Source organism: Pseudomonas sp. FYR_2, from assembly GCF_043106425.1.
In the GTDB taxonomy this organism is placed as follows: Bacteria; Pseudomonadota; Gammaproteobacteria; order Pseudomonadales; family Pseudomonadaceae; genus Aquipseudomonas; species Aquipseudomonas monteilii.
The window spans coordinates 109,114-201,566 of the sequence record NZ_JBICMM010000024.1; the positions used below are offsets into that span (position 1 = coordinate 109,114).

The window sequence follows — 92,453 nt, forward strand, 5'->3', positions numbered from 1 at the left end:
CTACCGATCACCAGGCTGGAATCGAGCCAGAAAAGCGCCAGAGGCGTGCACATTGCCGATCTAGCCCTTTATCTGGACCAACAGAGGGAAGCCGCACGACTCGAATGCGCGCAGCTCAACAAGCCTCTACGCGCAGGTTAACTAACCTACCCGGGCGCCGAGCTTCACCGGCGCCTGGATAATCTGGTCCAACCACTTCCAGCCCTTATACACGTCTCCTCGACCACGCAGATGCGTATAACGCCGCATCGAGTTCCAATCGCGATGGCCGGATACACTCGAAACTCTTGGTATATCCCAATCCATCTCGAACAGCCGGCTCACACCTTCGTGGCGCAAATCGTGAAAGTGCAAGTCTTCAATACCTTTCATCTTGCACGCTTTAGCCCAAGCAGTACCGACCGAGTCAGTATTGTACGGGAATATCTCAGGGCACTCCCTCGGCATGCTCTGCACAATCTGCCATGCCTCATCTGGTAAATGACACCAGACATCATTACCCAGCTTCTGGCCGGGGTTTTTCATATCCCGCACTTTCACTGCTTTCCGGTGCTCATCCAGATCGTCCCAGAGGATGCGCGTGATTTCATCCATTCGCCTTGTCGAAAAGATCGCGAATGCCACCACCTTGGGCATGTGGATTACTGACGGCCTGCGCTGCAGCATCTCGAAGAAGTGCTCCATCACTTTATCGAGCTCGTCCAATGTAGGCCTGCGATCTCGCTCGCGGCTCCTCATGTTGTAACCAAACTTTTTCAGGACGAGACGAGCGTCGGGCATTGCCAAGGGATTGATCTCGTAATCCCAAGCCGCCCTAGCCAAGGACAGAACCGAACCCAGGTGAGCCAAATCATTCCCGGCAGTCTGAGGCTTGACTGAGCCCCCCTCGGGACCCATGCGCCAAAGTGCATAATCCACCAAGACCTGCTGGCTGATTTCCGAGTCGATCTTCTCCCCTAAGTAGCTCTTTTTGATGGCATTGAGAGTAAGCCGCTTGGTTTCACCAAGAGGCCGAGCTTTCTCCGCCTCGATCAGGTAGCGCTCGATCATCTCCTTGATCGTGTGCCCCTTGCGGCTGGCCCTCTCAATCGCACCAGGTACCGCCAATTCGGTCTCTCGTCGCTTCGCCCAGGCTTGAGCAGCCTGCTTGCGGGCGAATGTCTGGGCTTCTTGGTAAACTATGACACCCTTTTTCTTGAGGCGGATCTGGACGGTGTAGCTGACCGTACCATCGGCCTTTTTCCTTGCTCTGATCGTTGCCATGATTTCCGGTGGTACAAGCGTGACTGGCGGTGGTACATCGTACCACTGTCACACCAAAAACGCCCAAAAACCCCAAAAAACGGCACAAAAATGCGTAGACCAGAATGCCCCTAGAATCAGCCTCAAAGCCACAAACCACGCGCCCTGAGCCGTCACGCCGCTTCAGCGTTGCACCTATGATGGACTGGACAGACCGCCACTGCCGCTTCTTCCTGCGCCTGCTCTCCAGCCAAACCCTGCTCTACACCGAAATGGTCACCACCGGCGCCCTGCTCCACAACGACGCCCACCGTTTCCTGCGCCACGATGTCTCCGAGCACCCGCTGGCCCTGCAACTGGGCGGTAGTGTGCCCGCCGACCTGGCTGCCTGCGCGCGCCTGGCCGAGGAGGCCGGCTACGACGAGGTCAACCTCAACGTCGGCTGCCCGAGCGACCGGGTGCAAAACAACATGATCGGCGCTTGCCTGATGGCGCACCCGGCGCTGGTGGCCGATTGCGTGAAGGCCATGCGTGAAGCGGTGTCGACGCCGGTGACGGTCAAGCACCGCATTGGCATCAATGGCCGCGACAGCTACGCCGAACTGTGCGACTTCGTCGGCCAGGTGCGCGAGGCCGGCTGCCGGAGTTTTACCGTGCATGCGCGTATCGCGATTCTGGAGGGGCTGTCGCCGAAGGAGAACCGCGAAATCCCGCCGCTGCGCTATGACGTGGCAGCGCAGTTGAAGGCCGACTTCCCGGACCTGGAGATCGTGCTCAACGGCGGGATCAAGACCCTGGCCGAATGCCAGGCGCACCTTGAAACCTTCGACGGCGTGATGCTGGGGCGTGAGGCGTATCACAACCCTTACCTGCTGGCCGAGGTGGACCAGCACCTGTTTGGCAGCGCGGCGCCGGTGGTCAGCCGTACCGAGGCGCTGGCACAGCTGCGGCCTTACATCGTGGCGCATATGGCAAGTGGTGGCGCGATGCATCACGTTACCCGGCACATTCTGGGGTTGGCCCAGGGGTTCAAGGGCGCACGGCGCTTCCGCCAATTGCTGTCGGCGGATATTCACAAGGCCGCTGAGCCGTTGGCGGTGTTTGATCAGGCAGTGGAGTTGTTGCAGGGGCGGTGACAACGCGGGATTGGGAACCTCCGGCCGGCTTGCGACTCGAATCTTCACCTTTCGCACCGCCCTTCGCGGGCAAGCCTGCTTCCACCGCTTGCCTGCATGGTTTCGACGGCCCTTGAGCGGCCGTCGGGGCTCGGGTAATGTCGAGTCATTGCACAGGACAGAGCACGCCCATGACCTCCAAGCTGGAACAACTCAAGCAGTTCACCACCGTGGTCGCCGACACCGGGGACCTGGATGCCATCACCCGCCTGAAGCCGGTCGATGCCACCACCAACCCGTCGCTACTGCTCAAGGCCGCCGCCATCCCGGGCTACGCCGATCTGCTCACGCAGGTGAAGGCCGATGCCAAGGGCAATGTCGACCTGGCTTGCGACAAGTTCGCAGTGGCCGTGGGCTCGGGCATTCTCAAGGTCATCCCGGGGCGTATCTCCACTGAAGTGGATGCGCGCCTGTCGTTCGATGAGCCGGCCCTGCTGGCCAAGGCGCGCAAGCTGATCGAGCTGTACGAAGCGGCCGGCGTTGGCCGTGAGCGTGTGCTGATCAAGCTGGCCTCCACCTGGGAAGGCATTCGCGCCGCCGAAAAGCTGGAGAAGGAAGGCATCCAGACCAACCTCACCCTGCTGTTCTCCTTCGCCCAGGCACAAGCCTGCGCCGATGCCGGGGTGTTCCTGATTTCGCCGTTCGTGGGCCGCATCTACGACTGGTACAAGAAGAGCACCGGCAAGGAATACGTCGGCGCCGAGGACCCGGGCGTGCAGTCGGTCACGCGGATCTACAACTACTACAAGGCCAATGGCTACAACACCGTGGTCATGGGCGCCAGCTTCCGCAACATCGGCCAGATCGAACAGCTGGCTGGCTGCGACCGCCTGACCATCAGCCCGGAGCTGTTGCAGCAACTGAGCGATGACCAGGGCGAGCTGCCGCAGGTGCTGAAACCGGGCAATGGCGGTGAGGCGAAGCAGCAGCTGAATGAAAGCCAGTTCCGCTGGGCGATGAACGAAGATGCCATGGGCACCGAGAAGCTGGCCGAGGGTATCCGCCAATTTGCGCGGGACCAGGAAAAACTGGAGAAGTTGATGGCTGAAAAGGCCTGATACAGTTCGGGTTTGCCTGACGGGCGGGAAGTGTTCAGCATTTTCCGCCCGTTTTGTTTCCCCTGGCATTAGATGTGTATTGAATTCCAGGGCCTCTTCGCGGCGGTTCGGCGCGAAGAGGCCCGATAAGCCACCTGAGCTGTCGATGACCTCCTCTACCCCCTTGCCCCTCGTACTCACCGGCCCGGTACTGCGCCGCCTGGAGCCCCAGCGCCTAGCCATCTGGCTGGTCGCCACCCAACCGCTGCAACCCGATTTCATCTGCCCCGCAGGCGAAGCCCAGGTCGATTGCCAGGTTATCCCGGTCGGCCAGCACGCCTTCATCCACCTGCTGGACATCCACTTCAACCACCCTCTGCCCTGCAACCAGCTGCTTGACTACGACCTGCTCATCAACGGCCAGGGCATCGCGGGCTGGGCACCGCACCTGCTCTACCCCGGCACCCAGCGCCCAAGCCTGGTGCTGCGCGATCGCCTCAATCACTTGCTGCACGGTTCCTGCCGCAAGCCGCACCACCCTGCTGCCGATGGCCTGCTGTGCGCCGACCGCCTGCTGCAAACCTGCAAGCAACCTGAAGACCGCCCGGCCGTGCTGCTGATGACCGGCGACCAGGTGTACGCCGACGATGTCGCCGGCCCCATGCTGCGCGCCATCCATAGCCTGATCGCGCGCCTGGGCCTGTTCGACGAGCAACTGGAGGGTGCGGTGGTGCCTGATAGCCAGGCGCTGTACCAGCACCCGGCCAGCTACTACCACCGCGCCGACCTGCTGCCGGCGCAGGACCACAACGACACCCTGCGCAAGCGTTTTTTCGGCGGCAAGCGCAAGCCGATTTTCTCGTCCAGCAACGCCGACAACCACCTGGTGACCTTCGCCGAGGTCATGGCCATGTACCTGCTGGTGTGGTCACCGGTGCCTTGGCAACTGGTGAACCTGGACATGCCCACCGGCCTTACCGACCAGCGCCAGGCCCGTTACCGGCAAGAGCTGCCACTGATCCAGGCGTTTGCCGACAACCTCGGCCAGGTCGCGCGGGTGATGGCCCACCTGCCCTGCCTGATGATTTTCGACGACCACGACATCACCGACGACTGGAACCTCTCGGCACAGTGGGAAGAAACCGCCTACGGCCATCCGTTCTCGCGGCGCATCATCGGCAACGCCCTGCTCGGCTACCTGCTGTGCCAGGCCTGGGGTAACAACCCGGACGGCTGCAAGCCACTGACCGAGCAATGCCAGGCGCTGACCGGCCAACACCAGGATGAGCTGATCGGCGCGCTGTTGCGCTTCCAGGGCTGGCAATTCAGCCTGCCCACAAACCCGCCCCTGCTGGTGCTGGACACCCGCACCCGCCGCTGGCGCAGTGAAAGCAGTTTGGCCAAACCGTCCGGCCTGCTCGATTGGGAGGCGCTGAGCGAGCTGCAGCAAGCACTGCTCGACCACCCGTCAGCGGTCATCGTGTCACCAGCGCCGATTTTTGGCGTGAAGCTGATCGAGACGGTGCAAAAGGTATTCAGCTGGCTGGGCTATCCACTCTTGGTCGATGCCGAAAACTGGATGGCCCACCGGGGGGCGGCGCAGGTCATCCTCAACATCTTCCGCCACTCCCGTACACCCGGGCACTACGTGGTGCTGTCCGGGGATGTGCACTACTCGTTCGTCTATGAAGTGCTGATCCGCCACCGCCAGCGCAGCCCGCACTTGTGGCAGGTGACCAGCAGCGGGATCAAGAACGAGTTCCCCCGGCGCTTGCTGGATGTGCTCGACCGGCTCAACCGCTGGCTGTATTCGCCACGCTCGCCGTTGAACTGGTTCACCAGGCGCCGGCAGATGGAAGTGGTACCGCGCACGCCCAGCCACAGCAAGGCTGGAGAGCGGCTGTGGAATGGCGCGGGGTTGGGGCAGGTGTTCTTCGACGAACAGGGGCGGCCAGTGCGGGTATTTCAGCTGGATGCCGACGGCGCTGAAGCGACCGAGTTTGTTGCCGGGCGCTAGCCTGGCAACAGGTCAGCTTCGCTCCAGCGCACTGACCAGATCATGGAACGCTTCGCGGTTGGAGTCGTTCAGGCCCATGAGGATCTTGTGCGCCTCTAGCACCTTGGAGCGCACCACATCTTCGTTCTGGTCCTGCGATGGCAGGTCGGTCAGGCATTCCGGGCACGGAATGGGGCGATCGACAATGTTGAACACCTGATCGAAGCCCATCGACTGCAGCAACCGGGAAATGTCCGGGTTGGTGGTAACCACGGTCGGCAGCAGGCCCACCTTCTGCCGCGACAGGATCGACAGCTTGGCCAACAGGCCCAGGGTGGTGCTATCGATGCTTTCGGTTTCAGTCAGGTCGATGACAATCGCCGAGAAGTTCAACGCCGTGAAAATCTTCTCGATCGTCGCATCCAGCGCCGAACACAGGGTCAGACGCACTTCACCGACAAATTTCAGTACGAAGGTACCACTCTGCTCGGCGAACTGGATTCTACCGGTACTCATTGAAGGTTCCTGCTCAACACCAATAGGGCGATATCATCCGGCATCTCCCCAAGCGTAGCCAATCCAAATCGTTGACGCAGCCCATCCAGGCTGCCACCTGCTGCCTTGACGATCTCCGGCAAGGCGGTTTCTTTATCTTTGAGCGTGTCACCCGGCAAAAGGTCCAGAATGCCATCGGACATCAGGCTGAGGCTGAACTGCGGTGGCAGCTCGACTACCAGGTCCTGGTAGGTGGCCTCTTCGAACAGCCCCACCGGCAGGCCACGGCCTTCCAGGTAGCGGACATGATCGGGGGTGTACAGCACCGGCAGCGGCAAATGGCCGCCAACGGCGTAGGTCAGCAGACCGGACTCTTCGTCGATCACACCGCCGACCATGGTGACGTGCTTGCCCAGCTTGCTGTTGATCAGGCCGCGGTTGATATGGCTCAGCACTTCCGACGGCTTGAACTCGCGCATCTTGCTGCGCTTGAGCTCGAACATGAGCCGCGTGGTCATGAATTTCAACAGCACGGTGACAAAGGCCGACGACGCGCCATGCCCGGAAACATCGGCGAGGTAGAAGGCAATGCGCCGCTCGTCCACGCGGAAGTAATCGACAAAATCACCCGACAGGTACAGCGACGGAATGATCTGGTGCGCGAAAGCGAACTCGCCGGCTGCCCAGGGGCTTTCCGGCAGCATGTTCATCTGCACCTGGCGACCGGCGGTCTGGTCCTCCTGCAGCAGGTGCAGGCTGGCTTCAAGTTCGCGGTTGGCGGCTTCGAGCTTGTCGCGGTAGCGCTGATTTTCCAGCACCAGGCGCGAACGGTCGAGGGCGCGGCGCACCGAATGCTCGAGTACGGCCAGGTCTTCCAGCGGCTTGATCAGGTAGTCGGCGGCGCCCAGGCGCAACGCTTCCACCGCATCACTCATGACGCCGGCACCCGACACCACGATCACCGGCAACTGCGGCGCGCGCTCGCTGACCTGGCGGATCAGTTCGAGGCCGCCCATCTGCGGCATGCGCAGATCGCAGATCACGAGGTCGGGCTGGTGTTCTTCGAAGACCTGAAGCCCCTGCTGGCCATTACCAGCCTGGAGGACGCTGAAGCCACTGTCTTCAAGATAGGCGGCGAGGCTCGCACGGACCACGTCGTCGTCATCGATGATCAGCAGCGTTGCACTGGTTTTCTGCATGTGGGCGAACGGCGCCGATTTAGGTTGGTGCAGCGGTGTCGGCAAGGCAGACGGCCAGCTACGGGAATTCTTTATGGTCACACTCTACTTGAGTTGTAGGACAAGAACACCTGCCCGGCAACTCTCCGGCAACTGTGAGCGCTACCTTGTAAGGCGCAGACGGTACTCCCATCCGGCAGGGGTTTCAAGCATGCAAGGGTCGACCTCGCCGCTCTTTACAGGGCAAATCACCGGGAGTTATAAGAAAGTCGACCAGCGCAACCCGATGGGAAGGATGCAGCATGCCCCACACGCCCTCCAGCCACAGCGAGAAACGCGACTTTATCCGGATGCGCATCGACACCGAGGTGAGCCTGTTGCATGAAGGCCAGGTGATTGCGGCGGTGTGCCTGGACCTCTCCAGCGGCGGCATGCAGGTGCAGGCACCGCAGCGCTTTCTGGTGGGGGATCATATCGAGGTGCGGATCGACTCGGACCACCCGGCGCTGAAAGGGCTGCATGCCAGTACCGAAGTGGTATGGATTGCCGATCAGCCGGGCGGGCAGCAGAAGTTCGGGCTGCGGATTCTGGCGATGCACTGAACCTGGGGCCGCGTTGCAGCCCCAGGCCTACGGATCAGAAGTCGTCTTCGACTTCGCCGTCCTTCACCTTGAACTCGCGGTTCTGCAGGTAGGCGTTGCGAATGAAGATGTACTTGTCACCCTGAATCAGCTTCTCGGCCGACAGCAGGTCGGCACGGGTGTCGATCACGTCCAGGGCGAAGATCGAGTTACGCGTCGGCACATGGTCGATGTAGCGGTAGGGTTTGGTGTAGGTGTCCGGGTACTTGGCTACGCCGTCACGTACGGTGCTCGGCCCCAGCAGCGGGATGACAACGTACGGGCCGCTCGGCACGCCCCAATAACCCAAGGTCTGGCCAAAGTCCTCGTCATTACGTTGCAGGCCCATCTTGGTGCCCACATCGAAGAAGCCGCCCAGGCCGAACGTGGTGTTGACGATCAGCCGCGCAGTGTCTACGCCCGCTGCATGGGGCTTGAGCTGCAGCAGGTCGTTGGCCAAGTTGGTCACGTCGCCCAGGTTACGGAAGATGTTGTGGATGCCATCTTCAAGGAACTGCGGGGTGACCGCCTGGTAGCCCTTGGCCAATGGCTTCAGGGCATAGGTGTCGAGGGTATCGTTGAAACGGAAGATCGGGCGGTTGACTGCTTCCCAGGGATCTTCCTCGGTGGCGGCCTGGGTGGCTGCCACGGGCGCCAGCAGCAAGCTGGCGCAGACACAGGCCTGGGTGACTCGTTCGATCACACTGGCACCGATCCTACGCATAGATGTCTCTCCATCGAATTTCTCGGCCGCACGCGCAACGGGGCGCGCTGCTGGTAAGGCGGCAGTATAGAGGCTTGCGGCCTGATAAACAGCTTTACACATTTTTGCTCAATATTTTGTGAACAACTGTTGCGCGGGCGAGCCTGTCACAGGCCGGTAACAATCAGCGAATAGCCTGCGGACTATTTGGGGGACGTTGCCATGGACGCTGCACCCGCCTTCACTGCTGTGCTGTTCGGCTTGCGCGGCTGCCTGGTGCAGGCTGCCAATGGCGGCGCCCCCTCACCCGCCCCCGGCGCACTGGCCACCCTTGCCAGCCTGCGTCATCGCCAGGTGCCGTGCATCTGGCTGGATGACCTCACCGCCGCCCACAGCAAACGCCTGGCCCATGTGCTGCCCGACTGGCTGCCAGGGCACCTGGTCAACGGCGTCCGCTGGCCAGCGCCCAACGCCTGCTGGCAGGCCTTGATGAGCCTGGACAGCGAACGCCTGGACGGCTGCGTGCTGGTCAGCGGCGACCCGCGCCTGCTGCAGTCGGGCCTTAATGCGGGCTTGTGGACGGTAGGACTGGCCGCCTGCAGCCCGCTCTGCGACCGCAGCTCGCAGCACTGGCAAGCCATGAGCACACAGGAACAGGACCTGGCCCGCGGCAAGGCGACGCTGGAGCTGTTCAGCCTGGGCGTGCATTCGGTGATCGACCACCTCGAAGCGCTGGATACCTGCCTGCAGGACATCGCGCAGCGCCGGCGCAAAGGTGAAAAACCCTGATACAGCACCTTTGACACGGATCATGCAAAGCGGCGGCAGGTGGATTACGCTGAAGACAGGCCAGAACCTTTGCCGCTTCGCTGAGGTCCATGGCTTGCCAAGCCATTGATGGAGAACTACCAATGCCTGCCCGCGAATTGCAAGAGCGCCTGAACAGCTTGCGCGAGCAACTGGACCGCAACGTACCGCTTTCGGAAGACGAGCTGGCCGCGTTGCACGAAGAAGCGCGCCAGATCGAGGCGCAACTGAAACTTGAGGAAGCCACGCCGGACAACAACCTGGTGGATGGCGTGAACCTGGCGATCGAACGCTTCGAGGCCGACCACCCCGACCTCACCGCCACCCTGCGCAGCATTGCCAACTCGCTGCACAGCATGGGGATCTGAAATAGCCGGGGGCCGCTTGGCGGCCCCCCATACCTTACTGCCGAACCAGCCGCGTGTTCTGCGGGCTGATCGCCCCGGTGCTGCGGTAAGGGTTGATGTCCAGCCCACCCCGGCGCACATAGCGCGCATACACCGTCAGGTGCTCCGGCTGCAGCAGGTTCTTCAAGTCCAGGTAAATGCGTTCCACGCACTGCTCGTGGAAGTCGGCATGCTGGCGGAAGCTGATCAGGTAGGTCAGCAGGCTGGCGTGGTCCAGCGCCCTGCCCTTGTACTCGACCACCACGCTGCCCCAGTCCGGCTGGCCGGTAACCGGGCAGTTGGACTTCAGCAGGTGGCTGTGCAAGATTTCTTCCACCACCCGCTCCGGGTCGCAGCGTAGCAGTTCTGGTTGCGGCTGCTCGTAGTTGCTGATGGCCACATCCAGCGCATCGATGCACAGCCCCGGCAAAGCCACCACACCCTGGGCCTCGACCTCGGCCAAGGTCCGCACCTTCACGCCCACCGGCTTGCCAGCGGCAGCGGACAGGTCTTTCTCCAGGCACGCCTGCAACTCGCCCAGCGAGGCGAACACCGTCTGGTTCAGCGAGTTGAGGTACAGCTTGAACGACTTGGATTCGATGATGTTCGGCGAATCAGCCGGAATGGCGAACTCGCCGATCGCCACCACAGGCTTGCCCGACGGCAGCAGCCAGCTCAGCTCAAAACAGTTCCAGTAATCCACGCCCTGCCAGGGCAGGGTCTGCGCGGTGACGCCCAGCTCGGCCCACTTGGCAGTACGCGGGATCGGGAACAGCTGCTCCGGGGAGTAGGTGGCAATGTATTCGCTGGATTTGCCCAGCGGGGAGTGTTCGGCAGCGGGATGCATGGAAACTGACCTAGAGGTTCGAAATTGCCCCTAGTTTACCGGTTTTGCACCCCGCCTTGCAGGGCAAGTCACTCGATGGTCAAGGCCCCGACCATACCGGCCTGGTAATGCCCTGGTACGTTGCAGGCAAACTCGATGGGCGCCGACTGGCGGAAGGTCCAGGTCAGCTCGGCGCGCTGGCCGGGCATTACCAGCACGGTATTGCCCCCACCGTGACCATGGCCGCCACCGTGATCCATCATCTGGCCGTGGTCCATGCCTTCATGGTTCATGGCCTGGGTGAACATCTTGCCTTGCATGGCGACCATCTCTTTCTGGTGCTCGGCATGCATGGCCTTGTCACCCAGGTTGAACTCGTGCGGCAGCTTGCCCTCGTTGACCAGCACGAAGCGCACCGTCTCACCGGCTTTTACCTGCAGGCTCTTGGGCTCGAAGGCAATGTCTTTGAGCACCACCTCCACCGTGCGGGTGGCTTTGGCCGCCGGGGCCGGCTCGCCGAAGGCGAAGGTTTGCGCCTCGCCAGAAAAGGCCGGCAGGCTGACCAAGGCAAGGGTGGCGGCAATGAACAGGTGTTTCATGATGACTCCGGGCATGCGCAACAGTATGAGGCCACCTTAGTCAGGGACGGCTGGCAGCAACCTGACAGGGAGATTACAACTTTGTCAGCTTGAGTGACGGCCGGGATAGTCACGTATCATTTCAAGCATCACCCGGCCCTTGCTGGAGGCAAGCTACCCAATGAAATTGCTGATCGTCGAAGACCAGACCCGCACCGGCCAGTACCTGAGCCAGGGCCTGAGCGAAGCCGGCTTCGCCACCGAACTGGCCACCGATGGCGAAACCGGCCAGTTTCTGGCGCTGACCGGTGACCATGACCTGCTGATCCTCGACGTGATGCTGCCCGGCCGGGATGGCTGGCAAATCCTGCAAGCGGTGCGCCAGGCCGGCCTCGACACGCCGGTACTGTTCCTCACCGCACGCGACGCCGTCGAAGACCGGGTGCACGGCCTGGAGCTGGGCGCCGACGATTACCTGGTCAAGCCCTTTGCCTTTTCCGAGCTGCTGGCCCGGGTGCGCACCCTGCTGCGCCGTGGCACCAACCCCGGCCAGGACACCACCCTGAGCCTGGCCGACCTGCGCCTGGACCTGATCCGCCGCCGCGCCGAGCGCGCCGGCCAGCGTATCGACCTGACCGCCAAGGAATTCGCCCTGCTCGAACTGTTGATGCGCCGCCAGGGCGAGGTGCTGCCAAAATCGCTGATTGCCTCGCAGGTATGGGACATGAACTTCGACAGCGACACCAACGTGATCGAGGTGGCGATCCGTCGCTTGCGCCTGAAGATTGACGACCTGCACCCCAACAAACTCATCCACACCGTACGCGGCATGGGGTATGTACTCGAAGAGCGTGCAGATTGATGCGCAGGCTTTCCCTCGGCAGCCGTTTGGCCCTGTTGTTCGCCGCCTGCACAGCAGCCGTCTCGCTTGGCGCCGGCCTGTTGTTCAGCAAGGCCAGCGAGCAGCATTTCGTCGAGTTGGACCAACAATTGCTGGACTCGCGCCTGTCGCTGTTCCGCACACAACTGGCCGGCATCAGCACGCCGGAAGATTTACAGGCCCGCCTGCCCGCCCTGCACGATGAGCTGAGCCACCAGGCCGACCTGGCCTTGCGCATCAGCGGCAACGACGGCACCACCTGGTTCGAAAGCCGCACAGGGCTGCCGCAGGCACCACGGCCCGCCGGGCTGGCTACCCTGCACGCGCAAGGCACCGACTACCGCAGCCTGGCCGTGCACCTGGCACAAGGCACAACACCGTCGCCGCAACTCACCCTTTACCTGGACATCACCCACCACCAGCACTTCCTGCAAGGCATGCAACGGTTGATCTGGCTAACCGTCGGCCTGTCGGCACTGGCCACCGCGCTGCTCGGCGCCTGGGCCGCACGCAGTGGGCTACGCCCTTTGCGGCAGATGGGCCAGGTGGCCGCTGGCGTGTCGGCACGCTCGCTCACCACACGCCTGCCGGTGGCGCAGATGCCCGAGGAGCTGGCCGAACTGGCCGCCAGCATGAACGCCATGCTGCAGCGCCTGGATGATGCCTTCCAGCGGCTTTCAGCATTCTCTGCCGACATCGCCCACGAGCTACGTACACCGCTATCCAACCTGTTGACCCACACCCAGGTCACCCTCACCCGCCCACGCAGCCTGGAGGAGTACCGCGAAGCACTGCATGGCAACCTGGAAGAGCTGCTGTGGATGGCGCAGATGATCAACGACATGCTGTTCCTCGCCAAGGCCGATCACGGCCTGCTGGTGCCGGGGCAGGCGCCGCTGGCGTTGCATGAAGAAGTGGATGCTCTGCTGGAGTACTACGCGCCACTGGCCGAGGACAGCGGTGTGCAGATGCTGCGCGAGGGTGAGGCCGTGCTGCAGGGCGACCGGCATATGCTGCGGCGAGCGTTGTCCAACTTGCTGGATAACGCCATGCGCTTTACGCCGGCGGGCGGGCAGATAAGGGTGACGCTGGAGCCGGGGCCTACAATCTGCGTGGCCAATACCGGGCAGGCTATCGACCCTGCAGCGTTACCACGGTTGTTCGACCGCTTCTACCGGGTCCACCCGGCGCGACGGGAAGGCAGCAGCGAGCATGCGGGGTTGGGTTTGGCGATTACCCGGTCGATCGTGCAGGCCCATGGCGGGTGCATCCGGGCGGAATGCGAGGATGGGTGGACGCGGTTTTTGATCGAGTTCACTCAGGATCGGTGAAATTGGGGGCTGCTTCGCAGCCCATCGCGACACAAGGCCGCTCCCAGACTCTCAGGTAAACATCAAACCGCCAGGCCAATCGCCGGCTGCACCTGCGATGCCCGATATGCCGGGTAAATGGTCGCCAAAAAGCTCATCACCAACCCCGCCGTGCAGATGATCGCCACATCCCCCCACTGCAACTGGGACGGCAAGCTGCTGACAAAGTACACATCCGACGTAAAGATGTGCTGCCCGCTCACCCGCTCGAGCCATCCAACGATCTGGCTGACATTGAACGCCGCAATCACCCCCAGCACGCCACCAATCAACGTGCCGACAATGCCGATCAGGCTGCCCTGAACCATGAACGTGCCCATGATCTGCGCGGGCGTGGCGCCCAGGGTACGCAGGATGGCAATGTCCGGCCCCTTGTCGTTCACCACCATCACCAGGGTGGCGATGATGTTGAATGCGGCCACCGCGATGATCATCATCAGCAACAGGCCGATCATGGTCTTTTCCATCTTCATGGCGCTGAACAGGCTGCCCTGGGTGTGCGACCAGTCATCGGCGCGGTAGGCATCGCCCAGCCCGGCAGCGATGGCCTTGGACACCTGCGGCGCGGCGTACAGGTCATGCAGTTTCAACCGCACGCCCTGCACCTGGCCCGGCGCCCAGCGCTGCATCTCACCGGCATCCGCCACGTGGATATAAGCCTGCGAACCATCCAGCTCGGCGCCGACCTTGAAAATACCGACCACGGTCAGGCGCTGCATACGCGGGGTAATGCCGCCCGGCTCCTTGCTGATTTCCGGCACGATCAGGGTCAGCTTGTCGCCGGTGTTCAGGCGGAAGCGACGCGCCGTCAGTTCGCCGATGACCACACCGAACTCACCCGGCCGCAGGTCCTGCAAGCGGCCCTGCACGATGTGCTGGCCAACGATAGAGACCTTGCCCTCTTCGGCCGGGTCGATACCGCCCACCTGGATCGGCTGCATCGCCCCCTTGTACGACAGCATGCCTTCCATTTCGGTAATCGGCGCTGCCGCCATCACCGCCGGGTTCTGCAGGGCCGTGTCGGCCACCTTGTGCCAGTCGTCCATCGGCTGCACGCCCAGGATGGCGGCATGCGGCACCAGGCCAAGAATGCGCGCGCTCATTTCACGCTGGAAGCCGTTCATCACCGACAACACCACGATCATCGCCAGCACACCCAGCGACAGGCCGATCATCGAGGTCATCGAAATGAACGAGATGAAGTGGTTGCGACGCTTGGCTCGGGTGTAGCGCGCGCCGATGAAAATGGGCAAGGGTCTGAACATGTACGGAATCACCCAGTGAAAACAGGAAAACGGGGCGGCACCTGCCACCCCGGGCAGTCGATCAGATGGCCACCAGGTGGCCGTCGTCGAGCTTCAATACACGGTCCATCTGCCGCGCCAGGTTGAGGTCGTGGGTCACCACCAGGAACGCCGTGCGCGAAGCGCTGGACAGCTCCTGCATCAGCTCCTGAATGCCCTGGGCGGTATGGTGGTCGAGGTTGCCGGTCGGCTCGTCGAGCATCACCAGGCCAGGGCGGTTGACCAAGGCCCGGGCAATCGCCACACGCTGGCGCTCACCGCCGGACAGCTCGGCCGGCTTGTGGTTCAGGCGATGGCCCAGGCCCACGCGCTTGAGCAGCGCCTCGGCGCGCTCACGGGCCTCGGGGATGGGCGTGCGGCCGATCAGCAGCGGCATGCACACGTTCTCGATGGCGGTAAACTCTGGCAACAGGTGGTGGAACTGGTAGACAAAGCCCAGCTCACGGTTGCGCAGCAGGCCACGGGCGCGCTCGCCCAGCGCCGACAGCTCTTCGCCGGCCAGCCAGACGCTGCCCTGGGTCGGACGGTCGAGGCCGCCCAGCAGGTTGAGCAAGGTACTCTTGCCAGAGCCCGAGCTACCGACGATGGCAATGCGCTCACCGGCATGCAGCTCCAGGTTGAGCCCGGACAGCACCTGCACCGACTCCGGGCCCTCGTCGTAGGACTTGCCCAGGTTGCGGCAACTCAGAACGGCTTTATCACTCATGCGCGACTCACTCATAACGTAGCGCCTCTGCAGGCTGGGTGCGGGCCGCACGCCAGGCCGGGTACAGGGTGGCGAAGAAACTCAGGACCAGCGCCGCACCGCAGACCATGTACACGTCCTGGGCCTGGATCTGCGAGGGCAGGTAATCGATGAAGTACACGTCGGCGTTGAGGAACTTGTGCCCGATCAGTTTCTCGATGCCGGCGATCGCCGCACTCACGTTCAGCGCGGCAACAATCCCGACCACGGCGCCGATCAGGGTACCGATCACCCCGATTACCGTGCCCTGGACCATGAAGATGAGCATGATCTGTCCGGGCGTGGCGCCCAGTGTGCGCAGGATGGCAATGTCACCACGCTTGTCGTTCACCACCATCACCAGCGTGGAAATGATGTTGAACGCCGCCACCGCCACGATCAGCAGCAACAGCAGGCCGATCATGGCCTTTTCCATGCGGATGGCCTGGTACAGGTTGCCGTGGGTACGGGTCCAGTCGCGGCTGTAGTACTCCTGGTCACCCAGCTGCTGGGCAATGCTCCAGGCCACCCGCGGCGCCTGGAACAGGTCGTCGAATTTCAGGCGCAGGCCCTGTACCTGGTCGGGCTTCCAGCGGTGCAAGCGGGACAGGTCGCTGATGTTGGTCAGGCCCAGATAGCCGTCGATCTCGCCCGCACCCACATGAAAGGTGCCCACCACGGTGAAGCGTTTCATGCGCGGGAACATGCCGGCCGGTGTCACGCTGACTTCCGGGGCGACGAAGGTGAGTTTGTCGCCAATGGCCACACCCAGCTTGGCCGCAGCCTTGTCGCCGATCATGATGCCCCACTCGCCCGGCGCCAGCTGGTCGAGGCGGCCTTGCAAAATGAAGTTGTCGATAATCGACACCTCGCGCTCGCGGGCCGGGTCGATGCCGTTGAGCAGCACCTTCTGCACCTTGCCGTCATGGGTCAGCAGGCCCTGCATCTGGGTGAAGGGCGCTACCGCCACCACCTGCGGATTCTGCTTTACTTGTTGGGCAAGGGCAGGCCAGTCGGTAATGGGCTGGCCGCTCTCCAGCGTGGCATGCGGGACCATGCCGAGCACGCGGGTGCGCATCTCGTGGTCGAAACCGTTCATCACCGACAGCACCACGATCATCACCACCACGCCCAGGGCGAGGCCGATCATCGAGGTCAGGGAAATGAACGAGACGAAGTGATTACGGCGTTTGGCACGGGTATAACGCGTACCGATGAATGCGAAAAGAGGTCTGAACATGTCGGGGCTTGTTCGGATGAAAGGGAACGTCCTTGTGGCGAGGCGCCTACGGCGGCTTTACACTCGGACCACCGCCGCTACCTTGGGTTCGCCATGACGACATTAGACGAAGAAGATCGCCGCGAATACTACCGCATCGAAGATCGGATCGCACTTCAAATAAGCCCCCTCAGCGCGGCCGAAGCCCTCGACCCAGATGTGTTGCAAGATGATTCCCCGCTGTTCAACCTGCTCAGCGAACTGCATCTGTCCGACTTCGAGTCGCAGCACCTGCTGCGCCAGCTGAGTGACAAGGACCGCACCCTCGCTGCCTTTCTGCGGGCGCAGAACAAGCGCCTCGACTTGCTTAGCGCGGTGGTTGCGCAAACCCTGCTTGGCGAAGTCGGCCAGCCGCTGCCGGTGGTCATCTCCGAAGGCGGTATCGAATTCGTCCAGGCCACGCAGATTGAACCCGGCACCCGGGTAAAAGTGAAAATGGTGCTGATGCCGCGTGCCCATGGCCTGCTGCTGCGCGGCAAGGTCACCCATTGCGACCCGCGCCCGGAGGGCGGCTTCGAGGTCGGCACCGAGTTTACCGACATGACCGACGCCCAGCGTCAACTGCTGGCCCGCTACATCCTGCAGCGCCAGCAACAACAACGGCGCCAGCAGCTGGAACAGAACGACCCCGCCTCCTGAGCCCATTTCCCCCTGATTTGAAGGAACGAACGTGACCCTGATCTACGGCCATCGCGGCGCCAAGGGCGAAGCACCCGAGAACACCCTGACCAGCTTTCGCCAGTGCCTGTCCCACGGCGTCACCCGCTGCGAGCTGGACCTGCACCTGTCGGCCGACAACGAGCTGATGGTGATCCACGACCCTACCCTCAAGCGCACCACCGGCAAACGCGGCAAGGTGGTCGAGCACCCGGCCGCCGAACTGGTGAAAATCGACGCACGTAAAGGCGGCCCGGGCCATGTGCAGCCCTGCCCTATTCCAAAACTGGAAGAACTGTTCGAGAAGTGCCCGTTCGAGCACTGGCAGCTGGAAGTCAAGAGCGCTTCGCGCACCCGCGCCGCCACCACCGTACTGGCGATCCGCGAACTGGCCCAGCAATACGGCCTGCTGGACAAGGTCACCATCACCTCCAGCTCACGCGAAGTATTGGGCGCAGCCCAGGAACTGGTGCCGGACGTGAAACGCGGGCTGGTAGCCGAATACGCCTGGCTCGACCCGTTGAAGGTGGCGCAGAACTACGGCTGCGAGATGCTGGCCCTGAACTGGACACTGTGCACCCCCGAGCGCCTGCTCAAAGCACAGGGCCAGGGCTTGCACGTGTCGGTGTGGACGGTCAACGAACCGGCACTGATGCGCCGGCTCGCTGACTTTGGCGTGGACAGCCTGATTACAGACTTTCCCGGTTTGGCCAAGACCACCCTCGGGTAGGGTTGAAATCGGTCTCTCCGACCGGCTCAGGCCACCGGTCGGAGCCGCTCAAAAAAGCCGGTTCAGGCCGTCGTAAGCAGCTACCCGGTAGGCTTCGGCCATGGTCGGGTAGTTGAACGTGGTGTTGACGAAGTACTTCAGGTTGTTGTGCTCACCCGGCTGGTTCATGATCGCCTGGCCGATGTGGACAATTTCCGAAGCCTGGTAACCGAAGCAGTGCACGCCGAGGATTTCCAGGGTTTCGCGGTGGAACAGGATCTTCAGCATGCCCTGCGGCTCGCCGGCGATCTGCGCACGCGCCATGCCCTTGAAGAAGGCCTTGCCCACTTCGTACGGCACCTTGGCCTGGGTCAGCTCCTGCTCGTTCTTGCCGATCGAGCTGATCTCCGGAATGGTGTAGATGCCGGTCGGCACGTCATTGACGAAGCGCCAGCTGCCATTGTCGACGATGCTGCCAGCCGCCGAACGGCCCTGGTCATGAGCCGCACTGGCCAGGCTTGGCCAGCCGATCACGTCACCTGCACCGTAGATGTTCGGCACGCTGGTGCGGTAGGCCTCGTCGACCTCGATCTGGCCACGGCTGTTTACCTTGATACCGATGTTTTCCAGGCCCAGCTTGTCGGTGTTGCCGGTACGGCCGTTGCACCACAGCAAGGCGTCGGCCTTGATCTTCTTGCCCGACTTCAGGTGCAGGACCACGCCGTTGTCCAGGCCTTCGACGCGCTCATACTCTTCGTTGTGGCGCACGGTGATGTTGTTGTTGCTGAAGTGGTAGCTCAGCGCCTGGGAAATTTCCGAATCCAGGAAGCTCAGCAGCTGGCCACGGTTGTCCACCAGCTCTACCAGCACGCCCAGGCCACTGAAGATCGAGGCGTATTCGCAACCGATCACGCCGGCGCCGTACACGATCAGCTTGCGCGGGGTGTGGCTGAGGCTGAGGATGGTGTCGCTGTCGTACACACGTGGGTGGTGGAAGTCGATGTCGGCCGGGCGATACGGGCGCGAGCCAGTGGCGATGATGATGTGCTTGGCGTTGAGTTTTTCCACCACGCCGTTCGGGCACACCACTTCGACGGTTTGCTCGTCGGCAAAGCTGCCGGTGCCGAAGAACACGTCAACGCGGTTACGGGCGTAGTAGCCCGTTCGCGATGCCACCTGCTTGGCAATCACCTTCTCGGCGCTTTTCAGCACGTCCGGGAACGAGAACCAGCGCGGCTCACCGATGGCACGGAACATCGGGTTGGTGTTGAACTGCATGATCTGCCGCACCGAGTGACGCAGTGCCTTGGACGGGATGGTACCCAGGTGGGTGCAGTTGCCACCGACCTGACGACGGTCATCGACCATCGCTACCTTGCGCCCTGCTTTGGCGGCGTTCATTGCCGCGCCTTCACCGGCCGGGCCGGAACCCAGCACCACTACGTCGTAGTTGTAGACAGCCATGCGTACTCCTTCAGAACTGGCCCGCAAGCCACGGTCGCTCGCGGGGCGCGATCATGCCGCCGGGGCGTCATGAGAAAATTCGGGTGCAGTCTAATCAAGCGTGAACGCCGCGCACATTAACCCTTGGTCGCGTCGTAGGCCAATTTCGCCCGCACTACATATGGTTTACCCATTCCCTGGCGGCAATCATCCCTGCCTGCGCTTTCAATCGCCTTTCACCGCCCGTTCGAATGCGGGCGTAGCTCGGGAGACGAAGCCACCCTCGGCCCGAGTCACCAATACCGCAGCCAGGCCATACGCCAGGGCAAAATCCCAGCCACGCTCAGGGCCAAGGATCAGCAGCAGCGTCGAATAACCGTCGGCCTGCAGCGCCGACGCGTGCAGCACGGTGACGGCGGCCAGGTCATGTTGCACCGGGCGCCCCAGACGGGCATCGAAGGCGTGCGAATAGCGCCGGCCATTCTGCTCGAAATAGTGCCGATAGTCACCCGAGGTTGATACTGAAAGGCCATTGACCGGGATGATCTGCCGGGCGATCTGGCGGTCTTCACGGGGCAGTTCCAGGGCGATGCGCCAAGGGCTGCCATCGGGTTTGCGGCCGACCGCCTTGAGCTCGCCAGTGGCCTCTGCGACAAAGCGGGTTACCCCCATGGCTTGCAGGCGAGCCGCAATCAGGTCGACGGCATGGCCGGCGGCAATGCTGTTGAAGTCGAGCTGCACCGGGGCATCCTTGCACAGGGCCGGGCCTTTGATGTGCAAGTGCCGATAGCCCACGCGCTGACGAGCCTGGGCCAGGGCTTGCGGGTCCGGCACCTGCTCGTGGCGGGCCTGAGGGCCAAAGCCCCACAGGTCGAGCAGGGGCTCGACGGTGAGGTCGAAGGCGCCATCGCTCTGCTCGGCCAGGTGCTGGCCAAGGTTGACCAGTTCGAGCATGTCGGGCGGCAGGGCCAGGCACTGGTTGGCGGGCAACTGGTTGAACAGGCTGACGACGGAGTCTGCGCGGTAGGTCGAATAGTGCTGGTCGATGTCGCCCAGGATGGTTTCGACCGCTGCTTGCACCTGTTCCGGCGCCGGGCCGCCGGGCTCACGGACGTACTGGATGCTGTAACTGCTGCCCATGGTCGGGCCACCCAGGCGCTCCAGGGTGGGGCCTTGGTTGCAGGCGGTGAGCAGCATGAGGATGAACAGTATGGCTTTGCGCAAAAAATCGGTTCCTGGGTGCTTGGCTTGAATTTTGTGGCGTGGCACACATCGAGCGCCGCCCGCGCGGCGCATCGCGAGCTGCGCTCGCTCCTACGTTTGTTTCTGGCCAGTAACGCCTGCGGCAGGCGCGCGCGACCGCCTCGTTTGTACGACACGATATCGAGCCATGCACCAAGGCGTTCGCGCGCAAATTCCACAGGAATAATTGGCCCGAAACAAACGTAGGAGCGAGCGCAGCTCGCGATGCGCCGCGCGGGCGGCGCTCGATCTAACAGGCGCCACACAACTTTCTCCAGGCAAAAAAAACGGGAACCCGAAGGTTCCCGTTTTTTCATTGCCTTACAAGCGCATTAGCGTGGAAACGCTGGCGGGTTCACACCGGCCATCTCTTCCATCACGCGAACCACCTGGCAGCTGTAACCGAACTCGTTGTCGTACCAGACGTACAGAACAACGCGGTTGTCGTTGGCGATGGTGGCCTCAGCGTCAACCACACCGGCGTGGCGCGAGCCGACGAAGTCGGTCGAAACCACTTCCTGCGAGCTGACGTAGTCGATCTGCTTGTGCAGCTCTGAGTGCATGGCGGTCTGGCGCAGGTACTCGTTGATCTCGTCGCGGCTGGTGGCCTTTTCCAGGTTCAGGTTCAGGATGGCCATCGAAACGTTCGGCGTCGGTACGCGAATGGCGTTGCCGGTCAGCTTGCCCTTCAGCACTGGCAGTGCCTTGGCGGCAGCGGTGGCGGCGCCGGTTTCGGTGATGACCATGTTCAGCGGCGCGGCACGGCCACGACGGCTGCCCTTGTGGAAGTTGTCGATCAGGTTCTGGTCGTTGGTGAACGAGTGAACGGTTTCGACGTGGCCGTTGACGATGCCGTACTGGTCGTTGATGGCCTTGAGCACCGGCACGATGGCGTTGGTGGTGCAGGAAGCTGCCGAGATGATCTTGTCATCGGCGGCGATGTCACCGTGGTTGATGCCGTGCACGATGTTCTTCAGCGCGCCCTTGCCAGGTGCGGTGAGGATCACGCGGGCAGCGCCCGGGCAGGCCAGGTGCTGGCCCAGGCCGTCAGCGTCACGCCATACGCCGGTGTTGTCGACGATCAGCGCGTTGTCGATGCCGTACTGGGTGTAGTCGACTTCGCTCGGGCTCTTGGCGTAGATAACCTGGATCAGGTTGCCGTTGGCGGTGATGGTGTTGTTGGCTTCGTCGATGGTGATAGTGCCATCGAACGGGCCGTGAACCGAGTCACGACGCAACAGGCTGGCACGCTTGACCAGATCGTTTTCGGCGCCTTTGCGCACGACGATGGCACGCAGGCGCAGGCCGTCGCCACCACCGGTCTTCTCGATCAGGATGCGCGCCAGCAGGCGGCCGATGCGGCCGAAGCCGTAGAGGACAACGTCGGTGCCTTTACGGGCCGAAGCGTTCTGCTGGCCAACCACCTCAGCCAGCTCTTCACGGACGAACTGCTCGGCAGTGCGGCCATTGCCTTCCTGCTTGAACTTGTTGGCCAGCTTGCCCAGGTCGACCGAAGCGGCGCCCAGTTTCAGCTCGCTCATGGCCTTGAGCAGTGGGAATGTCTCGTGGACGGACAGTTCGGTTTCGTCGGCTTGACGATGACGCGCAAAGCGGTGCGCCTTGAGGATCGAGATAACCGAACGGTTGATCAGGCTGCGGCCATAAATCGAGCTCACCACGTTGTTGTTGCGGTAGAGCTGACCGATAAGCGGGATCATCGCTTCAGCCAGGGCTTCACGATCAATCCACTCACCAAGACACTGGTCGGGCTTCTGAGTCACGGGAACCTTCCACATGTAGGGACAGAAAAAAGGGGCTACATTATGACGCCCCAACGCGGAACCGGCAATGAGCGCCTGTCGCAGTCACGCAAGCCAGCGTTCATGCCCTTTCAAGCCTGACAGGCGGCACTGGCACCGGTACAATCGGTCTCTTTGCCGCAACGCTTGGAGTGCAATCTCCCGTGTCAGTTCTGCGCCTACCGCAAATGTCGGCCACGGCCGGCAAACAAACCTGGGGCAACCTGCCCGGTGCCGCCCTCAGCCTTGCCATCGCCGAGGCCGCCAGCAGTGCTGGCCGCTTCACCCTGCTGCTGACGGCCGACAGCCAGGCCGCCGACCGTCTAGAACAGGAGCTGCGCTTCTTTGCCCCGGACCTGCCGGTGCTGCCGTTCCCCGATTGGGAAACCCTGCCCTACGACCTGTTCTCGCCACACCAAGACATCATTTCCCAGCGCATCGCCAGCCTGTACCGCCTGCCGGAGCTGAGCCACGGCATCCTCGTGGTGCCGGTCACCACCGCCCTGCACCGCCTGGCACCCACACGCTTTCTGCTGGGCAGCAGCCTGGTGCTGGATGTGGGCCAGACCATCGACGTGGAACAGATGCGTACACGCCTGGAGGCAAGCGGCTATCGCTGCGTCGACACCGTGTACGAGCATGGTGAGTTTGCCGTGCGCGGCGCGCTCATCGACCTGTTCCCGATGGGCAGCAAACTGCCCTACCGTATCGACCTGTTCGATGACGAGATCGAGACGCTGCGCACCTTCGACCCCGAGACCCAGCGCTCGATCGACAAGGTGGATTCGGTGCGCCTGCTACCCGCGCGCGAATTCCCGATGCAGAAAGAGGAAGTGACCCGTTTCAAGGCGCGCTTCCGTGAGCGCTTCGACGTCGACTTCCGCCGCAGCGCCATCTTCCAGGACCTGGCCAGCGGCATCATCCCCGCCGGCATCGAGTACTACCTGCCGCTGTTCTTCGAAGAAACCTCGACCCTGTTCGACTACCTGCCAGCCGACACCCAGGTGTTCTCCCTGCCCGGTGTGGAACAGGCCGCCGAACATTTCTGGAACGACGTGCGCGGGCGTTATGAAGACCGTCGCGGCGACCTGAGCCGGCCACTGCTGCCACCGGCCGAGCTGTTCCTGCCGGTGGAAGACTGCTTCGCCCGGCTCAAGCAATGGCCGCGGGTGGTGGTCAGCAGCGATGACCTCGAACCGGGCGCGGGCCGCGAGCGCTTCCCGGCACGCGCCCTGCCCAACCTGGCCATCGAGGCCAAGGCCAACCAGCCGCTGGCCGAACTGGCCAACTTCCTCGACCAGTTCCCCGGCCGCGTGCTGTTCACCGCCGAATCGGCGGGCCGCCGCGAAGTGTTGCTGGAGCTGCTCGACCGGCTGAAGCTGCGCCCGCATACCGTCGACGGCTGGGACGATTTCATTACCGGCAGCGCGCGCCTGGCAATCACCATTGCCCCGCTGGACGACGGCCTGGTGCTGGACGACCCAGGCCTGGCCCTGGTGGCCGAAAGCCCGCTGTTCGGCCAGCGGGTGATGCAGCGCCGACGCCGCGACAAGCGTGGCGAAACCGCCAACGACGCCGTCATCAAGAACCTCACCGAGCTGCGCGAAGGCGCGCCAGTGGTGCACATTGACCACGGCGTGGGCCGCTACCTGGGCCTGGCCACCCTGGAAATCGACGGCCAGGCCGCCGAGTTCCTTACCCTGGAATACGCCGAGAACGCCAAGCTCTATGTGCCGGTGGCCAACCTGCACCTGATCGCCCGCTACACCGGTAGCGACGACGCGCTGGCGCCGCTGCACCGGCTGGGCTCGGAGGCCTGGCAGAAAGCCAAGCGCAAGGCCGCCGAACAAGTGCGCGACGTGGCCGCCGAGCTGCTCGACATCTATGCCCGCCGCGCTGCGCGCAAGGGTTATGCGTTTGCCGACCCGTCTGCCGACTACGCCACCTTCAGCGCTGGCTTCCCGTTCGAAGAAACCCCGGACCAGCAAGCCGCCATCGAAGCCGTGCGTGCCGACATGCTGGCACCCAAGCCGATGGACCGCCTGGTGTGCGGCGACGTCGGCTTCGGCAAAACCGAAGTGGCCATGCGCGCCGCGTTCATCGCCGTGCACAGCGGCCGCCAGGTGGCCGTGCTGGTGCCCACCACCCTGCTCGCCCAGCAGCACTACAACAGTTTCCGCGACCGCTTCGCCGACTGGCCGGTGACCGTGGAAGTGATGAGCCGCTTCAAATCCGCCAAGGAAGTGGCCGCCGCTGCCGCCGACCTGGCCGAAGGCAAGATCGACATCCTCATCGGCACCCACAAGCTGTTGCAGGACGATGTGCGCTTCAAGGACCTGGGCCTGGCCATCATCGACGAAGAACACCGTTTTGGCGTGCGCCAGAAGGAGCAACTGAAGGCCCTGCGCAGCGAGGTCGACATCCTTACCCTCACCGCGACGCCGATTCCGCGCACGCTGAACATGGCGGTAGCGGGCATGCGCGACCTGTCGATCATCGCCACGCCGCCGGCGCGCCGCCTGTCGGTGCGCACCTTCGTCATGGAACAGAACAAGAGCACGGTCAAGGAAGCGCTGTTGCGTGAACTGCTGCGCGGTGGCCAGGTGTACTACCTGCACAACGATGTGAAAACCATCGAAAAATGCGCCGCCGACCTTGCCGAACTGGTACCCGAGGCGCGCATCGGGATTGGCCACGGGCAAATGCGCGAGCGCGAGCTGGAACAGGTGATGAGTGACTTCTACCACAAGCGCTTCAACGTGCTGGTGGCCTCGACCATCATCGAAACCGGCATCGACGTGCCCAGCGCCAACACCATCGTCATCGAGCGTGCCGACAAGTTCGGCCTGGCCCAGTTGCACCAGTTGCGTGGCCGGGTCGGCCGTAGCCACCACCAGGCCTACGCCTACCTGCTCACGCCCACCCGGCAAAAAGTCAGCGCCGACGCCGAAAAACGCCTGGAGGCCATCGCCAACACCCAGGACCTGGGCGCCGGTTTCGTGCTGGCCACCAACGACCTGGAAATCCGCGGTGCGGGCGAGCTACTGGGCGAAGGTCAAAGCGGGCAGATCCAGGCGGTGGGCTTCACCCTGTACATGGAGATGCTCGAACGTGCGGTGAAGGCGATTCGCAAAGGCACCCAGCCGAACCTCGAACAGCCACTGGGCGGTGGCCCGGAGATCAACCTGCGCCTGCCGGCGCTGATCCCCGAAGACTACCTGCCCGACGTGCACGCACGGCTGATCCTGTACAAGCGCATTGCCTCGGCGGCCGACGAAGAAGGCCTCAAAGACCTGCAAGTGGAAATGATCGACCGCTTCGGCCTGCTGCCGGAGCCGACCAAAAACCTGATGCGCCTGACCTCGCTCAAGCTGCTTGCGGAAAAGCTCGGCATCAAGAAAGTCGACGCCGGCCCCAATGGCGGCAAGCTCGAGTTCGAGGCCGAAACCCCGGTCGACCCGCTGACCCTGATCAAGTTGATTCAGGGCCAGCCCAAACGCTACAAGTTCGAAGGCGCGACCCAGTTCCGCTTCCTGGTGCCGATGGAGCGCCCCGACGAACGTTTCAACACCCTGGAGGCGCTGTTCGAGCGCCTGACCCCACAGCCTGCCTAAGGAAGATCCATGCGTGCCATCCGTAGCCTGACCCTGCTGCTGGCGCTGTTTGCGCCAGCCGCCTTCGCCGAAGGCCTGTATCAGGTTGAAATGATCCTGGTGCGGCAAAACGCCGTGCCCGCCTTCACCAGCCCGTTCGCCCCGGAAAACTGGAGCGCCGGCGCCCCACGCCTGGAAAAGGACGCCGAGCGCCGCCTGGCGCTGGAAGACGAAGCCACCCGCCTGGAAGCCACTGCCGACTACACCGTGTTAATGCATAAGGCCTGGCAGCAACAGGTGGGCAGCGAGCCAAGCCGCATTGCCCTGGGCGAAGGAGCCGAGCAGTTCGGCCACTTCCCCATCGAAGGCAACCTCAGCATCGCTGAAGGCCGCTTCATCACGGTCGATGCCAATTTCTGGGTCAACCAGCTGGACGGCAACGGCAGCGTGCTGCAAAGCGAGCAGTTCAAACAAAGCAACAGCAACGTCAAGGGCGGCCAGCTGACCTTCCTCGACGGCGGCCACCTGGCCGTGCTGCTGAAGGTGACGCCGCCGGGTACGCCGAAAATGCCGGTGATGGACCCGGAAATGATGGAGCAGTGATGTGAGCGAGAGCGATGCGCAGTTCTTTGTGCGGGAGCACGACGGCTGGACGTTTGCGTTTGACCGCAAGTCTCTGCAACGCGGCCTGGATTATGCCGAGGAAGGCAGAAGCGAAATCGTATCGATCCTCGACATGACGATTCGCGCCCAGTGCGCAGGCTCCGCAGGCCGGACCTACTACCAGCGCATCACGCTGGACATGACCGAAGATGGCCTGGAGTGTGAGGGCACTTGCTCTTGCCCGGTAGGAGAAAATTGCAAGCATTGCGCAGCTGCGCTCTATTTGCTGGAGCGGGGGCCGGATTACGCCGAAGGCAGCCATGATGCCCCTCACCCACCTGTTGACGCCTCCCGGCACTCCCTGGACCTCCCACCTGAACTCGCCCATTGGGTCGAAGCTCTGGAAGCGCCAACAAAGCCTGCCGAACCTGCCAAGCGCAAAGGCCCGTCGCTCTACTACAAGGTCGTTAATGAGCGCGGCCTTTGCACGCTCAGCGTAGCCAAAGGCACCCGCGAAGCCGATGGCCAGCTGAAACTCGCCCGTGCCAGCTCGCTGCCTGAGATGCTCTACTACACGCCACGTTACGTAACGGATGAGGACCTGCGCATCCTCAGGCTGATTGACGCCCTTGGCAAAAACACCAACATGCCCATCGCAAGACTGGAAGGAAAGCAAGGCGCAGAGCTGTACGAGTTCGCATTGGCCAGTGGCCGTCTGATCTATGGCGAGCAATTGTTGCCACTCGCCCCCGGGCCGACACTGCCGGCCGAGTTTCGCTGGATGAGGCTTGAGAACGGCAGCTATCGTGGTGCGTGGCACCATGATGAGCGGTTGCATGACATGGCACTGCCGCTCGACCCGCTCTATTACATCGACACCCAGACGGGCATGACTGGCAAGCTTGCGCATGATCTTGACCCGTTCATTGCCAGCCAACTGGCAAGCGCACCTACGGTGCCCGAACACTTGATCATCCCCCTGAGCCACCGGTTGAATGCGCTGAATCGCCAGGTGCCAACGCCTACAAGCGTACGCAGTGAAGAGATCGACAGTGTTCAACCCAGGCCGCACCTGACGCTGGGCAGCCTCGAATTCAGCGCCTACATGCCCAAGACCGGCCGTATGCAGCGGCAGATGCAGCATCGGGCCGCACTGGCGTTCGACTACGACGGTTTACGCGCCAGCGGCAGCGACGAAAAACCGCTGACCCGCCTGGTCGACAACACCAGCCAGCGCATCCGCCGCCAGCCGCAGGCCGAGCAGGCGCTGCGCAAGGTGCTGCGCGACCTGGGCTTCAAGGCCGCCACCCGACAAAGCAAGGCCCTGCCTGACAGCGCCGGCGAAATGTTCCAGCTGCCAGACGACGAAGCCTGGCTGCGCTTTGCCCGCGAAGGCCTGCCACGCCTGCGCGAGGCCGGGTGGGACATCGACATCCACCGCGATTTCGCCTTCAACCTGCAAGAGGTGGACGACTGGTACGCCACCATCGACGAAGCCCCCGGCCATGAATGGTTCGACCTGGAGCTGGGTATCGTGGTCGATGGCCAGCGCCACAGCCTGCTGCCGATCGTGCTGCAACTGCTGCGCAGCAACCCGGAATTGCTGCGCCCCAGCGAACTGGCCCGGCGCAGCGACGACGAGCACCTGCTGATCGACCTCAACCGCGGCCGCCTCGATGCCTCGGCCCTGCGCGTTGCCCTGCCCTACGGCCGCCTCAAGGCAGTAATGGGCACCCTGGGCGAGCTGTACCTGCACGAAGACGTAGCCGGCCCGTCCCTGCGCCTGGACCGCGCCGATGCTGCACGCCTGAACGATATCGAAGGCCTGCCCCTGCACTGGGAAGGTGGTGCACATGTGCGGGATCTGGGCCGCCGCCTGCGCGACGCCCGCGACTTGCAGGTAGCCCCGCCGACAGGGCTGCAGGCCAGCCTGCGCCCCTACCAGCAACAGGGCCTTAACTGGCTGCAGGCACTACACGAAATGGGCACCGGCGGCATCCTGGGCGACGACATGGGCCTGGGCAAGACCCTGCAGGCCCTGGCGCACCTGCTGCTGGAAAAGCAGGCCGGGCGCCTGACCGCTCCCGCCCTGGCAGTGATGCCGACCAGCCTGGTGCCCAACTGGCTGGACGAAGCCCAGCGTTTCGCCCCCGACCTGCGCGTGCTGGCCCTGCAAGGCCCGGGGCGCAGCAAGCATTTCGCCACGCTGCACGACTACGACCTGGTGCTGACCACCTATGCCCTGGTGCCACGCGACCTCGAACACCTGCGCAGCCAACCCTGGCATGTACTGGTGCTGGACGAGGCGCAAAACATCAAGAGCAGCACCAGCAAGGCCGCACTCGCCGTCTGTGAGCTGCAGGCCAACCAGCGCCTGTGCCTGACCGGCACGCCGATGGAAAACAACCTGGGCGAGCTGTGGTCGATCTTCCACTTCCTGATGCCCGGCTGGCTGGGTGACCTGAAGCGCTTCAACCAGGACTACCGCACCCCCATCGAACGCCACGGCGACAGCGAGCGGCTGGCTCACCTGGTGACACGCATTCGCCCGTTCCTGTTGCGCCGCACCAAGGAACAGGTGGCCACCGAGCTGCCAGCCAAGACCGAGATGGTGCACTGGGTGGAGCTGAGCGACGCCCAGCGCGACACCTACGAGGCCGTGCGCGTGGCGATGGACAAGAAAGTGCGTGACGAAATCGCCCGCAATGGCGCCGCCCGCAGCCAGATCGTCATTCTCGACGCCCTGCTCAAGCTGCGCCAGGTGTGCTGCGACCTGCGCCTGGTCAAGGGTGTGGAAAGCAAGGGTAACCAGGCCGACAAGGGCAAGCTGGGTGCGCTGCTGGAAATGCTCGAAGAACTGCTCAGCGAAGGGCGCCGGGTACTGTTGTTCTCGCAGTTCACCTCGATGCTGGCATTGATCGAGCAGGAGCTGGAAAAGCGCAAGATCCGCTACAGCCTGCTGACCGGTGACACCCGCGACCGTCGCACGCCGGTGCAGCAATTCCAGCAAGGTGAAAGCGACGTGTTTCTGATCAGCCTCAAGGCGGGTGGTGTGGGGCTGAACCTGACGGCTGCGGACACGGTGATCCACTTCGACCCCTGGTGGAACCCGGCGAGTGAAAACCAGGCCACCGACCGCGCCTACCGCATTGGCCAGGACAAGCCGGTATTCGTGTTCAAGCTGATTACGCGGGGGACGGTGGAGGAGAAGATTCAGCTGTTGCAGCAGGAAAAGGCGGCGCTGGCGGCAAGCCTGCTGGATGGCGGGCAGGCCGGACAATGGCGCATGGGGGATGAGGAAATCGAGGCGCTGTTTGCGCCATTGCCAGGCAAGCGCGGGCGCTAAACCTTTCATCTTCTGTTGCCTGTACTGGCCTCTTCGCGGGCTCGCCCGCTCCCACAGGATTATCAATGCCCTCAAGGGCGATGCTGTACCTGTGGGAGCGGGCATGCCCGCGAAGAAGCCAACACGGTCAATCGATCAACTGAGCTTCCTTCAGCGCCCCCAACGCCTCCAGCCAGCGCGGCTGCTGCCGGTAGTCGGTCCGCGCAAACCCTTGCCCACGCATCCGCGCAATTCGCGGCGAGGGCTTCACCTTCATCCGTTGCGCCGCACTCAGCGCCAGCTCCGCCGCCGCCCGGTCGTTACACACCAGGCCCATGTCACAGCCGGCACTCAGCGCCGCTTCGATACGGCTGGCCGCATCACCCACCACATGCGCCCCGGCCATCGACAGGTCATCACTGAAGATCACCCCGTCAAAGCCCAGCTCGCCACGCAGGATGTCCTGCAGCCAGCGCCGCGAGAAGCCGGCCGGCTGGTTGTCGACCTGCGGGTAGATGACATGCGCCGGCATCACCGCTGCCAGTTGCCCGCTCAGGCGGGTGAACGGCACCAGGTCGGCCTGGCGCAGCTGCTCCAGGCTGCGCTCATCGGTAGGGATGGCCACATGCGAGTCGGCCTCGGCCCAGCCATGCCCCGGGAAATGCTTGCCACAGGCGGCCATGCCCGCCGCATTCATGCCGCGAATGAAGGCCCCGGCCAGTTGCGTGGCACGCAGCGGGTGACCCTCGAAGGCGCGGCTGCCAACCACGGCGCTACGCTGGTGGTCCAGGTCGAGCACCGGGGCAAAGCTCAGGTCCAGGCCAACCGCCAGCACCTCGGTCGCCATCAGCCAGCCGCATTGCTCGGCCAGGTACTCGGCATTGTCATTGTCGGCCAGCGCACGCATGGCCGGCAGGCGCACAAAGCCCTGACGCAGGCGCTGCACACGGCCACCTTCCTGGTCTACCGCCAGGATCAGGTCGGGACGAATGGCGCGGATCGACGCACACAGCTCACGCACCTGGCGCGGGCTATCGATGTTGCGGGCAAAGATGATCAGGCCAGCCACTTCGGGCTGGCGCAGCAAGTGACGGTCTTCGGCGGTCAGCCATTTACCGGCGATATCCACCATCAGAGAGCCTTGCAGGCTGACGGTCATGGGTAATCCTTCATTGAAGACTGAGAGAAGCCCACTGGGGGCAGGCGGCTTGTTCGATGCGCACCGGGCAATGGACCGGCACCCGCTCGAACAGGCTTAGCAAGTCGGTGTTACGCAGGCGTATGCAGCCATGGGACAACGCTACGCCCATGGGTTCCGTATCCGCAGTGCCGTGCAGGTAGATATAGCGGCGGAACGTGTCGACCGCACCCAGGCGGTTGACACCAGGTTCGCAGCCGCTGAGCCAGAGGATGCGGGTGAGGATCCAGTCGCGCTCCGGGTTTTGCGCGTGCAGTTCCGGCGACCACACCTCACCCGTCCAGCGCCGCCCGGCCAGTACCGCGTTCAGCGGCAGGCCTGCGCCAATCTTTGCCCGCACCTGATGCAGGCCGCGCGGCGTGCACCCCGAACCGTTACGCTCGCCGGCGCCGTTACGCGCCGTGGACACGGGCACGCGCACGCGCAACTGGCCACGGGCAAAACCGTACAGGCATTGGTCGGCAAGGGAAATGTGCAACAGATTGAGGTCGGGCATGGGCGCTAGCTTAGCCGAAGCGCCCTGCCCCGCCCAGCCTTTAGGCTTTGGCGGTGGTAGCGCTGGTCTTGGTACGCGGGCGCAGCTGGGCGCTGGCCATGGCGTCATCGGTGACACCGCTGTCGGCACGCATGCCGGCCGCCAGGAACGGCACCATCAGGCGCATCACCTGTTCGATCGAGGTATTGATGCCGAAGTCGGTCTCGGCGATCGCCCGCAGGGCCTTGATACCGGACATGCTGAAGGCCGCAGCACCGAGCATGAAGTGCACACGCCAGAACAGCTCCAGCGGTGGAATGCGTGGCGCGGCCTCGTTGACCAGCAGCATGTAGCGGCGGAATACCTTGCCATACATGTCTTCCAGATAGCGCCGCAGGTGGCCCTGACTCTGGCTGAAAGCCAGGCCCAGCAAGCGCATGAAGATCGACAGGTCATTGTTGCTGCGAGGCTGCACCGCCAGCGCCTGCTCCACCAGCATTTCCAGCAGCTCTTCAAGGCTGGGCTTTTGTTCCGGCCTGGCCTGACGCCGCTCCAGCTCACGCTCCAGGCTGGCGCAAAACGGGCCGAGGAAGCGCGAGAACACCGCCTGGATCAGCGCCTTCTTGGAGCCGAAATGATAGTTGACGGCCGCCAGGTTGACCCCGGCCTTGCTGGTAATCAGCCGCAACGAGGTTTCGGCGAACCCCCTTTCCGCGAACAACTGCTCGGCAGCATCGAGAATGCGTTCAACGGTTTCCGATTGGGCCATGACTACTCCGGGTACTCCGCCAGACAAACAGGTGTTTGAAACATACGTTTCAGCCCTGCTTCTGTCAAGGCTCGGTGACCGGGCGGTCGCCATTTAAAAGCGCCAGACGGCCGGCTGCAAGCGCCACCTCTGCTGTTTATTGCGCCTTTTGGCTTGCAGCGCATCCAGTACTGTATATAATTCCAGTCACTGTACAAAAAGACAGAGCGCTCACCATGTTGAAACTGACGCCACGCCAAGCCGAAATTCTCGCGTTCATCAAACGCTGCCTGGAAGACAACGGCTTCCCGCCGACGCGCGCCGAGATCGCTCAGGAGCTGGGCTTCAAGTCGCCCAACGCCGCCGAGGAGCACCTCAAGGCCCTCGCCCGCAAAGGCGCCATCGAGATGACCCCGGGCGCCTCACGCGGCATCCGCATTCCCGGCCTGGAAGCCAAAGCCGAAGAAAGCGGCCTGCCGATCATCGGCCGGGTTGCTGCCGGCGCGCCGATCCTTGCCGAACAGCACATCGAGCAATCCTGCAACATCAGCCCCGCCTTCTTCCACCCCCAAGCCGACTATCTGTTGCGCGTGCACGGCATGAGCATGAAAGACGTCGGCATCTTCGACGGCGACCTGCTGGCGGTACATACCTGCCGTGAAGCCCGCAACGGCCAGATCGTGGTGGCGCGCATCGGCGACGAAGTGACCGTCAAGCGCTTCAAGCGTGAAGGCAGCAAGGTATGGCTGCTTGCCGAGAACCCCGAATTCGCCCCCATCGAAGTCGACCTGAAAGAACAGGAGCTGGTGATCGAGGGCTTGAGCGTCGGCGTCATTCGCCGCTGATCCAGGAGGCGTCATGCAGCCGTTCATTCACGCACCCGAGCAAGCCCAGTTGCCCCTGTTCGAAGCATTTCTCGCCCAGCCCGTGCTACCGGGCCTGAAAGCCAGTGAACTGGCACGCAAGAGCAGCCAACCCGAGCTGTTCAGCGAACTGTCGCTGCGCGGCGCCCCTGGGCACTGCCAAAGCCTGTTGGCACCGGTACTGCGCGAGCTGAGCGAAGAGGACGAGGCCCGCTGGCTGACCCTGATCGCTCCACCCTCCAGCCTGACCCAGGCCTGGTTGCGCGATGCCGGGCTTAACCGTGAACGTATTTTGCTGCTGCAACCTCGCAGCAATCAAAGCCCGCTGCAACTAGCCTGCGAGGCCTTGCGCCTTGGCCTCAGCCACACCGTGGTGAGCTGGCTGGGTAGCGTCAATGCCACTGCACGCCAACAGTTGCTACGCGCGGCCAGTGCCGGAAATGCACAAAGCCTGAACATCCGCCTAGGCTGATGTTCAGGCTTTGCCTGTCACTTCAAAAAGCCTGACACGTTACTGCACCTTTAGTGCAGCACACGCGGCCCTTCATCACGCTCAAGCTCGCCATCCATCAGGCGACCGGCCATCTGCACGCCCACACTGAGCATGGCCTTGGCCACTTCCACATGCTGACCCTGCAGGAACACCTTGGCGTCTTCCGAGAAATCCAGGGTTACCAGAGAGCCCTCATCCTCGGCGCGACGCAGTTCGATGCGGCCATCAGGCAACTCGACAATTTCCAGAAACGACGTAGACATAAATGGCAGTTCTCCGCGAAAGGCCGCTAGTGTACCAGCCGTTGCGGCTATCAGCACTCACTCAACGCCTCGCGGAAACGTCTTACCAAGCCCTTGAGGTTGTTGCGCCAGCTTTCCAGTTCGGCACGCGACAGTGCAGGATGCTCGGGCTCATCGAGATTGACGGCCTGGATCAGGGGTTGAGTAACGTCAGTTTTCGGCGCCTTCTTCGCGACAGGTGGTCGGAACAAATCGGCATAAGCACCCAGCATTTGCGCCAGCCAGGTTTCGCGCTGACGGGCGATTTCCAGTAGCTCAGCTACTTCCGGGATGGCGATGCCATTCAGCGCGTCGTCAGCCAGTGCCTGCTCAACCGTTGCCACAACCGGCAAGCGATAGAAACCACCGATTTCATGGCACAAGCCCAGCAGCGCGCCGTACAGGTGGAACAGCGCCGATTCGCGCTCGGCCTGCACCAGGCCTTGAGCGTTCATGGCCTGGCTTTGCTCGGCCTTGGCCATGGACTCCAGAGCGAGGCCAGCGAAGAACAGTTTCTGGTTGGTGCGGGTGTAGAGTTCCTGGGCCATTTCTGTGCCCTCCCATGAGGCTGCAAGGCGAATGTCTGCATCATAAATGATTGGGGCCGCTTTGCGCCCCTTCGCGGGCAAGCCCGCCCCCACAAGTTTCGCGCAGCCCTTGAATCTGGCGCAGAACCTGTGGGAGCGGGCTTGCCCGCGAAGGGGCGCAAAGCGGCCCCAATTACAGCAGCGTCAGATCAGCGCTTGTCTTCAACCTTCCACGCATTCCCGTCGTAGAACGCCTTCCAGCCGGTCGGCTTGCCATCGACCTCGGACTGCACGTACTGCTCCTTGGTCTTGCGGCTGTAGCGGATTACCGCCGGGCGGCCTTCCGGGTCTTTCTGCGGCGCATCGCACAGGAAGTGGTACTTCGGATCGATCTCATGCTTGTGCGGCACGATCTCCAGCACCAGCGGTGCGCGGGTTTCGCGGTTCTTGGGGAACTGGCTGGCAGCCAGGAACAGCCCCGAAGCGCCGTCACGCAACACGTAGGTGTCGTCGACCTTTTCGCACTTGAGCTCCGGCATGTCCACCTTGTCCATCTTCGGTGGCGCAGCCTCGCCGCTCTTGAGCAGCTTGCGGGTGTTCTTACACGCCGGATTGGTGCAACCGAAGAACTTGCCGAAGCGGCCGGTTTTCAATTGCATCTCGCTGCCGCACTTGTCGCACTCCAGGCTCGGCCCTTCGTAACCCTTGATGCGGTAGTTGCCTTCCTCGATCTCGTAGCCGGCGCAATCCGGGTTGTTACCGCAAATGTGCAGCTTATGCTTCTCGTCCAGCAGGTAGGCGTCCATCGCCGTGGCACAGATCGGGCAGCGGTGCTTGCCCAGCAACACGCGGGATTCCGATTCGCCCTCGTCATCAGCGGCAATCTCGTCACCGGGCACCAGGTTGACGGTGGCCTTGCAGCGCTCTTTCGGCGGCAGGCTGTAACCCGAGCAACCCAGGAACACACCCGTGGAAGCAGTGCGGATCATCATCGGTCGGCCACATTCCTTACAGGCAATGTTGGTCATGGTCGGCTGGTTGGCGCGCATGCCGTTTTCGCTGGACTCGGCAGTCTGCAGTTTCTTGCTGAAGTCGCCGTAGAACTCGTCGAGCACGTTTTTCCAGTCCCGCTCACCCTGGGCCACGTCGTCGAGGTTCTCTTCCATGTCGGCGGTAAAGCCGTAGTCCATCAGGTTGGAGAAACTCTCGGACAACCGCTCCGTGACGATGTCGCCCATCTTCTCGGAATAGAAGCGACGGTTGTGCAAGGTCACATAGCCACGGTCCTGGATGGTCGAGATGATCGCCGCATAGGTCGAGGGCCGGCCAATGCCGCGCTTTTCCATTTCCTTGACCAGGCTGGCTTCGGTGAAGCGCGCCGGCGGCTTGGTGAAGTGCTGGCTCGGGTCGATCTGGATCAGCTTCAGCGCTTCGCCCTGGACCATTTCTGGCAGCACGTCGTCTTCGCCCGGCTTGCTCTGCTGTGGCAGCACGCGGGTGTAACCGTCGAACTTGAGAATACGGCCCTTGGCACGCAGCTCGAAGTCGCCAGCCGCCACGGTGACGCTGGTGGACAGGTACTGCGCCGGCGGCATCTGGCAGGCCAGGAACTGGCGCCAGATCAGCTCGTACAGGCGCTCGGCGTCACGCTCCATGCCACTGAGCTTGGTCGGGTGGGTATTCACGTCAGAAGGACGAATCGCTTCGTGCGCTTCCTGAGCACCTTCCTTGCTGCCGTATACCAGCGGTGCTTCCGGCAGGTACTGCTTGCCGAACTCGCGCTCGATGTAGCTGCGCGCCATGTCCAGGGCATCGGCCGACAGGTTGGTCGAGTCGGTACGCATATACGTGATGTAGCCGGCTTCGTACAAACGCTGGGCCATCATCATGGTTTTCTTCACCCCGAAGCCCAGGCGGTTACTGGCCGCCTGCTGCAGGGTGGAAGTAATGAACGGCGCCGATGGCTTGCTGCTGGTCGGGCGGTCTTCACGCTTGACCACGCTGTAGCTGGAAGCCTTGAGCTTCTCCAGCGCCGCCATGGCCTGGGCTTCGTTCAGCGGTTTGAACGCCTCACCCTTCTCGCGCGCCACCTCGAAGCGCACCTTGGCGTTTTTGGCAGTGCCCAGGTCGGCGTGGATCTCCCAGTACTCTTCCGGGATGAACGCGCGGATTTCGCGCTCGCGCTCCACCACCAGCTTTACCGCCACCGACTGCACGCGGCCGGCAGACAGGCCACGGGCAATCTTGGCCCACAGCAGCGGCGACACCATGTAACCGACCACACGGTCGAGGAAACGGCGCGCCTGCTGGGCGTTGACCCGGTCGATATCCAGCTCGCCTGGCTGCGAGAAGGCCTCCTGGATGGCCTTCTTGGTAATTTCGTTGAACACCACGCGCTTATAGCGGGTGTCGTCACCACCGATGGCTTCGCGCAGGTGCCAGGCAATGGCTTCCCCTTCGCGGTCCAAGTCGGTTGCGAGATAGATGGTGTCGGCATCCTTGGCCAGGCGGCGCAGCTCTTCGATCACCTTTTCCTTGCCAGGCAGGATCTCGTACTTGGCCTTCCAGCCATGGTCAGGGTCGACACCCATACGTGCCACCAGCTGGCGACGGGCCTTTTCCTTTGGCGAAAGGGCCGGAGCCTCACCCGCGGCCTTGCCACGCTTGGCGGCTGGCTCTTTGCTCGCGCTGGCCGAACCGCTGGTGGGGAGGTCTCGGATATGGCCGATACTCGACTTCACCACGTACTGGTTGCCCAGGTACTTGTTGATGGTCTTGGCCTTGGCCGGGGATTCCACAATGACCAGCGATTTGCCCATGGATCGGAGTATTCCTGAATCTGAAGATGAAAAACGCGTCAGGTGCCAGACGCGGCACCGCTATATATAGTGGCAAAAGTGTGAGGTCAAGCTCGAACGATCATGCGTGCGACTTGCCCAGCAACCCGGGCAGCCCCTCTTCGGCCTTGACCAAAGCAAAGCGTGGCACCTGCTCGCCGTCAACCTCGACCGACTCCTGGAACATCGAAAGTGGCCGTACCCAGAAGCTGTAATCACCATACAGACACTGGTAGAACACCATCCACTCTTCGCTCTCGGAGTGCCGTGCAACACTGAAGACACGGTACTCAGGCCCTTTGTAATGCCGGTATACGCCTGGTTGTATCTGCATGTTGCCCACCCTCTTGACTTGAACCTGAAAAAAACAAAAACCGGGGCACAAGGCCCCGGCTGCTGTCCCGCAACGCGATCAGACGCGTTCGAAGACAGTGGTGATACCTTGGCCGAGGCCGACGCACATGGTCGCCACCCCCAGGGTACCGCCATTCTGCTTCATGACGTTGAGCAGGGTGCCCGAAATACGTGCCCCGGAGCAACCGAACGGGTGGCCCAAGGCAATGGCGCCGCCGTGCAGGTTAACCTTCTCATCCATCTTGTCGAGCACTTTCAAGTCTTTCAGCACTGGCAGGGCCTGTGCAGCGAAGGCTTCATTGAGCTCGATGAAGTCGATATCGGCCATGGTCAGGCCGGCACGCTTGAGGGCTTTCTGGGTCGACGGCACCGGGCCATAACCCATGATTGCCGGGTCGACACCGGCCACCGCCATCGAACGAATCACCGCCAATGGCTGGATACCCAGGTCCATGGCGCGCTGGCCGGACATCACGATCATGCACGAGGCGCCGTCGGTGATCTGCGACGAGGTACCGGCAGTGACGGTACCGCCTTTCGGGTTGAACGCAGGCTTGAGCGATGCCAGGCCTTCGAGGGTGGTTTCCGGGCGAATGGTTTCGTCGAAATCGAACACCTTCAGGAAGCCGTTCTCGTCGTAGCCCTGCATCGGGATGATCTCGTCCTTGAACTTGCCTTCGACCGTGGCCTTGTGGGCCAGCTGGTGCGAACGCAGGCCGAACAGGTCCTGCTGCTCACGGGTGATGCCGTGCATCTTGCCGAGCATTTCCGCAGTCAGGCCCATCATCCCGGAAGCCTTGGCGGCGTGCAAGGACAGGTGCGGGTTGGGGTCGACGCCGTGCATCATGCTGACGTGGCCCATGTGCTCCACGCCACCGACCACGAACACATCACCGTTGCCGGTCATGATCGCCTGGGCAGCCGTGTGCAGCGCGCTCATCGACGAGCCACACAGGCGGCTGACGGTCTGGGCTGCGGAGGTGTGCGGAATCTGGGTCATCAGCGAGGCCATGCGGGCGATGTTCCAGCCCTGCTCCAGGGTCTGGTTGACGCAGCCCCAGATCACGTCCTCGACCTCTTTCGGGTCGACCTTGTCGTTGCGTTCCAGCAGTTTGCTGATCAGGTGCGCCGACATGTCTTCGGCGCGGGTATTGCGGTGCATGCCACCCTTGGAGCGGCCCATTGGCGTGCGACCGAAGTCGACAATCACCACGTCTCTTGGATTCAGGCTCATATCAAATCTCTCGCTCTAGCTCGTTGACCGCTCAGTTGAAGAAGCGCTGGCCGTTCTTGGCCATTTCACGCAGCTTGGCGGTCGGGTGGTACAGCGGCCCCAGGTCGGCGTACTGATCGGCCAGGGCAACGAATTCGGCCACACCGATCGAGTCGATGTAGCGCAGCGCACCCCCGCGGAAAGGAGGGAAACCAATGCCGTAGACCAGGCCCATGTCGGCTTCGGCGGCGGTTTCGACAATGCCGTCTTCCAGGCAGCGCACGGTCTCCAGGCACAGCGGGACCATCATCCAGTTGATGATGTCTTCGTCGGTGACTTCACGCTGCTCGAAGACGACCGGCTTGAGCACGTCCAGCACGGTGGCGTCGAAGACTTTCTTCGGCTTGCCGCGCTTGTCGGTTTCGTAGGCATAGAAGCCCTTGCCGTTCTTCTGGCCCAGGCGGTTGGCCTCGTACAGTGCGTCGACGGCCGAGCGGCGGTCGTCTTTCATGCGGTCCGGGAAGCCTTCGGCCATCACGTCGCGGCCGTGGTGGCCGGTGTCGATGCCGACCACGTCCATCAGGTACGCCGGGCCCATTGGCCAGCCGAACTTTTCCATCACCTTGTCGATACGCACGAAGTCGACACCGGCGCTGACCAGCTTGGCGAAGCCGCCGAAGTACGGGAACAGTACACGGTTGACCAAGAAGCCCGGGCAGTCGTTGACCACGATCGGGTTCTTGCCCATTTTCTTGGCGTAGGCCACGGTGGTGGCGACCGCCACTTCACTGGACTTCTCGCCACGGATCACTTCCACCAGCGGCATCATGTGCACCGGGTTGAAGAAGTGCATGCCGACGAAGTTTTCCGGGCGCTTGAGCGCCTTGGCCAGCAGGTTGATGGAGATGGTCGAGGTGTTGGAGGCGAGAATCGCATCGTCCTTCACCTGGCCTTCCACTTCAGCCAGCACGGCCTGCTTCACTTTCGGGTTCTCGACCACGGCTTCGACGACGATGTCGACATGGGCGAAATCGCCATAGGACAGGGTCGGGCGAATGGCGTTGAGCGCCTCGGCCATTTTGGCCGGGGTCAGGCGGCCCTTCTCGACGCGGTTGCCGAGCAGTTTGGAAGCCTCGTTAAGGCCCAGCTGGATGGCTTCCTCGCGGATATCCTTCATCAGGATCGGGGTACCCTTGACCGCCGACTGGTAAGCGATACCGCCACCCATGATGCCAGCGCCGAGCACGGCAGCCTGCTTCACGTCGCGGGCGATTTCGTCATGCGCCTTGGCCTTGCGCTTGAGCTCCTGGTCGTTCAGGAACAGGCCGATGAGGCTTTCGGCAACCGAGGTCTTGGCCAGCTTGGCAAAGCCTGCGGCTTCGACCTCCAGCGCCTTGTCGCGACCGAAGTTGGCAGCTTTCTGGATGGTCTTGATGGCTTCGACCGGTGCCGGGTAATTCGGGCCGGCCTGGCCAGCGACGAAGCCCTTGGCGGTTTCGAAGGCCATCATCTGCTCGATGGCATTGAGCTTGAGCTTTTCCAGCTTCGGCTGGCGCTTGGCCTTGTAGTCCAGCTCGCCGCTGATGGCGCGCTTGATCAGGTCCAGGGCACCGGCCAGCAGCAGCTCAGGGGCGACCACAGCGTCGACGGCACCCACTTTCAGGGCGTCTTCGGCGCGGTTTTCCTTGCCGGCGGCAATCCACTCGATGGCGTTGTCCGAGCCGATCAGGCGTGGCAGGCGCACGGTGCCGCCAAAGCCCGGGTAGATACCCAGCTTGACTTCCGGCAGGCCGATCTTGGCGCTGGTGGACATGACCCGGTAGTCGGCGGCCAGGCACATTTCCAGGCCACCGCCCAGGGCGATGCCGTTGATGGCGGCAACGGTTGGCACTTCGAGGTCTTCGAAGGCGTTGAAGATGCGGTTGGCTTCCAGGTTGCCGGCGACCAGTTCGGCCTCGGGCAGCTTGAAGTTGTCGACGAACTCGGTGATGTCGGCGCCGACGATGAACACGTCCTTGCCACTGCTGACGATCACGCCCTTGACCGAGGCGTCGGCCTTGATGGCATCGACGGCCTGGCGCAGCTCGTTCAGGGTCAGGCGGTTGAACTTGTTGACGGACTCACCCTTGAGGTCGAACTTGAGCTCGACGATGCCACTTTCAAGAGCCTTAACCGTGATGGCTTTACCTTCGTAAATCATCAACTGATCTCCACGATATGGAAGCTGAACTGTACACGCCGATCGCTGCAGCAGAAGCAGGCCTAACTGCCCCGCCCCAGGCACACCCGTCAGCGCGCTAGTCGGAAGTATGGCTTGGCGTCACGACATACAAACGCTCAATTCATACGCCCGTTTGATTTGGGTGTGCACACATTCTCCGAAAAGATCGGCGTTGTCAAATGCTCACGAGCATGGCGAAAACGCGACTTTCCAGTCATTTTGTATCGTCTTGGTACAAAACATGATGACAGTGATCGCCGCCCATTCATGTCAGCGATTGACCACAGCCACTTGCAGCGTGCTGCAACTTTCCGCTTGCACGACAACCCCGGGCGGCTACACTGGCACTTGCTTGAATGAATACCCGGCCTGCCTGGCCTTTTCTGCGCAGCAGAACGCAAAGCGGCGACTTGGCACCCCACCCCTTCAGGGTTCTGCCAAGCCGCCGCTTTGTCGTTCATAGCGATTGAAACCGCCGCATTCCCTGTGGGAGCGGGCGTGCCCGCGAAGCATTCAACGCAGTGGCTGGCACCGGCTGCGCCGGTGTTCGCGGGCATGCCCGCTCCCACAGTGACCGTGCAAAGCAGGTATCAGGCGAGGGTTTCGAGGACGTAGGCAACATCCTGCAATACTGCCGTATCGCCCCGCTCAGTCCAGTACAACGCGATCATCCGAGCATCCGCCTCGACCTTGTAAACGCTCGCCGGCAAGCGCGCCAGGGCCTCCACGAAGCGCGGATTTTCGCAGGGTTCACGCCACTGGTTCCACCACACCCCCGGGCTGACCTGCCAGAAGCTGAAGCTGTCCTCGTGCCCACGGCGCCGGGCGCGATGGTACTGCGGGCAGGGGCTTGGCGGCTCCTTTTCCAGCCAGTGCGGCCATTGCTGCGGCGCCAACTGCATGGCCAGGCCCATGCGCCGCGCTTCCAGGCGCAGCTTCATCTGCTCACTCTGTTTGCGCGAGGAACGCAGCCAGGAAAGCGGGCTGAGAATCAGCGCAAGGATTGACACCACCAGCAATACCGTCATATCAGTAGATCCCATAAAGCGTTGCAAATGAGCTGGTTAGCCATTTTTCACGGAAGACCCGCCCGAAAGCGACCATACTTCTTCTATCGCGATTGTCAGGAGTACCGCTCATGCAATACGAACATTTGTTGGTCGCCGTCGACCTGACCGAAGAATGCGACCCGGTGATCAAGCGTGCCATGGCGCTGGCCGCGCCTTCGAACGCCAAGGTGTCGCTGGTGCACATCGTCGAACCGATGGCCATGGCATTTGGCGGTGACGTGCCGATGGACCTGTCGCAGCTGCAACAGCAGCAGTTCGACCAGGCCAAAGAGCGCATGGAACGCCTGTTCAACAAATACCCGGACATCAAACGCGGTGACTCGCACCTGACTTACGGCCAACCGCGCCAGGAAATTCACCAGTTGGCCAAGGACCAGAAATGCGACCTGATCGTGGTCGGCAGCCATGGCCGTCACGGTCTGGCATTGTTGCTGGGTTCCACGGCCAATGACGTGCTGCATGGGGCGCCGTGTGATGTGCTGGCGGTGCGGTTGCTGAAGAAGGAATGATTTAACCTGTACTGGCCTCTTCGCGGGTTTACCCGCGAAGAGGCCAGTACAGATTGAAATCTGATCAGCCTTCCAACTCAGCCCAGCGCTCTACCAGTACATCCAGCTCACCCTGCAGCTTCTCGATCTTGGCCAGCACCGCCGAAGTCTCCGCAATCGGCCGCTGATAGAAGCCCGCCGCATTCACTTCTTCCTGGGCTTCAGCCATGCGCTGCTCCAGCGCGTCGATCTGCCCCGGCAGCATCTCCAGCTCACGCTGCAGCTTGTAGCTGAGCTTCTTCTTCGAGGCTTCTTCCACCACCGGCGCAGCAACAGGCGCAGGCTTGGCCTCGACCTTCTCCACCACCGCACTGTTGAGGGCCGACTTGCCGCCCTTGCTCTCGGTCACGCCCAGCAGCTTCGGCGAGCCACCCTGGCGAATCCAGTCCTCATAACCACCGACATACTCGCGCACCTTGCCCTCGCCTTCGAACACCAGGGTGCTGGTGACGACGTTGTCGAGGAAGGCCCGGTCGTGGCTGACGATCAGCACAGTGCCCTTGTAGTTGGACAGCACCTCTTCGAGCAACTCGAGGGTTTCCACATCCAGGTCGTTGGTGGGTTCGTCGAGCACCAGCAGGTTGGCCGGCTTGCTGAACAGCTTGGCCAGCAGCAGGCGAGCACGCTCACCACCCGACAGCGCCTTGACCGGCGTGCGCGCACGCTGCGGGCTGAACAGGAAGTCGCCCAGGTAGCTCAGCACGTGGCGGTTCTGGCCGTCGATCTCGATGAAGTCACGGCCTTCGGCCAAGTTGTCGATCACGGTCTTTTCAAGGTCGAGCTGGTGGCGCATCTGGTCGAAATAGGCCACCTCGAGCTTGGTGCCGCGCTCTACCTTGCCTGCGGTCGGCTCAAGGTCGCCGAGCATCATCTTCAGCAAGGTCGTCTTGCCGGTACCGTTGGCGCCCAGCAGACCGATACGGTCCTCGCGCTGCAGGACCATGGAGAAGTCCTTGACCAGCATCGGCCCGTCAGGGTGATGGAAGCTGACGTTGTCCAGCACCATCACCTGCTTGCCGGACTTTTCCGCCGCTTCGATCTGGATGTTGGCCTTGCCCTGACGCTCACGGCGTTCGCCACGCTCCACACGCAAGGCTTTCAGCGCACGTACACGGCCTTCGTTGCGGGTGCGGCGGGCCTTGATGCCCTGACGAATCCACACCTCTTCCTGGGCCAGACGCTTGTCGAACAGCGCATTGGCGGTTTCTTCGGCGGCCAGTGCGGCCTCCTTGTGCACCAGGAAGCTGGCGTAGTCGCCGTTCCAGTCGATCAGGCCGCCACGGTCCAGCTCAAGGATACGGGTGGCCAGGTTCTGCAGGAAGGAACGGTCGTGGGTAATAAACAGCACCGCACCGTTGAAGCCACGCAGGGCTTCTTCGAGCCAGGCGATGGCACCGATGTCCAGGTGGTTGGTGGGCTCGTCGAGCAGCAACAGGTCGGGCTCGGACACCAGCGCCTGTGCCAGCAGCACACGGCGGCGCCAGCCACCGGACAGCTCGGCCAGGGTCTTGTCGGCGGGCAGCTGCAGGCGGCTGAGGGTGCTCTCTACCACCTGCTGCAGGCGCCAGCCATCACGGGCTTCCAGCTCGTGCTGGACGTGCATGAGCTTTTCCAGGTCTTCGTCACCCTGGATGTTCATGCTCAGGTGATGGAACTGCGCCAGCAACTCGCCCACGCCGTCCAGGCCAGCAGCCACCACGTCGAACACCGTACGCGCGTCGGCCACCGGCAGTTCCTGCGGCAATTCGCCAATCTTCAGGCCCGGGGCACGCCAGATTTCACCGTCATCGCCCTTCTGCTCGCCCTTGACCAGGCGCAGCATGCTCGACTTGCCGGTGCCGTTGCGGCCGATGATGCACACCCGCTCGCCACGAGCGATCTGCCAGGACACTTTGTCCAGCAGCGGCATGGCGCCGAATGCGAGGGACACATCGCTGAATTTGAGCAGGGTCATGTTGGTCTCCATAAATCGGGCGCGCATTCTACCTGACTTGGCCCTCGACGGCATCCGCCAGGCCAACCGGCGAGTGCCGGGCGACATCCGGTCGAACTTAATATCCCGATACAAGCACAGTGCTTTCACCCGCTGCCGGCAAACAGCTAAGCTAAGGCAATAGCTTTCAACAGTGCTGGCTCCGCCGTCACTTCCCCATGGTTCAACTGCCCGGACGTATCATGCGCAGCCGCCTGTTACATATTGCATCCTGCCTGCTGCTTACCGCTGCCACCTGCGCGGCGCAGGCCACCGACCTGACCCTGCAACGCCAGTACTACGACGAAGCCAAGCGTGCGCTGGCCAAAGGTGACAAAGGCCCGTACCTGCGTTACGCCCAGGCCCTGAACGACTACCCGCTGACGCCCTACCTGGCCTACGACGAACTTACCGCCCGCCTGAAAAGCGCCAGCAACCAGGAAATCGAAGGTTTCCTCGCCAAGCACGGCGACCTGCCCCAGGCCAACTGGATGAAACTGCGCTGGTTGCGCTGGCTGGCCGAACGGGGCGAGTGGGACACCTTCGTCAAATACTACGACCCCAAGCTCAACTTCACCGAACTGGACTGCCTCAACGGCCAGTACCAGCTCAGCCACGGGTTGCGTGCCGAGGGCTACGCCACGGCCGACAAACTGTGGAACGTCGGCAAGTCACAACCTGCCGCGTGCGACACGCTGTTCGGCATGTGGGCCGCCGAAGGCCAGCTGACCGAGGCCAAGCGCTGGGAACGCACCAAGCTGGCGGCCCAGGCGCGCAACTACGCCCTGGCCAACAACCTGGTCAAGACCCTGACCACCCTCGGCCCGCAAGGGCGCCTGCTGGTCGACGTGGCGCAAAAACCGGAGCTGCTCAACCAGCCGTCGCGCTTCACCCCGGTCAACGAAGCCATGTCCGACGTGGTCAGCCTCGGCCTGCGCCGCCTGGCCCGCCAAGACCCGGAGCGGGCCATGGCCTTGCTGGACGATTACGCCCAGCGCATGCACTTTTCCCGCGACGAGAAGGTGGCCATCGCCCGTGAAATCGGCCTGACCCTGGCACGCCGTTACGACCCGCGCGCCCTCGACCTGATGACCCGCTACGACCCGGAGCTGCGCGACAACACCGTCAGCGAGTGGCGCCTGCGCCTGCTGTTGCGCCTGGGCCGCTGGGAAGACGCTTACGATCTGACCAAACGCCTGCCTCAGGACCTGGCCAGCAGCAGCCGCTGGAAGTACTGGCAGGCTCGCAGCCTGGAGCTGGCACAGCCGAACAACCCGCAGATCCCGCTGCTGTACAAGACCGTGGCGCGTGAGCGCGACTTCTATGGCTTCCTGGCTGCCGACCGGGCACAAACACCGTACCAGCTGAACAACAAGCCGCTGCTGCTGAGCCCGCAACTGGTCAAGAAGGTACGCAACACACCCGGCATTCAGCGCGCGCTGGAATTCCATGCCCGCGGCCAGATCGTCGAAGGCCGCCGCGAGTGGTACCACGTCAGCCGCCACTTCACCCGCGACGAAATGGTTGCCCAGGCGCGCCTGGGCTATGAGCTGCGCTGGTACTTCCCGGCCATCCGCACCATCAGCCAGGCGCAGTACTGGGACGATCTGGACATCCGCTTCCCGATGGCCCACCGCGACACGCTGGTGCGCGAAGCCAAGGTTCGCGGCCTGCATTCGAGTTGGGTATTCGCCATCACCCGCCAGGAAAGTGCATTCATGGAGGATGCGCGCTCACCGGTGGGTGCCAGCGGCCTGATGCAACTGATGCCGGCCACAGCCAAGGAAACCGCGCGCAAGTTCAGCATCCCCCTGGCGTCACCGGCGCAGGTACTGAACCCGGACAAAAACATCCAGCTGGGCGCCGCGTACCTGAGCCAGGTGCACAGCCAGTTCAACGGCAACCGTGTGCTGGCTTCGGCGGCCTACAACGCAGGGCCCGGGCGTGTTCGCCAGTGGCTGAAAGGCGCCAAGCACCTGAGCTTCGATGTGTGGGTGGAGTCGATCCCGTTCGACGAAACACGCCAGTATGTGCAGAACGTGCTGTCGTATTCGGTGATTTACGGGCAGAAGCTGAATTCGCCGCAGCCGCTGGTGGATTGGCATGAGCGGTATTTCGATGACATGTAAGGTTTGTTGAGCCTGAACCGGCCTCTTCGCGGGTAAACCCGGGAAGAGGCCGGTTCAGCAAACCAAGTTACTCCAGAACTTCGACTTCCATCCCTACCTCAAGCCACCCACTGCCATCTACGGCTAGGTTCTGCCCGAACAGCACATCCCCCTCCTTCTCGCGAAAGGTCTTGAGCGTGGCCATAGGCTCCCGGTCGGCACTGCGCTCCCCGGTAGCCGGGTCAATCGTGGTAAAGATGCACCGCACACTCGGTTTGAGCACACGAAACACCAAGCTGCCGATACGAATCCGCTTCCAGCCATCTTCGGCGAAGGGTTCAGCGCCCTGCACCACTAGGTTGGGCCGAAAGCGCAGCATCTCCATGGGCCGGCCAACACGCCGACTGAGCTCATCGAGCGAGCCCTGGCCAATCAGCAGCAAGGGGAAACCATCCGGAAAGGCCGCCCGGTCACTGTTGAAACCATAACCATTGGGCAGGTAGCGCGCACGCTGCTCCGGGCAATGCACCAGGCGCACGGCCTTGCCCAGCAGTTCGCTCAGCCAGGCCGCCACTTCATCGCCTGCATCGGGCACTCGCAACGTATCGCGCCAGATGGTCACACCACGCAGGGCTTCGTCGGCAGCGGGTACAGGTACCCGCAATGGTGCCTGCCCAGGCGCCTGTAGCAGCAACTCGCCACTGTCGTCTTCACACGCCTGCAACTGGCCAAGTTGTGGCCATGCGCGCTGGGTCAGGAAGCGTCCGTTTTCTTCCTCGACCACCATCCAGCGCCGGTCACCCTGCAGCCCCAGCAACCCAACCGGTGAAGCCTGCAGGCTCTGCGCCTGCCCCGACTTCACCGGGTATCGATACAACTCACTGAGAAACATCCCTGCTGCCTCGCGTCATGCCAAAAGCCAAGCTTATACCTGGCCGGCCCAGGGTTCACGCAGTGGCGGTGTCCAGTAGCAGGCGTTGCTTGACCACGTCGACCAGGCGATCGGGCTGGAACTTGGACAGGAAGTTGTCGCAACCCACCTTTTTCACCATGGACTCGTTGAAACTGCCCGACAGCGAGGTGTGCAGCACTACGTAAAGCTGGCGCAGGCGTGCATCACTGCGGATCTCGGTGGTCAGCCGGTAGCCGTCCATTTCCGGCATTTCGGCATCGGTAAATACCATCAGCAGCTTCTCGCACAGGTCTTCGCCGGCATCGGCCCAGCCCTTGAGCATACGTAGCGCTTTCAGGCCATCACTGGCCACATGCAGTTTCACGCCTAACTGGGACAGCGTATCGCGCAACTGCGCCAAGGCCACGCTGGAGTCATCCACCAGCAGCACCTCACGGCCACGCGCCCGGGCCAGCACCGGGTCGGCGAGTTTGTCGCCAGAGACCCGGGCGTTGTACGGCACGATCTCGGCCAGCACCTTCTCTACGTCGATAACCTCCACCAGCTTGTCATCGACCTTGGTGATGGCGGTCAGGTAGTGTTGGCGCCCGGCACTGGAAGGCGGCGGCATGATCGACTCCCAGTTCATGTTGACGATGCGGTCCACACCACCGACCAGGAAGGCCTGCACCGAGCGGTTGTACTCGGTGACGATGATGGTGCTGTCCGGCCCCGGTTGCAGCGGGCGCATGCCAATCGCCTGGGACAGGTCGATCACCGGCAGCGTCTGCCCGCGCAGGTTGACCACACCGCAGACGAAGGCGTGGCGCTGAGGCATCAAGGTCAGTTTGGGCAGTTGCAGCACCTCCTGCACCTTGAACACGTTGATCGCGAACAACTGGCGACCGGCCAGGCGAAACATCAGAATTTCCAGGCGGTTCTCACCCACCAATTGCGTGCGTTGGTCTACCGTGTCGAGAATGCCAGCCATTGGAAAACCCCCAGGCTTGAGTCGGAAAAGGTGAAATCATCTACCCTGTATCGGCGGTTTCACGCGCACCTTGACCCTTGCGGAAAAATACCGCCAAGGCAATTGATATCACTTTACCATCATGCTTTACTGCGGGCACACCGGGATAAACCGAGGGGGCTGCAAAAGTTCCCCACCCTGGCCCCGCATCAGGGAAACCCTTAGTCGCAATCGGGCGAAACCTGATGTTCGCGATATCCTTTAGCCATTAATGTGACGCCATTCTCACTGCATGAATGGAGTCAGGCTTTTGCTAGCTATCGTTTCGGCGTGCCCGCCCCCTGCGCCTACCCCACGCGCGGGGACCTGACAATGGACACTGCCTTATCGTTCGACGACGCCCTCCAGGGCTTCCTGCTGGATGCCCAGGTACTGCTGACCCAGGCCCAGGAATGCCTGCAGCATCTGGAACTGATCGACAATGATCCGGATGCCTGCCGCTGCCTGGACAACGTCCTCGACAGCCTCGCCCGTCAGGCCACACGCCTGGGCCTGCGTGAAGTCGCCCATTACACCACTGCCCTTCAACAGCTGCTCGCCCCGGCCTGCCACGGTGGTTGCCTGCAACGTGCAGCCCTACCCGCGATAGGGGAGTGCCTGACCCTGCTGGCCTGGCAACTGGAACTGGTCGACCCCCGTACCGGGCGGCTGAACCTGGACATCGGCGAGCAACTGGTGCTACTGGGTGAGTTGGCGAAGGTCGTGCAACAACCTTTAGCGTCAACCTGTACGTCATGCGATGAGCAAGGCAGCGTGTGCATTCACACCCCTGGTGAAGTGGCAGCCAGCAGCCGCCCTGACCGCTCTAAACCGGCGCTCTAATTGACGCAGTGTGCAACTAAGTACCGTTGTTCAAGCCCCACCATGGTCAAACTTGGAAAGTTCTGCAGGTTTTTAGTGGCCCAACTTGAACCCTGAGCACGCTAGTTGCAGCACAAGTGCGTACTGCACGATTAACGGGTGGCACTTTGCTACCCGAAAAGACCGGACCAGCAGGCGTTTCAAAGCGTTTCCCAGCCGCGACCGATGCAATGCAAAGTGGTAATATGCGCCCCCACAAAGGCTTGCAACCTGAAGCAAGGTTGAAAGATCACGCATTCGAAAAAACATCGAAAGTACTGCGCCAAAGCCTCTGACCAGCATTGTGCAAGGCCTCCATCAGCAATACTTCAGTGGCTTTCCTACTTATGTTCCCACGCTTGAAGACTTCTCTGCGTTGCTGCTCCCGCGCTGCCCTGCTGCGTTGGGCAACGGTCGGGCTGTGCGTGGCCTCGCTGGTTGCGAACCTGGCGCTGTACCTGGCCAACCAGGCCATCCCGGCCAGCCTGCTGGTGCTACAGCTGGCCGCCACGCTGGGCGCCGCCGTTCAACTGGGGCTGAGCGCCAGGTCGATCAGCCTGCGCCCGGCCGAACTGGCCGAGCGCATGCTCAAGGTGCAGGAAGACGAACGTCAGCACCTGAGCCGGGAACTTCACGACGACATCGGCCAATTGCTCACCGCTGCGAAGCTGCAGTTGCAGTGGCTGCAGCGGCGTATGCCCGACGAGCTGCAGGGCCACTGCGATGCCCTGCGCGGCACGCTGGATGACACCCTGGGCAACGTGCGCGATGTGTCCGCCCTGCTCAACCCCCGGCAGCTCGCCAGCCTTGGCCTGGAAGCCAGCCTGCGCGCGCACCTGGTACGTACCCTGGCCAGCAGCGGCGTGCACTGGAGCCTGGCGTGCAACCAGCGCCTGGGCGGCATCGACGAAGCCGTGGCCATGGCCGTGTTCCGCATTACCCAGGAGGCGGTGACCAATATGTTGCGCCACGCCCAGGCACACAACCTGGTCATCCGCCTGCAGCGCACCCCTGAAGGGCTGGCATTGTCGATCCACGACGATGGCCGCGGCTTCATCCCCGCCCGGCACCCGGCCGAGGCAGGCCAGCGCGGCCTTGCCGGCATGCAGGAGCGGGTAACCGCGTTGCAGGGCAGCCTCGACATCACCAGCCAGCCTGGCCTGGGCACGCAGATCGAAGCGATGTTCCCCTGGCCCCCGCGCAGCCAGCAACGCGCCCGGAGTACTGCCACCCATGACCTGTAGACTGCTGCTGGTTGACGACCATTCGCTGATCCGCGCCGGGGTGCGCGCGCTGGTCTGTGACATCCCTGGCTATCACGTGATCGGCGAAGCCGACGATGGCGGTCAACTGCTCGAACAGGTGCGCACGCTGGCGCCCGACATCGTCTTGCTGGACATTTCGATGCGCTCCACCAGCGGCCTGGACGCCCTGACTCAACTGCGGGCCAGCGGCAACGCCTGCAAAGTGCTGATTCTCTCGATGCACACCGACCCCGACCTGATCATGCGGGCGCTGGAAAGCGGCGCCCACGGCTATCTGCTCAAGGACACCAGCGCCACCGAACTGGAGCAGGCCCTGAGCGCGGTGCGCAACGGCGAGCGCTACCTCAGCCCAGCCATCGCCCACACCGTCATCAACCAGGCGTTACGGCACACCAAACAGGGCAAGCAGGCCGCTGGCGAGCGGCATAACCTCACGGCCCGGCAACTGGAAATCCTGCGCCTGATCGTGCGCGGCAAGTCCACCCGGGAAATCGCTGCGGGCCTTGGCCTGTCTATCAAGACGGTCGAAACCCACCGCTCGCAAATCATGAAGCGGCTGCAGATTCATGACGTGGCTGGCCTGGTACTGTTTGCCGTACGCGAGAAAATCATCAGCCTGGACGACTGAGCAATGGCGACCGGGCCGGCAGGTGCAGGCGTATCGCGGCTGGCCTGGCCTGAAAGCGCAGGTTGTCGGCCTGCAACGGCTCGCCATCGAGGTTGATATCCAGCCCCTGCGAACTCTTGATTTCCACCCAGGGCAACCTCGCCCGAACGAACAGGCCATCGCCGGCCAGCAGATCGCGCAAAGCCCCGACCACTTCCTGCGGCGCAGGTAGGATGGCGATGTCCAGCAAACCGTCGTTCACCACCGCTTCAGGGCATAGCACCTGCCCTCCCCCAGCCTGGCGGCCGTTACCGATACCCAGCGCCAGCAAGCTCCCTTGCCACTGAAAGTCTGGCCCTTGCAGTTCCACCGAAGCTGCCTGCAGTTCGCTGAAGCGCGACAAGCCGGTGAACAGGTAGGCGGCCGCCCCCAGCACTTTTTTCAGGTCTTCGGAGGTGTTGGCGGTGACCTGGCTGCCGAATCCGCCTGTGGCCATGTTAAGGAACAACTGGTCGCCAGCCTGGCCCAGGTCTATTGCCTGGGCCGGTGTGTTCAGCAACGCCAGAGCCGCAGCAGGCTCCAGCGGTATACCTGCGGCTCGGGCGAAGTCGTTGGCAGTGCCAAGGGGCAACAGTGCCAGGCTGGCATCAGCGCCGGCCAGCCCCATGGCTTCGGCCACGTCGCGCAAAGTGCCATCCCCACCACCGGCAACGACATGGCTGTAGCCCGCGCTCAGCGCCTCGCCGACCAGCCGCTGCGCATCACCCGCCTCCCAGGTGACACGTACATCCAGTGCCCAGCCGGTATCGCGCAGGTCGTGCACAGCGCTGCGCAACTCTTCGTTCATCGCCTGCTTACCGTGCAGGATCAGCATTGCCTTGCGCCCTTGCATTGCGCGTCTCCGTGAAGTTGAACCACCCAGATCTCGACCATGCGCAGCCAGGGATCGTTGCATGGGTGCAAAAAAATAACGAAGCCGACGCGGTCTTTTTCCCACACCCGACAATGCGCGGCTATGCTCAGAAAATGAACTTTTGACAAGTTTTTGACCCAGGCCAACATTTTTCCCAGGGAAGTCAGCCTTTTGACTTCTGTTCGCCGGGCCAATCTCGATCCTGGCCATGGACGCGCCACCGGCAGTGGTGTGCATAGCGCCGCCGATGGGCGCGTCTTTTCATCCGCAGCTTTCAGCGAGGATTCCGGGTCATGCGCATTCTCTGGACACTGCCGTACCTGCCTTGGCCAACGACCAGCGGCAGCAAGACCCGGCAATACCACCTGATGCGCGCACTGGCACAGCAAGGCCACCGCATTACCCTGCTGGTGCAATCGAAAATCCCGCTCAGCGATGCGGCCCGCGAAGCCCTGGAGCCGCTACTCGAACGGCTGATCGTGCTACCCCGTCGGCCACTGCACAGCCCGCTGAACCTGCTGGCCTCGCCGATTATCGACTACCCCATGCGGGCGATCATCAATGGCCTGTCCCCTTGCCTGCGGCACCGCTTCGAGCAATTGCTGGACGAACCGTGGGACGTGATCCAGATCGAGCACAGCTACAGCTTTCAGCCGTTCGAAAAGGCTTTGCAGGCGCGCGGGCTGCCCTACATGCTCAGCGAGCACACGCTGGAGTCCGTGATGGGCGGTGCCTGCCACGACCGCCTGCCGCTCTGGCTGCGCCCGCTCAATGCCTTTGACCGCTGGCGCTACCGGCGCTGGGAACAGCGGGTGCTGCGCCAACCTACCGAGCTGGTGGCGGTCAGCGCACACGATGCCGAGCTCATCGCGCAGATCAGCGGGCGCCCGGTGAACGTGGTGGTCAATGGTGTGGATTGTGATTTCTACCAGCACGTGCAACCGGCGCTGCATAGCCAACGCTTGTTGTTCGTGGGCAACTTTGAGTATGGCGCCAACCTGGAAGCCATCGAGTGGGCGCTGGAAGACATCATGCCGCAAGTGTGGATGAGCAACCCGGCGGTGCGCCTGGCGATAGCCGGGCATGCGCTGCCGATCAGCTGGAAATTGCACTGGAACGACCCGCGCATCGAATGGTTCGGTTACCGCCCTGACCTGCGCGAGCTGCAAAAGCGTTCGGCACTGTTCTTCGCCCCGCTGCGCTATGCCGGTGGCTCCAAAGTAAAAATCCTCGAGGCCATGGCCGCCGGCCTGCCGGTGATCACCACCGGCAAAGGCGTATCGGGCCTGGCCGCGAACAACGGTGAGCATTACCTGGGCAGTGATGACGGTGACCAGCTCGCCCTGCTGATCACCCAACTGCTCAACCAGCCCTGGCGCATGAGCCAACTGAGCGATGCCGGGCGGCAATTCGCCCGCCAACGCCACGACTGGAGCGTAGCAGCCCAGCAACTGGAGAACGTGCACATGCGCCTGGCCCAGGCAGCGCCTGCCGAGGCCGCGCCGCTGGGCAGTGCCTGGCTGGGCCGCTCAGCCAAGTAGCTCGCTGAAGGGGATGAACGGCACGCTATCGCCCGGTTTTGGCGTACTGCCTTCGCGCACCTCCACCAGGCCCTCGGCCCAGGCGGCACTGCGCAGCACCCCCGAGCTCTGGTTCTTGTAGATGCACACCCGGCCCTGTTCGATGCGCGCGCGCAGGTATTCGCGGCGCGTGCCAGGCTTGTGCCAGTCGAAGCCCGCCGGCATGTCGAAACGCAGCGGCGTGACATCGGCCACCCCCTGACGACGAAGCAAGTAGGGCCGGGTCAGCAGGCCAAAGGTGACCAAGGTCGAGGCCGGGTTGCCCGGCAGGCCGATCACCGGCACGCCCTGGAAGTGGCCGAACGTCAGCGGTTTGCCCGGCTTGATCGCCAGTTTCCACAACGCCAGTTCGCCGGCTTCACGCAGGGCTGCACCGAGGTAGTCGGCCTCCCCCACCGAGACTCCGCCGGTAGACAAGATAAGGTCAACGTCGCCCAGCGACCCCAGGCAGGCACGGGTACGTGCAAGGTCATCCGGCAGGATGCCCGCATCGACCACATCGCAGCCCAGCCGCTGCAACCAGCTGACCAGCAGCCGACGGTTGCTGTTGTAGATTTGCCCAGGGCCTAGCGGCAGGCCGGGTTCGACCAGCTCGTCACCGGTGGACAGCACCGCCACCCGCACCTTGCGCACCACATCCAGGCGACCATGGCCCAGGGTCGCCGCCAGGCCCAGTTCGATCGGCCCAAGGCGGGTGCCGGCGCTCATTACCTGCTCACCCTTGCGGGTTTCCTGGCCCTGAGGGCGTATGTTCTGCCCGGTTTGCAATGTTTCAAGAAAGCGTACCCGGCCATCTTCGAGCACCTCGGTGTTTTCCTGCATCTCGACGCAGTCGGCGCCTTCCGGCACCGGCGCACCCGTAAAGATGCGCGCGCAGGTGCCTGGCTGCAGCGGCCGTGGCGCATGCCCGGCAAAAATGCGCTGGCTGACCGGCAGCGGCTGGCCCTGCCAGTCGGCGCTGCGCAAGGCATAACCGTCCATGGCGCTGTTCGGCCAGGGCGGCAGGTCGAGCGAGGCCACCAGGTCGGTGGCCAGCACGCGGCCTTCGGCCTCGGCCAGCGGCAGGTTTTCGGTCTCGCGGATGGGCGCCGCCTCGGCCAGCGCCAGCAGTTGCGCCAGGGCCTGCTCCACCGGCATCAGCGGCCGGGCCTGGCCGGCCTCAGCCACGGCTGTCACAGGCCGCTGCTTGCTTCAGGTGCGCAACGAAGTTGCACGGGCGATGGCGGGCATCGAGCTGTTCGGCAAGGATGCCATCCCAGCCGGTACGCACGGCGTTGGTCGAGCCCGGCAGGCAGCACACCAAGGTACCGTTGGCCAGCCCGGCCAAGGCACGCGACTGCACCGTGGAGGTGCCAATGTCGGCCACGGAGATCTGCCGGAACAACTCTCCAAACCCCTCCACCTGTTTGTCCAGCAGGCAGGCCACCGCCTCGGGCGTGCTGTCGCGGCCGGTAAAGCCGGTCCCCCCCGTGATCAACACCACTTGCACGTTGTCATCGGCGATCCAGGTGGCAACCTGGGCGCGGATCTTGTACAGGTCATCCTTGAGCAGCACGCGCTCGGCCAAACGGTGGCCGGCCGCACTCAGGCGGTCGACGAACAGCTGCCCGGAGGTGTCGGTGTCGAAAGTACGGGTGTCGCTGACCGTGAGCACGGCGATGTTCAGCGCCACGAAGGGGGTATCTGCCTTGGCTTTCATGGGTGTCCGTCACAACAGGATGAGATGCCCACAGTTATATCACAGCGCACCTTTCCCGACGTTGCGCCCATGGCGATTGCCCTCGGTCAATAGGCCGGGTTTGCCGCTATGCTGCACTAAAGAAGGAACTTGCATGGACACCCTGCGTCTTAACTGACAACTAGCACCATCGCACTGGAGAAACACGATGATTCAACGGACCCTACCCGCCTTCCTGCTCGCCCTGGGCCTGGGCGCCCTTGCCGGCTGCGCTTCGCCGACCGTCATTACCCTGAACGATGGCCGCGAAATCCAGGCCACGGACACCCCGAAGTACGATGAAGACTCCGGCTTCTATGAATTCGAGCAACTGGATGGCAAGCGCACCCGCTTGAACAAGGACCAGATCCGCACCGTCAAAGAGCTCTGATCCAGGCGCCCGTTTTGCAAAGCCCCTTTAAACAACAAGGGCTTGTGTGCGAAAACGGGATGCAGTAGGATTTTGTTCATCGGAGTGTAGCGCAGCCAGGTAGCGCGTCTCGTTCGGGACGAGAAGGCCGCAGGTTCGAATCCTGTCTCTCCGACCAGATCCTGCTCAAAAAGCCCGCCTTGTGCGGGCTTTTTGTTGTGCCTGAAAACGGTCAGGCCGTCAGGCGCGAGGTCACCTCACCCAACTGCCCGGACAACCCATGCAAGCGCTGCCCGGCCTGCTCGGTATGCTGCACGGCCTGCTGGTTGGCCGTGGCAATACGGGTGATTTCGATCAGGTTGCGCGAAATGTCTTCAGCTACGCTGGTCTGCTCTTCGGCCGCCGTGGCGATTTGTCGGTTCATGTCGCGGATCGCCTCTACGGACTGGGTGATGCGCTGCAGCATCTGCCCGGCCTGCTGCACCTGCTCGGCCCCCTCCTCGCTGCGCTGCTGGCCGCTTTCGATCGCCTTGACCGCTTCTACCGCCCCCGACTGCACGGCTTCGATGATCTGGTGAATCTCGGCAATCGACGCAGCCGTGCGCTGGGCCAGGCTGCGCACCTCATCGGCGACCACCGCAAAACCACGCCCGGCTTCGCCAGCACGGGCCGCTTCGATGGCTGCGTTGAGCGCCAGCAGGTTGGTCTGCTCCGCGATGCCACGGATCACCTCCAGCACTTTGCCAATGCGCGTGCTGTCGTGCTCCAGGTCGCGGATTACCGCCGCCGTGCCGGCGATTTCGCGGTTGACCACACCGATAATGTCGATGGTCTGCTGCATCACCTGCTCGCCGGCCTGGGCGCTGTGGTCGGCGTCATCTGCCGCGCGAGCGGCCTCGGCGGCGTGGCGGGCGACCTCCTGAGCGGTGGCGGACATCTCGTGCATGGCCGTGGCCACCTGGTCGGTACGCTGGAACTGGTCGTGGGTGCCACGGGCCATGTCGCCGGCGATGCTGCGCAACTGGCCACTGGCGCCCTCCAGCTCCTGCGCGTTGTCCTGCAGGCGGCCCACGGTATCGGCAAGGAAGTCGCGCAGCGTGTTGGCAGCCCGCGCCAGGCGCCCCAGCTCATCTTCACGGCGGCTATCGACCCGGGCGGCGAAACGCCCTTGGCTCAGTTGTGCGACATACTCGATCAATTGGCGGATTGGCTCGATCAGGCTACGGTTGACCAGCCACAGGCTGAGCAGCCCCACCAGCACCGCCGAAGCCAACATCACCAGCAAGCCCAGCCATACCGTGAGCTCGGCGCTGGCGCTGATGCTGGCCGCACGCTGGCGCGCATCGGCCCGCAGCTGCTCGACCAGTTCGCTCATCTGCTCGCTGGCGGCGCGGTCCACGCCTTTGACCGCCTGGTCGCCGGCTACCGGGTCACCCCCCGCGGCAAGGAAGGCCTGGCGGCCCTGCGCATAGGCCTGGCCCAACTGCCGGTGGCTGTCACGCAGCTGCTGCAAAGGCGCCTTGAGCCTGGTGTCGCTGCTGTCGATCAATTGCCCGAGCAGCGCTTGAACCTGTTGTTCACGGGCCTGGAACTGCTGCCAGTACTTGTCCATGTCTGCCGGCTGGCGCCCGCGCAGCAACACGTTCTTCCATTCCTGCACCTGAATCTTGAATTGCAGGTTGGCTTCGTCGATCAATTGCGAGGCCTGCAGCGGCCCGTCGACCAGCTCGGCATAACCGCGCACGCTGGACGACAGGAACTGGAAACACACCAGGGCGATCAGCAACATCGCCGCCAGGCTGCCGCCGAGCAGCGAGAGAATTTGCACTCTGAGGGATTTACGCAACATCTAGGGTCTCGGAACCAGAGAGAGAGGGCTGGGGCCGCTGTGCAGCCCCCATGACTGGCAGGCCAAAAAAAAGCTGCCATCAAGCAATGGCAGCCAGGTCGAGCACTTACGCAACAGTTGAGGCAGATACTCTCAGGCAATTGCTACAAAAATGTTACAAAACCGCGACACCCTACCCTGTGGTGAACTGCAAGGCCGCCAAGCGCGCATACAGCGGGCTTTCCTCGATCAACTGACGGTGTGTGCCCACCGCCACCAGCCGCCCCTTGTCGATGACCGCGATCCGTTCGGCATGCTGCACCGTGGCCAGGCGATGGGCGATCACCAGCGTGGTGCGCCCGGCCATCAGGCTGGGCAACGCCTGCTGGATCAGGTGCTCGCTCTGCGCGTCGAGGGCGCTGGTGGCTTCATCCAGCAACAGGATCGGCGCATCCACCAGCAACGCCCGGGCAATCGCCAGGCGCTGCCGCTGCCCACCGGAAAGCCCGATACCGCCCTCGCCCAAGGGCGTCTGGTAGCCTTGCGGCAGCTGCCGGATGAATTCATCGGCATAGGCACCGCGGGCGGCTGCCTCGACTTCCGCCAGGGTTGCCTCGGGCCGGCCATAGCGGATGTTGGCCTCCACCGTGCCACGGAACAGCGAGGGGTTTTGCGCCACCAGGGCGAACTGGCGGCGCAGCTGGTCAGGGTCGAGGGCGGTAATCGCCTGGCCATCGAGCAGGATGCGCCCTTGCTGCGGGTCGTAAAAACGCAACAACAAATCGAACAGGGTCGACTTGCCTGCACCCGAGGGGCCAACCAGGGCAACGGTCTGTCCTGGTTCGATGGCCAGGCTCAGGCCATCGACGGCCGCCACCGTAGGCCGTGACGGGTAGGCGAACACCACCTGCTGCAATTCGATGTGCCCGCTGGCCCGCTGTTTTGGTAGCGCCTGCGCCAGCTCGGGCGGCAGGATTGCACTGCGCGCAGCCAACAGTTCGGCAATACGCTCAGCGGCACCGGCGGCACGCTGCAGCTCGCCGATCACCTCACTGAGGGTACCGAAGGCGCTACCGACGATCAGGCTGTAGAACACGAACGCAGCCAGCTCGCCTGCAGAAATACGCCCGGCAATCACGTCCATGCCGCCGACCCACAACATCACCCCCACCGCCCCCAACACCAGCACGATCACCAGGGTGATCAGCCAGGCACGCTGGGCAATCCGCTTGCGGGCCACGCTAAACGCTGCTTCGACCGTGCCCGCGAACAGTTCACGGTCGTGCGCCTGGTGGTTGTAGGCCTGCACCGTCTTGATCTGCCCCAGCGTTTCGGCCACGTAGCTGCCCACATCGGCCACCCGGTCCTGGCTCTGCCGCGACAGGCTACGCACCCGACGGCCAAACAGCAGGATAGGTGCCAGCACCAACGGCAGGGCCACCACCACGATACTGGTGAGCTTGGGGTTGGTGATGAACAGCAACACCACGCCGCCGATAACCATCAACGCGTTACGCAGGAACATCGACAACGATGAGCCGATCACCGACTGCAGCAAGGTGGTGTCCGCCGTCAGCCGCGACTGGATTTCGGAGCTGCGATTGTCTTCGAAAAAGCCGGGGTGCAGGCCGATCAGGTGATCGAAAACGGCGCGACGGATATCGGCCACACACCGCTCGCCAATCCACGAGACCAGGTAAAAGCGGCTGAAAGTGCCCACCGCCAGTGCCAGCACCAGCAGCAGGAACAACCCGATGGTCTGGTTGAGCTGGTGCGCGGAGCGGGTCATGAAGCCCTGGTCCACCAACAGGCGGATACCTTGGCCCATCGACAGGGTGATGGCGGCAGTGACCACCAGGGCCAGCAAGGCCAGCAGCACTTGCCGGCGATAGGGGCGGACGAACTGCCAGGCCAGGCGCAAGGCGCGGCGCTGACGTGGGGAAACCGATTCGGGCATGGCGACGACCACAATGCGGGAGAAGCCGCAGACTACCACTCATCCAGGCTGTGGGAACGCCTGCAGGTTGCTATAGCCCATCGGTCTAACCAGTCGCTGGAGCTTTCACCTGGTTTCTGTTGGACTGTTGCTGCCGTGACACAGAAGCTGTCACAGGCCAGTCACGGCGCAGGGCTAACTTGAGCTTGAACCTGATGAGGAGACAGTGCATGAGCTTGCAGCATGGCAGTGACAACCAGAAGCCTCGGGCCACCCCGAAACCGCAGGTGTGCGGTTCGATCATCGACGCCCAGGGGCGCGAAGTGCCGATCACCGAGCAGATGATCCAGCAGGCCTGCAAGGCCCTGGAAGAAAGCCGGGCCGAGCGCGTACGCAAAGGTTGACCTACGAATTACTTGCAACCCGGCGCTCGCGCCGGGTTTTTATTGGCCGGCACTGCCTTCAACAATCTATCAGGCCAGCACCCCACCCAAGGCACTGACCAGCTGTGCCAGCTGTGGCGACTCACCCCGCAAGCGCACCGCCAGCCCTTCGATCTCGCGCCGTGGCGGGTACTGCTTGCGCAACTGGTCGAACGCCGCCCGCTGCTGCTGCGGGTCGTCGCTCAGACTGCGGCGGAAGTCCGCATCGTCGCGGCGCGGGTCATACACGGCGCGGCACAGGGTCGCCAAGGCCCAGGCCGGGTCGGTGCTGGCGTCCAGCTCAATCTGCGCCAGCGGCGGTCGGGGCAGCAAGTCTGCCAGTTGCACCTGCTCGTCCACGCCAAGGAAGCGGCACAACGCCTGATAGATCTGCGCCGTGCCACGCTGGCGGCCATCGAGGCTGTAGCCGGCAATGTGCGGCGAAGCCAGCGTGCACAGGTCGGCCAGTTGCAGGTCGACCTGCGGCTCGCCCTCCCACACATCCAGCACCGCATGCACGTCTTCACGGTCCAGCAGCAGCTCGCGCAAGGCGGCGTTGTCTACCACCGGGCCACGACTGGCGTTGATCAGCCAGGCCCCTGGGCGCAACTGCGCCAGCTGCGCCTGGCCCAGCAAGTGCCAGGTCGGGTGCTCGCCGGCACGCTGCAACGGGGTATGCAGGCTGATCGCATCGCACTGCTGCAAAATCGTCTCGAGGCTGACGTAGTCGCCACCCTCGGCGGCCTGGCGCGGCGGGTCGCACACCAGTACCTTCCAGCCCAGGCCGTGAAGCACCCGCACCAGACGGCCGCCCACCTCACCCGCACCCACCACGCCATACACGCGTTCGGGCAGTGCCACGCCATCGAGCTCGGCCAGGGTTAGTACGCTGCCCAGCACGTAGTCGACCACGCCGCGTGCATTGCAGCCCGGCGCACTGCTCCAGCGGATGCCGGCTTCGGTAAAGTAGTCCAAGTCCAGGTGATCGGTGCCGATGGTGCAAGTGCCGACAAAGCGTACGCGGCTGCCTTCGAGCAACTGGCGGTCGACCTTGGTCACCGAGCGCACCAGCAGGATATCGGCGTCCTTGACGCTGGCGGCATCGAGGCTTCGGCCCGGGTAGCGGCGAATTTCACCGAAACCCTGGAAGAAGGCATCGAGCAGCGGGATGTTCTCGTCGGCAACTATCAGCATGGCGCTCTCCTGTCTGGGGAACGCAGTGTAGGCGCAACGCGGGGCGTGTTCCAGAGCGCTTCAGTCGGCTTTTTTGCGGATCCAGTACAGGAAGGTGCCGGCGTCCTCTTGCTGCTGCAGCAATTCGTGGCCGAGGAAGTTGCAGAACTTGGGAATGTCACGACGGGTCGACGGATCGGTGGCGATGACCTTCAGCAGGCCGCCAGCGGCCAGGTTGCGCACGTGCTGGTGCAGCATCATTACCGGTTCCGGGCAATTCAGGCCGGTAGCGTCGAGGATGGCGTCGGGGGTGAAATCGGTCATGGGGGGCTCCACAAATGATCGTTATTGTCGCGCATAGGGCCGTTTCGACCAAGGGGCTGGCTTGCAGCCCCCGAAATCAGCGCGGCTTCAGGTCCAGTCTGCGCAGATGGCAAGTCACTTCCTCACGGTCGTGATACAGCTGCTTGCAGGCAATCGATACCCTGATCTTGCGCGCCTTGAATGTCGCCTCCATGCGGTCGAGCAACCGCCGCACTTCGGCATAGCGTTGCTTCATCGGCAGCTTCAGGTTGACCACTGCCTCGCGGCACAACCCCTCACCCAGCCAGGTTTCGATCAGCGAAGTGGTGCGCGCCGGCTTCTCGACGATGTCGCATACCATCCAGTCCACCGGCTGCTTCGGCTGCCAGGTGAAACCGTCGGCCATCAAGTGCTGCACCAGGCCGGTGTCCATCAGGCTTTCGGCCATCGGCCCGTTGTCGATGGCCGTCACCAGCATGCCACGACGTACCAGCTGGTAGGTCCAGCCACCCGGCGAGGCGCCCAGGTCGACACCGGTCATGTCATCGCCCAGGCGCTGTTCCCACTGCTCACGCGGGATGAACTGGTGCCAGGCCTCTTCCAGCTTGAGGGTCGAACGGCTGGGTGCCTCGCGGGGGAATTTCAGGCGCGGGATGCCCATGGGCCACAACGCGCTATTGTTGGCCGGGGCCAGGCCAACAAACACCCGTCGGCCGCTGATGAAGGTGAGCAGCAGCCGTGGCCGGCTGGCGTCGTCGACCAGGCGGCCGGCCTTTTGCAGGGCCTTGCGCAGCGGCACTTCGAACTTGCGACAGAAGGTGGACAATTCCTTGCCTTCGTTGCTGTCCAGCACTTCCAGCCACAGGCTGCCGAACACCGGGAAGTCGGCCAACTGCGCCAGCAGCACACTGATCCGGTCACTTTCCGGTAACTCGACAAAACCGCCACGGGCCCACTGCCGAGGGAAAATCAGCTCGTTGAAGCGCAGCGCCCCCATCAACCGCTCGGCACCGCCGTCTTCACTGCAGACAAACTCGGCGCTGGCACTTTGTGGCTTGCCTTTGGCATAGCCGGCAATGCCCAGGCGGGCGGCATGTTCGCTGATTTCGGCGCAAACCTCGCCCTCGAAACCGGGCCGGCAATGCATGAACAGGGTATTCATCTCTCACTCCACTACGGCTGGCGCGCAACAGGCGCCGGCAGGGCGGCGATGATAAAGGAAGATCGGAACCTGCGACATGCCCCACCGGTCCAGAAAAGGGTCAGGGGCCGCAAAGCGGTCTAACCTGACCTTTCAGCCAGGTCCGCACCGTGCGGACCGAAACAGAGCGGTGACACCGGTAAACCTTGAGTATTTGCCGGGCACCGGCGCAGAAGGAGTTGGCAATGCCCTCGCTCGATAGCCTGAACACCCTCAAGCCCCTCCAGGTCGGCAACCAGACCTACCACTATTTCAGCCTCACCGAAGCCGCCCGCCAGCTGGGTGACCTGCAACGCCTGCCCATGTCATTGAAGGTGCTGCTGGAAAACCTGCTGCGCTGGGAGGACGGTCATACCGTCACCGGCGACGACCTGCGCGCCCTTGCCCAGTGGCTGGGCGAGCGGCGCTCCGACCGCGAGATCCAGTACCGCCCGGCGCGGGTGCTGATGCAGGACTTCACAGGGGTGCCGGCCGTGGTCGACCTGGCCGCCATGCGCGCGGCCATGGCCAAGGCCGGTGGCGACCCACAGCGGATCAACCCCCTGTCACCGGTGGATCTGGTGATCGACCACTCGGTGATGGTCGACCGTTATGGCACACCGCAAGCCTTCAACGAGAACGTCGACATCGAAATGCAGCGCAATGGCGAACGCTATGCCTTCCTGCGTTGGGGCCAGAGCGCCTTCGATAACTTCCGCGTGGTGCCGCCGGGCACCGGCATCTGCCACCAGGTCAACTTGGAGTACCTGGGCCGCACGGTGTGGACCCGTGAAGCCGATGGCCGCACCTACGCCTTCCCCGACACCCTGGTGGGTACCGACTCGCACACCACCATGATCAATGGCCTGGGCGTGCTCGGCTGGGGTGTCGGAGGCATCGAGGCAGAGGCGGCCATGCTCGGCCAACCCGTGTCGATGCTGATACCCGAAGTGATCGGTTTCAAGCTGACCGGCAAGCTGCGCGAAGGTATCACCGCCACCGACCTGGTGCTGACGGTTACGCAAATGCTGCGCAAAAAAGGCGTGGTCGGGAAGTTCGTCGAGTTTTACGGCGATGGCCTGGCCGAGCTGCCATTGGCCGACCGGGCGACCATTGCCAACATGGCGCCGGAATACGGCGCCACCTGCGGTTTCTTCCCGGTCGACCAGGTGACCCTGGACTACCTGCGCCTGTCGGGCCGCCCCGAAGCGACCGTGCAACTGGTCGAGCACTACTGCAAAGCCCAAGGCCTGTGGCGCCTGCCTGGGCAGGAGCCGCTGTTCAGCGACAGCCTGGCGCTGGACATGCACGAGGTCGAAGCCAGCCTGGCCGGGCCTAAACGCCCGCAGGACCGCGTGGCACTGGGCCAGGTCAGCCAGGCCTTCGACCACTTCATCGAACTGCAACCCAAGCCACTGGCGAAGGAAGTCGGCCGCCTGGAAAGCGAGGGTGGCGGTGGCGTAGCGGTAGGCAACGCCGACCAGGCGGGCGAGATCGACTACAACCATGCAGGCCAGACCCACACGCTGCGCGATGGTGCAGTGGTGATTGCCGCGATCACCTCATGCACCAACACTTCAAACCCCAGTGTGATGATGGCCGCCGGGCTGGTGGCGAAAAAGGCGCTGGAAAAGGGCCTGCAACGCAAACCCTGGGTCAAGAGTTCGCTGGCACCGGGCTCCAAGGTGGTCACCGACTACTTCAAGGCCGCCGGGCTCACCCCCTACCTCGACCAGTTGGGCTTCGACCTGGTCGGCTATGGCTGCACCACCTGCATCGGCAACTCCGGTCCGCTGGATGAAGCGATCGAGAAAGCCATCGGCAGCGCCGACCTCACCGTGGCGTCAGTGCTGTCGGGCAACCGTAACTTCGAAGGCCGTGTGCACCCACTGGTCAAGACCAACTGGCTGGCCTCGCCGCCGCTGGTGGTGGCCTACGCCCTGGCCGGCAGCGTACGGCTGGACCTGACGTGTGACCCGCTGGGTACCGGCAAGGACGGCCAGCCGGTTTACCTGCGCGACATCTGGCCCAGCCAGCAGGAAATTGCCGAAGCCGTCGCCAAGGTCGACACGGCGATGTTCCACAAGGAATATGCCGAAGTGTTCGCCGGCGATGCGCAATGGCAGGCCATCGAGGTACCGCAGGCCGCCACCTACGTGTGGCAGCCCGACTCCACCTATATACAGCACCCACCGTTCTTCGACGGCATCAGCGGCCCGCCGCCGCAAATCGTCGACATCCAGGGTGCGCGTGTGCTGGCGCTGCTGGGCGACTCGGTGACCACCGACCACATCTCACCGGCCGGCAACATCAAGGCCGACAGCCCCGCCGGGCGCTACCTGCGTGAGCAGGGGGTGGAGCCACGCGATTTCAACTCCTACGGTTCGCGGCGTGGCAACCATGAAGTGATGATGCGCGGCACCTTCGCCAACATCCGCATTCGCAACGAAATGCTGGCGGGTGAAGAAGGCGGCAACACCTTGCATGTGCCCAGCGGCGAGAAGTTGTCGATCTACGACGCAGCCATGCGCTACCAGCAGGAAGGCACCCCGCTGGTGGTGATTGCCGGCCAGGAATACGGCACCGGCTCAAGCCGCGACTGGGCAGCCAAGGGCACCAACCTGCTGGGGGTCAAGGCCGTGCTGGCGGAAAGCTTCGAGCGTATTCACCGCTCCAACCTGGTGGGCATGGGCGTGCTGCCGCTGCAGTTCAAGGCCGGTGACGACCGCAAGCAACTGGGGCTGACCGGCAAGGAGCAAATCGATGTGCTGGGTTTGAATGGCGCGCAGATCCGCCCGGGCATGAGCCTGCCCTTGCGCATCACCCGCGAGGATGGGCAGCAGGCGCAGGTCGAGGTGCTGTGCCGTATCGATACCCTGAATGAGGTGGAGTACTTCAAGGCAGGGGGGATTTTGCATTATGTGCTGCGACAGCTGATTGCCGGCTAAGTCAGCAAAGCCTGGGGCCACCGCACAGCGGCCCCAGGCAGGGCTGGCATGCCTGCAATCGTTCACATTAAATAATCATTCAATAAAACCAGTCCCTTGCCGATACCTGTCGAAAGCCTTGCGGACTATCAACCCATGCGTAACAACCAGCCGATTACCCAGAGAGAACGGACTTTCCCTGCCCAGCAGCGGTTGATCTCCACCACCAATGCCAAGGGTGTGATCACCTACTGCAACGATGCCTTCATCGAAATCAGTGGGTTCACCCGCGAAGAGCTGACCGGTGCGCCGCACAACCTGGTGCGTCACCCCGACGTGCCGCCCGCCGTGTTCGCTCATATGTGGCAAACGCTCAAGCAGGGCCAACCCTGGATGGGCATTGTCAAAAACCGCTGCAAGTCTGGCGACCACTACTGGGTCAATGCCTATGTCACGCCGATCTACGACAACAACCAGGTCGTGGGCTTCGAGTCCGTGCGGGTCAAGCCCACCGCCGAGCAGATCCGTCGCGCCGAGGCGCTGTACCAGCGCATCAATCAGGGCAAGCCGCCAGTACCGCGCCGCGACAAGTGGCTGCCAGTGTTGCAGGACTGGCTGCCATTCATCCTGATCAGCCAGGTAGGCTTCCTGATCGGCAACTGGCTTGGCCACTCCTGGGGCTTCGCCTTGGCCGCCGGGCTTTCCGTACCGTTGGGCCTGCTTGGCCTTGGCTGGCAGCAGCGCGGCCTGAAGCGCTTGCTGCGCCTGGCCGAACAGACCACCTCCGACCCGCTGATCGCACAGATGTTTACCGACAGCCGTGGTGTGCAGGCGCGCCTGGAAATGGCCATGCTCAGCCAGGACGCCCGCCTGAAAACCTGCCTGACCCGCCTGCAGGACAGTGCCGAACACCTCAGCGAACAGGCGCGCCAGTCCGACGCCCTGGCGCACAAGAGCTCCTCGGGGCTTGAGCGTCAGCGGGTAGAAACCGAGCAGGTCGCCGCTGCAGTCAACCAGATGGCCGCCACCACGCAGGAAGTGGCCAACCATGTGCAGCGCACCGCCGACGCCACCCAGGAAGCCAACCGCCTGACCAGCCAGGGGCGGCAGATTGCCGGGGAAACCCGCGATGCCATCGAGCGCCTGTCGGCAGCGGTGGGCGAAACCGGCCAGACGGTGACCCAGCTGGCCAAGGACAGCGACGAAATTGGCGGTGTAGTCGACGTGATCAAGGGCATCGCCGACCAGACCAACCTGCTGGCGCTTAACGCAGCGATCGAAGCGGCGCGCGCCGGGGAAATGGGCCGTGGTTTTGCCGTTGTGGCTGATGAAGTGCGCCAACTGGCTCAGCGCACTGCTGAGTCCACTGGTCAGATCCATGGCCTGATTGCAAAACTGCAACAAACTGCCAGCAACGCCGTACTGACCATGGAAACCGGCCACCGCCAGGCGCAGGAAGGCGTCGACCGGGTGATGCAGGCTGACGAGGCACTGGTAGGGATCAGTGAAGCAGTCGCCAACATCACCGACATGGCCACCCAGATTGCTGCAGCGACCGAAGAGCAGACCGCAGTGGCAGACGAGATCAGCCGCAACATCAGCACCATTGCTGAACTGGCCGACCAGACCGCCGAACAGGCGTTGCACTCGGCACTGCTCAGCGAAGAGTTGACCAGCACGGCGGGGAGCCAGTATTCGCTGGTGGAGCGTTTCAACCGTTAAAGCATCGTGCAGCACCGACAGGCATAGCGCAGGCTTCAGGCACACGCTATCCCTGTGGGAGCGGGCATGCCCGCTCCCACAGGGATAGCGTGAGCCTGATTACCTGCGTTACCAATCCAGCCGCAACCGGCTCTCGAAATACCGCTCTTCCCCGCTCAACGGGTCCTTGAAGCGCAGGCTCTGTGCCAGCAGTTTCAAAGGCCGCTGATAGTCATCTTCTTCGTTCAGCAACTGCGGATAGAACGGGTCGTTGCTGATCCCCGCCCCCAACGCCGCCATGTGCACGCGCAATTGGTGGGTCTTGCCGGTTACCGGCGACAACCCATAGCGCCACAGCTCACCGTTCTTCTCCAACACCTCGGCCAGGGTCTCGCTGTTAGCCTCCCCTTCTACCTCATGCATGCGGAAAAACGGCTCGCCATGCACCAGCCGGCTTTTGTGTACCAGCGGATACTCATGCTGCGGCATGGCTGCGGCAATGGCCTGGTAGCGCTTGTCGATACGCCGCTCGGGGAACAGGCGCTGATAAGCACTGCGGCTGTGCGGGTTGGCAGAAAACAGCACAAGCCCGGCGGTGTGGCGGTCGATACGGTGCAGCGGCACCAGGTGCGGGTTATCCAGACGACGGATCAGGCGGCGCAGCAAGGTCTGCTCGACGTATTCACCGGTTGGCGTCACCGGCAGGAAATGCGGCTTGTCGGCCACCACCAGGTGCTCATCCACATGCAGGACCGTTTCCTGCACCGGGATTGGTCGCTCGTTCGGCACTTCACGGAAATAGTGCAGACGCATACCGCGCTTGTATGGCAATTCGGCAGAAACCGCCCGCCCCTCGGCATCCAGCACCCGGCCACGGGCAAAACGGTCGAGCCACTGGGCGCGATCGATAGCCTTGAAATGGTCACACAGGCAATCGAGCACCGTCGCCCAGTTACCGGGGGGCAGGCACACCGTGCTGGCTTGCTGGCGGGCGGGGTCGAAAGGCGTGATCATGGCAGGGCTCGAAACATTCACGGCCGCGCATTATCCCCCAAGCCCGCGCACTCAACCAGCCTGGCCTATGGCCTCGCTGCGCTCCTTCAGCCAGCGCAGCACCTGCACCGGCTCCCAGCGGCCTGGGTCGTAAAGGGCGTACAGCAACCCTTGGTAACCCACTACATCCAGCCCCCGGTGGTAACCGGCACGCTGGAACAGGGCCTCGATCTCGGCGAAACAGGTATTGAAGTGGACCTTGCCGAACGGGGTACGGTCATCGGTGACCAGGCCTTCGAGGCGCAGTTCCAGCACGGCATCGGCCACCCGCTCCACGGGCATGCGGTTGACGCTGTACTTGAGTTGCTCGACGTTGAGCATGGGTTCACCTCGATACTGTATTTATATACAGCATACGAACATCCCCTTGCCGTCGTCAATCCGGTTCATTGCAGCCCCGGCAGATAGCCGCCGCCCTTGCGAACGGTCAGCACCTGTCTCCGGGGCGTGCCGCACGTCACGGACAGGTGTACCCAACGATCGAATTCGAGGATCAACTGGTCGAAAGCGATGGTGCTGTTACTGATTCTGCGCACGGTATCGCGCGGGCTGACTTCAATCACCGTGAAATCTGCCGCCAGGCCCTGAACGTGCTGGCTATTCGGGGAGCCGCCGATCAGCTGGTTAACCTTCTCGCTACGGTAGCCGCTGCTGATGATGATGGGTGCGTCGAACAGCGCACGCACCTGCTCGAGCACCCCGCACAGCAACTGCAGGTTGGCGCGGGCTTGCGGCGGTGGCGTGTTATCAAAACCGTCCCTGGCGGCGAGCTGGGAAACGATCATTTCATCAAGCGTGAAATGCGGGGTGATCAACATGGCGAGGCTCCCGATGACTGAATATAGGCACCGGATCATCAGCTCACCGTCATCACCTTGGAGCAGGGACGCAGCTCCCCTGGAGCCATCACTGCGCGAGAAACGCCACCACCTGCTCGGCATCGAACGGCCAGTGCAACTCGCCGCCGTTGTCGCAGCGCCGCAGCACCGGAATGATCAGGCCATAACGGTCGAACAGGGCCTCGTTCTCGGCGATGTCGACCAGTTCAACCAGCAGGCCATGATCGACAAAGGGCATCAGCACGGCCTCGGCCACTTCGCACAGGTGGCAGCCGAGGGTGCCGAACAGTTGGCATTCAGGCAGCATGGAGTACGTTCCGGTATGGCTGGGAAAAACCTATTCTAGGTCCGTCCCGCCATCCGTGCACCTGACCTGGCTCAATCTTGGCTGGTGGCGCCAATGCGGTGCAGTGACAGGTCCGCGCCCTGGAACTCCTGCTCATGGTTCAAGCGCAGGCCATGAAACGCGCGAATTGCCCCGTACACGGCAAAGCCACCGGCCAAGGCCACAACCACACCCATCAGGCTGCCCAACAACTGGCTGGCCAGGCTGACACCGCCCATCCCACCCAGGGCTGTCTGACCGAATACGCCGCAGGCAATTCCCCCCCAGACGCCGCACAGCCCGTGCAACGGCCACACCCCCAGCACGTCGTCGATCTTCCAGCGGTTTTGCGCTGCGGTGAAGGTCCAGACGAACAGTGCGCCCGCCACCAAGCCTGTGGCCAGCGCACCGATCGGGTGCATCAGGTCGGAGCCGGCGCAGATGGCCACCAGGCCGGCCAACGGCCCATTGTGCAGGAAGCCCGGGTCGTTGCGCCCGGCCAGCAGGGCCGACAGGGTGCCGCCGACCATGGCCATCAATGAATTGATCGCCACCAGGCCGCTGACGCCCTGCAACGTCTGGGCGCTCATCACGTTAAAGCCGAACCAGCCGATGATGAGGATCCACGAACCCAGCGCCAGGAAGGGAATGCTCGACGGTGCAAACGCCACCAGCCGGCCATCGCGGTAGCGCCCGCGGCGCGCGCCCAGCAACAGCACCGCCGCCAACGCCAGCCAGCCGCCCATCGCATGCACCACCACGGACCCCGCAAAGTCATGGAACGGCGCGCCGAAGCGGGCCTGCAGCCAAGCCTGCACGCCAAGGTTGCCGTTCCACACCACACCTTCAAAAAACGGGTAGATGAACGCTACGATCAACGCCGTGGCGCACAGCTGCGGCACAAAGCGCGCCCGCTCGGCAATGCCGCCGGAGATAATCGCCGGTATCGCCGCCGCGAATGTCAGCAGGAAGAAGCACTTGACCAGCGCATAGCCATGATCGGCCGCCAGCGTCGCCGCTGGCTGGAAGAAGTTGACGCCATAGGCGATCCAGTAGCCTATAAAGAAATACACCAGCGCCGAGATGGCAAAATCGCTGAGGATCTTCGACAAGGCGTTGACCTGGTTCTTGTGGCGCACCGTGCCCACTTCGAGGAACGCGAAGCCGGCATGCATGGCCAGCACCAGAATGGCGCCCATCAGAATGAACAGGGTATTGGAACCGTGGACCAGAGAGTCCATCGCGCTGTGCATGTTTTCCATGAAATAGGCAGACCTGCTGAAAAAGGCACCAGGACAGTTCAAGAACCTGCATCCCTGCACCGAATCGGTGCCAGCCCCCTGCCCTGTTTTGGCGAACCGGGCGGAGCCTGCGTGGTTTTTTCTTGGGTTTGTCGTGGATTGGGTTAAGGTTTATCGGTATTCGCTGCATGGGCGCCCTTAATCGGAGCAAGGCCCGCCGGCGGTGCCCCGCAACGTGGCAAACACTTAGCAAGGCCCATACCAGCACGGGCACTTGAACCTTCCGCGCGTGCTATCACTCGAATTACCAACACTCAATCGACAGGGAGAGACCCATGGCCAGCAAATCGGCAAAGACTGCACAAGAGATATTGATGGCTGACTTCCAGGCCTTGGTGCGCGACACCGAGAAACTTCTGGCCGACACTGCCAACCTGGCCGGCGACCAGGCCGACGAGTTGCGTGAACAGATTCACGACCGCCTGGCCCAGGCCCGCGAAACCCTGCAACTGACCCAGGACTCGGTGCGCGAACGCGGCCAGGCCGCACTGGGCAGCGCCGAGGAGTATGTGCAGGAAAACCCGTGGCAGGCGATCGGCATCGCCGCCGGCGTCGGCCTGTTGATCGGCCTGCTGGCCAACCGGCGCTGAGGGGTTCCCATGGAGAATGATGCCAACGGCGCCAGCGCCTCGGGCAGGCGCCTGGGCGCCGCCGCGCTGGGCCTGCTGCACAGCCACATCGAATTGTTCGGCATCGAATTGCAGGAGCAAAAGGGACGCACCTTGAGCCTGCTGCTGTTCGCCGGCCTGGCGCTGGTCTTTGCGCTACTGCTGCTGACGGCGCTGTCCGGGCTGTTGCTGGTGCTGCTGTGGGACAGCTATCGCCTGGCCGGTATCATCGGCCTGTGCGTGTTCTATGGCATCGCCGCGCTGTACTGCGGGCTGCGCCTGAAGGCGGCGGTGTTCGACGAGTCATCGCCGTTCGGCGCCACCCTCGAAGAACTTGCCAAAGACCGGGAGCGCCTGTTGCCATGAGCCTGCCAGACCTGCCAAACACGCGTAACCCGCGCGAACTGCGCAAGGCCCTGCTGCGCCTGCGCATGGAAATGCACCGCCAGGAAATCCGTCACGAGTCGGGACAACTGATGGAACCGCTGCGCCGTGTGCGCGGCATGGGCAGCTCGCTGCACGATGGCCTGGGGATCAAACATGCGCCCTTGTGGGGGATTGGCGCCGTGGTGGCGCTGGGCTTCCTCACCGGCAAAGGCGTGCGCAGCGGCAACCTGGCGCGCCTGGTGCGGCTGGGGAGCAGCTTGCTGCCGCTAGTGCGCCTGTACCTGCAAGGCAATCGCCGCCCCTGAGCCCCGAGTGACCCGCCCCCACCCGGGGGCGGTACCACCTTGCCCCTTGCGCAGATGCACACGACACGGGAAGCTAATGCCTTCGATGCACAGGAGACCGCGCCTTGGACTGGCACACCCTACTCACCCGTGAACGCCTGGGCAAAGCCCTCTATAGCGCCGATGAGCTCGGGCGCAGCCCCTTCCACAAAGATCACGACCGCATCATCTTCTCCGGCGCATTCCGTCGCCTTGGGCGCAAGACCCAGGTACACCCGGTTTCCAGCAACGATCATATCCACACGCGTCTGACCCATTCGTTGGAAGTCAGCTGTGTCGGCCGCTCGCTGGGCATGCGCGTCGGCGAAACCCTGCGCGACAGCCTGCCGGACTGGTGCGCCCCCAGTGACCTGGGAATGATCGTTCAGTCGGCCTGCCTGGCCCACGACATCGGCAACCCGCCTTTCGGCCACTCCGGCGAAGACGCCATTCGCCACTGGTTCCAGCAAGCCGCCGGGCGTGGCTGGCTGGACGGCATGAACGACGACGAGCGGGCCGACTTCCTCAACTTCGAAGGCAACGCACAGGGTTTTCGCGTGCTTACCCAGCTGGAGTACCACCAGTTCGACGGCGGCACCCGGCTGACGTATGCCACCCTCGGCACCTACCTCAAGTACCCCTGGAGCGCGCGCCACGCCGACGCCATGGGTTACAAGAAGCACAAGTTCGGCAGCTACCAGAGCGAACTGCCCCTGCTCGAACAGATCGCCCGCAAACTGGGGCTGCCACAACTGGAAGACCAACGCTGGGCGCGCCACCCGCTGGTGTACCTGATGGAGGCCGCCGACGACATCTGCTATGCACTGATCGACCTCGAAGACGGCCTGGAAATGGAGCTACTGCAATACGCCGAAGTCGAGGCGCTGCTGCTCGATCTGGTCGGTGATGACCTGCCGGAAACCTACCGCCAGCTAGGCCCACGCGACTCGCGCCGGCGCAAGCTGGCCATTCTGCGTGGCAAGGCCATCGAGCACCTCACCAACGCTGCCGCCCACGCCTTCGTCGAGCAGCAGCACGCCTTGCTGGCCGGGCAACTGGCGGGCGACCTGGTCGAGCACATGCACGGCCCGGCCAAGCGCTGCGTGCTGCAGGCCAAGGACATGGCGCGCAACAAGATCTTCCAGGACAAGCGCAAGACCCTGCACGAAATCGGTGCGTACACCACCCTAGAGATTCTGCTGAACACCTTCTGCGGTGCAGCCCTTGAACAGCATGGTGGGCGCACACCATCGTTCAAAAGCCGCCGGGTGCTGGACCTGATCGGCAACAATGCGCCAGACCCACATACCTCGTTGCACAGTGCCTTCCTGCGCATGATCGACTTCATCGCTGGCATGACCGACAGCTACGCCAGCGAAATGGCCAGCGAAATGACCGGGCGCTCCAGCCCTACGTGAGTTGTGCCTTCGGTGTGCCTCGGCTGCACCGCTCATTGCAGGAAACTTCCTACATATACTGACGGCAAATTAAACAACACGAATAAAAATCAATGAAAAGTTACCAAATGCGCTTTGACATCGAGTTAAACATACCCGTTTCGTAGCCGGTTTTGTTTTATCTTGTAAGCCATTTCCCATATAGGGCTAACAGCCCATCCTCGGATGCCCGTCGACTTCCAACTGCGATAAGGTGCCACCTGTCACCCAAAACGACCGCAGGGAAGTTGAACATGCACTCCATATTTATTGTTGACGACCATCCGGTCATTCGCCTGGCCGTCCGTATGCTGCTGGAAAACCAGAACTACAAGATCGCCGGCGAGTCGGACAACGGCGTGGATGCCATGCAGATGATCCGGGAGAGCAACCCCGACCTGGTCATCCTCGACATCAGCATCCCCAAGCTAGACGGCCTGGAGGTTCTTGCCCGTTTTCAGTCGATGGCCCTGCCCTTGAAGGTTCTGGTATTGACTGCACAGTCCCCGGCATTGTTTGCCGTGCGCTGCATGCACTCCGGTGCTGCGGGTTACGTGTGCAAGCAAGAAGACCTGGGTGAACTGCTCAGTGCGATCAAGGCGGTGCTGGCTGGATATAACTATTTTCCCAGCCAGGCTATCAATAACAACCCGACTACCGGCACTGACTTGCAACTTTTCCGCCAGGTGAATGACCGCGAACTGATGGTACTGCAACTCTTCGCTCAAGGCCGCAGCAACAAGGAAATTGCCAAAGGCATGTTCCTCAGCAGCAAAACCGTCAGCACCTACAAAAAGCGGCTCATGCACAAGCTTCAGGTCAACACGCTGGTGGACTTGATCGAGATGGCCAAGCGCAACGCGCTTGTCTGAAGGTAGCCATGGCCCGCACTATCGCCCGCCTGCTGCTCGCCCTGCTGCTTTCAAGCAGCGCGACACACGCTACCAATCGCGAAGCATCGTCCTACACGTTGCTGGCACGTTCATCGGCCGGGCCGGCCCAGATTCTGTTCACGCCCGAACAACGGTTATGGCTCGAAGGCCGTCAGGAATTGGTACTGGGGACGTCGGCACCCGACTACCCGCCGTTCGACATCACCAGTGGCGGCCGCGACTACCAAGGCCTGACTGCCGAGTATGCAAGCCTGATCGGCAAGGCCCTGCAGTTACCCGTCCGGGTGCTGCGCTTTTCCAGCCGGCAGGCGGCGGTGGAGGCGCTCAGGCACGGTGATATCGATTTGCTCGGCAGCGCCAATGGTTACGAAGCGGCCAACGACGGTCTGGCGCTGTCACAGCCCTATGCCATCGACCAGCCGGTACTGGTAACGCGCGAAGATGAAAACCGGGCGATAGACACGGACCTGAACGGCATGCGCCTGGGCATGCTCTACCACTACCTGCCCAAACAGGAAGTCCTCAGCGCCTACCCCAAGGCCGAGCTGCTGGCCTTCGGCTCTTCCAGCCAGGCACTGAATGCCGTGGCATTCGGCCAGGCCGACGTGTTCATCGGCGACACCATCTCCACACACTACCAGCTCAATCGCGGCCACCTGCCACGCCTGCGCATGGCCAACTTCGGCAAGCACGAGGCCATCGGCTTCGGCTTTGCCTTGCGCCAGCAAGACACACTGCTGCTCGAGCTGGTGAACGTTGTCCTCGACAGCCAGACCCCAGCCATGCGCACCAGCATCTTCAAGCGCTGGAGCGCTGGCAGCGACCAACTGCTGAGCGACCGCCAACTGCAATTGAGCGAGGCCGAGCAACAGTGGCTGCAGCAGCACCCGGTGATGCGCGTGGCGATTGATGACACGGCTGCACCCCTCTCGTATTTCGATGATTCGGGGCATTTTCGCGGCATCACTGCCGACCTGCTGGACCTCATCCGCCTGCGCACGGGGTTGCGCTTCGAAGTACAACGTGCCAGTGGCATTGCCGACATGATTGCCCGCCTCAAGGATGGCCGGGCCGATGTCATCGCCGCATTGGCCAGCGCCAGGGCGGCGGGGGACGATCTGCTAATCAGCCGCCCCTACCTGGAAAGCGCCTATGTACTGGTCAGCCACAAGGACAACAAGGCACCGGGCTCGCTGGAACAACTACAAGGGCACCGCATCGCCATTACCCGCTACAGCGCCATGGATGCCATGCTGTCCCGGTACTATCCGCAGATCGGCTGGGTCGAGACCGAAAGCGCGTTCTACTCCATGGCGCTGCTCAACAGTGGTGCCGTCGATGCAGTGATTACCACCCTGATCGATGCCAACCACGCCTTGGCCAGCAACCCGGAACTGGTGATCCGCTCGACGGTGGGCAGCGAACCCGCCAACTTCGCCATGGCCACCATGGCCCCTTCACCGGCCCTGCTGTCGATCCTCGACAAGGCACTGCTCAGCATCTCACCGGAAGAGCTGGGGGTTATCAACAACCGCTGGCGCGGCTTTGGCCGGCACGAAGACAGCAACGCCAAGGGTTATAGCCGCCTCGCCCTGCAGGTGGTGCTGGGCACTGCCGTGCTTCTGCTGCTGGCCTTGCTCTGGAACGCTCGCCTGCGCCTGCAGATTCGCCAGCGCCACCGCGCCGAACGCGCCCTGAACGACCAACTGGCATTCATGCGCGCCCTGCTCAACGGCACCCCCCACCCCATGTATGTGCGTGACCGCGAAGGCTGCCTGAAAAGCTGCAACTACAGCTACCTGGAAGCCGTGCAGGCCCGGGCCGATGAGGTCATTGGCAAGCAGCTCGAAAACAGCCTGTTCGACAATCCCGAGCAAACCCGTCAAATTCAGGCCGATTACCTGAAAGTCATGGCCGCCGGATCGCCGTTGATCATGGACCGCCCCCTGCGGATCAAGGGACGCGAGTTGACCATTTATCACTGGATTCTGCCGTACCGCGACTCACTGGGAGAAATCCAGGGCATCATCGGCGGCTGGATCGACATCAGCGATCGCCGCCAGCTGGTGCTGGAGCTGCGCCAGGCCAAACAACAGGCCGACGATGCCAACCGCGCCAAAAGCACCTTCCTGGCCACCATCAGCCACGAAATACGCACGCCGATGAATGCCGTGATCGGCATGCTCGAACTGGCGGTGAAACGCGCCGACCAAGGTCGGCTGGACCGTAGCGCACTCGAGCTTGCCCACCATTCGGCCAAAGACCTGCTGGGCCTGATCGGCGATATCCTCGATATCGTGCGCATCGAGTCCGGGCACCTGACCCTGGCGCCGGAGGCCGTAGACCTGGCCGCATTGGTGGAGTCGGTGGGGCGTATCTTCGAGGGCCAGGCACGCCAGAAAGGCCTGGCACTTGAGGTAATGATCATGCCAGCAGCGCGCTGCCATGCCTTGCTCGACCCCCTGCGCTTCAAACAGGTGCTGTCCAACCTGGTCAGCAACGCCATCAAGTTCACCGAGCATGGCCAGGTGCGTATCAGCGCCGACCTGCGGGACACCGACACCGGCACGCCCGCCGTACTGCATCTGGAAGTGCGTGACAGTGGCATCGGCATCCACGCCGACGACCTGCAACGCCTGTTCACCCCGTTCGTCCAGGCCAACCCGCATAGCCAGGGCGCACGCGCAGGTACCGGGTTGGGCCTGACCATCTGCCGTAACCTGTGCGAAATGATGGGTGGCGACCTGACCCTCAAAAGCCTCGAAGGGGTTGGCACCCAAGTCTGCCTGAAAATGCCGCTGCAACTGGTTGATGCACACGTGCAGCCGGCACCTCTGATCGAAAAGCTTGATGTGCCCGACCCGCGGCTGAACGTGCTGGTGATCGACGACCATCCGGCCAACCTGCAACTGATGGCGCAGCAGCTTGCCTACCTGGGCCTGGAACACGCCAGCGCCCGCGATGGCCGTGAAGGCCTGGCTGCCTGGCGGGCGGGCAACTTCGATGTGCTGGTACTTGACTGCAACATGCCGCACATGAACGGCTACCAGCTGGCGACAGCCGTGCGCACCGAAGAGCGCCATGGCAACCGGCCACGCTGCACCATTCTTGGCTATACCGCCAACGCTCAACCAGAAGTACGCCGCAGGTGCCTGAGCGCCGGCATGGACGACTGCCTGCTCAAGCCCATCAGCCTGAGCACCCTCAGCCAGCGCCTGGCCGGCATCAACCCGCGCCGGCAGCGCAAACGCCGACGCCCCCTGTATCACCTGGATGGCCTGGCTGCAGTGGTTGGGCATGACCCCGCCGACCGCCGGCGTTTTCTGCAGACGCTGCAGCAGAGCCTGCAGGCCGATTTTTCCACCTTGATGGCGCTGCACCCAGAGCACGACGCCGATGCCATTGCCGAACAGGCCCACAAAGTGCTCAGCGCCGCGCGCATGCTCGAAGCCCCCGACCTGATGGCCGCCTGCGAAGCACTGGAGCCTGGTGGCTTGCCTACTGTCCAGTTGCGCCTGCGGCGTCAGGCACTGGCGCGGCACATGCGGCGGGTGGAGCTGGCGCTGGCTAAAGAATTGCCCCCAAGCACCGATACGCAGGCAGCCAGCCGTGTTAACTGGTAGACTGCGCGGCGTTATTACCTAAGAGGATTGTTTCATGGCCACAAACCGCTCCCGTCGTCTGCGCAAGAAGCTGTGTGTCGACGAGTTTCAGGAATTGGGCTTCGAGCTGAACCTGGAATTCAAGGAAGATCTGGATGACCAGGCAATCGATGCTTTCCTCGATGCGTTCCTGGAAGAAGCCATGGACGCCAACGGCCTGGACTATGTAGGCGGTGACGATTTCGGCCTGGTGTGCTCGGTCAAGCGCGGTTCGGTCAGCGAAGAACAACGCGCCGCCGTAGAAGGCTGGCTCAAGGGCCGCAGCGAACTGACCAAAATCGAAGTCAGCCCGCTGCTGGACGCCTGGTACCCGGAAAAGCCGATCAACAAGGCTGAGTAACACGTGCCTGTCTGATCGCTGAAAAGGCCACCCGCATGGGTGGCCTTTTTTATTGCCGATGCTTTTTATCCGCCATGCTTTTCCGTCGAACGTGGCGCATCGTCGCTGCGCTTGGGGCATAATGCGTACTCTTTCGTCCTGGGGCCATCACCTCTTACAGCCCCTATGCCCTTTTCCCTCGCTGCAGGGTATTTATTCATTATGATCAAAACGCTTCGTCCCCTCGTTCTTGCCGGCCTGCTGTTGCCACTCGCATTACCCAGCCACGCCGCCGCCGTCAACACCACCCTGCCCGCCAAAGTGCAGCAGGCGCTCAAAGCCAACAAGCTGCAGGACACAGCGCTGTCGCTGGTAATGCTGCCGCTGGACGGGCCAGGTACCCCGACCGTGTTCAATGCCGATGTTTCGGTGAACCCGGCCTCGACCATGAAACTGGTTACCACCTATGCCGCCCTCGAGCTGCTTGGCCCCACCTTCCAGTGGAAAACCGAGTTCTACACCGACGGTACCCTGAGCAATGGCGTGCTCAACGGCAACCTGTACCTCAAAGGTGGCGGCGACCCAAAACTGAACATGGAAAAGCTCTGGTTGCTGATGCGTGACCTGCGCGCCAATGGCGTGCGCACCATCACCGGTGATCTGGTGCTGGACCGCAGCCACTTCGTGCAGCCCAACCTGCCGCAGTTCAACGATGACGGTGGCGATGAAAACAAGCCGTTCCTGGTCAAACCCGACTCGCTGCTGGTCAACCTCAAGGCCCTGCGCTTCGTGGCCCGCAACGATGGTGGCAAGGTTACCATCGCGGTAGAACCCCCTATTGCCAGCATTCGCATCGACAACCAGGTCAAGGCCGTGGCGTCCAAGCAGTGCACGGGTGATGTGCGCTACAACCCAGTACCTCAGGCCGATGGCATCAGCGTCACCGTCAGCGGCCAGCTGGGTGACGGCTGCAACTCGCAGACCTACCTGTCGCTGCTCGACCACCCGACCTACGCCGCCGGTGCCGTGCGCGCGATCTGGAACGAGCTGGGTGGCAACATCCAAGGTGGCGACCGCATCGAGAACGTGCCCAAAGGTGCACGCCTGCTGGCCCGCGCCTTCTCGCCAGACCTGGTGGAAGTGATCCGCGACATCAACAAGTACAGCAACAACACCATGGCCCAGCAGCTGTTCCTGAGCCTTGGCGCGCAGTTCCGCACCGATGCCGACGGCGACGACGCCCGTGCCGCGCAACGAGTGGTCCGCCAGTGGCTGGCGAAGAAAGGCATTACCGCGCCGCACCTGGTGATGGAAAACGGCTCAGGGCTGTCGCGTGCCGAACGGGTCAGCACCCGGGAAATGGCCGAGATGCTGCAGGCCGCCTGGAAGAGCCCTTACGCCGCCGAGTTCATGAGCTCGATGCCGCTGGTGGGCATGGACGGCACCATGCGCAAGCGCCTCAAGCGCACAGCCATGACCGGCGAAGGGCACATCAAGACAGGCACGCTCAACACCGTGCGGGCGATTGCCGGTTTCAGCCGTGACAGCAACGGCCATACCTGGGCGGTGGCGGCAATCCTCAACGACCCGAAACCATGGGGGGCTTCGCAGGTGCTCGACCAGGTGTTGCTGGACCTGTATCGCCAGCCGAAGCTGGCGGGCAGCACTGCAGCCAACTGATCCTGCAGCCATACAGCGTCAATGTGGGAGCGGGCTTGCCCGCGAACACGGGCGAAGCCCGTGCCATCCTCCGCGGCGCCTGCTTCGCGGGCAAGCCGGCTCCCACAACGACCGCGTCAGACTTCAGGCTGACTCGCCTTCCACCCTGTCCCGCCCAGCCTGCTTGGCTGCATACACCCCCGCATCCGCCCGTAGCAACAGGGCATCGGCGCCCTCCCCCGGCCGCCATCCCGCCACACCAAAACTGGCCGTCACCTTGCCCACGCCGTCCACCGGCACATTGCGCAGCCCATGCCACAACTCAAGTGCCAGCAGCCGCGCCTGCTCGGCATCACTGCCCGGGCACAGCACCATGAATTCCTCTCCGCCCAACCGGCAGAACACATCGGTGCGCCGCAAGCGCTGGCCGATACGCTGGCACAGGCTGCGCAGCACACGGTCGCCGACGGCATGGCCGAAGCGGTCGTTGATGTGCTTGAAGTGATCGATATCGAGCATGATCACGGCCAGCGTCAAGCCATCACGCTGAGCCTGCTCCAGTTCGACCTTGAGCCGTTCCTGGAAGTAGCGGCGGTTATGAATGCCGGTCAGTGAATCGGTCACCGACAGCGCCCGCAACTCTTCCTCCACACCCTTGAGGTCCGAGATGTCCGTCAGGTAGCCATGCCACAAGGTACAGCCGTGCTCACCCACCTCCGGCGTCGCTTCGCCACGCACCCAGCGCAGGCCGGCACGTGGCAGGCACACCCGGTATTCCTCGCGCCAGGGTGCCTGGTGCTCGGCCGAGTAACGTACCGAACAGCGCACGCGCTCCAGGTCATCGGGGTGGATACGCTCGAACACCACCGAAGCATCTTCGCGCAACTGCTGCAGGTCCACTTCGTAGATGTCGTAAAGGCCTTTGCTGGCGTAGGGAAAACACGAATGACCATCGGCATCCAGGCGATACTGATAAATACCGCCCGGCACCTCGGCACTGAGCTTTTCCAGCAGCCGGTCGCGCGCCGCCAATGCCTCGTGTACCCGACGCCGCTCGGTGACATCGATGCAGATGGCCAGGTAGCCAACCCACAGGCCCTGTTCATCAAGCATGGCAGTGACCAGCATGTTGGCCACCAACTGGCTGCCATCGGCGCGTAGCAAGGTCCACTCACCCGGCTCGGCGCCTCGCTCGTAAACGGTTTCTGCAAACAGCGCCTGTCCACCGGCAATGTGCCGGCCAAAACGCTGGCTGAGCGCATGCGCACGCTGGTTCAATTCGTCCGGCAGCACCAGGTCCTCCAGGCGCAACTGGCCGATGGCCTGGTTGGCCGGATAACCCAGCATACGCTCGGCCCCCGTGTTGAATGTGCTGACTTCGCCCTTGAGGTTGGTGGCAATAATGGCCACCTGGGTCGCGGCCTCCAATATACTGCGCAACTGATTATGGGTGCCGCGTGAGGACTGCTCGCTGACCCGCAACTCGGCGGTACGCTGCTCGACCAGGGCCAGGGCACGCTGGCGCTGGCTGAACAGGCTGTAGAGCAAGGCACTGAGCAGCAGGCTCAACAACCCGCCCAGCAGGCCGACCGCCAGTACCGCCGATGAGCGGTTGGCCCGCACGAACGCCTGGCTGGGCAGGATGCTCAGCTGGAAGTGGTGGTCTGCCAGGTGCAGCAGCTGGTTGCTGCTCAGCGACAAAGGGGCGACCTGGTTCTGCGAGTCGTACAACACTTGTGGCTCTTGCAACCCGGACGGGTCGACGATACGCACCACCAGGTTGTCATCCGCTACCACAGGGCGCCCATCGCTGACCATCTCGCGCATGCTCAACAACGCCACCACATAGCCCACTGCAGCACCATGCGGGTTGGCATCGGAAAACACGGGGGCTACCAGTACCAGGCCGCGCGCATACGAAGGAATATCGTACATGGCCAAGGGCTCGGACACCGCCATGCTGCCAGGCCCGAGCGCCCGCGCCAGGGCAGCATGGGGCTCACCCTGGCCGGCAAGATCCAGCCCATAGGGCAGCCCGGGCATTTCACCGGATTGGGTATACAACACAGGGAAGTAATGGTCGCGCAGCGGCGCGGGGTGCCACTGCCCTTGCGCATCCTGGTCACGGATCACATAGCCCGGGCCGGAATGCTCGCGGGCATGCTGCTCGAACTCGGCACGCTGCGCGGCTTCCACACGCGGCGCCCAGGCGTAGGCCAAGGTACGCTGCAGCAACGGCCGGGCGTAACCGTCAAATTCGCGTGGTGTCACTTCGTTGGAAAAGCTGAAGAACCGCCGCAGGCCATCCAGGCGCTGCTGTTGTTCATCAAAACGCTCGGCAATACGACTATAGCGTTCGCTGGCCAGCAACTCGAAGCGCTGGCGCAACTGCTGCTTGTAAAACGCCTGCGCGGCCAGTGCCAAGGCGGCCGTCAACAGACCGCCCGCCACCAAGGCCACCAGCGCCACCGCCCACGCGGACACCGTCTCTGTGCACAGGCCAGATAACCGCGCACGCACGCCACACTTTGACATACACCCATCTCGTCACGTCAGCGTCCTGCGGATTATCTCGCCCTGCCCACATTTATAGCTATTGGCCATTAGCCGCGCAATGTACCTCGTCGGTTCAGCGCAGCTGCAGGCGCCAGGCCCGGTGAATCCGATTGTTACGGGCGAAGTCCGGGTCCAGGGTCTGGGCGGTGATTTCCTCCACCGCATAACGCGCCATCAGGTGCTCGTCCAGCTGGAACTTGCGGAAGTTGTTGGAGAAGTACAACACACCGCCCGGCGCCAGACGGGCCATGGCCAGGTCCAGCAGTTGAACGTGGTCACGCTGCACGTCGAACACGCCTTCCATGCGCTTGGAGTTGGAGAAGGTGGGCGGGTCGATGAAAATCAGGTCGTAGCTGTCGCGGTTACCCTCCAGCCAGGCCATCACATCACCCTGCTCCAGGCGGTTGCGCTCAGAGAAGCCATTAAGCGCCAGGTTGCGCCGCGCCCAGTCCAGGTAGGTTTTCGACAGGTCGACGCTGGTGGTGCTGCGCGCGCCGCCCTTGGCCGCATGCACGGTGGCGGTGGCGGTGTAGCAGAACAGGTTGAGGAAGCGCTTGTCGGCAGCCTCACGCTGGATGCGCATGCGCATTGGGCGATGGTCGAGGAACAGCCCGGTGTCGAGGTAGTCGGTGAGGTTGACCAGCAGCTTGACGCCACCTTCGTTCACCTCCTGGAAACGGCCCTCGGTCGCCTGGCGCTCGTACTGGCGGGTGCCGCTCTGGCGCTCGCGGCGCTTGAGCACTACGCGCTGCGGCGAAATGCCCAGCGCCTGCGGGATGGCTGCCAACGCATCGAGCAGGCGTGCCTGGGCCTTGTCCGGGTCGATCGAGCGTGGCGCGGCATACTCCTGCACATGTACCCAGTCATGGTACAGGTCAACAGCCAACGCGTACTCGGGCATGTCGGCATCGTACAGGCGGTAGCAGTCGACCTGTTCGCGGCGAGCCCATTTGCCCAGCTGTTTGAGGTTTTTCTGCAACCGGTTGGCAAACATCTGCGCGCCTTCCGAAAGGCGTGCCGGTTCGCTGGCAACGGCGGGTTGCTGTCGGGTTTGCGCGCCCTCAGGTTGTGCTTCGCGACGCTCGCCGGTGACGAACTGGTCAGGCTGCACCTTGAACAGCAGCAGCTTGCACGGCAAGGCGCCGTTCCAGAACGCGTACTGTTTGTGGCTGCGAATGCCCATGCGCTTGCCCAGCTGCGGCGCACCGGTGAACACCGCTGCCTCCCAGCCCATGCAGGCCTGGCGCAGGCGCTCGCCGAGGTTCTGGTAGAGGTACAGCAAGCTGGCTTCATCACCCAGACGCTCGCCGTAGGGCGGGTTGCTGATGACCAGGCCTTTCTGGTTCTGGTCCGGGCGCGGCTCGAAGGTGCTGACTTCGCCCTGGTAGATTTTCACCCAGTCGCCCAGGCCGGCACGCTCGACGTTGTTGCGGCCCGGCTGGATCAGCCGCGGGTCGGCCTCGTAGCCACGGATCCACAGCGGCGGCTTGGCCAGGCCGGCCTGTGCACGCGCCTGCGCTTCGTCATGCACCTTGCGCCACAGTGCCGGCACATGGCCCAACCAGGCACTGAAGCCCCAGCGCTCACGCTTGAGGTTGGGCGCAATGTCGGCGGCGATCATCGCGGCCTCGACCAGGAAGGTACCCACACCGCACATCGGGTCGGCCAACGCGCCACCTTCGGCGGCAATGCGCGGCCAGCCGGAGCGGATCAACACCGCAGCCGCCAGGTTTTCCTTCAGCGGCGCAGCGCCTTGCTGCAGGCGGTAGCCACGCTGGTGCAAGCTGTGGCCGGACAGGTCGAGGGAGAGAATGGCCTCGCCACGGTCCAGGCGCAGGTGCACGCGCACGTCGGGGTCGATCTTTTCCACCGACGGGCGCAGGCCTTCGCGGTTGCGCAACTTGTCGACGATCGCGTCCTTGACCTTCAGCGCACCAAAGTGAGTGTTGTCGATGCCCGAGCCATGGCCACTGAACTCCACCGCCAGGGTGCCATCGGCGGCCAGGTGGTCGGCCCAGTCGACCGCGTGTACGCCATCGTAAAGGTCGTCGGCGTTCTTCATGGAGAAGCGCTTGAGCACCAGCAACACCCGGTTGGCCAGGCGTGACCAGACACACAGGCGGTAGGCGGTTTCCATGTCGGCGGCGCCGCGAATGGCCGAGGTGTGCTCACGCACTTCGTCCAGGCCAAGGCCTTTGGCCTCTTCGGCAAGCAGGCCTTCAAGGCCTTTGGGGCAGGTGAGGTAGAGTTCGAAACGGTCCGACATGAGTATTCCAGAGCCTTGGGCTATTGACTGACGAGGCAACGCATCACCCCGCGATGTTTGCCCGCAGGCCTTTCCAGCAGGCGTGCGGGTGGCCCTTCCTGGCACATGAGCGTGCCGCGAAAGGCCAGGCCACCTGACCGATCTGCACTCGGCCCGGTGGCCAAGACAGCTTAGATCATCAGGCAGTATGAAAAATTCTGGCGATAACTGGGGCGATGTGACCCTTCGTCGCATTTCAAATTATTTCTGTCATCCGCAAGCAACGCTGGCGAAATGACGTCAATGTTCAGCAAACCCCGATCACTGCGGGCTCAACGCCAAACAAGGTTGAGTCGCATTTATTTACTTATCCCCTCACCCTAGGAAAGGTTACGTGCTTATGACAAATCGATCATTCACACCGTGACTCGCATTCGATAGAACTGGTCTCAGGCCGCTTCGCAACGAGGCGGCACCTTCAGCCCGCCACGCCGGCAGCGGGCGCACACCGGCAGAAAGACTCTGCCCGGCCTCGGAGAGGCCGACGGGACATTACAGTCAACAAGTGAGGGCAACACCCTATGAGAAGACTTAAGCGTGATCCGTTGGAAAGAGCATATTCACGTGGCTACCAATACGGGGTCACCGGCAAATCCCGCGAACTTTGCCCCTTCAATCTTCCTTCTGTTCGCCAAGCCTGGATCAACGGCTGGCGCGAAGGTCGCGGTGATAACTGGGACGGAATGACTGGCACCGCTGGCATCCATAGACTCAACGAAAATCACGCCGTTGGCTGAACGAGGACACTGAATTCGAGTCACCATGCGCGCCCTATCCGGGCGGCGGGCTGCGGCCCAGGGGCCCCTTGACGGGGCCCTTTTTTATGCCTGCCGTTTAACCGCGCGGTAGTGCCGCAATGGCATCGACCGCTTCACGAATCAACGCTGGCCCCTTGTAGATGAAGCCCGAGTATATCTGTACCAGGCTCGCACCGGCAGCGATCTTCTCGGCAGCGTGACGGCCTTCGGTAATGCCACCCGCGGCAATGATCGGCAACTTGCCGCCCAGCTCGCCTGCCAGCACCTTGACAATGTGGGTGCTCTTTTCCAGCACCGGCGCGCCCGACAGGCCACCCGCCTCGCCGCCATACGGCAGCCCCTCGACACCTTCACGGCCCAGCGTGGTGTTGGTGGCGATCACCGCATCCATGCCCGACGCCATCAGCGCGGCAGCCACCAACGCCGTTTCTTCGTCGCTCATGTCCGGGGCGATCTTGATGGCCAGCGGTACACGCTTGCCATGGGTAGCCGCCAGTTGCTCGCGGCGTTCGGCCAGGGCATCGAGCAACTGCTTGAGCGAATCGCCGAACTGCAGGCTGCGCAGGCCCGGGGTATTCGGCGAGCTGACGTTGACGGTGATGTAGCTGGCGGCGGTGTACACCTTGTCCAGGCAGATCAGGTAGTCATCCACGGCGCGCTCGACCGGGGTGTCGAAGTTCTTGCCGATGTTGATGCCCAGCACACCGTTGTAACGCGACGCCTGCACGCGGCCAAGCAGGTGATCGACGCCCAGGTTGTTGAAGCCCATGCGGTTGATGATGGCCGTCGCTTCCGGCAGGCGGAACAGCCGCGGCTTGGGGTTGCCCGGTTGTGGACGCGGGGTGACGGTGCCGATTTCGACAAAGCCGAAGCCCAGCTGGGCAAAGCCGTCGATGGCCGCACCGTTCTTGTCCAGGCCTGCGGCCAGGCCCACCGGGTTGGCGAAGTTCAAGCCCATGACCGAAACCGGCAATGCCGCTGGCTGCTTGCACAGCATGCCATTGAGGCCAAGACGGCCACCGGCACCGATCAGGTCCAGGGACAGGTCGTGGGAAGTTTCCGGGGAAAGCTTGAACAGCAGCTGGCGGGCCAGGGTATACATGGGCGGGCAAGGCTCGGGGTGAGTGAGGGGGCGATTATAGCCAGCCTGGGGCTGGCAGGACAGCAAATCGTGGGGCCGCTACGCGCCCCGGCCACCCTTGGCACATCGGTTGCACCGGTTTGGCCCACAGCCTTATCCGTACAGGCGAGGAACCTTGTGAACACTGTACCCCGAGCAACGCCCCTGGCCTGGGTCAATGGCAGTGACGCGCCGGAAAAGCCCAGCCTGAACATCGGCTATATGGCACTGACCGACTGCGCCTCGGTGGTGGTCGCCGCCACCCAGGGCTTCGCCCAGCAATACGGCCTTACCCTCAACCTCAAGCGCCAAGGCTCCTGGGCCGGGCTGCGCGACAAGCTGGTCAGCGGCGAGCTGGATGCCGCACACTGCCTGTATGGCCTGGTCTACGCCGTGCACCTAGGCATCGGTGGCGTACCCGCCAGCGACATGGTGGTGCTCATGGGCCTGAACCAGAACGCCCAGGCCATCAACCTCTCCCCGGCCTTGCAGCGCAAAGGTGTGACCAACCCTGAAGCATTGGCGCGCCTGGTGCACCAGCACGGCGCACGCCTGACCTTCGCCCAGACCTTCCCCACCGGCACCCACGCCATGTGGCTGTATTACTGGCTTGCCAGCCAGGGCATCCACCCACTGCGCGACGTGGACAGCGTCGTGGTGCCGCCGGCCCAGATGGCCGCGCATATCCAGGCGGGGCGCATCGACGGTTTCTGCGTGGGTGAGCCTTGGGCCGCCGATGCTATGGCCAAGGGCCAGGGCTTTACCCTGGCCACCAGCCAGTCGATATGGCCAGACCATCCGGAAAAGGTGCTGGCGTGTGCTCGTGCCTTCGCCGAACACTACCCCAACAGCGCCCGCGCGCTCATCAAGGCGATCCTCGCCGCCAGCCGGTTCATCGAACAAAGCCCCGAAAACCGCCGCAGCACTGCGCAACTGCTTAGCGGCAATGCCTACCTGGACACCCCGCTGGACAGCATCGAGCCCCGCCTGCTCGGCCACTATCAGGATGGCCTGGGCAACCAGTGGCAAGACCCGCACGCCCTGCGCCTGTTCGACCAGGGCCGAGCCAACCTGCCGTACCTGTCCGACGGCATGTGGTTCATGACCCAGTTCCGCCGCTGGGGCCTGTTGCACGAAGACCCCGACTATCTCGGTGTGGCGCGGCAGGTTCAGCAGTTGGCGCTGTACAGCGAGGCGGCGCAAAGCCTGGGCGTCGCGTGCCCCGAACAGCCGATGCGCAACAGCCTGCTGATCGATGGCACCCGCTGGGACGGCAGCGATCCTTATGGCTATGCCCGCAGCTTCAGCCTGCATGCCCTGGGCGACCTGCCCGATGCCCGCGTCGGCGCGTGAGGGGGGACAACCATGTTGCGCATTCTGCTGATCGACGACACCCAGAACAAACTCGGCCGCCTCAACGCGGCGTTGATCGAGGCCGGCTTCGAGGTTACCGAAGCCCCAGGCCTGACCATCGACCTGCCCGCCTGCGTCGAAACGGTGCGCCCGGATGTGGTGCTGATCGATACCGACTCACCGGACCGCGACGTGATGGAACAGGTGGTGCTGGTCAGCCGCGACCAGCCGCGCCCCATCGTGTTGTTCACCGACGAGCACGACCCTGGCGTGATGCGCCAGGCGATCCAGGCAGGCGTCAGTGCCTACATCGTCGAAGGTATCCATGCTGCCCGGCTGCAGCCGATTCTGGATGTGGCCATGGCCCGCTTTGAAAGTGACCAGGCGCTTAGGGCGCAGCTGCTGGCGCGCGACCAGCAGCTGGCCGAGCGCAAGCGTATCGAGCAGGCCAAGGGTTTGCTGATGAAGATGAAGGACTGCAACGAAGAACAGGCCTACACCCTGATGCGCCGCCAGGCCATGAGCCGGCAGCAGAAGCTGATCCAGGTGGCGGAGCAGATCATTGCCATGCACGAAATGCTGGGCTGATGTGCTTGCCTTGACGCTTTCAGCGCCTTGTAGATCGAGCGCCGCGCGGGCGGCGCTCGATCTCACAGGCGCTGAAAATATAAAGACAGGCCAATACTTGGCCCATCTCTTGCTGAACAAACATCACCGGTAGCCAACGGCGGTTGCCCCACTTAAATCCCGACAAAGACGTCGCTCTCCCCTCCACGACCGTGGAGCGGGTGGCGGCGTCTTTTTCGTTCCGTTGCATTGCCGAGTGAGGTGTTCGATGAGTACCAGCTTCTGGAAATCTGGGCATGTGCCCACGCTGTTCGCCGCGTTCCTGTACTTCGACCTCAGCTTCATGGTCTGGTACCTGCTGGGCCCGCTGGCGGTGCAGATTGCCGCCGACTTGCAACTGAGTGCGCAGCAACGGGGCCTGATGGTGGCCACGCCGATCCTGGCCGGGGCGATCCTGCGCTTCGCCATGGGCGTGCTGGTTGACCGCCTGTCACCCAAAACAGCCGGGCTGATCGGCCAGGTGGTCGTCATCGTCGCCTTGGCGTGCGCCTGGCACCTGGGTGTGCACAGCTACGAACAGGCCCTGCTACTGGGCGTGTTCCTCGGCTTTGCCGGTGCGTCGTTTGCCGTGTCGTTGCCGCTGGCTTCACAGTGGTACCCGCCGCAGCATCAGGGCAAGGCCATGGGCATCGCCGGTGCCGGCAACTCCGGCACGGTGTTCGCTGCCCTGCTGGCCCCGGCGCTGGCTGCCGGCTTTGGCTGGAACAATGTGTTCGGCTTCGCGCTGATTCCGTTGTCGCTGGCGCTAGTGGTGTTCGCCCTGGTGGCGCGAAATGCGCCACAACGCCCCAAGCCAAAAGCGATGGCCGACTACCTCAAGGCCCTCGGCGACCGTGACAGCTGGTGGTTCATGTTCTTCTACAGCGTCACCTTTGGCGGCTTCATCGGCCTGGCCAGCGCCCTGCCCGGCTACTTCAGCGACCAGTACGGCCTGAGCCCGGTCACCGCCGGCTACTACACCGCCGCCTGCGTATTCGCCGGCAGCCTGATGCGCCCGCTCGGCGGTGCCCTGGCCGACCGCTTCGGCGGTATCCGCACCCTGTTGGGCATGTACAGCGTGGCAGCCATCTGCATTGCGGCAGTCGGTTTCAACCTGCCGTCCGCAGCCGCCGCACTGGCACTGTTCGTAAGCGCCATGCTCGGCCTGGGCGCCGGCAATGGTGCGGTATTCCAGTTGGTACCACAGCGCTTCCGCCAGGAGATCGGCGTGATGACCGGGCTGATCGGCATGGCCGGCGGTATCGGTGGTTTCCTGCTAGCAGCCGGGCTTGGCACCATCAAGCAGCACACCGGTGACTACCAGTTGGGGTTGTGGCTGTTCGCCAGCCTGGGCCTGCTGGCCTGGTTCGGCCTGCATGGCGTGAAACAACGCTGGCGCACCACCTGGGGCTCTGCAGCCGTTACCGCTGCACGGGTCTGAGTGACACCCATGAGCCTGCAACTGAAGTTCGCCCACGCCAGCGCCACCGGGCCCCGCGAGGAAAACCAGGATGCCCTGCGCCTGGTCACCCCGGCGCCGGAGCTGGCCGCCAGCAAGGGCTACCTGTTCGCCCTCGCCGACGGCGTCAGCCAATGCGCCGATGGTGGCCTGGCCGCACGGGCCAGCTTGCAGGCACTGGCCTTGGATTACTACGCCACCCCCGCCACCTGGAGCGTTGCCCAGGCCCTGGACCGCCTGTTGCTGGCTCAGAACCGCTGGCTGCGCGCCCAAGGCAGCGGACAGCCGTTGTTGACCACACTCAGCGCACTGGTGTTACGTGGCCGGCGCTTCACCTTGGCCCATGTGGGTGATTGCCGGGTTTACCGCTGGTACGCCGGGCGCCTGCAGTGCCTGAGCGAAGACCATGTGTGGGACCAGCCGGGCATGCAGCATGTACTAAAACGCGCACTGGGCCTGGACCAGCACCTGCTGGTGGATTACCTGGAGGGCGAGCTGCAGCCAGGCGAGTGCTTCCTGCTGCTCAGCGACGGGGTTTGGGCCAGCCTGGGCGACCAACACATCCAGGCCGTGCTGCGCGATCAGACCGACTTGCAACTGGCCGTCGACACACTGGTTGCCAGCGCGCACCTCAATGGCAGCCAGGACAATGCCAGTGCCCTGCTGGTGCACGTCGAACAGCTGGGCACCGCCAACCTGGGCGATACTTTGGCGCAGTTACAGCAGTGGCCGGTGCCCGGCGCGCTGCGAACAGGCCAAGTGATCGATGACTGGCAGGCCGACTGCCTGCTTTCACAAAGCCGCCAGTCGCTGCTATACCGGGTGCGCGACAGCCAAGGCCGACCTTGGCTTCTCAAGACCCTGCCTGCCGAACGCGAACAAGAGCCCGGTGCTGCGCAAGCGCTGTTGCTCGAAGAGTGGTTCCTGCGCCGAGTTGCAGGCCGCCACTTCCCCGAGTTGCATGCGGCCAGCCAGCGGCAACACCTGTACTACGTGATGCGCGAGTACCCCGGCCAAAGCCTTGCAACCCTGCTGGCCGAGCACGGCCCGCTGCCCCTGCCGCAGTGGCTGGAGATGGCCCGGCAACTGCTGCAGGCGGTTGGCGTGTTGCACCGGCGCAACCTGCTGCACCGCGACATCAAGCCAGACAACCTGCACCTGGGCAGCGATGGCCAACTGCGCCTGCTGGATTTCGGCCTGGCCTATTGCCCCGGCCTTTGCGAAGACGCGCCGCACGACGTACCCGGCACGCCCTCGTACATCGCCCCGGAAGCGTTCGACGGCCAACCACCCAGCCCGCGCCAGGACTTGTATGCCGTGGGCGTGACGCTGTATCACCTGCTGACCGGGCACTACCCGTATGGCGAGGTGGAAGCCTTTCAGCGCCCGCGCTTCGGTCAGCCGGTCAACGCTGCACGCTACCGCCCCGACTTGCCGGAATGGCTGCAGCACAACCTGCAGCAGGCGGTGGCGGCCGATCCAGCGCAGCGCTTCGAAACGGCCGAACACTGGTTGTTGCTGCTTGAGCGTGGCGACCGCCAAGAGCTGCCTGACAGGCCACGCCCCTTGCTGGAACGCGAGCCGTTGAAGGTATGGCGCACCCTGGCCCTGCTGTCGTTGCTACTCAACCTGATCCTGCTGCTTGGCCTGCTCAAAGGCTGAGCGCACCCTGCCAACGAGGAATACCCGATGAATGCAAAAGTCTGGCTGGTAGGCGCCGGCCCTGGCGACCCTGAACTGCCCACCCTCAAGGCCGTGCGTGCCTTGCAGCAAGCGGCAGTGGTAATGATCGACGACCTGGTCAACCCGGCAGTGCTGGATCATTGCCCGCAGGCCCGGGTGATTGCCGTGGGCAAGCGTGGCGGCTGCCGCTCCGTGGTTGGTGAACAGCAGGCTCAGGACCTGGTCGCAATCGCCGGATGATTTAT

General features: G+C 63.1%; 80 protein-coding genes, 1 tRNA gene and 2 pseudogenes (1 of these 83 running past the window's edge). 41 read left to right on the top strand and 42 right to left on the bottom strand.

The window, feature by feature from the left end:
• Positions 1–141: the 3' portion of a pyocin activator PrtN family protein gene (locus tag ACF8R4_RS12425; protein WP_332311292.1), read on the top strand. 135 nt of this gene lie to the left of the window's left edge; the window shows 141 of its 276 coding nt (coding positions 136–276); its start codon lies off the left edge, out of view; its stop codon occupies positions 139–141.
• Here ACF8R4_RS12425 and ACF8R4_RS12430 read toward each other — a convergent pair whose 3' ends face one another.
• A complete protein-coding gene (locus ACF8R4_RS12430) occupies positions 142–1,263 on the bottom strand; it encodes a tyrosine-type recombinase/integrase (RefSeq protein ID WP_156867271.1) in 1,122 nt (373 codons plus the stop codon).
• 104 nt (positions 1,264–1,367) lie between these two features.
• On the opposite strand from ACF8R4_RS12430, the gene dusA reads away from it, so the two are divergent.
• The 3 genes from dusA to ACF8R4_RS12445 all read left to right on the top strand — a co-directional run bounded on the left by dusA (position 1,368) and on the right by ACF8R4_RS12445 (position 5,471).
• Positions 1,368–2,378 (top strand): tRNA dihydrouridine(20/20a) synthase DusA, encoded by a 1,011-nt coding sequence (dusA, locus tag ACF8R4_RS12435; protein WP_392492557.1) that lies wholly within the window; start codon positions 1,368–1,370, stop codon positions 2,376–2,378.
• Positions 2,379–2,548: 170 nt separating this feature from the next.
• Positions 2,549–3,475: a transaldolase gene (gene tal / locus ACF8R4_RS12440; protein WP_060500436.1), complete on the top strand. Its 927-nt coding sequence runs from the start codon at positions 2,549–2,551 to the stop codon at positions 3,473–3,475.
• A 145-nt stretch (positions 3,476–3,620) separates the two neighbouring features.
• On the top strand, positions 3,621–5,471 hold the full coding sequence (locus ACF8R4_RS12445) for an alkaline phosphatase D family protein (RefSeq protein ID WP_225521387.1): 1,851 nt from the start codon (positions 3,621–3,623) through the stop codon (positions 5,469–5,471).
• Between the two features lie 12 nt (positions 5,472–5,483).
• Here the strand turns inward: ACF8R4_RS12445 and rssC are convergent, their stop codons facing one another.
• Together rssC and rssB are read right to left on the bottom strand one after the other, a co-directional pair.
• On the bottom strand, positions 5,484–5,966 hold the full coding sequence (rssC, locus tag ACF8R4_RS12450; RefSeq protein WP_019096598.1) for an anti-sigma factor antagonist RssC: 483 nt from the start codon (positions 5,964–5,966) through the stop codon (positions 5,484–5,486).
• Positions 5,963–7,144: a two-component system response regulator RssB gene (gene rssB, locus ACF8R4_RS12455; RefSeq protein WP_060500431.1), complete on the bottom strand. Its 1,182-nt coding sequence runs from the start codon at positions 7,142–7,144 to the stop codon at positions 5,963–5,965. Before rssB ends, rssC begins: the two co-directional genes overlap by 4 nt.
• A 281-nt stretch (positions 7,145–7,425) precedes the next feature.
• Between rssB and ACF8R4_RS12460 the strand changes: the two genes are divergently transcribed.
• Complete coding sequence (locus ACF8R4_RS12460; RefSeq protein ID WP_060500429.1) at positions 7,426–7,725, top strand: PilZ domain-containing protein; 300 nt, start codon at positions 7,426–7,428, stop codon at positions 7,723–7,725.
• Positions 7,726–7,759: 34 nt separating this feature from the next.
• On the opposite strand, the gene ACF8R4_RS12465 is transcribed toward ACF8R4_RS12460, so the two are convergent.
• Positions 7,760–8,467 (bottom strand): VacJ family lipoprotein, encoded by a 708-nt coding sequence (locus ACF8R4_RS12465; RefSeq protein ID WP_060500427.1) that lies wholly within the window; start codon positions 8,465–8,467, stop codon positions 7,760–7,762.
• A gap of 201 nt (positions 8,468–8,668) precedes the next feature.
• Between ACF8R4_RS12465 and ACF8R4_RS12470 the strand changes: the two genes are divergently transcribed.
• Together ACF8R4_RS12470 and ACF8R4_RS12475 are read left to right on the top strand one after the other, a co-directional pair.
• The gene (locus tag ACF8R4_RS12470) at positions 8,669–9,235 is read left to right on the top strand and encodes a phosphonoacetaldehyde phosphonohydrolase-related protein (RefSeq protein ID WP_060500425.1); all 567 of its coding nucleotides are present in this window, start codon (positions 8,669–8,671) and stop codon (positions 9,233–9,235) included.
• A 122-nt stretch (positions 9,236–9,357) separates the two neighbouring features.
• Positions 9,358–9,621, top strand: a complete 264-nt coding sequence (locus ACF8R4_RS12475) for a DUF4404 family protein (protein ID WP_019471256.1) — start codon at positions 9,358–9,360, stop codon at positions 9,619–9,621.
• Positions 9,622–9,655: 34 nt separating this feature from the next.
• Here the strand turns inward: ACF8R4_RS12475 and queF are convergent, their stop codons facing one another.
• Both queF and ACF8R4_RS12485 read right to left on the bottom strand, forming a co-directional pair.
• Positions 9,656–10,486 carry an NADPH-dependent 7-cyano-7-deazaguanine reductase QueF gene (gene queF, locus ACF8R4_RS12480; protein WP_060500423.1) on the bottom strand — a complete coding sequence of 277 codons (831 nt, stop codon included), beginning with the start codon at positions 10,484–10,486 and terminating at the stop codon, positions 9,656–9,658.
• Between the two features lie 68 nt (positions 10,487–10,554).
• Positions 10,555–11,064, bottom strand: a complete 510-nt coding sequence (locus tag ACF8R4_RS12485) for a plastocyanin/azurin family copper-binding protein (protein WP_156867268.1) — start codon at positions 11,062–11,064, stop codon at positions 10,555–10,557.
• A gap of 160 nt (positions 11,065–11,224) precedes the next feature.
• Here ACF8R4_RS12485 and cinR point away from each other — a divergent pair, with 160 nt between their 5' ends.
• Positions 11,225–11,905 carry a two-component system response regulator CinR gene (gene cinR / locus ACF8R4_RS12490; protein WP_164524277.1) on the top strand — a complete coding sequence of 227 codons (681 nt, stop codon included), beginning with the start codon at positions 11,225–11,227 and terminating at the stop codon, positions 11,903–11,905.
• Entirely contained in the window at positions 11,902–13,254 is a 1,353-nt protein-coding gene (locus ACF8R4_RS12495) for a heavy metal sensor histidine kinase (RefSeq protein ID WP_164524276.1), read from the top strand. Before cinR ends, ACF8R4_RS12495 begins: the two co-directional genes overlap by 4 nt.
• 62 nt (positions 13,255–13,316) lie before the next feature.
• Here ACF8R4_RS12495 and ACF8R4_RS12500 read toward each other — a convergent pair whose 3' ends face one another.
• The 3 genes from ACF8R4_RS12500 to ACF8R4_RS12510 all read right to left on the bottom strand — a co-directional run bounded on the left by ACF8R4_RS12500 (position 13,317) and on the right by ACF8R4_RS12510 (position 16,561).
• Positions 13,317–14,558, bottom strand: a complete 1,242-nt coding sequence (locus ACF8R4_RS12500) for a lipoprotein-releasing ABC transporter permease subunit (RefSeq protein ID WP_060500415.1) — start codon at positions 14,556–14,558, stop codon at positions 13,317–13,319.
• Positions 14,559–14,619: 61 nt separating this feature from the next.
• Entirely contained in the window at positions 14,620–15,303 is a 684-nt protein-coding gene (gene lolD / locus ACF8R4_RS12505) for a lipoprotein-releasing ABC transporter ATP-binding protein LolD (protein ID WP_171577286.1), read from the bottom strand.
• 7 nt (positions 15,304–15,310) lie between these two features.
• Positions 15,311–16,561, bottom strand: coding sequence for a lipoprotein-releasing ABC transporter permease subunit (locus ACF8R4_RS12510; protein ID WP_060500413.1), 1,251 nt, complete (start codon positions 16,559–16,561; stop codon positions 15,311–15,313).
• A gap of 93 nt (positions 16,562–16,654) precedes the next feature.
• On the opposite strand from ACF8R4_RS12510, the gene ACF8R4_RS12515 reads away from it, so the two are divergent.
• Both ACF8R4_RS12515 and ACF8R4_RS12520 read left to right on the top strand, forming a co-directional pair.
• Positions 16,655–17,239, top strand: a complete 585-nt coding sequence (locus ACF8R4_RS12515) for a PilZ domain-containing protein (RefSeq protein ID WP_060500411.1) — start codon at positions 16,655–16,657, stop codon at positions 17,237–17,239.
• 31 nt (positions 17,240–17,270) lie between these two features.
• On the top strand, positions 17,271–17,987 hold the full coding sequence (locus ACF8R4_RS12520; RefSeq protein WP_392492564.1) for a glycerophosphodiester phosphodiesterase: 717 nt from the start codon (positions 17,271–17,273) through the stop codon (positions 17,985–17,987).
• 48 nt (positions 17,988–18,035) lie between these two features.
• Here the strand turns inward: ACF8R4_RS12520 and sthA are convergent, their stop codons facing one another.
• From sthA to ACF8R4_RS12535, 3 genes are all read right to left on the bottom strand, one after another.
• Positions 18,036–19,430 (bottom strand): Si-specific NAD(P)(+) transhydrogenase, encoded by a 1,395-nt coding sequence (gene sthA, locus ACF8R4_RS12525; protein ID WP_060500409.1) that lies wholly within the window; start codon positions 19,428–19,430, stop codon positions 18,036–18,038.
• A gap of 204 nt (positions 19,431–19,634) precedes the next feature.
• Positions 19,635–20,633: an FAD:protein FMN transferase gene (locus ACF8R4_RS12530; protein ID WP_060500573.1), complete on the bottom strand. Its 999-nt coding sequence runs from the start codon at positions 20,631–20,633 to the stop codon at positions 19,635–19,637.
• A 350-nt stretch (positions 20,634–20,983) separates the two neighbouring features.
• Positions 20,984–22,447 carry a glyceraldehyde-3-phosphate dehydrogenase gene (locus ACF8R4_RS12535; protein WP_060498880.1) on the bottom strand — a complete coding sequence of 488 codons (1,464 nt, stop codon included), beginning with the start codon at positions 22,445–22,447 and terminating at the stop codon, positions 20,984–20,986.
• Positions 22,448–22,614: 167 nt separating this feature from the next.
• On the opposite strand from ACF8R4_RS12535, the gene mfd reads away from it, so the two are divergent.
• The 3 genes from mfd to ACF8R4_RS12550 are packed head-to-tail and all read left to right on the top strand — an operon-like array spanning position 22,615 to position 29,992.
• Positions 22,615–26,064, top strand: a complete 3,450-nt coding sequence (gene mfd / locus ACF8R4_RS12540) for a transcription-repair coupling factor (protein ID WP_060498879.1) — start codon at positions 22,615–22,617, stop codon at positions 26,062–26,064.
• 9 nt (positions 26,065–26,073) lie between these two features.
• Positions 26,074–26,646, top strand: coding sequence for a CsiV family protein (locus tag ACF8R4_RS12545; protein ID WP_060498878.1), 573 nt, complete (start codon positions 26,074–26,076; stop codon positions 26,644–26,646).
• A gap of 1 nt (position 26,647) precedes the next feature.
• Positions 26,648–29,992 (top strand): DEAD/DEAH box helicase, encoded by a 3,345-nt coding sequence (locus ACF8R4_RS12550; protein ID WP_186723161.1) that lies wholly within the window; start codon positions 26,648–26,650, stop codon positions 29,990–29,992.
• Positions 29,993–30,119: 127 nt separating this feature from the next.
• On the opposite strand, the gene nagZ is transcribed toward ACF8R4_RS12550, so the two are convergent.
• From nagZ to ACF8R4_RS12565, 3 genes are read right to left on the bottom strand one after another with little or no spacing between them, the layout of a single operon-like run.
• Positions 30,120–31,118 (bottom strand): beta-N-acetylhexosaminidase, encoded by a 999-nt coding sequence (gene nagZ, locus ACF8R4_RS12555; RefSeq protein ID WP_177337101.1) that lies wholly within the window; start codon positions 31,116–31,118, stop codon positions 30,120–30,122.
• 22 nt (positions 31,119–31,140) lie between these two features.
• Entirely contained in the window at positions 31,141–31,665 is a 525-nt protein-coding gene (locus ACF8R4_RS12560) for a L,D-transpeptidase (RefSeq protein ID WP_060498876.1), read from the bottom strand.
• Between the two features lie 40 nt (positions 31,666–31,705).
• Complete coding sequence (locus tag ACF8R4_RS12565) at positions 31,706–32,413, bottom strand: TetR/AcrR family transcriptional regulator (RefSeq protein ID WP_060498875.1); 708 nt, start codon at positions 32,411–32,413, stop codon at positions 31,706–31,708.
• A gap of 215 nt (positions 32,414–32,628) precedes the next feature.
• Between ACF8R4_RS12565 and lexA the strand changes: the two genes are divergently transcribed.
• Entirely contained in the window at positions 32,629–33,237 is a 609-nt protein-coding gene (gene lexA, locus ACF8R4_RS12570; protein WP_016714901.1) for a transcriptional repressor LexA, read from the top strand.
• Between the two features lie 13 nt (positions 33,238–33,250).
• Complete coding sequence (sulA, locus tag ACF8R4_RS12575; protein ID WP_060498874.1) at positions 33,251–33,727, top strand: SOS-induced cell division inhibitor SulA; 477 nt, start codon at positions 33,251–33,253, stop codon at positions 33,725–33,727.
• Positions 33,728–33,777: 50 nt separating this feature from the next.
• On the opposite strand, the gene ACF8R4_RS12580 is transcribed toward sulA, so the two are convergent.
• The 7 genes from ACF8R4_RS12580 to ACF8R4_RS12610 form a co-directional block, all read right to left on the bottom strand.
• Entirely contained in the window at positions 33,778–34,011 is a 234-nt protein-coding gene (locus ACF8R4_RS12580; RefSeq protein ID WP_003248777.1) for a hypothetical protein, read from the bottom strand.
• 50 nt (positions 34,012–34,061) lie between these two features.
• Positions 34,062–34,577 (bottom strand): DUF6586 family protein, encoded by a 516-nt coding sequence (locus ACF8R4_RS12585; RefSeq protein ID WP_392492568.1) that lies wholly within the window; start codon positions 34,575–34,577, stop codon positions 34,062–34,064.
• 188 nt (positions 34,578–34,765) lie between these two features.
• On the bottom strand, positions 34,766–37,375 hold the full coding sequence (topA, locus tag ACF8R4_RS12590) for a type I DNA topoisomerase (protein ID WP_060498873.1): 2,610 nt from the start codon (positions 37,373–37,375) through the stop codon (positions 34,766–34,768).
• Between the two features lie 100 nt (positions 37,376–37,475).
• Entirely contained in the window at positions 37,476–37,727 is a 252-nt protein-coding gene (locus ACF8R4_RS12595) for a DUF1653 domain-containing protein (protein WP_025754461.1), read from the bottom strand.
• Positions 37,728–37,805: 78 nt separating this feature from the next.
• Positions 37,806–38,981: an acetyl-CoA C-acyltransferase FadA gene (gene fadA / locus ACF8R4_RS12600; protein WP_013971712.1), complete on the bottom strand. Its 1,176-nt coding sequence runs from the start codon at positions 38,979–38,981 to the stop codon at positions 37,806–37,808.
• Positions 38,982–39,012: 31 nt separating this feature from the next.
• Complete coding sequence (gene fadB / locus ACF8R4_RS12605) at positions 39,013–41,160, bottom strand: fatty acid oxidation complex subunit alpha FadB (protein WP_104835247.1); 2,148 nt, start codon at positions 41,158–41,160, stop codon at positions 39,013–39,015.
• Positions 41,161–41,771: 611 nt separating this feature from the next.
• Complete coding sequence (locus ACF8R4_RS12610) at positions 41,772–42,209, bottom strand: hypothetical protein (RefSeq protein ID WP_060498871.1); 438 nt, start codon at positions 42,207–42,209, stop codon at positions 41,772–41,774.
• A gap of 110 nt (positions 42,210–42,319) precedes the next feature.
• On the opposite strand from ACF8R4_RS12610, the gene ACF8R4_RS12615 reads away from it, so the two are divergent.
• Positions 42,320–42,760 carry a universal stress protein gene (locus tag ACF8R4_RS12615; RefSeq protein WP_060498870.1) on the top strand — a complete coding sequence of 147 codons (441 nt, stop codon included), beginning with the start codon at positions 42,320–42,322 and terminating at the stop codon, positions 42,758–42,760.
• A 64-nt stretch (positions 42,761–42,824) separates the two neighbouring features.
• Here ACF8R4_RS12615 and ACF8R4_RS12620 read toward each other — a convergent pair whose 3' ends face one another.
• Positions 42,825–44,753: an ATP-binding cassette domain-containing protein gene (locus ACF8R4_RS12620; protein WP_060498869.1), complete on the bottom strand. Its 1,929-nt coding sequence runs from the start codon at positions 44,751–44,753 to the stop codon at positions 42,825–42,827.
• 221 nt (positions 44,754–44,974) lie between these two features.
• On the opposite strand from ACF8R4_RS12620, the gene ACF8R4_RS12625 reads away from it, so the two are divergent.
• The gene (locus ACF8R4_RS12625) at positions 44,975–46,900 is read left to right on the top strand and encodes a transglycosylase SLT domain-containing protein (protein WP_164524269.1); all 1,926 of its coding nucleotides are present in this window, start codon (positions 44,975–44,977) and stop codon (positions 46,898–46,900) included.
• A 67-nt stretch (positions 46,901–46,967) separates the two neighbouring features.
• On the opposite strand, the gene ACF8R4_RS12630 is transcribed toward ACF8R4_RS12625, so the two are convergent.
• The gene (locus tag ACF8R4_RS12630) at positions 46,968–47,771 is read right to left on the bottom strand and encodes an MOSC domain-containing protein (RefSeq protein ID WP_060498867.1); all 804 of its coding nucleotides are present in this window, start codon (positions 47,769–47,771) and stop codon (positions 46,968–46,970) included.
• Positions 47,772–47,826: 55 nt separating this feature from the next.
• On the bottom strand, positions 47,827–48,762 hold the full coding sequence (locus ACF8R4_RS12635; RefSeq protein ID WP_392492571.1) for a chemotaxis protein CheV: 936 nt from the start codon (positions 48,760–48,762) through the stop codon (positions 47,827–47,829).
• Between the two features lie 351 nt (positions 48,763–49,113).
• On the opposite strand from ACF8R4_RS12635, the gene ACF8R4_RS12640 reads away from it, so the two are divergent.
• From ACF8R4_RS12640 to ACF8R4_RS12650, 3 genes are all read left to right on the top strand, one after another.
• Positions 49,114–49,623: a hypothetical protein gene (locus ACF8R4_RS12640; protein ID WP_060498866.1), complete on the top strand. Its 510-nt coding sequence runs from the start codon at positions 49,114–49,116 to the stop codon at positions 49,621–49,623.
• A gap of 365 nt (positions 49,624–49,988) precedes the next feature.
• A complete protein-coding gene (locus ACF8R4_RS12645; protein ID WP_060498865.1) occupies positions 49,989–50,885 on the top strand; it encodes a sensor histidine kinase in 897 nt (298 codons plus the stop codon).
• The gene (locus tag ACF8R4_RS12650; RefSeq protein ID WP_060498864.1) at positions 50,875–51,534 is read left to right on the top strand and encodes a response regulator transcription factor; all 660 of its coding nucleotides are present in this window, start codon (positions 50,875–50,877) and stop codon (positions 51,532–51,534) included. Before ACF8R4_RS12645 ends, ACF8R4_RS12650 begins: the two co-directional genes overlap by 11 nt.
• Here ACF8R4_RS12650 and yegS read toward each other — a convergent pair.
• On the bottom strand, positions 51,518–52,405 hold the full coding sequence (yegS, locus tag ACF8R4_RS12655) for a lipid kinase YegS (protein ID WP_392492573.1): 888 nt from the start codon (positions 52,403–52,405) through the stop codon (positions 51,518–51,520). The two genes, ACF8R4_RS12650 and yegS, sit on opposite strands and share 17 nt — an antisense overlap.
• A 314-nt stretch (positions 52,406–52,719) precedes the next feature.
• Between yegS and ACF8R4_RS12660 the strand changes: the two genes are divergently transcribed.
• Positions 52,720–53,967, top strand: a complete 1,248-nt coding sequence (locus ACF8R4_RS12660) for a glycosyltransferase family 4 protein (RefSeq protein ID WP_016714885.1) — start codon at positions 52,720–52,722, stop codon at positions 53,965–53,967.
• On the opposite strand, the gene glp is transcribed toward ACF8R4_RS12660, so the two are convergent.
• Positions 53,956–55,182, bottom strand: coding sequence for a gephyrin-like molybdotransferase Glp (glp, locus tag ACF8R4_RS12665; protein ID WP_060498862.1), 1,227 nt, complete (start codon positions 55,180–55,182; stop codon positions 53,956–53,958). The genes ACF8R4_RS12660 and glp overlap by 12 nt on opposite strands.
• Complete coding sequence (gene moaB / locus ACF8R4_RS12670; RefSeq protein WP_016714883.1) at positions 55,166–55,705, bottom strand: molybdenum cofactor biosynthesis protein B; 540 nt, start codon at positions 55,703–55,705, stop codon at positions 55,166–55,168. Before moaB ends, glp begins: the two co-directional genes overlap by 17 nt.
• 187 nt (positions 55,706–55,892) lie before the next feature.
• Between moaB and ACF8R4_RS12675 the strand changes: the two genes are divergently transcribed.
• Positions 55,893–56,114: a YgdI/YgdR family lipoprotein gene (locus ACF8R4_RS12675; protein ID WP_013971697.1), complete on the top strand. Its 222-nt coding sequence runs from the start codon at positions 55,893–55,895 to the stop codon at positions 56,112–56,114.
• A gap of 80 nt (positions 56,115–56,194) precedes the next feature.
• Positions 56,195–56,271: transfer RNA gene (locus ACF8R4_RS12680), tRNA-Pro, on the top strand.
• A 54-nt stretch (positions 56,272–56,325) separates the two neighbouring features.
• Here the strand turns inward: ACF8R4_RS12680 and ACF8R4_RS12685 are convergent.
• The 3 genes and pseudogenes from ACF8R4_RS12685 to ACF8R4_RS12695 all read right to left on the bottom strand — a co-directional run bounded on the left by ACF8R4_RS12685 (position 56,326) and on the right by ACF8R4_RS12695 (position 59,878).
• Entirely contained in the window at positions 56,326–57,093 is a 768-nt protein-coding gene (locus ACF8R4_RS12685; protein WP_371257737.1) for a methyl-accepting chemotaxis protein, read from the bottom strand.
• Positions 57,094–57,210: 117 nt separating this feature from the next.
• A pseudogene (locus tag ACF8R4_RS12690) lies at positions 57,211–57,942 on the bottom strand (HAMP domain-containing protein); the annotation flags it as partial.
• 172 nt (positions 57,943–58,114) lie between these two features.
• Positions 58,115–59,878, bottom strand: coding sequence for an ABC transporter transmembrane domain-containing protein (locus tag ACF8R4_RS12695; protein ID WP_060498860.1), 1,764 nt, complete (start codon positions 59,876–59,878; stop codon positions 58,115–58,117).
• A 209-nt stretch (positions 59,879–60,087) separates the two neighbouring features.
• On the opposite strand from ACF8R4_RS12695, the gene ACF8R4_RS12700 reads away from it, so the two are divergent.
• On the top strand, positions 60,088–60,261 hold the full coding sequence (locus ACF8R4_RS12700; protein ID WP_164524267.1) for a PA1571 family protein: 174 nt from the start codon (positions 60,088–60,090) through the stop codon (positions 60,259–60,261).
• Between the two features lie 69 nt (positions 60,262–60,330).
• On the opposite strand, the gene pdxB is transcribed toward ACF8R4_RS12700, so the two are convergent.
• From pdxB to rlmM, 3 genes are all read right to left on the bottom strand, one after another.
• Entirely contained in the window at positions 60,331–61,473 is a 1,143-nt protein-coding gene (gene pdxB / locus ACF8R4_RS12705) for a 4-phosphoerythronate dehydrogenase PdxB (RefSeq protein ID WP_392492575.1), read from the bottom strand.
• 60 nt (positions 61,474–61,533) lie between these two features.
• Positions 61,534–61,776, bottom strand: coding sequence for a sulfurtransferase TusA (gene tusA, locus ACF8R4_RS12710; protein WP_003248727.1), 243 nt, complete (start codon positions 61,774–61,776; stop codon positions 61,534–61,536).
• Positions 61,777–61,852: 76 nt separating this feature from the next.
• Positions 61,853–62,917, bottom strand: a complete 1,065-nt coding sequence (gene rlmM, locus ACF8R4_RS12715) for a 23S rRNA (cytidine(2498)-2'-O)-methyltransferase RlmM (RefSeq protein ID WP_060498858.1) — start codon at positions 62,915–62,917, stop codon at positions 61,853–61,855.
• A gap of 224 nt (positions 62,918–63,141) precedes the next feature.
• Here rlmM and acnA point away from each other — a divergent pair, with 224 nt between their 5' ends.
• Positions 63,142–65,883: an aconitate hydratase AcnA gene (gene acnA, locus ACF8R4_RS12720; protein ID WP_060498857.1), complete on the top strand. Its 2,742-nt coding sequence runs from the start codon at positions 63,142–63,144 to the stop codon at positions 65,881–65,883.
• 135 nt (positions 65,884–66,018) lie between these two features.
• A complete protein-coding gene (locus tag ACF8R4_RS12725) occupies positions 66,019–67,584 on the top strand; it encodes a PAS domain-containing methyl-accepting chemotaxis protein (RefSeq protein ID WP_060498856.1) in 1,566 nt (521 codons plus the stop codon).
• Between the two features lie 108 nt (positions 67,585–67,692).
• On the opposite strand, the gene ACF8R4_RS12730 is transcribed toward ACF8R4_RS12725, so the two are convergent.
• The 5 genes from ACF8R4_RS12730 to ACF8R4_RS12750 form a co-directional block, all read right to left on the bottom strand.
• Positions 67,693–68,577: a pseudouridine synthase gene (locus tag ACF8R4_RS12730; RefSeq protein ID WP_060498855.1), complete on the bottom strand. Its 885-nt coding sequence runs from the start codon at positions 68,575–68,577 to the stop codon at positions 67,693–67,695.
• 51 nt (positions 68,578–68,628) lie between these two features.
• Complete coding sequence (locus tag ACF8R4_RS12735) at positions 68,629–68,937, bottom strand: hypothetical protein (protein WP_019096184.1); 309 nt, start codon at positions 68,935–68,937, stop codon at positions 68,629–68,631.
• A 65-nt stretch (positions 68,938–69,002) separates the two neighbouring features.
• The gene (locus ACF8R4_RS12740; RefSeq protein ID WP_060498854.1) at positions 69,003–69,434 is read right to left on the bottom strand and encodes a D-Ala-D-Ala carboxypeptidase family metallohydrolase; all 432 of its coding nucleotides are present in this window, start codon (positions 69,432–69,434) and stop codon (positions 69,003–69,005) included.
• 88 nt (positions 69,435–69,522) lie between these two features.
• Positions 69,523–69,762, bottom strand: a complete 240-nt coding sequence (locus ACF8R4_RS12745; RefSeq protein WP_060498853.1) for a glutaredoxin family protein — start codon at positions 69,760–69,762, stop codon at positions 69,523–69,525.
• 71 nt (positions 69,763–69,833) lie between these two features.
• Positions 69,834–71,042: an ammonium transporter gene (locus ACF8R4_RS12750; protein WP_060498852.1), complete on the bottom strand. Its 1,209-nt coding sequence runs from the start codon at positions 71,040–71,042 to the stop codon at positions 69,834–69,836.
• Between the two features lie 314 nt (positions 71,043–71,356).
• Between ACF8R4_RS12750 and ACF8R4_RS12755 the strand changes: the two genes are divergently transcribed.
• The 8 genes from ACF8R4_RS12755 to dacB all read left to right on the top strand — a co-directional run bounded on the left by ACF8R4_RS12755 (position 71,357) and on the right by dacB (position 80,389).
• A complete protein-coding gene (locus tag ACF8R4_RS12755) occupies positions 71,357–71,671 on the top strand; it encodes a YqjD family protein (RefSeq protein ID WP_060498851.1) in 315 nt (104 codons plus the stop codon).
• 9 nt (positions 71,672–71,680) lie between these two features.
• Positions 71,681–72,055 (top strand): phage holin family protein, encoded by a 375-nt coding sequence (locus ACF8R4_RS12760; protein ID WP_025338297.1) that lies wholly within the window; start codon positions 71,681–71,683, stop codon positions 72,053–72,055.
• Entirely contained in the window at positions 72,052–72,381 is a 330-nt protein-coding gene (locus ACF8R4_RS12765) for a hypothetical protein (protein WP_060498850.1), read from the top strand. The genes ACF8R4_RS12760 and ACF8R4_RS12765 overlap by 4 nt, the downstream gene beginning before the upstream one ends.
• Before the next feature lie 104 nt (positions 72,382–72,485).
• Entirely contained in the window at positions 72,486–73,817 is a 1,332-nt protein-coding gene (locus ACF8R4_RS12770) for a deoxyguanosinetriphosphate triphosphohydrolase (protein ID WP_060498849.1), read from the top strand.
• A gap of 272 nt (positions 73,818–74,089) precedes the next feature.
• Positions 74,090–74,707 carry a response regulator transcription factor gene (locus tag ACF8R4_RS12775; RefSeq protein WP_060498848.1) on the top strand — a complete coding sequence of 206 codons (618 nt, stop codon included), beginning with the start codon at positions 74,090–74,092 and terminating at the stop codon, positions 74,705–74,707.
• Positions 74,708–74,715: 8 nt separating this feature from the next.
• Entirely contained in the window at positions 74,716–78,351 is a 3,636-nt protein-coding gene (locus ACF8R4_RS12780) for an ATP-binding protein (protein ID WP_392492581.1), read from the top strand.
• 34 nt (positions 78,352–78,385) lie between these two features.
• Complete coding sequence (locus tag ACF8R4_RS12785; protein ID WP_060498846.1) at positions 78,386–78,730, top strand: YggL family protein; 345 nt, start codon at positions 78,386–78,388, stop codon at positions 78,728–78,730.
• A gap of 201 nt (positions 78,731–78,931) precedes the next feature.
• Positions 78,932–80,389: a D-alanyl-D-alanine carboxypeptidase/D-alanyl-D-alanine-endopeptidase gene (gene dacB / locus ACF8R4_RS12790; protein WP_016714859.1), complete on the top strand. Its 1,458-nt coding sequence runs from the start codon at positions 78,932–78,934 to the stop codon at positions 80,387–80,389.
• A gap of 123 nt (positions 80,390–80,512) precedes the next feature.
• Here the strand turns inward: dacB and ACF8R4_RS12795 are convergent, their stop codons facing one another.
• Positions 80,513–82,903 (bottom strand): diguanylate cyclase, encoded by a 2,391-nt coding sequence (locus ACF8R4_RS12795; RefSeq protein WP_392492583.1) that lies wholly within the window; start codon positions 82,901–82,903, stop codon positions 80,513–80,515.
• Positions 82,904–82,997: 94 nt separating this feature from the next.
• The gene (gene rlmKL, locus ACF8R4_RS12800; protein ID WP_104835258.1) at positions 82,998–85,190 is read right to left on the bottom strand and encodes a bifunctional 23S rRNA (guanine(2069)-N(7))-methyltransferase RlmK/23S rRNA (guanine(2445)-N(2))-methyltransferase RlmL; all 2,193 of its coding nucleotides are present in this window, start codon (positions 85,188–85,190) and stop codon (positions 82,998–83,000) included.
• Between the two features lie 560 nt (positions 85,191–85,750).
• On the opposite strand from rlmKL, the gene rmf reads away from it, so the two are divergent.
• Positions 85,751–85,966 (top strand): ribosome modulation factor, encoded by a 216-nt coding sequence (gene rmf, locus ACF8R4_RS12805; RefSeq protein WP_003248687.1) that lies wholly within the window; start codon positions 85,751–85,753, stop codon positions 85,964–85,966.
• 97 nt (positions 85,967–86,063) lie between these two features.
• On the opposite strand, the gene ACF8R4_RS12810 is transcribed toward rmf, so the two are convergent.
• A complete protein-coding gene (locus tag ACF8R4_RS12810) occupies positions 86,064–87,089 on the bottom strand; it encodes a quinone-dependent dihydroorotate dehydrogenase (RefSeq protein WP_060498843.1) in 1,026 nt (341 codons plus the stop codon).
• Between the two features lie 156 nt (positions 87,090–87,245).
• On the opposite strand from ACF8R4_RS12810, the gene ACF8R4_RS12815 reads away from it, so the two are divergent.
• The 5 genes and pseudogenes from ACF8R4_RS12815 to ACF8R4_RS12835 form a co-directional block, all read left to right on the top strand.
• On the top strand, positions 87,246–88,460 hold the full coding sequence (locus ACF8R4_RS12815; RefSeq protein WP_392492585.1) for a CmpA/NrtA family ABC transporter substrate-binding protein: 1,215 nt from the start codon (positions 87,246–87,248) through the stop codon (positions 88,458–88,460).
• Between the two features lie 12 nt (positions 88,461–88,472).
• Positions 88,473–89,048, top strand: a complete 576-nt coding sequence (locus ACF8R4_RS12820) for an ANTAR domain-containing response regulator (RefSeq protein WP_060498841.1) — start codon at positions 88,473–88,475, stop codon at positions 89,046–89,048.
• A gap of 247 nt (positions 89,049–89,295) precedes the next feature.
• Positions 89,296–90,507: a NarK/NasA family nitrate transporter gene (locus ACF8R4_RS12825; protein WP_104835260.1), complete on the top strand. Its 1,212-nt coding sequence runs from the start codon at positions 89,296–89,298 to the stop codon at positions 90,505–90,507.
• A 9-nt stretch (positions 90,508–90,516) separates the two neighbouring features.
• Positions 90,517–92,187 (top strand): bifunctional protein-serine/threonine kinase/phosphatase, encoded by a 1,671-nt coding sequence (locus tag ACF8R4_RS12830; protein WP_164524262.1) that lies wholly within the window; start codon positions 90,517–90,519, stop codon positions 92,185–92,187.
• A gap of 27 nt (positions 92,188–92,214) precedes the next feature.
• A pseudogene (locus ACF8R4_RS12835) lies at positions 92,215–92,400 on the top strand (SAM-dependent methyltransferase); the annotation flags it as partial.
• Between the last annotated feature and the right edge of the window lie 53 nt (positions 92,401–92,453).

What these genes read in the sequence shown, in the direction of transcription:
- ACF8R4_RS12820 (WP_060498841.1), top strand. Translation starts at nt 88,473, where the DNA reads ATGTTGCGCATTCTGCTGATCGACGACACCCAGAACAAACTCGGCCGC.
- moaB (WP_016714883.1), bottom strand. Translation starts at nt 55,705, where the DNA reads ATGAAAGCCAAGGCAGATACCCCCTTCGTGGCGCTGAACATCGCCGTG.
- ACF8R4_RS12780 (WP_392492581.1), top strand. Translation starts at nt 74,716, where the DNA reads ATGGCCCGCACTATCGCCCGCCTGCTGCTCGCCCTGCTGCTTTCAAGC.
- ACF8R4_RS12645 (WP_060498865.1), top strand. Translation starts at nt 49,989, where the DNA reads ATGTTCCCACGCTTGAAGACTTCTCTGCGTTGCTGCTCCCGCGCTGCC.
- ACF8R4_RS12810 (WP_060498843.1), bottom strand. Translation starts at nt 87,089, where the DNA reads ATGTATACCCTGGCCCGCCAGCTGCTGTTCAAGCTTTCCCCGGAAACT.
- ACF8R4_RS12740 (WP_060498854.1), bottom strand. Translation starts at nt 69,434, where the DNA reads ATGTTGATCACCCCGCATTTCACGCTTGATGAAATGATCGTTTCCCAG.
- ACF8R4_RS12510 (WP_060500413.1), bottom strand. Translation starts at nt 16,561, where the DNA reads ATGTTCAGACCTCTTTTCGCATTCATCGGTACGCGTTATACCCGTGCC.
- ACF8R4_RS12470 (WP_060500425.1), top strand. Translation starts at nt 8,669, where the DNA reads ATGGACGCTGCACCCGCCTTCACTGCTGTGCTGTTCGGCTTGCGCGGC.
- ACF8R4_RS12620 (WP_060498869.1), bottom strand. Translation starts at nt 44,753, where the DNA reads ATGACCCTGCTCAAATTCAGCGATGTGTCCCTCGCATTCGGCGCCATG.
- ACF8R4_RS12460 (WP_060500429.1), top strand. Translation starts at nt 7,426, where the DNA reads ATGCCCCACACGCCCTCCAGCCACAGCGAGAAACGCGACTTTATCCGG.
- ACF8R4_RS12760 (WP_025338297.1), top strand. Translation starts at nt 71,681, where the DNA reads ATGGAGAATGATGCCAACGGCGCCAGCGCCTCGGGCAGGCGCCTGGGC.
- ACF8R4_RS12560 (WP_060498876.1), bottom strand. Translation starts at nt 31,665, where the DNA reads ATGCCCGACCTCAATCTGTTGCACATTTCCCTTGCCGACCAATGCCTG.
- acnA (WP_060498857.1), top strand. Translation starts at nt 63,142, where the DNA reads ATGCCCTCGCTCGATAGCCTGAACACCCTCAAGCCCCTCCAGGTCGGC.
- ACF8R4_RS12675 (WP_013971697.1), top strand. Translation starts at nt 55,893, where the DNA reads ATGATTCAACGGACCCTACCCGCCTTCCTGCTCGCCCTGGGCCTGGGC.
- ACF8R4_RS12685 (WP_371257737.1), bottom strand. Translation starts at nt 57,093, where the DNA reads ATGGCCCGTGGCACCCACGACCAGTTCCAGCGTACCGACCAGGTGGCC.
- ACF8R4_RS12745 (WP_060498853.1), bottom strand. Translation starts at nt 69,762, where the DNA reads ATGCTGCCTGAATGCCAACTGTTCGGCACCCTCGGCTGCCACCTGTGC.
- ACF8R4_RS12465 (WP_060500427.1), bottom strand. Translation starts at nt 8,467, where the DNA reads ATGCGTAGGATCGGTGCCAGTGTGATCGAACGAGTCACCCAGGCCTGT.
- lolD (WP_171577286.1), bottom strand. Translation starts at nt 15,303, where the DNA reads ATGAGTGATAAAGCCGTTCTGAGTTGCCGCAACCTGGGCAAGTCCTAC.
- queF (WP_060500423.1), bottom strand. Translation starts at nt 10,486, where the DNA reads ATGCATCCCGCTGCCGAACACTCCCCGCTGGGCAAATCCAGCGAATAC.
- ACF8R4_RS12610 (WP_060498871.1), bottom strand. Translation starts at nt 42,209, where the DNA reads ATGACGGTATTGCTGGTGGTGTCAATCCTTGCGCTGATTCTCAGCCCG.
- ACF8R4_RS12515 (WP_060500411.1), top strand. Translation starts at nt 16,655, where the DNA reads ATGACGACATTAGACGAAGAAGATCGCCGCGAATACTACCGCATCGAA.
- pdxB (WP_392492575.1), bottom strand. Translation starts at nt 61,473, where the DNA reads ATGCTGATAGTTGCCGACGAGAACATCCCGCTGCTCGATGCCTTCTTC.
- ACF8R4_RS12785 (WP_060498846.1), top strand. Translation starts at nt 78,386, where the DNA reads ATGGCCACAAACCGCTCCCGTCGTCTGCGCAAGAAGCTGTGTGTCGAC.
- ACF8R4_RS12830 (WP_164524262.1), top strand. Translation starts at nt 90,517, where the DNA reads ATGAGCCTGCAACTGAAGTTCGCCCACGCCAGCGCCACCGGGCCCCGC.
- rlmM (WP_060498858.1), bottom strand. Translation starts at nt 62,917, where the DNA reads ATGAATACCCTGTTCATGCATTGCCGGCCCGGTTTCGAGGGCGAGGTT.
- ACF8R4_RS12500 (WP_060500415.1), bottom strand. Translation starts at nt 14,558, where the DNA reads ATGTTCAGACCCTTGCCCATTTTCATCGGCGCGCGCTACACCCGAGCC.
- ACF8R4_RS12640 (WP_060498866.1), top strand. Translation starts at nt 49,114, where the DNA reads ATGGACACTGCCTTATCGTTCGACGACGCCCTCCAGGGCTTCCTGCTG.
- ACF8R4_RS12445 (WP_225521387.1), top strand. Translation starts at nt 3,621, where the DNA reads ATGACCTCCTCTACCCCCTTGCCCCTCGTACTCACCGGCCCGGTACTG.
- ACF8R4_RS12775 (WP_060498848.1), top strand. Translation starts at nt 74,090, where the DNA reads ATGCACTCCATATTTATTGTTGACGACCATCCGGTCATTCGCCTGGCC.
- yegS (WP_392492573.1), bottom strand. Translation starts at nt 52,405, where the DNA reads ATGCAAGGGCGCAAGGCAATGCTGATCCTGCACGGTAAGCAGGCGATG.
- rmf (WP_003248687.1), top strand. Translation starts at nt 85,751, where the DNA reads ATGAGAAGACTTAAGCGTGATCCGTTGGAAAGAGCATATTCACGTGGC.
- ACF8R4_RS12430 (WP_156867271.1), bottom strand. Translation starts at nt 1,263, where the DNA reads ATGGCAACGATCAGAGCAAGGAAAAAGGCCGATGGTACGGTCAGCTAC.
- ACF8R4_RS12650 (WP_060498864.1), top strand. Translation starts at nt 50,875, where the DNA reads ATGACCTGTAGACTGCTGCTGGTTGACGACCATTCGCTGATCCGCGCC.
- ACF8R4_RS12755 (WP_060498851.1), top strand. Translation starts at nt 71,357, where the DNA reads ATGGCCAGCAAATCGGCAAAGACTGCACAAGAGATATTGATGGCTGAC.
- sulA (WP_060498874.1), top strand. Translation starts at nt 33,251, where the DNA reads ATGCAGCCGTTCATTCACGCACCCGAGCAAGCCCAGTTGCCCCTGTTC.
- cinR (WP_164524277.1), top strand. Translation starts at nt 11,225, where the DNA reads ATGAAATTGCTGATCGTCGAAGACCAGACCCGCACCGGCCAGTACCTG.
- fadA (WP_013971712.1), bottom strand. Translation starts at nt 38,981, where the DNA reads ATGAGCCTGAATCCAAGAGACGTGGTGATTGTCGACTTCGGTCGCACG.
- ACF8R4_RS12595 (WP_025754461.1), bottom strand. Translation starts at nt 37,727, where the DNA reads ATGCAGATACAACCAGGCGTATACCGGCATTACAAAGGGCCTGAGTAC.
- ACF8R4_RS12735 (WP_019096184.1), bottom strand. Translation starts at nt 68,937, where the DNA reads ATGCTCAACGTCGAGCAACTCAAGTACAGCGTCAACCGCATGCCCGTG.
- sthA (WP_060500409.1), bottom strand. Translation starts at nt 19,430, where the DNA reads ATGGCTGTCTACAACTACGACGTAGTGGTGCTGGGTTCCGGCCCGGCC.
- rssB (WP_060500431.1), bottom strand. Translation starts at nt 7,144, where the DNA reads ATGCAGAAAACCAGTGCAACGCTGCTGATCATCGATGACGACGACGTG.
- ACF8R4_RS12625 (WP_164524269.1), top strand. Translation starts at nt 44,975, where the DNA reads ATGCGCAGCCGCCTGTTACATATTGCATCCTGCCTGCTGCTTACCGCT.
- ACF8R4_RS12485 (WP_156867268.1), bottom strand. Translation starts at nt 11,064, where the DNA reads ATGAAACACCTGTTCATTGCCGCCACCCTTGCCTTGGTCAGCCTGCCG.
- rssC (WP_019096598.1), bottom strand. Translation starts at nt 5,966, where the DNA reads ATGAGTACCGGTAGAATCCAGTTCGCCGAGCAGAGTGGTACCTTCGTA.
- ACF8R4_RS12565 (WP_060498875.1), bottom strand. Translation starts at nt 32,413, where the DNA reads ATGGCCCAATCGGAAACCGTTGAACGCATTCTCGATGCTGCCGAGCAG.
- lexA (WP_016714901.1), top strand. Translation starts at nt 32,629, where the DNA reads ATGTTGAAACTGACGCCACGCCAAGCCGAAATTCTCGCGTTCATCAAA.
- ACF8R4_RS12580 (WP_003248777.1), bottom strand. Translation starts at nt 34,011, where the DNA reads ATGTCTACGTCGTTTCTGGAAATTGTCGAGTTGCCTGATGGCCGCATC.
- ACF8R4_RS12660 (WP_016714885.1), top strand. Translation starts at nt 52,720, where the DNA reads ATGCGCATTCTCTGGACACTGCCGTACCTGCCTTGGCCAACGACCAGC.
- tal (WP_060500436.1), top strand. Translation starts at nt 2,549, where the DNA reads ATGACCTCCAAGCTGGAACAACTCAAGCAGTTCACCACCGTGGTCGCC.
- ACF8R4_RS12725 (WP_060498856.1), top strand. Translation starts at nt 66,019, where the DNA reads ATGCGTAACAACCAGCCGATTACCCAGAGAGAACGGACTTTCCCTGCC.
- ACF8R4_RS12700 (WP_164524267.1), top strand. Translation starts at nt 60,088, where the DNA reads ATGAGCTTGCAGCATGGCAGTGACAACCAGAAGCCTCGGGCCACCCCG.
- ACF8R4_RS12695 (WP_060498860.1), bottom strand. Translation starts at nt 59,878, where the DNA reads ATGCCCGAATCGGTTTCCCCACGTCAGCGCCGCGCCTTGCGCCTGGCC.
- rlmKL (WP_104835258.1), bottom strand. Translation starts at nt 85,190, where the DNA reads ATGTCGGACCGTTTCGAACTCTACCTCACCTGCCCCAAAGGCCTTGAA.
- ACF8R4_RS12535 (WP_060498880.1), bottom strand. Translation starts at nt 22,447, where the DNA reads ATGTGGAAGGTTCCCGTGACTCAGAAGCCCGACCAGTGTCTTGGTGAG.
- ACF8R4_RS12475 (WP_019471256.1), top strand. Translation starts at nt 9,358, where the DNA reads ATGCCTGCCCGCGAATTGCAAGAGCGCCTGAACAGCTTGCGCGAGCAA.
- ACF8R4_RS12635 (WP_392492571.1), bottom strand. Translation starts at nt 48,762, where the DNA reads ATGGCTGGCATTCTCGACACGGTAGACCAACGCACGCAATTGGTGGGT.
- ACF8R4_RS12750 (WP_060498852.1), bottom strand. Translation starts at nt 71,042, where the DNA reads ATGGAAAACATGCACAGCGCGATGGACTCTCTGGTCCACGGTTCCAAT.
- ACF8R4_RS12795 (WP_392492583.1), bottom strand. Translation starts at nt 82,903, where the DNA reads ATGTCAAAGTGTGGCGTGCGTGCGCGGTTATCTGGCCTGTGCACAGAG.
- tusA (WP_003248727.1), bottom strand. Translation starts at nt 61,776, where the DNA reads ATGACCGATTTCACCCCCGACGCCATCCTCGACGCTACCGGCCTGAAT.
- ACF8R4_RS12730 (WP_060498855.1), bottom strand. Translation starts at nt 68,577, where the DNA reads ATGATCACGCCTTTCGACCCCGCCCGCCAGCAAGCCAGCACGGTGTGC.
- ACF8R4_RS12825 (WP_104835260.1), top strand. Translation starts at nt 89,296, where the DNA reads ATGAGTACCAGCTTCTGGAAATCTGGGCATGTGCCCACGCTGTTCGCC.
- dacB (WP_016714859.1), top strand. Translation starts at nt 78,932, where the DNA reads ATGATCAAAACGCTTCGTCCCCTCGTTCTTGCCGGCCTGCTGTTGCCA.
- dusA (WP_392492557.1), top strand. Translation starts at nt 1,368, where the DNA reads ATGCCCCTAGAATCAGCCTCAAAGCCACAAACCACGCGCCCTGAGCCG.
- ACF8R4_RS12585 (WP_392492568.1), bottom strand. Translation starts at nt 34,577, where the DNA reads ATGGCCCAGGAACTCTACACCCGCACCAACCAGAAACTGTTCTTCGCT.
- ACF8R4_RS12765 (WP_060498850.1), top strand. Translation starts at nt 72,052, where the DNA reads ATGAGCCTGCCAGACCTGCCAAACACGCGTAACCCGCGCGAACTGCGC.
- ACF8R4_RS12615 (WP_060498870.1), top strand. Translation starts at nt 42,320, where the DNA reads ATGCAATACGAACATTTGTTGGTCGCCGTCGACCTGACCGAAGAATGC.
- ACF8R4_RS12630 (WP_060498867.1), bottom strand. Translation starts at nt 47,771, where the DNA reads ATGTTTCTCAGTGAGTTGTATCGATACCCGGTGAAGTCGGGGCAGGCG.
- topA (WP_060498873.1), bottom strand. Translation starts at nt 37,375, where the DNA reads ATGGGCAAATCGCTGGTCATTGTGGAATCCCCGGCCAAGGCCAAGACC.
- fadB (WP_104835247.1), bottom strand. Translation starts at nt 41,160, where the DNA reads ATGATTTACGAAGGTAAAGCCATCACGGTTAAGGCTCTTGAAAGTGGC.
- ACF8R4_RS12545 (WP_060498878.1), top strand. Translation starts at nt 26,074, where the DNA reads ATGCGTGCCATCCGTAGCCTGACCCTGCTGCTGGCGCTGTTTGCGCCA.